Below are 100065 nucleotides of genomic sequence, written 5' to 3'. Positions count from 1 at the left end.
TTGCCGAGTAGCTATGTGTGGAAGAGATAACCGCTGAAAGCATCTAAGCGGGAAACTCGTTCCAAGATGAGATCTGCCGGGGGCTTGACCCCCCTGAAGAGTCGTTCTAGACCAGGACGTTGATAGGTTGGGTGTGGAAGCGCAGCAATGCGTTAAGCTAACCAATACTAATTGCTCGTGCGGCTTGACCCTATAACTTTGATTGGGCCCTCCCTTAGATGGGCCCCTTGCAAAGAAACACTGCAACTGCAGTTATGCCCAAAGCGCAATCAAATTTAGCTGATAAGACTCTATGAATTCGCTTCGAAAGCGGACTAGCCCTGATCGACCGATCAGCGCAAAGCCGCCAAGGAGCAAAAAGTTATGCCTGATGACCATAGCAAGTTGGTACCACTCCTTCCCATCCCGAACAGGACAGTGAAACGACTTCGCGCCGATGATAGTGCGGATTCCCGTGTGAAAGTAGGTCATCGTCAGGCTTTTATACTGATCAACCCCTCTACTCCTCCGAGTAGAGGGGTTTTTCTTTTGGGCAGCGCCTGGCACTGCCAGGCAGCGCATGCCGCATAATGGCCCATCCAGAACAACAAGCGCAGACAAGGGGACCATGACACCGACTTATTCCATCGGGCAGCTGGCAGCAGAATTTGATCTGACGACCCGGGCCATCCGCTTTTACGAGGACATGGGCCTGTTGCACCCTGAGCGCACCGGCGCCGGCGGCAAGCAGCGCGTGTACTCGGCCAAGGAGCGCACACGCCTGCGCCTGACCCTGCGTGCCAAGCGCCTGGGGCTGACCTTGCAGGAAGCCAAGGAAATCATCGACCTCTACGAGTCGCCGCGCGATACCGGTGTGCAGCTGAGCCGCTTTATCGAGGTGCTGACGGCGCATCGCCAGCGCCTGCAGACGCAGTTGGCAGATTTGCAGGCCAACTTGGCAGAAATTGATGAGCATATGCAGGAAGCCCATGCTTTGCTCGCAAAGCAGCCGTCAAAAAATAATATATAGTTGACGTGAACGTAAACGTAATGATGCCGCTCTACCGCCTTGGCGTGCCGGCGGCATCTGGTGCGCCATATAGATAGGAGACAAGACCATGTCCGGATTACCAGGCCTGAATTTCCAGTTGGGTGAGGATATCGACGCCCTGCGCGACGCCGTGCGCGAGTTTGCGCAGGCCGAAATCGCGCCGCGTGCCGCCGAGATCGACCGCAATGACCAGTTCCCGATGGACCTGTGGCGCAAGTTTGGCGACCTGGGTGTGCTGGGCATCACAGTGTCCGAGCAATATGGCGGTGCCGACATGGGCTACCTGGCCCATATGGTGGCGATGGAGGAGATCTCCCGCGCCAGCGCCTCGGTGGGCTTGTCCTATGGCGCCCACAGCAACCTCTGCGTGAACCAGATCAACCGCAACGGCAATGAAGCCCAGAAGGCCAAGTACCTGCCCAAGCTGATCAGCGGTGAGCATGTGGGGGCATTGGCGATGAGCGAGCCGGGCGCCGGCTCCGACGTCATCAGCATGAAGCTCAAGGCCGAGGACAAGGGCGGCTACTACCTGCTCAACGGCAACAAGATGTGGATCACCAACGGCCCGGATGCCGACACTCTGGTGGTGTACGCCAAGACCGAGCCGGAGATGGGCGCACGGGGCGTGACCGCCTTCCTGATCGAGAAGGGCATGCCCGGTTTTTCGATTGCGCAGAAGCTGGATAAGCTGGGCATGCGAGGCAGCCACACCGGCGAGCTGGTGTTCCAGAACGTCGAAGTGCCGGCCGAGAACGTGCTGGGCCAGGTCAATGGTGGCGCCAAGGTGCTGATGAGTGGTCTGGACTACGAACGTGCCGTGCTGACCGGTGGCCCGCTGGGCATCATGCAATCGGTGATGGACAACGTGGTTCCCTATATCCACGACCGCAAGCAGTTTGGCCAGAGCATTGGTGAGTTCCAGCTCATCCAGGGCAAGGTGGCGGATATGTACACCGTGTTGCAAGCAGGCCGCTCTTTTGCCTATACGGTCGCTAAAAACCTCGATCTGCTCGGAACTGACCATGTGCGCCAGGTGCGCAAGGACTGCGCCAGCGTCATCCTCTGGTGCGCCGAGAAGGCGACCTGGATGGCCGGCGAAGGCGTGCAAATCTATGGCGGCAATGGGTATATCAATGAATATCCACTCGGCCGCCTCTGGAGAGATGCGAAACTCTATGAAATTGGCGCCGGCACCAGCGAGATTCGCCGCATGTTGATTGGGCGTGAGCTGTTCGCAGAGACCTGCTGACCGGCTGCGCTGCGCCATCCTGATACCCACACAACAAAGGATAGCCTTATGACTACGACCTCCATCAAAGACCTGTTTGACCACAACCGCTTGTGGGCAGAGCAGATGGAGCGTGACCGCCCCGGGTTCTTCACGGGCCTGATGTCGCAGCAGCACCCCAAGTACATGTGGATCGGTTGTTCGGACAGCCGTGTACCGGCCAACCAGATCACCGGCCTGGAGCCCGGTGAAGTGTTTGTGCACCGCAATGTGGCCAATGTGGTCGTGCCCAGCGATCTGAACTGCCTGTCCACCATCCAGTATTCGGTGGACCAGCTCAAGATCCAGGACCTGATGGTTGTGGGCCACTACGGCTGCGGCGGCGTGCTCGCGGCGCTTGAAGGCCTGCGCCTGGGCCTGGTCGACAACTGGACCCGCCACGTGCGCGATGTGCGCGACAAGCACCTGGACCTGCTGCAAAGCCTGCCGCCCCAGCACCGCCATGATGCGCTGTGCGAGCTCAATGCCATCGAGCAGGTGGTGAACGTGGCGCAGACCACCATCTTGCAGGACGCCTGGACGCGCGGCCAGAAGGTGACCTTGCACGGCTGGTGCTACAGCCTCAAGAACGGCCTGATCACCGACTTGGAGATGACCGTGCCAGGCATTGGCGGGCTGGCCGAAGTCCACCAACGCGCCGTGGCCCTGGTGGCCGAACGCAAGCGCGATTAAACCCGCAAGGCATCCCTAATTCCTAGGGATGCCTTTTTTACAGTGCGAGCGGGCCCTCAGATGCCTGCCGCACCAGACCCGAATTCAATCAGGAGACACCAGATGCAAGATCCCGTCGTTATCGTTGGCGCAGCCCGTACCCCCATGGGTGCTTTCATGGGCGATTTTGCCGAGCTCTCGGCCAATGACCTGGGCGGCGCGGCCATCAAGGCTGCGGTGGAGCGCGCGGGTGTCGCCCCTGAAAAAGTGGAAGAAGTGCTGTTCGGCAACTGCCTGATGGCTGGCCAGGGCCAGGCCCCGGCGCGCCAGGCCTTGTTCAAGGGCGGTCTGCCCAAGAGCACCGGCGCCGTGACCCTGTCCAAGATGTGCGGCGCCGGCATGGAAGCCACCATCTTGGCGCATGACCAGCTCGTGGCGGGCAGTCGCGATGTGATGGTGGCGGGCGGCATGGAAAGCATGACTAACGCCCCCTACCTGCTCAAAAAGGGCCGTGGCGGCTACCGCATGGGCCATGACAAGGTCTTCGACCACATGATGCTCGATGGCCTGGAAGACGCCTACGAGCCCGGCCGTTCGATGGGCACCTTTGGCGAAGACTGTGCCGCCAAGTACCAGTTCAGCCGCGAGCAGCAGGACCAGTTCGCCATTGCCAGCGTGCAGCGCGCGCAGGCGGCTACCGCGTCCGGCGCTTTCAAGGCCGAGATCACGCCGGTGACCGTCTCCACCCGCAAGGGCGATGTCACCGTGACCGAAGACGAAGGCCCCGGCAAGGCCCGCCTGGACAAGATCGCCGCCCTCAAGCCGGCGTTCAAGAAGGATGGCACGATCACGGCCGCATCCAGCTCCAGCATCAACGATGGCGCAGCCGCCCTGGTGCTGATGCGCGAATCCACCGCCAAAGAGCTGGGCTGCAAGCCGCTGGCCAAGATCGTGGCCCATGCCAGCTATGCGCAGGAGCCTGAGTGGTTCACCACCGCACCGATCGGCGCGACCGAGAAGGCGCTGAAAAAGGCCGGCTGGAAGGTCGAGGATGTAGACCTCTGGGAAATCAACGAGGCCTTTGCCGTGGTGCCGATGGCGCTGATGGCTGACATGAAGGTCTCGCACGACATCGTCAACGTCAACGGCGGCGCCTGCGCGCTGGGCCACCCTATTGGTGCCAGCGGTGCGCGCATCCTGGTGACCCTGCTGCACGCGCTGCAGGCCCGTGGCAAGCGCCGCGGCCTGGCCACCCTGTGCATCGGCGGAGGTGAGGCCACTGCGATGGCGATTGAAATCATGTAGTCTAGTCATCCTGAAAGAGGAGAAACTATGACGAACGAATCGGTGGGCCCAGGCCCGGGGCAACTGCAGGCACGGGATATCGAGTCCTTCTGGCAGGAACTGGTCTACCAAGAGCGCCACCTGGCGCTGTTGCCCAACCAGGCCTTTGTGACACAGGCCAACGAGATGCTGGCCCGCGTTGCACCCGATTTGGCGCTGGAGCTGGAGCGCTCCGAAGGCAGCCTGTTTTCGCGCCTGGTGTTCAGCGCCCACGGCAATATCGACCAGTTCGAGAACCTGATGGCGCTGGTGCGCGGCGCGCCCAGCCTGCCGGGCTACAAGGTGCAGGCCTTCCGCAACCGCAGCCCCATCAAGGATTTCAGCATGGCGATGGAGGGCCTGGAGCTGTCCTGCTCGGATGTGCTGGTCGCCCACTACGATGCCGGTGGCATTGTCGGCCTGGAGCTGGGCTTTGAGAAGATCATCGCCCCCGAGCAGCGCGAGCTGGCCCAGCACATGGCCTTCATCATGCTCGACCATGTCCTGGGCGAATGGGATTTTGCGGTGCGGGTCGGCCCGGTCGATGTGGTCGACGCCTTCGCACCCGAAGTTGCGGGTGTGGGCCCGCTGTCGGACTTCCCTGCGGTGTTCGATGCCTTTTTGCGCGACAGCCTGGGGCGCAGCTACCGCTTCCCCACGGCCGACAATGACCGCTGGAAAATGCTGGAGGCGCGCCGCCGCGATGCGCCCGCCGATGCCGTGCCCGATCTGCTCGGCCTGCGCCTGTCGGCCAATGCCGTGGCCACGCGCGCCGATCTGCCTTACTGCCTGCAATGGACCTTGCCGTTTGACGATGGCGAGACCCTGGACCAGGCACGCGATGCGCAAGAAGGCCTGCAGGCCGCGCTGGAGCGCATGGAGACCGGCATTCTGGCCTATACCCGTATCGAAGGCATGAGCGAGCGCAGCGCCTGCTACTACGTCGATGACGCCGCTGCCGCCCAGCAGTTGCTGCAGCAGCATGCACAGGCTTTGCCCGGACGGGTGGAGCTGCAATTCGATCCGTCCTGGGATGCCTACCTGGCCGTCTATGCGGCCGCAGGCGCCGCAGCGGCCGATGGTGATGCTGACGATCCGGAGGCTGCATGATCGAATCTGCCGAGCAACTGCGCGCCCTGTACGCCCAGCCCGCCGAGCGCGCGCTGGCCAAGCAGCTCGACCACCTGGATGCCCATTGCCAGCGCTTTATAGCGCTGTCGCCCCTGTGCGTGGTGGCCACGGCCGGGCAGGCGGCCGAGATGCTCGATGCCTCGCCCCGGGGCGGGCCGCCGGGCTTTGTCAAATGCCGGGGCGTGCAGCATCTGCTGCTGCCCGATGCCGGTGGCAACAACCGGCTGGATTCGCTCAGCAACCTGCTGACCGATGCGCGCATTGCGCTGCTGTTTTTGTTGCCCGGGGTGGATGAGACCCTGCGCGTCAACGGCACCGCAAAGCTGCGCGATGAGGCCCGCTTCATCGATGTGTTCGATGGCGAGCGCCAACGGCCCAAGCTGGTGATCGAGATCGAGGTGCGCGAAGCCTATCTGCACTGCGCCAAGGCCTTGATGCGCTCGCGCCTGTGGCAGGCTGAGGCACAGATCGCGCGCAGCACCCTGCCGACGCTCAACCAGATGATCCATGACCAGATGGGCCTGAGTGCGGCGCCTGAGCCGCAGGCGGACATGGTGGCGCGCTACCAGCAACAAATTCTGCAAGAGCAGGGACATTGACAACAACCGCCAAGGAGGGCGTGGGAATGGCTGTGATTTTGGTGATTGGCGCCTCGCGCGGCATCGGCCTGGAGCTGGTGCGGGAGTATGCGCAGGCCGGCTGGACGGTGCTGGCCACCGTGCGTGATAGCGAGGCCCAGGCGCGCCTGCAGGCGCTGGGCGCTCAGGCTTTTCTGGTCGATGTGCTCAAACCAGAGAGCGTGACCGCGCTGGCGACGGCGTTGGCCGGCCAGCAGATCGACTTGGCCATGTATGTTGCCGGTGTGATCCGTCGGCCCAATGCCCGCAGCGTGCCGACCCAGGCCGATTTTGATGCGGTGATGCACACCAATGTGCTGGGTGCCATGCAGCTGCTGCCGCAGATCGGCCCGATCGTCGAGGCCAGCGGCGGCGTGTTTGCCTTTATCTCGTCGTCGATGTCGCAGATCGAAGGTGTGGATGACAGCTACTCCTGGCTCTACCGCGTCAGCAAGACGGCGCTGAACATGGCGGTGGCCTCCGCCCAGCATGACTACCCCGGCGCGCGCCTGATCACCTTGGATCCGGGCTGGGTGCAGACCGACATGGGCGGGGACGAAGCGCCCCTGACCGTGCAGCAAAGCGTGAGCGACATGCGCCAGACCCTGGCCTCGGTCAGCGATGCCGACAAGGGGCGCCTGCTGCACCACGATGGCCGCCGCGCCAAGCATTGGTAAGCCCGCCAGGCAGACAGCGACAGAACTAGAAAATCCGGAGACAAACCCATGCTTTTGAACGACGACCAGACGATGATCCGCGATGCGGTGCGTGAATTTGCCCAGGCCGAGCTGTGGCCACACGCCGCGCAGTGGGACCGCGACCATGTGTTCCCCAAGGCCGCCCACCAGGGCCTGGCCCAGCTGGGTGCCTACGGCATCTGCGTGCCCGATGCGCTGGGCGGCGCAGGGCTGGACTACATCAGCCTGGCCTTGGTGCTGGAAGAAATCGCCGCTGGCGACGGCGGCACCAGCACCGCCATCAGCGTGACCAACTGCCCCGTCAATGCCATCCTGATGCGCTACGGCAGCGATGCGCAGAAAAAGCAATGGCTGGCTCCGTTGGCAAGGGGCGAGATGCTGGGCGCCTTCTGCCTGACCGAGCCCCATGTCGGCTCGGACGCCAGCGCGCTGCGCACCACCGCCAGCAAACAGGGCGATGCCTATGTGATCAATGGCGTCAAGCAGTTCATCACCAGCGGCAAGAACGGCCAGACGGCGATTGTGATTGCAGTGACCGACAAGGGTGCCGGCAAAAAGGGCATGAGCGCCTTTATCGTGCCCACCGACAACCCGGGCTACCAGGTCGCGCGGCTGGAGGACAAGCTTGGCCAGCACAGCAGCGATACCGCACAGATCAATTTTGAGAACTGCGTAGTGCCGGCCGAGAACCTGATTGGTGCCGAGGGCGAGGGCTACAAGATTGCGCTGGGCGCGCTCGAAGGCGGGCGCATCGGCATTGCCGCGCAAAGCGTGGGCATGGCCCGCAGCGCCTTTGACGTGGCCGTGCAGTACGCCAAGGAGCGCGAGAGCTTTGGCACGCCCATCATCAACCACCAGGCCGTCGGCTTTCGCCTGGCCGAATGCGCGACGCAGATCGAGGCCGCGCGCCAGCTGATCTGGCATGCCGCCAGCCTGCGCGATGCCGGCCAGCCTTGCCTGAAGGAAGCGGCCATGGCCAAGCTGTTTGCCAGCGAAATGGCCGAGCGCGTCTGCAGCGCTGCCATCCAGACCCTGGGCGGCTATGGCGTCGTCAATGATTTTCCGGTGGAGCGCATCTACCGCGATGTGCGGGTCTGCCAGATCTACGAAGGCACCAGCGATGTGCAGAAGATTCTGATCACCCGCGCGCTGGCTTGAGGGCCTTTGCAGGCGTACTAAAAACAAACCCGGCGCTGCCGGGTTTGTTGTTTACAGCGCCAGGCGCCGGCCGTCGGCAAACACCATCAGCTCGCCGGGCTGGAAAGGCGTCCACTGCTCGTTGGTGGTCAGCGGCGCCGTCACCACCACGGCCACGCGGTCCTGCGGCGTAGTGCAGGTGGCAAAGTCGATGCTCAGGTCCTCATCGCTCAACTGCGCCTGCGAGAACGGATGCGCGCGCTCGGTGTAGCAGAGGAAGGTATTGGCATGGGCCCAGAGCGCATCGCCATTGGAGAGCAGAAAGTTGAAGGTGCCATGGGGGGCGATCTGCGCTGCCAGCTCGCGCAGGGTGTGGGTCAGCTCGGCAATGCTGGGCGTGCCGGCATGGGATTTCCACAGCTCCTGCATCAGCCAGCAAAACACATGCTCGCTGTCGGTGTCGCCCACCGGGTGAAAGTGGCTGTGCAGGCGCGGGCGGAAGTCCTTGAGATCGCCATTGTGGGCAAACACCCAGTTCTTGCCCCAGAGCTCGCGCACAAAGGGGTGGCAGTTTTGCAGCATCACCTGGCCCTGGGTGGCCTTGCGGATATGCGCAATCACATTGCGGCTGTGGATGGGGTAGCGCCGCACCAGCTCGGCCACCGGCGACTGGACGGCGGGCTGGTGGTCCACCAGCAGGCGCAGGCCGCCTTCTTCAAAGAAGGCAATGCCCCAGCCATCGCTGTGGTGGTCGGTATTGCCGGCCCGCTGCGAAAAGCCGCTGAAGCTGAAGTTGATGTCGGTGGGGGTGTTGCAGTTCATCCCCAGCAGTTGGCACATGGCAAAAACTCTTTGAAAACCGTTGGATGGCCCAGTGTAGACCATTCGCCAGCCGCTCAGGGCTTGGCGCCTGCACGCGGCTGCAGCTGGCGGGCGGCAATGCCAGCCAGCACACAGACCACGGCCAGCATCAAAAAGGTGTCGCGAAAGCCCGCGACCCGCTCGGCCAGTGCAATGTCGATCGCGGGCGACTGGTTGGCGTAGAAGGCCACGCGCCACTCCAGAAAGATGCCGCAGAGGCTGACCCCGGCGGCGCCGCCCAGCATGCGCAGAAAGCTGAAGCTGCTCGATCCCTGCGAGATCAGGCTCTTGTCCAGCGGCCGCATGCTGCCCAGGGTCAGCGAGGGCAGGATAAAGCCCAGGCCAACCCGGCCCAGCACCGTGTAACCGACCAGCAGCCACAGCGAGGAGCCCGGCTGCAGCACACCGGTCAGCACAAAGGACAGCGCCAGCAGCGAAAGGCCACCGATCACCAGCCAGTGCACGGGGGTGCGGTCGGCCATGCGGCCGGCCAGCGCGATGACGCCGCCCAGCACCAGGCCGGCGGGCAGCATCGTGGTGCCGACCACCGAGGCCGAATAAGACAGCCCCAGCTGCATGAACACCGGCAGCAGGTAGGTGGAGCCAAACAAGGCCACGCCATAGATAAAGGCCACGATGCAGCCGGCCGCAAAAGGCTTGCAGGCAAACAGGCGCAGGTCCATCAGCGGCTTGCCACCCTGGGCCAGCAGGCGCCGCTGCCAGGCGATGAAGGCGGGCAGGCAGACCAGCGCAATCGCCAGCAGCACGGCGCTTTGCTGCCAGCCCGTGCCATGCAGGGCCACCAGGCCATTGAGCAGGCAGACCGTGCCGGTGGTGGCAATCGCCAGGCCCAGCCAGTCCAGGCTGTTGCCATGGCGGTCGGCGGCGGCGCCGCCCGGCGCATTGACGGGCACAAACTTCAGCCCCAGCCAGACCGAGGCCAGGCACAGCGGCACCACCATGAAGAACACCGAGCGCCAGCCCATCCAGTCCACCAGCAGGCCGCCCACGCTGGGGCCAATGGCTGGCGCCAGCACGATGCCCATGCCAAACAGGCCATTGGCACGGCCCTGCTCATGGGCGGCAAAGGCATGCAGGATGATGATGGCCGGAATCGGCTGGATCACACCGGCCGCCAGGCCCTCGACCACGCGCGCCACCAGCACCAGGTTGTAGTCGCTGCTGAAGCCCCCGCCAATGCCGCCCAGCATCAGCAGCAGCACGGCGCCCAGGTAGGTGTTGCGGTAGCCGTAGCGCGACAGCAGCCAGGGCGTGGTCAGCATCGCCACCGTGGTGGCCACCATGAAGGACGAGGTCACCCATTGCGCGCGCGACTGGCCCAGCTGAAAGTGCAGGCTCATCGCCGGAATGGCGACATTGAAGATGGTCGAGGAGATGATCGAGGCCATCGTGCCCACCATGACGCTGAACAGCAGGTACCAGCGAAAACGGTCCCCATAGAGGCTGCGCAGATCCTGGGAGGTGTGGTGTCGTATCTGCATGGCGTGGGCTGGGCGGATGGGCGCGTGTGGCGGGGCCAGGTGGGGTGCCTGCAAGCAGGCGGGCCCCGGGCGTTTGATGATGATCCTGGGGCTGGCGCTTGTCAGTCACCCCGGTTGGGGCGGGCGCCGGGATCGGGCTGCGCGCGGCCACAGGCCGGGCAGATGCAGCGCTGACCGCGCTCGGCAGGGGCCAGGCGCTGCAAGGCCTGGGAATCGATATCGGCGGTCATGCACCAGCACTGGGCAGCAGGCAGGCCCTGGGCCACGGCACAGCCGTTGCGCTGGCCGCACAAGGGGCATTGCTGCGCCCAGGTGCTGCTGTCCGTGCGGGTGGCAGGCATCATGGCGTGCCTGTGGGCACCGGGGTGGGTGCGGCGGCTGGCGCGGGGCGGGGGGGCGGCAGCGCGTCTTCGGGCCGGGCGGTCAGGCTGCCGGCCAGCAGCTCGGGCAGGCGGTCCACCCCCATGCGGAAGCCGCAGGCCTGGGCATGGCCGCCGCCGCCCATGCTTTCGGCCAGCGGGATGCAGTTGAAATCCGAGCGCGAGCGCAGGCCGCATTTGGCGCCCTTGGGGCTGGCGCTCCACATCAGCGCAAAGGTGCCGCTTTGCTTGGCGAGGATGTCGCCGACCTGGCTGTGGAACATGCCCGGGGCGTTGACCATCAGGCCAGCCACACCGTTGAACACCAGCGGTTGCGCGCCTTCGGCGATGTCGCTGCAGAGCTTGAGGTACTTCTCGTCCATCGCGCCGCCACGGGCCATGAAGGCGCTCAGCTGCTCGGGGCTGAAGGCCGCAATCTCGGCCCAGCGCTCAAAGCTGCGCGGCTCCATGTCCAGCGCGGCCAGAAAGGCACCGCTCTCGGGGTACTGCCAGCGCCAGATGTCGCGGTCTTCGATGTGCAGCACCAGCGCGGGGATGGGGTCCTTGGGGAAGAAGAACTCCCAGGCCAGGCGTGCGCCGGACTTGTTCATGTCGAAATGCACCACGCCGCAGGTGCATTGGTAGCCATTGAGCTTCTCGGCCGCGCTCTTGTGGTGGTCCAGCAGCACCAGCTTGTGCGCCTGCGCCTCGATGGCCGCCAGCAGCTCGGGGCCAAAGGCAAAGTCCAGGATGTAGATCGTGCGGCCGGCCAGCGGGCCCAGGTCGTCCACGGTCTGGATTTCGCCATGGTCCAGGCCACGAAACTCTGCGTTGCCGGAGAAAAACAGCCAGGCCGCCAGCGCTGCGCCATAGCCATCGGGGCAGTTGCGGCCGTGGTAGAGGATCAGGGGCTGGGGGTCGTTGATGTCGGCTTTTACCGGCAGAGAAAGGTCGGGCAGAAGTTTCATCCTGCCATTTTCCTTCAAGGGCATTACCTGAGGGGGATCAAGTACTGCGCGGGCATCCGGTGGAGGAGCAGCAGATGCCCGCAGGCGCCATGGGCTGGCGCAGACGCTTATGCCAGCGTATAGGCGGTCTTCACCGTGGTGTAGAACTCCTGCGCATAGCGGCCTTGCTCGCGCGGGCCGTAGCTCGATCCCTTGCGGCCGCCAAACGGCACATGGTAGTCCACGCCCGCGGTAGGCAGGTTCACCATCACCATGCCGGCCTGGGCGTGGCGCTTGAAGTGGCTGGCGTACTTCAGGCTGGTGGTGGCAATGCCGGCAGACAGGCCAAAGGCGGTGTCGTTGGCCACAGCCAGCGCCTCTTCATAGTCCTGCACGCGGATCACGCTGGCGACGGGGCCAAACACCTCTTCGCGGTTGATGCGCATCTGGGGTGTGCTGTCCACCAGCAAGGCTGGCTGCATGAAAAAGCCTTCCTTGCCGCTGCCGGTATGGCAGGCAATGCGGCTGCCGCCGGTGGCCAGCACGGCGCCTTCGGCCTTGGCAATTTCCACATAGCTCAGGTCCTGCTCCAGCTGGGCCTGGCTCACCACGGGGCCGATATCGGTGCCGGCGGCGCGCGCATCGCCCACCTTGATCTTGGCCATGCGCTCTTGCAGCGCCTGCACAAAGGCGGGGTAGATCTTGTCGGTGACGATCAGACGGCTCGATGCAGTGCAGCGCTGGCCGGTCGAGTAAAAGCAGCTCTGGGCCGACAGCTCCACGGCCTGGGCCAGGTCGGCATCGTCCAGCACCACCTGCGGGTTCTTGCCACCCATCTCCAGCTGTACCTTCTTGCCCGATTTCACGCAGGCCTCGGCAATGCCCCGGCCCACACCGACCGAGCCGGTAAAGCTGATCGCGGCCACATCGGGGTGCTGCACCAAGGCATCGCCAATGATGCGGCCCCGGCCCATCACCAGGTTGAAGACGCCGGCAGGGATGCCGCTGCGGTGGATGATGTCGGCCAGTGCCCAGGCGCTGCCAGGCACCAGGTCGGCGGGCTTGATCACCACGCAGTTGCCAAAGGCCAGCGCGGGTGCAATCTTCCAGGCCGGAATGGCGATGGGGAAGTTCCAGGGCGTGATCAGGCCGACCACCCCGATGGGCTCGCGCGTGATTTCCACACCAATGCCGGGGCGCACCGAGGGCAGGCTCTCACCGGCCAGGCGCAGGCATTCGCCGGCAAAGAACTTGAAGATCTGGCCGGCGCGGGCCACTTCGCCAATCGCCTCGGGCCGGGTCTTGCCCTCTTCGCGGGCCAGCAGGTCGCCCAGCTCTTCCTTGCGCGCCAGGATTTCAATGCCAATCTTGTCCAGCGCATCATGGCGCGCCTGGATGCCCGAGACGCTCCAGGCCGGGAAGGCGGCTGTGGCGGCGGCCACTGCGGCATCCACATCGCTGGCATCGCCTTGGGCGTACTGGCCGATCACATCGGACAGGTCGCTGGGGTTGGTGTTGGGGGAGCTGGTCTTGCCGGGTGTCCAGCTGCCGTTGATCAGGTTGTTATGTGCGGTCATAAGCTTGCCAAGCGGGTTGGGCCTGGTCTAAAAATGGGTTGGAGAATGAGAGGGCGCTCAGGCAGCGCGGGCCTGTGCCGCAGCCAAGGACCAGGGCACTTCCTGCAGCGGCTGGCCGTCGGCGATCAGGCTGCGCAGGTTGGCCAGCACCAGATCGGCCATCGCGCGGCGCGTCTCCTGCGTACCGCTGGCGATGTGCGGTGCCAGCACCACGTTGTCCTGCTGCAGCAGGCCGGGCAAGGGGCGGGGTTCGTCCTCGAACACATCGAGGCCGGCGCCGGCAATGCGCTGGTGTTGCAGTGCATTTAGCAGCGCCGCTTCATCAACCACGCTGCCGCGCGCCACATTGATCAGAAAGCCTTTGGGGCCCAGCGCTTGCAGCACTTTGGCATCGACCAGGTGGCGGGTGTCGTCGCCACCGGCGGCGGTGATGACCAGAAAATCGCACCACTCGGCCAGCTCCTGCAGCGATGCCATGTAGCGGTGCGGCGAATCGCTGGCCGGGCGGCGGTTGTGGTAGGCCACCTCCATGTCAAAACCGCTGGCGCGGCGGGCCACCTGGCGGCCAATGCGGCCCATGCCCAGAATGCCCAGGCGCTTGCCCGAGGCGCGGGTGTAGACGCCAAAGCGTTCGCTGGGCCAGAGGCCGGCGCGCACAAAACGGTCGGCCGCTGCCAGGCGGCGGGCGCTGTCCAGCAGCAGCGCAAAGGCCATGTCGGCCACGCAGTCGTCCAGCACACCGGGGGTGTAGCCCACGCGGGCGGACTTGGCCAGGATGGCCTGCTGGTCCAGCGCATCAAAGCCCACGCCAAAACTGCTGATGCCGCGCAGCGCCGGCAAGGCCTGGATCACCGAGGCCGATGCGCCCATGCTGGCCGAGGTGACCAGGTAGGCAAACTCCGAACCATGGGCAGCTAGGAACTGCTGCGGGTCCGCTTGTGCGCTCAGCACGGTGGTATCGAATTCCTGGGCCAGATCGGCATCAAGCGCGGGCAGCGGCATCTTGCCCATTTGCAGCACGCGCGGGCGTTGGGTAGCAGTCATGTGTGGAGGGGGCTTTCAACGGAAAGAGCCCGGCACCATCCGCAGCACAGCGCTGCGGGTGGTTACCGGGCCAGGAAGTCAACGGAGATCAGGCTTCAACCTTCTTGATCAGCGCTGCCAGCATATCGACTTCCTCGGGCTTGAGGTCGGCCAGCGGTGCGCGCACCGGACCGGCATCGTGGCCCACCAGCTTGGCGCCGGCCTTGATGATGGACACGGCGTAGCCAGCGCTGCGGTTGCGGATCTTCAGGTAAGGCATGAAGAAGTCCTTGAGCAGCTGGTGCTGGGTAGCGTGGTCATCGGTACGCACGGCTTCGTAGAAGCGGATCGCGGTCTTGGGGATGAAGTTGAACACGGCCGACGAGTACACGGGCGTGCCCAGTGCCTTGTAGGCAGCGGCATAGACTTCGGCGGTCGGCAAGCCACCCAGGTAGGCCAGGCGGTCACCCATGGTCAGGTACATGGCCGACATGGCTTCGATGTCGCCCACGCCGTCCTTGAAGCCCACCAGGTTGGGGTTGCGTTCGCAGAGCTTGGCAACGGTCTCGGGGCTGAAGCGGCTCACGCCACGGTTGTAGATGATGACGCCGAACTTCACGCTCTTGCAGACGGCTTCGACGTGGGCGGCCAGGCCTTCCTGGCTGGCTTCGGTCATGTAATGGGGCATCAGCAGGATGCCGTGCGCGCCAGCGGCTTCCGCAGCTTGAGCGCACTGGATCGCAAAGCGGGTTGGGCCGCCGGCACCGGCAATGATTGGCACCTTGCCCTTGCAGGTGTCCACCGCGGTCTTGATGATGGCGGGGTACTCGTCAGCGGTCAGCGAGAAGAACTCACCGGTGCCGCCGGCGGCGAACAGGGCGCTGGCGCCGTAGGGGGCCAACCATTCCAGGCGCTCGGCATAGCCCTTGGCGTTGAAGTTGCCTTGTGCATCGAAGTCGGTGACGGGGAAGGACAGCAGTCCGGAACTCATCACGCTCTTCACATCCTGGGGGCTCATGGTGCTCATATCAAACTTTCAAAAAAACGAGGGCTAATGCAACAGTGCCAAATCTGCGAGGCTCAATCGAGCTGCAGGTTGGCGGTTTGGACGACCGTGCGCCAGCGCTGGCGTTCGGCCTTGAAAAATTGGTCGGTCTCGACCGGTGTCATCGTGACCACCTCGGCGCCCTGTCCGGTCAGGCGCGAGCGCACCTCGGGCGAGCGGATGGCGGTCAGCAAAGCCTGGTTGACCTTCTGAATGATCGCTTCAGGCGTCTTGGCCGGCAGGACCACGCCTTGCCAGGTGCCCGAGGCAAAGCCGGCTGCGCCTTGTTCGGCCAGGGTCGGCACATCGGCGATCAGCGGCATGCGGGTATTCTTGGAAATGCCCAGCAGCTTCAACTTGCCGCTTTGCACATGGGGGTAGGTGGCCAGCATGCCGTTCATCAGCACCTGGGTCTGGCCGGCCACGGTGTCCTGCACCGATTGCACGCCGCCCTTGTAGGGCACATAGACCCACTTGGCGCCCGTCAGCCGGGCCAGTTCCACACCGGCCAGGTGCGGCGCGCTGCCGGTGGCCGTGACGGCAAAGTTCAGGTCCTGCTTCTTGGACAGTGCCACCAGCTCTTGCAGGTTGTTGGCCTGCACCGAGGGGTGCACCACCAGCATGTGCGGCGAGTAGGCCAGCATGGCGGCGCCACGCAGGTCCTTGCTCGGGTCAAAACTCAGCTTGGTATAGATCGATGGCGAGATTGCTAGCGCACCCAGGTCACAGAGCAGCCAGGTGTAGCCATCGGGCTGGGCGCGGGCCACAAACTCGGCGCCCAGGTTGCCGTTGGCACCGGGCTTGTTGTCGATCACCACCGTCTGCTTGAGCTCTTGCGAGATCAGCTGGCCAATCGAGCGGGCAATGATGTCCGAGCTGCCACCCGGTGGGTAGGGAACGATCAGCCGGATAGGCTTGCTCGGCCAGGCATCGGCCGCCAACAGCGGAGTCGATAACAAGCTACCGGCAGCCAGGGCCAGCGCTGAATAGATCAGGTGCGAACGGCGATGCATATGTCTCTGTCTCCTTTTTAGATATAAGACATCATACAACTCAAAACGCAGATCGCCAAGTATTGCTTGACTAGGGGAAACGCTTGGCTGGGTGTTGGGGTGGGGATTCAGGCCGCTTTGCGCGGCCTGGGTGTCGGTGCTGGCGCGGGCCCGTTGCTGTGTTTTGCTGGGCTGGCTGGCGCGGCTTCTAAGGGATAGCACGTTACCGCAACAGCCCCTGCCTGGCTGTTGCGCGGGCGCTTCAGCGCTCCTTGCCCGGTGCGCCGGCTGCTTGCTGCTCCTGGGCCAGGCGTTGGGCCAGGCGCAGGCGTTCGCGCGAGTTGGTCAGGTGGATGCGCATGGCAGCGCGGGCCGAGTCGGCATCCTGGCGCTCGATCGCAGAGAAGATTTCTTCATGCTCGCGGTTCACGCGCTTGAGGTAGTCCGGGTCGCGCGTGGGGATGTGGATCGAGGCAATCCGGTTGCGCGGAATCAGCATCGAGCCAAAGTGCTGCAGGATCTCCTGGAAGTAGCGGTTGCCGGTGGCCTTGGCGATGCTGAGGTGGAAGTCCAGGTCATGGCTCACGGTCTCGCGGCCCAGTGCAAAGTTCTGCTCAAAGGCCTGCAGGGCAGTGCGCATCGCGCGCAGATGCGGCTCCTGGCGCCGGGTGGCGGCCAGGCCGGCGGCTTCGGTCTCCAGGCTGATGCGCAGCTCCAGCACGGCGAGTACATCAACCGATTCGCTCAGCTCATGGGCACTCAGCACCATGCCCGGCGTGCTGCGCGCGGGCAGCACAAAGGTGCCGATGCCGTGCTTGGTTTCCACCAAACCGGAGGCCTGCAGCTTGGACAGCGCCTCGCGCACGACGGTGCGGCTCACGTCATAGCTGCGCACCAGTTCGGTCTCGGTGGGCAGCTTGTCGCCCTCTTGCAACAGGCCCTGGCGGATCTTGTTTTCAAACTCTTCCGACAGCAGATTGGCCAGGCTGCGGCTGCCTTTGGCGGCACGGCTGCCGCGCAGGCTGGCGGCCGAGTCCGATGCCATCGATGGGGGTGCGGCTAATTCCGAGGGGCTTTTAAGCATGGCTGTGGTCCGGCAGAACAAGGGTCTGGCCGTTGGCTTGTGCGGCACGGCAACCGTGGCAAATGGCATCCGGGGCGGATGCCATTGACGGGGATGCGGGTAATTCCGAGGGGCTTTTGGGCATAGCTGTGATCATAATTCAGCCTTGTCATCAGACAACACATGACTGATGCCTTGTTGTAACCTACTTTCCCATCATGCTCAAGCTTTTCTCGAAAACCACCGTATGTGCCGTCAGCCTGCTGGCTGCTTCCCTGGCGCAAGCGCAGACCCCCAGCACCCTGGAGAAGATCAAGCAAAGCGGCGCGATCACCATCGGTGCACGCGACATGTCTGTGCCCTTCAGCTACAAGGTCAATGGCAATGCGGACCCCATCGGCATGATCAACGACATCTGCCTGAAGGTGGCCGAGGCAGCGCAAAAGGCCGCTGGCCTGCCCAAGCTTGAGATCAAGTACCTGATCACCACGCCCACCAGCCGCATTCCGCTGATCCAGAACAACACCGTCGATCTGGACTGCACGCCGGTGACCAACACCATTGCGCGCCAGGAGCAGGTCTCCTTCTCGCCGAGCTACTTCTCGGCCAATGTGACCCTGGCCGTGCGCAAGGATTCGCCAGTCAAGGGCATTGCCGATCTGCAAAACCGCAATGTGGCTACCGTCACCGGCACCACCTCGATCCAGCTGCTGCGCGCCTACAAGAAGGCCCAGGGCGTGAAGTTCAACGAGGTCTATGGCAAGGACCCGTCCGAAGCCTTTGTGATGTTTGAATCGGGCAAGGCCGATGCCTTTGTGCTCGATGACGTGCAACTGGCCAGCTTTATCGCCACTTCGCCCCAGCGCGACCAGTACGTGATCCTGAACGAGCCACTGCGCACCGAGCCCTATGGCGTGATGCTGCGCAAGGATGATCCGGCCTTCAAGAAGCTGGTCGATGACACCGTCTACGCGATGATCAAGTCCGGCGAGATGGAAGCGCTCTACCAAAAGTGGTTCATGACCACGATCCCTCCGCGCAACGTGAACATCAACTTCCCGCTCAGCGATTCGACCAAGGCGCTCTACGCCAACCCCAATGACAAGGGCATCTAAGAGAAACTGAGCGATTGCGAATTTATGTTGAAGCTAAGTCAAAAAGTCGAGAGCCTGCCATCGTCGCCCAGCATGGCGATTTCCTCGCAGGCCAAGAAGATGAAGTCCGAAGGCATCGATGTCATCGACCTGAGCATTGGTGAGCCCGATTTCAATACGCCCGAGCACATCATCGATGCGGCGATGGCGGCGGCCAAGGCCGGTGCCACCAAGTACACCGTGCCCGCCGGCAACGAGAGCCTGCGCAAGGCGATTGCGCAGAAGTTCAAGCAGGACAATGAGCTTGACTACACCGTGGCCGAGATCACCACCGGCGTCGGCGCCAAGCAGCTGATCTTCAATGCCTTCATGGCAACCCTGGAGAGCGGCGATGAGGTCGTGGTGCCCACGCCTTGCTGGGTGTCCTATGGCGACATCGTGGCCCTGCATGGCGGCGTGCCGGTCTATGTGCCTTGCTCCGAGGCGGTGGGCTTCAAGCTCACGCCCGAGGCCCTGCGCCAGAGCATCACGGCCAAGACCCGCTGGTTGATCATCAACAGCCCTGGCAACCCCACCGGCGCGGTCTACAGCCGTGCCGAGCTGGAAGCGCTGGGCGAGGTGCTCAAGGACTTCCCGGATGTGCTGGTCATGTCCGATGAGATCTACGAGCACATCATCCTGACCGGTGTGCCCTTTGTCTCGTTCGCCCAGGCCTGTCCTTATCTGAAGGACCGCATGCTGATCATCAACGGCGTCTCCAAGTCCTATGCGATGACCGGCTGGCGCCTTGGCTATGCGGCAGGCCCCGAGAAGCTGATCGGCGGCATGAACAAGCTCGAATCGCAAAGCTGCACCAGCGCCACCTCGGTGGCGCAGGCTGCGGCGCAAGCGGCGCTGCTGGGCGACCAGGACTGCGTGCGCCAGGCGCGCCAGACCTTTGTCGACCGGCTGGCGACCATCCGCAGCGAATTGGCCATCGTGCCTGAGCTGACCCTGTCGTCGGTGCCCGATGGCGCCTTCTACCTGTTCCTCGGCTGCCAGAGCCTGATCGGCCGCCGCACGGCCGAAGGCAAGGTGCTGGACAGCGATGCTGCCGTGTCGGGCTTCCTGCTCAACACCGCCAAGGTGGCGACCGTGCCGGGCGCTGCCTTTGGCATGTCGCCTTATGTTCGTCTGTCGTTCGCCACCGACCCCGCGCTGGTGGTGAAGGCACTGAAGAACATCCGTTCTGCCATCGACGGCCTGGCACAAGGCTGAGCAACCAAGGCGCTTTTCATAAGCGCCTTTTTTTATGAAAAAGGAGCAGCAGATGCAGGCACAAACTCCCCCGCTGCAACGCTTGCTGTTGACCGGCGCCGCCGGCGGCCTGGGCCAGGTGCTGCGCCAGCGCCTGCGTGGCCTGGCGCCCGTCTTGCGCGTGTCCGACATCGCCGGCATGGGCGCACCACGGGATGCCCAAGAAGAAGTCAACACCTGCGATCTGGCCGACAAGCAGGCGGTGGATGCGATGGTGGCCGGTTGCGACGCCATCGTGCACCTGGGCGGTGTGTCGGTGGAGCGGCCTTTTGAAGAGGTGCTGGAGGCCAATATCAAAGGCATCTTCCACCTCTACGAGGCAGCGCGCCGCCATGGCGTGAAGCGCATTGTGTTTGCCAGCTCCAACCATGTGATCGGCTTTTACCCGCAGAGCGAAAAGATCGACGCCAACGCGCGCCGCCGCCCTGATGGCTACTACGGCCTGTCCAAGTCCTTTGGGGAAGACATGGCGAGCTTCTACTTTGACCGCTATGGCATCGAGACGGTGAGCATACGCATTGGCTCGTCCTTCCCCGAGCCCAAGGACCGGCGCATGATGCACAGCTGGCTGAGCTATGACGACCTGGTGCAGCTGGTGGAGAAAAGCCTGTTCACCCCAAACGTCGGCCATACCGTCGTCTACGGCGCATCGGCCAACCGCGACCTGTGGTGGGACAACCATGCTGCGGCCCACCTGGGCTTTGTGCCCAAGGACAGCTCCGAGCCCTGGCGCGCCAAGGTGGAGGCGCAACCCGCCCCTGCGGCCAACGACCCGGTCGCCGTCTACCAGGGTGGTGCCTTCACCGCCCAGGGCCCCTTTGGCGATACGCTGGAGCAGCCTGCATGACAGCCGCCGAGCTGGTCCTCGATGCCCGCAACGCCACCGGCGAAAGCCCCGTGTGGCGCGCGCAGGAGGCTGCGCTGTACTGGGCCGACATACCGCGCGGCCTGCTGCAGCGCTGGCAGCCCGGGCAAGGCAGCGCTACGCAATGGCAGCTGCCGCAGATGCTGGCCTGCATGGCCGCCTGGCAGGGCGATTCGCAGCGCTGGATTGCAGGCTTGGAGGATGGCATTTACCAGGTGACCTTGGGCGATGGAGGAGCCCACACCCAGCCGCTGGCCACCGTCGACCACGCCATGCCTGGCATGCGCTTCAACGATGGCCGCTGCGACCGCCAGGGCCGCTTTGTGGCGGGCAGCATGCTGATGGACATGGCGGCCGCGCAACCGGTGGGCAAGCTCTACCGCTTGGGGGGCGATGACCTGGCGACAGGCCGCGCGCAGGACCTGCAACTGGGCCCGCTGATCACGCCCAACGGCCTGGCCTTCAGCCCCGATGGCCGCACCATGTACCTGTCGGATTCGCACCCGCGCAGCCAGCAGATCTGGGCCTTTGACTACGACACCGACAGCGGCACACCCCACAACCGCCGCCTGTTTGTCGATATGACGAGCCTGCCGGGCCGGCCCGATGGCGCGGCCATCGATGCTGAGGGCTGCTACTGGATCTGCGGCAATGACGCCGGTCTGGTGCACCGCTTCCGGCCCGATGGGCAACTGGACCGCTCGCTGCCGCTGCCAGTCAAGAAGCCAGCGATGTGCGCCTTTGGTGGCCCGGCGCTGGATGTGCTCTATGTCACATCGATACGGCCCGAGGGCATCGATCTGTCGGACCAACCGCTGGCCGGTGGCGTGTTTGCGCTGCGCCCAGGCGTTTCAGGAATGGAGGAGACGGAATTTCGGCCCCTGTAAACAGGCGAGGTGTGTGTGACCCAGAGACCCGGAAACCATCCGGGCATGTTCCCCAACCACAGAGATAACGAGGTAGACAAATGCGACTTTCCACTATCAGTGCAGCACTGGCTGCCGGTCTGCTGGCGCTCGGCGCCCAGGCCACCGAATTTCGTTCATCGGATATCCACCCGGACGACTACCCGACCGTGCAGGCGGTGAAGTTCATGGGCGAGCGCCTCAAGGCGCTGTCAGGCGGCAAGCACAGCATCCGCGTCTACCCGAACGGGGCGCTGGGGGGCGAGAAGGAAACCATCGAGCAGGCCAAGATTGGGGCGCTGGCGATGGTGCGGGTCAATGTCGGCGCGATGAACAATGTCTGCAACGAGACCGTGGTGCCCACCATGCCCTTCCTGTTCCGCTCGGTGGAGCATATGCACAAGGTGCTCGATGGCCCCGTGGGCGAGGAGATCCTCAAAGCCTGTGAGAAGCAGGGCTTTGTCGGCCTGGGCTTTTACGACAGCGGTGCGCGCTCGATGTTCACCGCCAAGCGGCCGGTCAAGAGCCTGGCCGACATGAAGGGCATGAAGGTGCGCGTGCAGCAGTCCGATCTCTGGGTGAGCATGCTCGAAGCCATGGGCGCCAATGCGACGCCGATGCCGATGGGCGAGGTCTACACCGGGCTGAAGACCGGCCTCATCGATGCAGCCGAAAACAACTACCCGACCTTCGAGAGCTCGCGCTCGTTCGAAGTCGCCAAGTACTTCAGCAAGACCGAGCACTCGATGGCGCCGGAGATTCTGCTGTTCTCCAAACGCACCTTCGACAAGCTCTCGCCCGAGGAGCAGGGCTGGGTGCGCCAGGCCGCCAAGGAGTCGGTGCCCTATATGCGCAAGCAGTGGGCCGAGCGCGAGGCCAAGTCGCTGGAGGTCGTGAAGGCCGGCGGCGCCGAGATCATCGAGGTGGACAAGGCCCCGTTCCAGGCGGCGATGCGGCCGGTGTATGACAAGTTCATCACCGATGCCAAGCTGAAAGACCTGGTCAAGCGCGCGCAAGACACGCCTTGATGAGCCGCTGACCCCAAGCCAATGCCAGTGCCCGCCGGGTGCTGGCTCCTTGCAACCATCGCCCGGAGGCTGTGCGCCCCCGGGCTGCTCGGGCACCACGATGTTTACCAAGATTTGCAGCGCCTTGTCGCGCTTGTGCATGTGGCTGGGTATTGCCGGCCTGATGCTGCTGATTGCTGCCGTCAGCTGGCAGGTGTTTGGCCGCTATGTGCTCAACAACACGCCGACCTGGGCCGAGAGCCTGTCGCTGTTGCTGGTGCTCTATGTGACCATGTTCGGCGTTGCCGTCGGCGTGCGTGACAGCGGCCATATCGGGCTGGAATCGCTGCTGGTGCTGGCGCCGGACTGGCTGCGCACCAAGATGGAGTTTCTGATCCATGCGCTGATTCTGCTGTTTGGCGCCACCATGGCCTATGGCTGCGCATCGCTGGCCGAATCGGTCTGGGACTACCGCCTGCCAACCCTGGGCGTTTCCGAAGGCTGGAAATACGTGCCCGCCATCATTGCCGGCAGCCTGATCGTGCTGTTTTCCATCGAACACCTGATCGCACTCGCGCAAGGCCGCGAAGTGCAGCCCAACTAGGAGCGCGGCGATGACCACAGCCTTGCTGATTCTGAGCCTGAGCTTTGCCGTCCTGCTGCTGCTGGGCGTGCCGGTGGCCTTCTCCATTGGCCTGTCTGCGCTGGCCACCCTGGCCTACGAGGGGCTGCCGCTGGAGGTGGGTTTTCAACAGATGACCGCCGGCATGGGGGTGTTCTCCTTCCTGGCGATTCCCTTCTTCATCTTTGCCGGTGAGCTGATGCTGCACGGCGGCATTGCCGACCGCATCGTCAACTTTGCGCGGGCGCTGATCGGCCATGTGCGCGGCGGCCTGGGCATGTCCAATGTGGTGGCCTGCACCTTGTTTGGCGGTGTCTCGGGCTCGCCGGTGGCCGATGTCTCGGCCATGGGCGCGGTGATGATCCCGATGATGAAGAAAGAGGGCTACCACGCGGACTACGCCGTCAACGTGACCACGCATGCGGCCCTGGTGGGCGCGCTGATGCCGACCAGCCACAACATCATCATCTATGCGCTGGCAGCCAGCGGCAAGGTGTCGATTGCGGCGCTGATCCTGGCGGCCATCATTCCGGCCATCATCCTGACCCTGAGCAATCTGGGCGCGGCCTACTGGGTGGCACGCCGCCGGGGCTACCCGGCCGGTACCTTCCCCGGCTGGCAGGTGGTGGGGCGCAGCTTGGCGGCGGCGCTGCCGGGCCTGTTTGTGGTGGTGCTGATCCTGGGCGGCATTCTGTCGGGCGTGTTCACCGCCACCGAATCGGCCGTCGTGGCCGTGCTGTATGCGCTGGCGCTGACGGTGTTTGTCTACCGGTCGCTGAGCTGGTCGCACTTTGTCAAGGCCGCCTCCAAGGCGGTGCGCAACACCGGCATCATCCTGCTGCTGATCGGTATCTCCAGCACCTTTGGCTACCTGATCAGCCTCTACGGCGTGGCCGAGCTCACCGGCCAGATGCTGGCCCAGGTGACCACTACGCCCTGGATGGTGTTCCTGCTGATCAACATCATCCTGTTCCTGCTCGGCACCTTCCTCGACATGGCCGCCACCATCTTGCTGTGCACGCCCATCTTCCTGCCGATTGCCCAGCACTACGGCATGAGCTCGGTGCAGTTCGGCATTGTGCTGCTGATCAATTGCGCGCTGGGCCTGAACACGCCGCCGGTGGGCACCACCCAGTTTGTCGGCTGCGCCATTGGCGGCGTGTCGGTGGGCACCGTCATGCGCACCATCTGGCCGTTCTATGGCGCGCTGATCTTTGCGCTGGGCCTGGTGACCTTTGTGCCGGCCTTCACCACCTGGCTGCCGCAGATCTTCATGACCGTGCGCTAAGCGTTCATTGCCTCTCACCCCTTCACCCCTTCTGCTTTCTTCTGCGTTTTCACGATGAGTACCTCACACGCCATTCGCCATATCCGCATCACGCCGATTGCCTTCCGCGACCCGCCGTTGCTCAACGCTGCCGGCATCCATGAACCCTGGGCACTGCGCTCCATCATCGAGATCGAGACCGCCTCGGGCCTGGTGGGGATCAATGAAAGCTATGGCGACCAGCCCATGCTCGATGCGCTGGCCAAGGCGGCACCGGCCTTGGTGGGGCTGTCGCCCTGGGCGCTGAACGAGATGGAGCAGCGGGTGGCCGTGCTGGTGGCTCCGCCGGTGCAGACGGCATCGGAGTTCTTGGGCCAGCAGGTATCGCTGGCGCCGGGCACCCATGTGTCCAAAACAGTGGCCAAGGTGGTCAGCGCTTTTGAGGTGGCCATGCTCGATCTGCAAGGCCAGATGGCCAATGCGCCGGTGGTCGATCTGCTGGGGGGCGCGGCGCGCAGCAGCGTGCCGTTCTCGGCCTATCTGTTCTACAAGTACGCCGAGCATGCCGGCCAGCCCTATGCGCCCGATGCCTGGGGCGAGGCGCTGACACCGCAGCAGCTGGTGGCGCAGGCGCAGCGCATGATTGGCCAGTACGGCTTCCAGAGCATCAAGTTGAAGGCCGGGACCTTGCCGCCCGATGAGGAGGCTGCCGGCATTCTGGCCCTGGCCGAGGCCTTTCCCGGCCTGCCTTTGCGCATCGATCCGAATGCCAACTGGACGGTGGAGACCAGCCTGCGCATTGTCGACAAGCTGCGCGGCGTGCTGGAGTACTACGAAGACCCGGCGCCCGGGCTGGATGGCATGGCGGCGGTGGCCCGCGCCTGCGAGGTGCCGCTGGCCACCAATATGGTGGTGACCGATTTTGCCGAGTTCCGGCGCAATGCCGAGATGGGCTGCCCGGTGAAGATTGTGCTGAGCGACCACCACTACTGGGGCGGTCTGCGCGCGACGCAGCGCCTGTCCACCCTGTGCCGCACCTTTGATCTGGGCCTGTCGATGCACAGCAACTCGCACCTGGGCATCAGCCTGGTGGCGATGACGCATCTCTGCGCCAGCGTGCCCTTGCTCACCTATGCCTGCGACACCCACTACCCCTGGCAGGACGAGGAGGTCATCGAGGGCGGGCGCCTGCAGTTTGAAGCCGGCAGCCTGCGTGTGCCGACAACGCCAGGCCTGGGCGTGCGCCTGGACCGCAACGCGCTGGCGCGCCTGCATGACAACTACCTGCACTGCGGCATCCGCAACCGCGATGACCTGGGCCAGATGCGCAAGTACGACCCCAGCTTTGACGGCAAGCAGCCGCGTTTTTGATACCCACCGAGTTCATTGCTTTCGACGATTACAAACCAAGGAGACATCCATGCAACGCAGAACCCTGATCCAAAGCTCGCTCGCAGCCAGCGCCCTGATGCTGGGCGCCGGCCTGGCCAGCACATCCGCGCTGGCGCAAAGCAGCTGGCCCACCGGCAAATCCATCACCTACCTGGTGCCGTTTCCGCCCGGTGGCAATACCGATACCCTGGCGCGTGTGGTGGCCCAGCCGCTGGGCAAGGCGCTGGGCACGCCGATGATCATCGAAAACAAGGGCGGTGCCGGCGGCAGCGTGGGCTCGGCCCTGGCCGCGCGTGCGGCGCCCGATGGCTACACCATCCTGGGTGGCACCATCAGCTCGCATGCGATCAATATCAGCCTCTACTCCAAGCTCGACTACGACCCGGTCAAGTCCTTCACGCCGGTCGCGATGCTGGGCTCGGGGCCGCTGGTGCTGGTGGTGCCCGCCTCCAGCCCCTTCAAGACCCTGGCCGATGTGATGGCCGGCAGCAAGGCCAAGGCCTCCAGCGGTGGGCTGACCTCGGCATCGCCCGGTAGCGGCACCTCCAACCACATGGCGCTGGAGCTGCTGGCCTACCAGACGGGGGTCAAGTTCACCCATGTGCCCTACAAGGGCAGCGGCCCGGCGGTGCAGGATGTCATCGGCGGCCAGGTGGACATGATGTTTGACACGGCCCTGGTGGTCGGCCCGCATATCCAGGCCGGCAAGCTGCGCCCGATTGCGGTGACCAGCTCCAAGCGCCTGGAATCCCTGCCCGATGTGCCCACCATTGCCGAGGCCGGTGAAAAGGGCTTTGACATGGGTTCCTGGCAGGCGGTGTTTGCGCCTGCGGGTACGCCCAAGCCGGTGGTGGACCGCCTGCATGCCGAGATCATGAAGATCGTCGCCACGCCCGAGGTACAGGCCCGCCTGAAGGCCTTTGGCATGCAGCCTTCGACGATGACGCCGGCCGAGCTGGCCGAGTTCCAGAAGGCCGAGGTGGCCAAATGGGCGCAGGTGATCCAGGCCGCCGGCATCAAGGCCGATTGACCGTGAGCAGCCGGCCCGGTGACTGACAGGGCCGCGCGGCCGGGTTGCACCAGCACGTTAAGCTGCTGGTGCCCCGCGCCAGAGAGTATTTGATATGACACAAGCCAGAACGACCCCACTTTCGATTTCCATGCATGCGGCGGACAACGTCGCGATCATCGCCAATGACGGCGGCCTGCCGGCCGGCACGGTGCTGCCCTCGGGCCTGCGCCTGGTCGAGCAGGTGCCGCAGGCCCACAAGGTCGCCTTGGTGGACCTGGCAGAAGGCGAGGCCGTGCGCCGCTACAACGTGGTCATCGGCTATGCGCGCCAGGCGATTGCGGCGGGCAGCTGGGTGCATGAGCGCCTGCTGCAGATGCCCGAGGCCCGCTCGTTGGTTGGCCTGCCGATTGCGACCGTGCAAGCCCCTGATCTGCCACCGCTGGAGGGCTATACCTTCGAGGGCTACCGCAATGCCGATGGCACGGTGGGCACGCGCAATATCCTGGCCATCACCACCACGGTGCAGTGTGTGGCCGGCGTGCTGGATTTTGCGGTGCGCCGCATCAAGGCCGAGCTGCTGCCGCGCTACCCGCAGGTTGACGATGTCGTCGGGCTGGAGCACAGCTATGGCTGCGGCGTGGCCATTGATGCGGTGGGTGCCGACATTCCGCAGCGCACCTTGCGCAACATCAGCCACAACCCGAACTTTGGCGGCGAGGTGATGGTCGTGAGCCTGGGCTGCGAAAAGCTGCAGCCCGAGCGCCTGCTGCCGCCGGGCTCTTTCCCGATCACCGACGAGCGCGCGCCCGAGCTTGATGTGGTCTGCCTGCAGGACGAGGCCCATGTGGGCTTCATGTCGATGGTTGCATCGATCATGACCCGGGCGGAGGCACACCTGGCACGGCTGAACCAGCGCCGGCGCGAGACCGTGCCAGCCAGTGCCCTGGTGGTGGGCGTGCAGTGCGGTGGCAGCGATGCCTTCAGCGGCGTGACCGCCAACCCGGCGGTCGGCTTTTGCACCGATCTGCTGGTGCGCGCCGGTGCCACGGTGATGTTCAGCGAAGTGACCGAGGTGCGCGATGGCATTGACCAGCTGACCTCCCGCGCTTCCAGCCCCGAGGTGGCGCAGGCCATGATCGACGAGATGGCCTGGTACGACGCCTACCTGGACAAGGGCAAGGTGGACCGCAGCGCCAACACCACGCCGGGCAACAAGAAGGGCGGCCTGTCCAACATCGTGGAAAAGGCCATGGGCTCGATCATCAAGAGCGGCACGGCGCCCATCACCGGCGTGCTGTCACCCGGCCAGAGGCTGGCCGAGCGCGGCATTGAGCGCGGCCTGGTCTATGCGGCCACGCCCGCAAGCGACTTCATCTGCGGCACCTTGCAACTGGCCGCCGGCATGAACCTGCATGTGTTCACCACCGGGCGCGGCACGCCGTATGGGCTGGCGCAGGTGCCTGTGATCAAGGTAGCGACGCGCAGCGATCTGGCACGCCGCTGGCATGACCTGATGGATGTGAACGCCGGGCGCATTGCCGATGGCGAAGCGACCATCGAGGAGATGGGCTGGGAGATGTTCCGCCTGATGCTGGAGGTGGCCAGCGGCCGCAAAAAGACCTGGGCGGAAGAGTGGCAGCTGCACAATGCGCTGGTGCTGTTCAACCCCGCCCCGGTGACCTGAAGCCTTACTTTTTCCACTTCTCGCGCAGCGCGGCGCAGTGGTCCTGGGCCGGCAGCGCCGGGGTGCTGTGTACCCAGTCGCGGTCGGCCGCATCGGCCTGGGCCTGGCTGCCCGCCTGGCCAATGGCCACCACCGAGCGGGTGCCCGCAGGCAGCCAGGTGGGAATGCCAATGCTGCGCAGCACATGGCCGCGCCCGGCGATCAGCAGCACTGTCTTGCCCGGCTGCAGCTGGGCCGTGGCGGTGTTGGCCATGCTTTCATCTTTAGCGAGCTGGATGCGCGCCATCGGGGCCAATTGGCTAGCGGGTAGCAGGCCGCAGTGGCCGTCGGCAATCGCGTTGAGCTGGCGCTGCCATGCAGCGGCGGGCAGGTGGCTGTCCCAGCGGGTTTGCTGCATCACATCGCGCATCTGCGCACGCGGCAGATTGCCGCCCAGCACGGGCACCCCCGCCTTTACCGCCGTCATCACGGCAGGGCCGTAGTGGCGCCAAGGCCAGCCCTTGTCATTCCAGGCCAGTGCCTGCTGCACCTGGGCTTCGCTGGCATCGGCGCCCAGGCCCTGGGTGCTGTGGCCGGCGTCGGCCATCTCCAGCACCACGGCCGCCAGTTGCCGCCTTGCCGCCCAGTGCGCCACCGTGGCCTGCTGCCACTGCTGGTGCGCGGCGGCATCATGCTGCTCGCCCAGCAGCAGCACATCGGGCGCTTCGGCCAGTGACATCGTCGACCGGTCGAGCTCGGTGTTGGCGGCGCTGTGCGGCGCCTGGCTAGCGCAACCGGCCAGCAGCGCCAAGCCCAACAGGCCGGGCAGCCAGCCAGCATTGCGAATGAATTTTATTTGCATCATTCGCGAATGGTAGTGGCTGGCCGGCGGCCTGGAGGCTTGAAGGGTTGCCGAAGGGGTACTTAGCGGCGCTGGCCGTTGGTCCAGATCGCGCCGGTGGTCAATGCGCCTTCCATCGACACATTGACCAGGGTCGCACCGCTCAGGTTGGCGCCGGCCAGGTTGGAGTTGTCCAGGCTCACATTGACCAGCTCGGCGCCCTGGAAGTTGGCGCCCTGCAGGTTGGAGTTGGACAGGTCCACATTGGTGAAGCTGTGGCCGGCAAAGTTGGCCTGGGGCAGGTTGGAGCCCGACATATTGGCGTTCACATGGGCCTGGTTGCTGCCGCCGCCGCTGCGCTTTTGGCTGCGCACGGTGGTGGAGGACTTGCCCTGGCCTTCGACCACGACCGCTGCGCCACCGGCACCGCCGTGCACGGTGCTGCTGCGGCCGGGGATATTGGTCTCGGCCACGGCGCCACGGCCCGAGGCCGCATTGACGACGGAGCCGTTGACGGTGACCGAGGCGCCTTGGCTGCCGCCGCGCACATCGACGCCGGGGGCCGAGATGACGGCGCCTTGTGCCCAGACGCCGCCGGCGGCCAGGCTCAGGGTCAGCACGGCCAGGGCCTGCTTGAATTGGGGTTGTTGCATGCTTGTCCTTTCTTGCGTTACTCAGTAAGCGGCGCGTTGTGACTCAGGTTGGAGGGCTGCATGCCTTGGGCATGCTCGGGAACGGGGAGCCCCTCGTTCGGCACCAGCTGCTCCTGCGAGAGCGGCGGGGTGTTGGTATCCATCACCGCATCGCCATCGGCGGCGGGCGGCTCAGGCCAGGCAAAGGGCTGCTGGCTCAGCTGCGAGAGCGGGTCGGCCACGCGCTGCGGGCGATCCGGCGGCGCACTGGGGTGCTTTTCTTCGACCTGCAGGGCCACGGCATTGATGCGCGCGGCGAGCTCCTGCATCCAGGCTTCGTCGATGACCGGCTGCTTGTCGTTGCTGCGGCTGAAGATCAGCGCCAGAAACTCGCGCGCCTTGGGCGAGCCGGCATCGGCGGCGCGCCGGTAGTACTGGATGGCGGTGGCGAAATTGCGCTGCACGCCGCGCCCCAGGTGGTAGCGGTAGGCCAGCTCCAGCAGCGCATTGGCATTGCCCTCGTCGGCACGGGCACGCAGGCGGCCGAGCTGCTCGGAGGTGCTGGCGCGCTGGTAGCTGGCGATGCGGCCCAGGTTCTGCGCCGCCGTCTGGCTGCCTCCGGCCTGGGCCTGGGCGTACAGCTCCTTGGCCTCGTTCATGCGCCCTTCGAGCTCGCGCTCAACGGCCAGGTCATTGAGCGCCATCGCATCGCCATCGCGCGCGGCCTGCTCCATCAGCAAGCGCGACTGCTGCATGGCCTTGGGGCCGGTCACCCGGCGCTCGACCAGGGACAGCAGGTAGGTGGCCTTGGCCAGGCGCGCATCGGCTGCGCGCTGCAGCCACTGGCGGCCGCTGGGCACATCCCGCACCCCTCCGGTGCCCGTGCCCAGCATGTAGCCCAGCGCCGCCATGGCCCGGGCATCGCCTTGTGCGGCGGCCTGGCCCAGCCACTGGCGGGCCTGGGCGCCGGCTTGCGGCAGGCCGGCGTTCTGGTAGTAGTACATGCCCAGCTCGAACTGGGAGCTGACATCGCCTTCCTGCGCCTGTCTGCGCAGCGCCTGCAGGCTGGCATCGCTGCGCTGGGCCGGCAGGCGGATGGACGACGAGGCGCCCGGCGCGGCGGGCGCTGCCGGGGCCTGGCTGCTGCTGGCGGCCGTGCCGGCATCGCCAGCGCCAGCCGATGGCAGCACGATGGCGGCCCAGCTGGCGCAGGCCTGCAGCAGCAGCCCGCCGGTCAGCGCCACCAGGCCGGCCCGGCGGCCGGTCACTGCGAGGCGCCTCATGGCTTCTTGCCGCGGCGTGCGGGTGCGGCGGGCGGGGCTGGGACGGCGGCCACAGGGCCTTCCACTTCCCAGCGCAGCTGCGACTGGGCGATGACGCCGGTCTGCGCGGCAATCTGCTGCTGCACGGCTTCGATGGTGGTCAGTCCCTCAATCGGTGCGAGCTGGGCCTGGGTCAGGGCCACCGGCACGCGGCCCGTCAGCGGCTTGGTGGTCTGGGCGCAGTACACCTGCTCCACACCGGGGCGGGCGGTCTCGATCAGGAAGGAGTTGGCCTGGGACACATCCGGCACCATCAAGCCGATGCGGCCCTGGGCCACCACGGCCTGCTGCTGCGGGTTGGGATAGACCTGGGTGACCACCTGGGCGGCATCCTGGTAATAGCAGTAGAGGAAGCCGGTGCGGGCCGGCGCCACGCGCAGCACCACCGAGGTGCCGATGGGCAGCTGCGATGACAGCTCCTTGTGGCCGAGCAGGGACAGGGCCAGCGCATCGGTGGTTGGCTCGTTGTCCGGCAGGCCATGCGGTCGCGGTTTCAACTCATCGCTTTGCGGTGAATAGCTGGAGGCGATCTTGTCCTCGGCCGACATGCCGGCATAGAGGCGCAGCAGGCCCATATAGGTTTCGAAGTTGACGACGCCGACAGGGGTCAGGTCCAGCGATGCCTGGTAGAGCGCCAGCGCATTGCGCAGCGCGGTGGAGTCGTTGCCGTCGACCGGGCCGTTCCAGGCGCCTTCGGCCTGCAGCACGCGCTGGGCCAGGGTGATGCGGTCGGCAGCGCCTTGCTCGTCAAACCAGGTGCGCATCTGGCGTTTGAATTCGGGGTGGTTCTGCTCGTAGTCGATGCATTCCCAGTACGGTACCTTGGCCCATTTGCCCACCAGCTCGATGGTGGCCAGATCGACCAGCAGGCGCACGGCCGCGCCCGCGCCCTGGTTCACATCGGCAGCCACTTCGTACTGCACGCCCAGGCGGTAGATGTGCTTGGGCAGGCCGGTGGCGCGCCCGCCCAGCTCGACCGAGCGGCCGCCGGTGGCAACCACCAGCTCATTGGCCGAGTCCAGACCGGGGTAGAGCGTGCGGGAGTTCATGTCGCCCAGATGCAGATCGAGGCCCACGACCGTGCCCAGCAAGTCCCAGCTGTAGCCGGTATCGGTGTTGGCAGTGGAGACGCCCAGGCTGCTGCGCTTGGAGACCACCGTTTTGTCGCCAAAGCTGATGGCGCCCGAGACATAGATCTGCGGCTTGCGCAGCTCGATCTGGCCGTTGTTGAGCAGCAGGCTGGTCATCGTCTGCACGGTGTCCTGCTTGAGCGCGTCGACCTCATAGTCCACCACGCGGAAGGCTTGGCTGGTGCGTGACATGCGCGACAGGGCGGTGATCACCATCTCCTTGGTGCCGGTGGAGAACAGGCCGGAGGGATCGGGGATGCTCTTGACCGCGACCAGGGTCGAGGGCACCTGCTCGGTCGCAAGCATGCGGTCCATGCAGGCCAGGCCTTCGCGCATCGCCGATGCGGATTTGGTGGGCGTGACCAGCGGCGATTGCTCGGTGATGCCTTTTTCAATGATGTCCTTGCGATCGGACAAGGTGGGTTGGATGCTGCAGGCAGACAAGGCCAGCACGCAGGGCGCCAGGGCCAGGCGGCGAATCGATGAAAAATGCATGGTGGTTATTCGTTATTGCGATGGTGGGGCTGCGCTTGAGGCGGCGCTGCCGCGCTGGCCAGCGTCCTGCCGGGCTCCCTCGCCCCGGGGCGGCTGCGCAGAGTTCTCAGGCTCTGGCGCAGAAGCCATCGTGTTTATTTGCAGATGTTGATGACGGAGCCACGAACGACGGTGACCTGGTCGGCATTGCCGGCCCCATAGCGGTTACCGATACCGGCCGTGCCTTCGTTGATCTGGGGGGCTGCGCCCACGTTGGTATTGCAGTTCTTGCCCGAGGGGCCGGTGACCATTTCACGCTCGATGGCGGATCTGGAATCCTGCTCCGTCAGGTAGTTGCGGGCCATGGCATTGCTCACCTTGTTGCGTGAGGCCGGGTCGAGCCCGGTACGGCCTGCGGGTGGCTTTTGCTGCGCCTGCGCGGCGGCGCACAACAGGGCGAGAACCCATACCCCGGCATAGCTGGCTTTCATGCGCAGTCTCCTGGAGGGACCCTCTGCACAACGGTCGCAGGCTCAGAAATGCGGTCGCATCCCTTGGCGCTGGCGAATGCTCTGCAGAAGATCTTTTTTATAGGGGCTGGCCAGCGAACGGTCTCCAGACGCAATCGGTGGCCAGCGGGGATGAAGGGGAGGGGATTACTTGCCGTCGTTGGAGGCGAGGTTTTGCTCGGCCTTGGTCATCGCACCGATGGCCATATTGGCCACGGCACCGTTGGTGACCGAGACTTCCTGCTTGTTATTGCCGCCGATATTGACGTTGCCCTTGTTGGAGGCCAGGTTTTGCGTGGCGGTAGCACCAGCACCGATGGCCATATTGGCGACGGCGCCGTTCTTCACGGTGACCTTCTGCTCGTTGTTGCCCTTGATCTTCACTTCTGCTTGTGCAGACATCGCGATAGCCGAAACCGAAACCAGAATTGCGAAAAACTTCTTCATAAAAATCTCCTCGTTACTGAAAGAATATGGTGCATGTCCTTGTGATGCACCTCTGCAGTCAGCTCCCCATGTCGGAGAAACCGAACCGTTCATTGGCGTGCGGCCGCATGGCGCCCTGCTACCGTCCACCAATGTTCACTACGCTGCGCATGCCGGTGCCGGTGGCTTGGTTGACCACGGGGCCGCCGACGGAAACCACCTGGCTGCCGCTGCCGACACCACCATTGCGCGACGCAATATTCAATTCGCTATAAGCACCAAAACTGGCCATGTTCGCGACCACGCCATTGACCGAGGTCACCTGGTTGTTGCCGCGGATCTGGCGTATGTTCTTGTTCGACGAGATATTCATCACCGCCTGGGCTGCGGGCCCGGAGATATTGACGATGCCGCCATTCACCACCACCTGCTGGTTGTTCTGGGCGAATACCGAGGCACTCAGCCCCAGACCTGCCCACAGCAGCAGATGCCGCTGTTTTGCCAATGCCTGGGTGAATGCCTGCGTGGCGCTGGAAATGGATTGATGGCCCATGCTCAATAGCTCCTTGCCGATAGCCGAAAACTTGCTAAGGCGTGTTTTTAACTGCAGTCCGGCGTGGGCAAATGACGAGTTGAAACCGGGTGAATCATGAATATTTCATGACATAAGAAATATCTCGTAGCAATCAGATTTAGGTTTTTTGGAACTGCCTATAGAAATCGAATATGTCGGTAACAACTGAATTACATATGAGGCTATAAACTGAATGGATGCGTAGGCAATTTCTTTACAAAGATCTGCAAATTGGCAACTCGCTTTACTTTTGAGCTTTGTTTTTACGAATACGTAAAAAAGCCTGCCCCCACTGGGCAGGCTTCGAAGAGGATTAGCTTAGTTGCTATAAAAAAAGCAGCCCCAGGGGCTGCTCTTGGTATTTACCCTAGGGTAAACCGTGGGTGCTGGCGCTGAACGCCTCAAGCTCTATTCAGGCACCGGCTTTGACCTTCAGGCGCCAAGCGTGCAGCAGGGGTTCGGTGTAGCCCGAGGGCTGTTCCTTGCCCTTGAACACCAGGTCCAGCGCGGCCTGGAACGCGGCGCCCTGGGGGTTGGCCACCAGGCTCTTGTAAGCCGCGTCGCCTGCGTTCTGGCCATCGACCACCTTGGCCATGCGGGCAAAGCTGTCGCGCACCATGGCTTCGGTCACGATGCCGTGCTGCAGCCAGTTGGCGATGTGCTGGCTGGAGATGCGCAGGGTGGCACGGTCTTCCATCAGGCCCACGTTGTGGATGTCGGGCACCTTGGAGCAGCCCACGCCCTGGTCGATCCAACGCACCACATAGCCCAGGATGCCCTGCACGTTGTTGTCCACTTCCTGCTGCTTCTCGGCGTCGCTCCAGTTCGGGTTGGCAGCCACGGGCACCTGCAAGATGGCATTGAGCAGGTTGTCGCGCTCGGTGTCGGCGCTGGTCTTTTCCAGCTCCTTTTGCACTTCGGCCACATTGACCTGGTGGTAGTGCAGCGCATGCAGCGTAGCGCCGGTGGGCGAGGGCACCCAGGCGGTGTTGGCACCGGCCTTGGGCTGGGCGATCTTCTGCTCCAGCATGGCCTTCATCAGGTCCGGCATGGCCCACATGCCCTTACCGATCTGGGCGCGGCCGCGCAGGCCCATGGTCAGGCCCACCAGCACATTGCTCTTTTCATAGGCCGGCAGCCAGGCGCAGGTCTTCATGTCGGCCTTGCGCACCATCGGGCCGGCGTACATGGCGGTGTGCATTTCGTCGCCAGTGCGGTCCAGGAAGCCGGTGTTGATAAAGGCCACGCGCGCCGGCGCAGCAGCAATGGCGGCCTTCAGGTTCACCGTGGTGCGGCGCTCTTCGTCCATGATGCCGAGCTTGACGGTGTTGGCGGGCAGGCCCAGCATCTGTTCGACGCGGCCAAACAGCTCGTCGGCAAAGGCTGCTTCGGCGGGGCCGTGCATCTTGGGCTTGACGATGTAGACACTGCCGGTGCGGCTGTTGCGGATGCCCTGGGCGCCCTTGCCCTGCAGGTCGTGCATGGCGATGGCGGTGGTCACCACGGCGTCCATGATGCCTTCGGGGATCTCTTGCTGGTTGGCACCCCAGAGGATGGCGGGGTTGGTCATCAGGTGGCCGACATTACGCAGGAACATCAGCGAGCGGCCATGGAGCTTGAGGCGGTCGCCATTGGCGGCCGTGTACTCGCGGTCGGCGTTGAGGCCACGGGTCACCGTCTTGCCGCCCTTGTCGAAGGACTCGGTCAGGCTGCCCTTGAGAATGCCCAGCCAGTTGGCATAGCCGTTCACCTTGTCTTCGGCATCCACCGCGGCGACCGAGTCTTCCAGGTCCAGAATGGTCGACAGCGCCGCTTCCACCACCACGTCGGAGACGCCGGCGGCATCGCTGCTGCCAATGGGCGTGGCCTTGTTGATGATGATGTCGATATGGATGCCGTTGTTCTTCAGCAGCACCGACTTGGGCGCAGCTGCATCGCCTTGGTAGCCGACAAACTTGGCGGCGTCCTTGAGGCCGGTCTTGCTGCCGTCCTTGAGGGAGACGGCCAGTTGGCCGCCTTCAACGGCGTAGCCGGTGGCATCGGCATGCGAGCCTTGGGCCAGCGGCGCGGCCTGGTCCAGGAACTGGCGGGCATAGGCAACAACCTTGGCGCCGCGCACGGGGTTGTAGCCCTTGCCCTTTTCTGCGCCACCGTCTTCGCTGATGGCATCGGTGCCGTAGAGCGCGTCATACAGCGAACCCCAACGGGCGTTGGCAGCGTTCAGTGCATAGCGGGCATTCAGAATGGGCACCACCAGCTGGGGACCGGCTTGCACGGCCAGCTCGGAGTCCACATTCTCGGTGCTGGCCTTCACGTCCTTGGGCTGTTCGACCAGGTAGCCGATCTGGGTCAGAAACTGGCGGTAGGCCGGCATGTCGGTGATCGGGCCGGGGTGGGCCTTGTGCCAGCTGTCCAGCTCCGTCTGCAGGCGGTCACGCTCGGCCAGCAGGGCGGCGTTCTTGGGCGCCAGGTCCGACACGATGGCATCAAAACCTTGCCAGAACGCAGCGGGCTCTACACCGGTGCCTGGCAGGACCTGGGTGTTCACAAAGTCATACAGAACCTGGGCCACTTGCAGGCCGTGGACGGTGGTGCGTTCAGTCATGGTGTCTACCTTTCAATACTTGACAACTGCAGGTGCGCAGGAGCACCCATCAGCACACTTTATTCCATACCCACCATGGCAATCAATCCATTAAAAACACTTTGATATATGACTTTTATGGGGGTAATCATGGCCGGTTTGCGGCGGAATGGCCTGTCTTTGCTTTGATGGTTTGCATGATCTGATCTGTCATCTCTATATAGATGCTTGCGGCCCTGAGCCTGCTGGGCCAAGCCGTAGCACAGCTGTTGCCGAAAAGAAGCAGTTCGTCAGAAAATGCGCGCAAAGCTTGATGGAAATCAGAAATGATCAGATACAATCATTTTCATCTGGTGGCAGTAATTTATCGCGTGCCACAGCCTATCTCAGGAGTGTTTCATGGCGAATTTGACCGACAGCTTGAATGATCTGATGTCTCTGGAAGGCGCCCTGTGCGCAGCCGTTGTGGACTACAACAGCGGCATGATGCTGGCCAGCGCCGGTACCGGCGTGGACATGGAGCTGGCAGCTGCCGGTAACACCGAAGTGGTGCGCGCCAAGATGAAGACCATCAAGGCTCTGGGCCTGAACGAGAACATCGACGACATCCTCATCACCCTGGGCAAGCAGTACCACATCATCCGTCCTTGCTCGCGCCTGGCCGGCATCTTTGTGTACTACGTGCTGGACAACAAGCGCGCCAACCTGGCACTGGCCCGCCGCAAGGTGACCGACGTCGAAAGCGCGATGACGATGTAAAGCCGGGCTGGCGCTATCGCCAGCTCTGCTTTTTGCCTTGGGTGGTGCCTGCCGCGCCACCATACTGCGCCATACCTCGCCCCGCCGTCGCAAATAACATACGCTTTGTTACGAGTTGCGGGCGCTGCGCTTGCCCACTGTTTTTGCAGTCGAGCGCAAGCCAGCCCATGCGCGGCTGCTATCGAAATATCAGCTTGCTGCTTTGTACCCCCTGCCTGGGTGACAGCCGCATGCAGCGAATGATTGCTCTGATCAGAAGTGACTTATTAGAATCATCTATACCTTTATAAGGTAGCAGTGGTTGATCTAGGTCACATAGATTGGAGTGGTTATGGCAAATCTGAACGACAGCTTGAATGATTTGATGTCGATGGACGGCGCCCTGTGCGCTGCCGTGGTGGACTACAGCAGCGGCATGATGCTGGGCAGCGTAGGCAGCGGCGTCGACATGGAGCTGGCTGCGGCCGGCAACACCGAGGTGGTGCGCGCCAAGATGAAGACGATGAAGGCCCTGGGCCTGAACGACAACATCGACGACATCCTCATTACCCTGGGCAAGCAGTACCACATCATTCGCCCATCGCAGCGTCTGTCCGGCATCTTCGTCTATTACGTGCTGGACAAGGCCCGCTCCAACCTGGCGCTGGCCCGCCGCAAGGTGGCCGATGTGGAATCGAACATGAGCATGTAAGCTGGCGCTGGTCGCCACAGCACAACGGGCCCGATGGGCCCGTTTGCTTTTGGAGCATCGGCGGTACGCAGGCTAGGCCGAGACCAGCGAGGCGCGGAACTGGTAGCCCACTTTTTGCTGCGATTGCAGCGGCACCGCCAGCGGCGTGGCCTTTTCGATGCGGCGGCGCAGGCGGTAGATGGTGGCGTGCAGGCTGTTGTCGGAGTCGCTGGCCGTCGGGTAGCCCAGCAGCTCGCGGATCTGGTCGCGGCCCACGACGGCGCCCTGGGCCTTGAGAAAGCACTGCATCAGCATCAGGTCGGTGGGGCTGAGATCGACGCTCTGGCCATCGGGCGTCAGCAGCAGGCTGCGGTGGCTGTCGAGCTTCCAGGCCGTCGCCACCTGGGCGGTGGTCATGATGCGGCGGTGTACGGCGCGCACAGCCAGCTCCACCTGTTCGAAGGTCACCGGCTTGGTCAGGTACATGTCGGCGCCGGCATTGATGACCTCGGCAAACACCTCGGGACCGAGCCGGCCCGAGACGATCAGCACGCCCGATTGGTTGCGCTTGCGCAGAATGCGCAGCAGCTCGGTGCCATTGACGCCGGGCAGCATCAGGTCCAGCACATAGAAGTCAAAGCGGTAGGGCTCGTTGTCGGCCAGCAGGTCGCTGCTGTCGTTGTACACCTGTACCTGGACGCCCTGGTTGCGCAAGTGTTGGGCCAGAAATTCGCTGTATTCGGGGTCATCGTCGACCAGGGCGAGCGTAGCGGGAAGCATGGTGGTTCCGTGAAATGAAGCAATCGATGAAAAAGGCCTGCGAAGCGCGGTGCCAGCTTCTGCAGGGGCAAGCGGCCGGTGGCCAGGCCTTGCTGGCTAATCGTCCAGCCCTTGGGGCAACTCAATGCGCATGATGGTGCCGTTTGGCTGGCGCGGCAAGGCCTGCACCGTGCCCTGGTGCAACTGCACCACCGAGCGCACGATGAACAGACCCAGCCCGGCGCCCGCGCGGTGGCGGTGTTCGCTGCCGCGCGTGCCCTTCTCGAACAGGCGCGGGCGCAGGCTGTCGGGGATGCCCGGGCCTTCATCGATCACCTCGATGATCAGCGCCAGCGGGTCGTCCGAATCGGCCAGGCGCAGCAGCACCGGGCTGTCTGCGGGCGCGTAATTGAGTGCGTTGTTGAGCAGGTTGCGGATGGTCAGCCGCATCAGCGCCGGGTGCAGCTGCACGGTGCGGGCCTCGGCATCCCAGACCACCTGGATGCGCGGCCGGGCATCGGCAGCGATGTCGTGCAGCACCAGGTTGACGAGGGTCGGCAGATCGGTATCGGACGAAGCCCCGGCGCGCCCGCCAACGGCCAGAATGGTGCCGGCGGCCAGGGTGTTGTCAAGGGTGCCGATGACCTGCTGCAGCACATGCTCGGCGCGCAGCAAGGCCTTGGTGGCCGGCGTGGTCTGGGCCAGTTGCAGATCGGCAATGGCCGACATGGTGGCCTGCATCGCGGCCGAGGCATTGTTCAGCGGCTGGCGGATCTCATGCGACAGCAGCTGCAGCATCTCGCTGTGCTCGGTGAGCATGGCGGTGCGCCAGTCCAGCAAGGTGCGCAGTTTCAGCAGCTCGCTCTTCTCTTCGGCGCGCTCCAGGTCAGTGGAAGAGAGCGCGGCCAGCTGCGTGCGCAGCGCATCGGCCTGGGCCGCGTTGGCGTATTCGGCGCTGCAGTCCTGCATCAGCATCAGGGTGCCCTGGGCCGTTTTACTGCCGGCCGGCCCGGGCCAGAGGTGGGGCGACAGGCTGACGCGGCGCCAGGCGACCTGGCCATGGGCATCGGTCTTGCGGGTGTCAAACTGCTGGCGCTGGCCTTGCGCGGCAGCCTGCAGCGCCTCCTGGTGCTGCTGGGCAAAGTCGGGCGGCAGCGCTTCGTCCAGCAACTGGCCGACGATGCCGGTGGCGGGCACGCCAAACCATTCGCACCACTGCGGCGTGGCCAGGCGCAGGCGCTGGTCGCGGCCCCAGTAGGCCATCGCCACCGGGCTGCTGCCAAACAGGCGCAGCAGCTGGGCGGGGGCGTACCAGAGGGCGTCGGCACTGGATGGGGAACTGGTGGGCGGCGTTGAAGCTGGCGGCATAGGAGCGGGGGCGCAGGAAAAGAGCGGCTGTCAATGATGTCGCAGCGGGATGTGCGCTTTCATGCGCCCGCCAGGCCGGAGCCCCGATGATAATAGGCTGTGGCCCAGCCAGCGCGTCGCACAAGCGGCGGCCAGCGGGCTTTGCGTATTTTCTGTGTTCAGTCTGGTATGGATCGCCTCAAGCAGCTCGAATCATTTGTCGCCATCGCCTCGCGCGGCAGCCTCACGGCAGCAGCCAAGGCCGAAGGCGTGGCACCGGCCATCATGGGTCGCCGGCTCGATGCGCTGGAGGAGCGCCTGGGCGTCAAGCTGCTGGTGCGCACCACGCGCAAGCTCACCCTGACCTATGAGGGCGCCGCCTTTCTGGAAGACTGCCAGCGCCTGCTGGCCGAGCTGGCCAGCGTCGAGGCCAGCGTCAGCGCCGGCGGCATCAAGGCCACAGGACATCTGCGTGTGACGGCGCCGGCCGGCTTTGGGCGCCGCCATGTGGCGCCGCTGCTGCCGCTCTACCATGCGCGCCACCCGGAGGTGACCATCTCGCTGAACCTGAGCGACCGCCTGGTCGACCTGGCCGGCGAGGGCTACGACTGCGCGATCCGCGTCGGCGACCTGCCCGATTCCTCGCTGGTGAGCGTGCGTGTGGCGGACAACCGGCGCCTCTGCGTGGCGACGCCCGAGTATCTGCGCCGCCGTGGCATTCCGCGCCACCCCAGCGAGCTGAACCAGCATGACTGCCTGACCTTGTCCAGCGAAGCCTCGCAGACGCGGGGCTGGGCGTTTCGCATGCCGGCGGCTACTGGCGGCAGCGAGGTGGTCTACCTCAAGCCCGGTGGGCCGCTCGATTGCTCGGACGGCCAGGTGCTGCACGACTGGTGCCAGCAAGGCTGGGGCATTGCCTGGCGCAGCACCTGGGAGGTCGAGTCGGAGATTGCCGCCGGCCGCCTGGTCGAGGTGCTGGAGGAGTTTGCCGCGCCGCCTAATGGCATCTATGTGATGTTCCAGCAGCGCAAGCACCTGCCGCTGCGGGTGCGCTTGTGGATTGATTTCGTCAAGCAGCACTACGAACGTGCCGATTTCTGGAAGAAGATGGAGTAACACGATGACTTTGGAAGCTGTTCTGGCCTGCCTGCACCTGCTGGCCTTGTTGACCATGGTGGTTTTTCTCTCCAGCGAGGCGGCTTTGTGCCGCGCCGAGTGGATGAACGCGGCCGTGGTGCAGCGCCTGGCGCGCCTCGATCTGATCTACGCCTTTGCTGCGCTGGCGGTGCTGGGCACCGGCCTGCTACGCCTGTTTCTGGGCGCCAAGGGCGTGACCTGGTATGTCAGCCAGCCGCTGTTCCACCTGAAGATGACCTTGGTGGTCGTCGCCGTGGTGCTGTCCCTGAAGCCGACAGCCGTGTTCCGCCGCTGGTTACGGCAATTGCGCGACAATGGCGCTTTGCCCGGGGACGCCGAGGTGCGCGCCACGCGTAAATGGGTCATGTGGCAAGCCCATCTGATTCCCGTGATCGCCGCCGTCGCCGTGTTTTATGCCCGGGGCTGGTAAACCGGCCTGGCGCTGGTAACCGCTTCGTCTAAGTTTCTAATATGTTGCAAGTCAAAAAAGATTTGCTCGCAGTGCTTGCTGCCGAGCTCGAGAAATTGTCGCCTGGCGCAGGTAGCCGTGCGGCCTTTGAAACGCCCAAGGTGGCCGCCCACGGTGACTATGCCGTGACCGCCGCGATGCAGCTGGCCAAGCCGCTCAAGGCCAATCCCCGCGCACTGGGCGAGCAGCTCAAGGCCGCGCTGGAAGCCGCACCCGCCTTTGCGCAATGGGTGGATGCGATCGAGATTGCCGGCCCCGGTTTCTTGAACCTGCGCCTCAAGCCCGCTGCCAAGCAGCAGGTGGTGCAGGAAGTGCTGGCCCAGGGCGAGCGCTTTGGCATGCAGCCGCAGCGCGATGAAAAGATCATCGTCGAGTTCGTCTCGGCCAACCCCACCGGCCCGCTGCACGTGGGCCACGGCCGCCAGGCCGCGCTGGGCGATGCCATCTGCAACCTCTACGGCAGCCAGGGCTGGTCCGTGCACCGCGAGTTCTACTACAACGACGCGGGCGTGCAGATCGACACCCTGACCAAGAGCACCCAGCTGCGCGCCAAGGGCTTCAAGCCCGGTGACGACTGCTGGCCCACCGACAGCGAGAACCCGCTGGCCAAGAACTTCTACAACGGCGACTACATCGGCGACATCGCCCAGGCCTTCCTCGCCAAGCAGACCATCAAGGCCGATGACCGCGCGTTCACCGCCAATGGCGATGTCGAAGACTACGACAACATCCGCAACTTTGCGGTGGCCTACCTGCGCAACGAGCAGGACAAGGACCTGCAGGCCTTCAACCTCAAGTTCGACGAGTACTACCTCGAGTCGAGCCTGTACCAGAACGGCCATGTGGAAGAAACCGTCAAGCGCCTGATCGCCAGCGGCCACACCTATGAGCAGGATGGCGCGCTGTGGCTGCGCACCACCGACTTCGGTGACGACAAGGACCGCGTGATGCGCAAGTCCGACGGCACCTACACCTACTTCCTGCCCGATGTGGCCTACCACACGCAGAAGTTCCTGCGCGGCTACGGCAAGGCCGTCAACATCCAGGGCACGGACCACCACGGCACCATCGCCCGCGTGCGCGCCGGCCTGCAGGCGGTCAATGTCGGCATCCCCCAGGGCTACCCTGATTACGTGCTGCACACCATGGTGCGCGTGGTGCGCGGTGGTGAAGAGGTCAAGATCAGCAAGCGCGCCGGCAGCTATGTGACCCTGCGCGATCTGATCGAGTGGACCAGCAAGGATGCAGTGCGCTTCTTCCTGCTGTCGCGCAAGCCCGATACCGAGTACACCTTCGACGTCGACCTGGCCGTGGCCCAGAACAACGACAACCCGGTGTTCTACGTGCAATACGCCCATGCGCGCATCTGCTCGGTGCTGCGCGGCTGGCAGGAGCAGGGCGGAGCGGGCCTGGCTGCGCTGAGCGGCATTGACCTGGGCGCGCTGCAAGGCCCGCAGGCCCAGGCGCTGATGCAAATGCTGGCCCAGTACCCCGAGATGCTGACCAACGCTGCCGACGGCAATGCGCCGCACGATGTTACGTTCTATCTGCGTGACCTGGCCTCGGCCTACCACAGCTACTATGATGCAGAGCGTATCTTGGTGGATGACGAAGCCACCAAATTGGCCCGTCTGGCACTCGTGGCGGCAGTCGCGCAAGTGCTGCGCAATGGCCTGGCCGTGCTGGGTGTGAGCGCACCAGAGCGCATGTGATTTTGCGAACAAAGGTAATAACTGCAATGCGACGACATCAACGTGGTGGAACCATCCTGGGCCTGATCCTGGGGCTGCTGGTGGGCGTGGGCGCGGCTTTGGCCGTGGCCGTGTACGTCACCAATGTGCCGGTGCCGTTTGTCAACAAAGCTGGCGTCAAGGGCGAGGCCAAGGACAAGGCCGAAGCGCAGCGCAACCAGAACTGGGACCCGAACTCGCCGCTGTATGGCAAGAACCCCGCGCGTGCGCCGGCGGCCGTGGCACCGGCTGCGCAGGGCGTGGTGGTGCCTGAGCCGCCGCGCACGGTGGCCGATAACGCCACCCCGCCGGTAGAGAACAAGCCCGCCAAGCCTGAGGTGGTGCTGCCCGATCCGGCCAAGCCCGCCGACAAGCCGGCAGACAAGACCCAGGTCGCCAAGCTCGACCCCAAGGCCGGCCAGGGCGCCGATCCGCTGGGTGACCTGGCCAAGTCGCGCAGTGCCGATGGCAGCGACGGCTTCCAGTACTTTGTGCAGGCCGGTGCGTTCCGCAGCCAGACGGATGGCGATGCACAGCGCGCCAAGCTGGCGATGATGGGCTGGGAGGCCCGCGTCAGCGAGCGCGAAGTCAATGGCCGCACGGTATACCGAGTGCGCGTGGGCCCATTCAACAAGCGCGATGATGCCGACGGCCTCAAAGGCAAGCTCGATGGCGCCGGCGTGGATGCGCAAATCGTCCGCGTACAGCGTTGAACTTTTGGCGGTGCAGGGCACTCCTAACCGCAACTTGTCACTGGAGTTAACAAAACATGAAACGTCGTGAGTTTTCCACTTTGGCGGCTTCCGCTACTGCCGCTTCCGCGCTGAGCCTGCCTTTCGCCACCGGTGCCAACGCACAGGCCAAGTTCAAGGAAGGCAAGGACTACCTGAAGCTGGCAAAGCCCGTGAACCCCGATGCGCCCGCTGGCAAGGTCGAGGTCATCGAGTTCTTCTGGTACAGCTGCCCCCACTGCAATGCTTTCGAGCCGCAGTTTGAAGCCTGGGTCAAGACCGCACCGAAGAATCTGCAGATCCGCCGCGTGCCGGTCGCCTTCAACAACACCTTTGTGCCCCAGCAAAAGATCTACTTCGCGCTGGAGTCCATGGGCCTGATCCCTGACGTGCATGTCAAGGTCTTCCGCGCGATCCACGTCGAGCGCCAGCGCCTGAACAAGGACGACGAGATCTTCGCCTGGATGGACAAGAACGGCGTGGACCTGGCCAAGTTCAAGGAAGCCTACAACTCCTTCAGCGTGGCAGGCCAGGTGCGCAAGGCCACCCAGCTGCAAGAGTCCTATGGCGTCGAAGGCGTTCCATCCTTGGGCGTGGCTGGCAAGTACTACACCGATGGCACCCGTGCCGGCTCGATGGGCAACGTGCTGCAAGTGGTAGAGTTCCTGGCAGCACAAGGCTGAGCGGCCTCCCCAACGCTTTAGACAAAGCCCGCACGCGCGGGCTTTTTTGTGCCAAAAACGGCCCAACGCTCCAGCATGGCTACAATGGGGCAGAGCAAGATTCATGCCTTATGAGACACCGTATTTTTAACTCTTTGTTGGTGGCAGTGGCCCTGGCCGTGCCGCTGCTGTCGCACGCCGAGCGTGCAGACCGTACCAAGCCCATGAACATCGAGGCGGACGATGGCCGCCATGATGAACTCAAGCAGACCAGTATCTTCACGGGCAATGTGGTGGTGACCAAGGGCACCATCATCATCCGTGGCGCGCAGCTGACCGTGAGCCAGGACCGCGACGGCTTCCAGCACGGCGTGGTGACAGCTGCACCAGGCAAGCTGGCCTTCTTCCGCCAAAAGCGCGATTCCGCACCTGGTGCACCGGATGAATTCGTCGAAGGCGAAGGCGAGGTCATCACCTATAACGGCCGCGACGACACCGTGCACTTTGAGCGCCGTGGCGAGCTGCGCCGCTACCGCGAGACCACCTTGACCGACCAGGTCAGTGGCCCGCTGATTGTCTACAACAACCTGAGCGACACCTTCACGGTCTCCGGCCAGAAAGGCGCCCAGGCGGCGGCCGATCCCAAGCCCGGCGCCCCCAAGAAGGACCGCGTGCGCGTGATTCTGACGCCCAAGGCCGACGGCAAGGCGGACGACAAGGCCAGCACCCCGGCCAAGCCCGCAGCCGATGACAAGACGCCATTGCGCCCCAGCACCCAACTGAACGACGGAGCCAAGTAACCGTGGCAGAAAACTCGTCGACCATTTCCGTCAATGCCCGGGTGGCCAACAGCGACCACCGCAGCCAGCTGGAGGTGTTGCACCTCGAGAAGTCCTATGGCAGCCGCAAGGTGGTCAAGGATGTGTCGCTGTCGGTGCGCAAGGGCGAAGTGGTGGGTTTGCTCGGCCCCAATGGCGCGGGCAAGACCACCTCGTTCTACATGATCGTGGGCCTGGTGCGCAGCGATGGCGGCGATATCCGCATCGATGGGCAGTCGGTGGCCAATATGCCGATCCACCAGCGCTCGCAGCTGGGCCTGTCCTACCTGCCGCAGGAAGCCTCGATCTTTCGCAAGCTCAGCGTGCAGGACAATGTGCGCGCCGTGCTGGAGCTGCAAAAGGACGAGAACGGCAAGTCGCTGTCGCGCGCCGAGGTGGAGCGCCAGCTCACCGCGCTGCTGCAGGAGCTGCGCGTCGAGCACCTGCGCGAATCGCCTTCGGTGGCCCTGTCCGGTGGCGAGCGCCGCCGGGTCGAGATTGCCCGTGCGCTGGCCACCCAGCCCCGTTTCATCCTGCTCGACGAGCCCTTCGCCGGCATTGACCCCATCGCCGTGATCGAGATCCAGCGCATTGTGGCCTTTCTGAAGGAACGCGGCATTGGCGTGCTGATCACCGACCACAATGTGCGCGAAACCCTGGGTATCTGTGACCATGCCTGCATCATCAGCGATGGCAAGGTGCTGGCCGCAGGAACGCCACAAGAGATTGTGGAAAACGCAGAGGTCCGGAGGGTGTACCTGGGTGAGCACTTCCGTATGTGACACCGCACGCCTTGGCGGGCGTGCCAGCCAAGCTACCGTGCCGCACTGCGGCGCCGGTGGGGCTGATCTGTTGCCAGCTGCTGCAGCCTGTGCGGAGGCGCTGCCATGATGCCTTCGCTGTCACTGCGCGTATCGCAGAACCTGACCCTGACGCCCCAGTTGCAGCAGTCGATCCGCTTGCTGCAGCTGTCCACGCAGGAGCTGACGCAGGAAGTCGAGCAGATGCTCGACGAGAACCCGTTTCTGGAGCGCGAGGGCGAAGAAGCCCCCGAATCCGAAGCCGGTAAAGAGTCGGCTGAATCTGCCGAGGCTGCAGATGCCGCCGACAAGGCCGCTGAGACCACGGCCAGCACCGACACCAATAACAGCAGCGATTTCGAGCCCGGAACCTCCGACCAGCCGCTGGATTTTGGTGCGGGCAAGGAAACCGGCGTCGATGCCGAGGCCGCTGCAGGCGATTCGGCATCGGACTGGGAAGAGTGGGGCGGCGAGCTGCCGGCCCGTGCCAGCGCCAGCGAGGACGACGACGAGACGCCGATGTCCGACCGCCGCAGCGAGCACCTGAGCCTGCAGGATGTGCTGCACCGCCAGGCCTTGTCGCTGCGCCTGTGCCAGGAAGACCGGGCCGCACTCTACTTTCTGATCGAATCGCTGAACGACGACGGCTACCTGGAAGAGACCCTGGCCGAGCTGGCGCAAAGCTTTGGCGATGCCACCGACCCTGAGCGCTACGAAGCGCTGCTGCACCACCTGACCGTGGCGCTGCGCCTGTTGCAAAGCCTGGAGCCGATTGGCGTGGGCGCGCGCAACCTGTCCGAATGCATGCAGCTGCAGATCAAGGCCCAGCAGCGGCTGTTGGACGAAGAAGGCTCGGACACGCCCGAGGCCGATGCGCTGGCGCTGGACACCGCCTTGCTGGTCTGCCAGGAGTCCCTCGATCTGCTGGCGCGCCGCGATGTGCGCAAGCTGATGCAGTTGACCGGCTGCAACGAGGCGGCGGTGCGCAGCGCATTGGCGTTGATCGCCAAGCTGGAACCCCGCCCCGGCCGGCCCTATGCCGATGTGGACCGCAACACCATCATCCCCGATGTCATTGTGCGCCCCAGCAATGAGCGCAACCTGCCGGTGCCTGGCTTCAGCGTGCAGCTCAATGCCGAGGTGATGCCGCGCCTGCGCGTGCAGGATGTCTATGCGAATGCCCTGCGCAGCCACAAGGGCAGCGAAGGACATGGCGCCCTGCAGCAGCGGCTGCAGGAGGCGCGCTGGTTCATCAAGAATATCCAGCAACGCTTTGACACCATCTTGCGCGTCTCGCAGGCCATTGTGGAACGCCAGCGCAATTTCTTTGTGCATGGTGAGCTGGCCATGCGCCCCATGGTGCTGCGCGAAATCGCCGATGAGCTGGGCCTGCACGAATCCACCATCAGCCGCGTGACCACGGCCAAGTACATGGCCACGCCGCAGGGCACCTTTGAGCTCAAGTACTTCTTTGGCTCGGGCCTGGGCACCGAGACGGGTGGCAGCGCCTCCAGCACCGCGGTCAAGGCGCTGATCAAGCAGCTGCTGGACGAGGAAAGCGCGAAGAAGCCGCTGTCGGATGCAAAAATTGCCGATCTGCTGCAGGCCCAGGGCATTGAATGCGCGCGCCGCACGGTGGCCAAGTACCGCGAAGCGATGCGCATCCCACCGGCCAGCCTGCGCAAGGCGCTGTAAACGCAGGCAGCCCGGGCCCATAAAAAAACCGCAGTGGCGTTATACGCACTGCGGTTTTTGCTTTCAGGTGACGCCGTTTTACTTCGGCCAGAGCCACCAGATGAACAAGGCCAGCACGGCCAGCATCAGGCCGAACTTGGTCAGCTTGTAGGCCGTCTTGTTCCAGGCCTTGAAGCGGCGGCGGTACTGGCCCATGTAGAACGAGATCTTGAAGATGCGGCTGATGAAGCCGCGCGGATCGCCTTCGTTGTTGGGCGAGCTGGCAGCAGCCACCACATGCGTGCCCAGCCAGCGGTTGAGCCACTGCGCAAAGCCATTGGTCATCGGGCGCTCCACATCGCAGAACAGCACGATGCGGTTGCCTTCGGAGCGGTTCTCGGCCCAGTGCATATAGGTTTCGTCAAAGATCACACCTTCGCCCTCGCGCCAGCTGTAGGCCGTGCCATCGACTTCGATCATGCAGCGGTCGTCATTGGGCGCCAGCACGGCCAGGTGGTAGCGCAGCGAACCCGCATAGGGATCGCGGTGCAGGTTGAGCTTGGCGCCGGGTGGCAGCTCTGCAAACATGGCGGCCTTGATGCCGGGGATGGACTGCACCAGGGCGCTGGTCTTGGGGCAGAGTTCCATGGCCGAAGGGTGGGCCTGGCCGTACCACTTCAGGTAGAAGCGCTTCCAACCGGTCTTGAAGAAGGAGTTGAAGCCCGCGTCATCGTTGTTGGCCGCCGCCTTGATCTGCATGGCCTTTTGCAGGCCGATGGCTTCTTCGCGGATTTCGCGCCAGTGGGCTTGCAAGGGCGCCAGGTCGGGGAAGGTGCTGGTGGGCAGGTAGGGCGTGCGCGGTACCTTGCTGAACATCAGCATGAAGACATTGAACGGCGCCGTGAAGGTGGAGTGGTCAAACAGCTGGCGCAGCAGCTTGTGCCGCACCTTGCCGCGCAGGTGCATGTAGAGGCCGCAGCCAAAGAAAAGCAGCACCAGGGCCAGAACGATGATTTTTGCCATAGACCGCGATTTTAGCGACTGCGCTGCGGCCAGTGTCTGCGCAAGCGCAAACCGGTGCGCTGCAAGGGCTGCGGGACGGTTTGATGGCCTGTTGCCAGCAGGCCTATTGCCGCAAACCGCGTGCCGACGCTTATTTGGGCTGGGCGGCGAAGGCGGCCTTGAGGCGCTGCAGCATCTCGCGGTTGAGCTGGCGCTGCTGGCCGCTCCAGTGCGTCATGGCCTTGTTCAGCTCAGCCTGCAGCGCGTTAGCGGTCTGCCAGTCGCCCTGGCCTGCGGCCCAGATGGCATACTCGGCCATCACATCAAAGCTGCCCGAATGCTGGCGCGCAAAGTCAAAGCTCTTGCGCGCCATCTCCTGGTCGCCTAGCTGGGCATAGGACTTGGCAACCAGCAGGCCCACGGCCTCGGCGCGGAAATGCACATCGGCCTGGGCAATCACGCGCAGCTGCTGCAAGGCCTGCTGCGGGTGGCCGGCCTGGTAGGCGGCTTGCGCGGCGCCCCAGCGGATATCGAGGTCATTGGCAAACGGACCCTTCATGCTGGCCTCAAAGTGGCCAAAGGCCTGCTCGGCCTGGCCATTGGCCAGCAAGGCCTGGGCCAGGCGAATCTGATTTTGTGCGGTGGGGCTGTAGTCGTAGGCGGCCTGGGCTTCGCGCAGCTCGCGGGTGGGATCCAGCGCCTTGACGGCGCTGCTGGCCAGGCTGCGGGCATGGCGCTGCAGGCGCGAATTGGGCAGGTAGATGGCGAAGAAATACACCACGCTGCCCAGGAAGGGAAAGGCCAGCAGCACAAACAGCCAGTAGTTGTTCTGGCCGCTGCGCACCGCATGGACGGCAAAAAATAGCGCAATGATGACGTGTACGCCGGCTCCGAGGTATGGCATCCGCTGGTCTTCCTTGGGTGGTCTGGGTGGAGGGCCTGGGCGCACTGGGCGGCGGCCCGCTCTGGAGTGGCACTATAGCAGCCGACCTGCTGCCGTGGCAGCCGGCCCTGAATGCGGCTGGCACAGTACACATTCCCATGCGCTTGCGCAGACAATGGCGCAAGCGCGTATGCTTGCGCCCCTGCTTATGAACCAACTGCATTTGTTTTTGCCCTGCGCCGCCGGCGTCGAGGGCCTTTTGGCGGACGAAGTCCATGCCATCACCGGCGCCAGCGGCCAGGACCTGTTGGTGGCGCGCGGCGGCGTCATGCTGCGCGGCATGTGGCGCGATGCGCTGCTGCTGAACCTGCACAGCCGCCTGGCCCAGCGTGTGCTGGTGGAGCTGTCGCACAGCATGTACCGCAACGAGAACGATCTCTACCGCGCCGCCAGCGAGGTGGCCTGGGAGATCTGGTTCTCGCCCAAGGAGACCTTCAAGATCGAGGTCACCTCCCAGCACAGCCCGCTGACCAGCCTGAACTTTGCCGCGCTGCGCGTCAAGGATGCGATTGCCGACCGCTTCCGCGAGCGCCGCCACGGCGTGCGCCCTAGCGTGGAGACGCACCACCCCGATGTGCGCGTGCACCTGCACCTGACCACCGATGGCGCCACCATCTATATCGACACCTCGGGCGAGGCGCTGTTCAAGCGCGGCTGGCGCGAGGACAAGGGCGATGCCCCGCTGAAGGAAACCCTGGCTGCCGCGATGATTGCCGCCAGTGGCTGGGACCCGCATGGCGACGACCCGCAGCCGCTGTACGACCCCTGCTGCGGCAGCGGCACGGTGGTGATCGAGGCCGCCCAGATTGCGCGCAAGATTCCGGCCGGCATCCTGCGCCGCTTTGCGTTTGAAAAGCTGGTGCCTTTCCAGCGCCATGTCTGGGAAGCGATGCTGGACGAGGCCGAGCGCCAGATCCTGCCGCAAAGCCCGGTGGGCATCTATGGCTCGGACATCTCCTTCCGCATGGTGGACTTTGCCCAGCGCAATGCCGAGCGCGCCGGTGTGGCCGACACCATCGAGCTGCGCGGCGGCGATGCGCTGCAGCGCATGCCCCCGAGCGACCAGCCCGGCATGATGCTGCTCAACCCGCCCTACGGCGAGCGTATTGCCGCCGCCGGCAGTGCCGGCCGCAATGCGGCCGAGCGCATGGGCCATGTGGAGCGCGTTGGGCGCGAGACGGCGCAGACCGAGGATGGCGGCGAGTTCTTCACCCAGCTGGCCAGCCACTGGAAGAAGAACTACAGCGGCTGGAGCGCCTGGATGCTGACCCCCGACCTGAAGCTGCCCGGCAAGATGCGCCTGAAGGAATCGCGCCGCACCCCCATGTGGAATGGCCCGATCGAATGCCGTCTGTTCCGCTTTGACATGATCAAGGGCGCGCTCAAGCCCCGGGGCGAGCAGGCTGCGCCTGGCGACCAGCGATGAAGGTCGTGCTCAAGTGGCCTTCCTGCAATGAAGGCTACACCGGGCCCCTGCCCCGGCCGGTGGTGCTGGATACCAATATCGTGCTCGACATGCTGATCTTTGACGATCCGCACATCCCGCCGATCCGTGCGCTGGTGGCGCAGGGCGCGCTGCGCTGGATTGCCGACGAGGCCCAGCGCATCGAGTTGGAGCGGGTGCTGCACTACAGCCAGATCGCCCCGCGCGTCAGCTACTACGGCAAGACGCCCGAGGGCGTGATGGCCGCGTTCGATGCGGCCGTGCAGTATGTCGATGCCGCGCCCAAGATCCGCTTTAGCTGCACCGACCCAGACGACCAGCATTTTCTGGACCTGGCCAGCCAGCACCGCGCCTTGCTGGTGAGCAAGGACAAAGCCGTGCTCAAGCAGCGCAAAAGGGTGGCCACCTACTACGGCGCCACCGTGGGCAACCTGCTGCAGCTGGAGCCTGCCGAGGCCGAGGCCGAATCCCTGGCCTGATCGCGCTGCCCACTGTGGCGTGCCAACCACCCACAGCCCCAGAGGCGATCCAGCGGCGGCTTGGCCCGGCGCAGGCCGCGCCGCTATCATGGAACCCATTGCGCAGGGACGACCCAGCATGGCGCTGCAGCGCGCACCACCGCCAGGACGGCCTGGCCATTCCAAATTTCCCTCTTTCAAGGAGTTCGATATGGCCTGGGTTTATTTGCTGGTTGCCGGTGTGCTGGAAGTGGTGTGGGCGTTCACGATGAAGCAGTCGAATGGCTTCACCAACATCAAATACAGCGCGATCACCCTCGTCGCGATGATTGCCAGCTTTGGCCTGCTGTCGGTCGCGATGCGCAGCCTGCCGCTGGGCACGGCCTACACGATCTGGACCGGCATTGGCGCCGTGGGCGCCTTCCTGGTTGGTATCACCGTGCTGGGCGAGGCTCTGACGCCGATGCGCGTGGTGGCGGCCTTGCTGATCGTCAGCGGCTTGGTGCTGATGAAGCTGTCTTCTTCTTAATCCTGCGGATGCCTTAGGCCTGCGAACGTGTTTGCAGGCCCTGCGACAATAGCGGGATGACCGCAACTTCTACCGCTGCAGGCACTGTGCCTCGCAAGTCCCCGTCCCGGCTCTCCACGGTTGACAAGACCCGCATCGATGACACCCGCATCAAGGTGGTGCGTCCCTTGATCACGCCCGCCCTGCTGGAGGAGTGGCTGCCGATCACCGACGAGGCCTACCAGTTGGTGGAATCGAGCCGCGCGGCCATCTCCAAGATTCTTCATGGCCAGGACGACCGCCTGGTCGTCGTCGTAGGCCCTTGCTCCATCCACGACCATGACCTGGCAATGGACTATGCCCGCCAGCTCAAGGTGCAGGCCGAGGCCTGGAAGAACGACCTGCTGGTGGTGATGCGCGTGTACTTTGAGAAGCCGCGTACCACGGTGGGTTGGAAGGGCTATATCAACGACCCGCACCTCGACGGCAGTTTTGCCGTCAATGAGGGGCTGGAGCTGGCGCGCCGCCTGCTGCTGGATATCCTGGCGCTGGGCCTGCCAGCGGGCACCGAGTTTCTGGACCTGCTGTCGCCGCAGTTCATCAGCGACCTGGTCAGTTGGGGCGCCATTGGTGCGCGCACCACCGAGAGCCAGAGCCACCGCCAGCTGGCCAGCGGCCTGTCCTGCCCGGTGGGCTTCAAGAACGGCACCGATGGTGGCGTCAAGGTGGCCAGCGACGCGATCCTGGCAGCGCAGTCCGAGCATGCCTTCATGGGCATGACCAAGATGGGCCAGAGCGCCATCTTCGAGACCCGGGGCAACCGGGACTGCCACATCATCCTGCGCGGCGGCAAGCAGCCCAACTACAGCGCGGCCGATGTGCAGGCCGCCTGCGAGGTGCTGGCCAAGGCCGGCCTGCATGAGCAGGTGATGATCGACCTGTCGCATGCCAACAGCAGCAAGCAGCACCGCCGCCAGATCGATGTGGCCGCCGATGTGGCCCAGCAGATCGCTGGGGGCGACCGCCGCATCACCGGTGTGATGATCGAGAGCCATATCCATGAAGGCCGGCAAGACATCGTCGAAGGCCAGCCACTGGCCTATGGTGTCTCGCTCACCGATGCCTGCATCAGCATGGAGCAGACCCTGCCGGTGCTGGCCCAGCTGGCGCAAGCGGTGCAGACGCGCCGCGCTGCCAACAAGGGCTAAAACAGCCTAGGCGGCTCAGCGCTGCGCCGCGCCCAGCATGATCACGCCCATGCCGGCCAGGCACAGCAGCACGCCGGCGATGTCCCAGCTGCTGGGGCGGATGCCATCGACCAGCCACAGCCAGGCAATCGCCGTCGTCACATAGACGCCCCCATAAGCGGCATACACCCGGCCTGTGGCGGTCGGGTGCAGGCTCAGCAGCCAGACAAAGGCCAGCAGCGCCAGCACTGCTGGCAGCAGCACCCAGGCCGGTGCCTTGTCCTTGAGCCAGAGATAGGGCAGGTAGCAGCCCACAATCTCGGCAATCGCTGTCAGCACAAACAGGGCGGTGGTGGTCAACAGAGACATCAGGTCGCTTTCGTAAAGGTGGGCAGGCGGGCGGCCAGTTCGGTGTCGTGCTGCGCCAGCTGCTGCAGTTGGGCAAAGGCCGGCGCTGCAGCGGGCACGATGCTGTGGCCGCAGACCTGGGCATAGCCCTCCAGAAACGGCTGCGCCATCTCCGCGTTTCGCAACCAGGTATCGGCGCAGGCAAGCAGCGCGGAGCAGGCGGCTTCGTCGCGCCCCATCTGGGTAATGGCCCAGAGCGCGGCCTGGCTTTCCACCTCGTCCAGATCGGCATGGTCCTGCACCAGCAGATCCAGTGCTTGCTGGCGCTCGTCGGCCGGCAGTTGCCGGTCGGCCAGCAGTTGGCCGATGGCGGCGATGGCGGGAACGCGGGTAGGCAGACCGTGTTGGTTCAGGCTCATGGCAGACGGGGAGTGTTGCAGATTGCCGCCAAAGGGCGGCTGGGGGCACCAAGCGGGCATGCAAGCTGCCAATATCAGGCCAATCCCGATTAGAATTTCATAAATCGAGACATGAGTCTCGTAATAAGTAACTTATATACTGAAATATGAATTCTGAAGCGGATGGAAAACTGGTCAGCGCCTTGGTGCGCGGCGTCAGTATTTTGCAGTGCTTTAACAACAAGCAGCAAGAACTCAGTGGCAAAGAGCTGATGGACCTGACGGGTTTGCCCAAACCGACCTTGTTCCGCCTGACCGAAACCCTGTGCGAGCTGGGCCTGCTGCGCTATTCGGAGCGCCTGTCCAAGTACGTGCTGGGCATTGGGGTGCTCAACCTGGCATCGCCCTTGCTGTCGCGCATGACGGTGCGGCAGTTTGCCCGCCCGCAGATGCAGGAGCTGGCCAACTACATGGGCGGCCAGATCCAGCTGGCGGTGGGTGAGGGCCGGCGCCTGGTGCTGGCCGAGCTGGCCAATGGCATGGACAACAAGGTCTTCACGCCCGAGATCGGGGTGGCCGTATCCTTGGTGCGTACGGCCACCGGCCGCGCCTACCTGCTGGGCCAGAGCGAGGCCGAGCGCCAGGCCTATCTGGACGAGCTCGATGGCCGCGCGCCCGAGCGCGCCGCGCTGCTGCGCGAGCGCCTGGACGATGCGCGCCAGGACCTGGCCCTGCACGGCTTTTGCCGCAGCCATGGCGACCTGCACCGCGAGATTCTGTCGATCGCCGTGCCGCTGTCGCAGCCCATCGATGGCGAGCGCTGGGTGTTTGGCGCCTCTGTCCCCACCTACAACCCCAAGAGCCGCGAGCTGGAGACCGACATCGGCCCGCGCCTGGTGACCCTGGTGCGCTCGCTCGAAGGGCTGATCGGCACCTCCAGCCTGTCCTGATCCGGGCGGCAGCGCATCGCAAAAAACAACCACAGGAGACAAGCATGAAAGTATTGGACGGCATCAAGGTGCTGGAGATTGGTGGCCTGGGACCGGGCCCGTTCTGCGCGATGCACCTGGCCGACCTGGGCGCCGATGTGATCTCCATCGTGCGCGAGGAAAAAGGCGCGGCCCCCACCGGCAACCTGCTCAACCGGGGCAAGCGCTCGGTGTTTGCCGACCTCAAAAGTGCCGAGGGCAAGGCCCTGGTGCTGGCCCTGGTGCGCGATGCCGATGTGCTGATCGAAGGCATGCGCCCCGGCGTGATGGAGCGCCTGGGCCTGGGCCCGGCCGAGTGCCAGGCCCTCAACCCGGCCCTCGTCTACGGCCGCATGACTGGCTGGGGCCAGACCGGCCCACTGGCCCCGCGCGCCGGCCATGACAACAACTACGCGGCCGTCTCGGGTGCGCTCTGGGGCTGCAGCCCGGCCGATGCGCGGCCCGTGTCGTCGTTTGCGATGGTGGGCGATATCGGCGGCGGCGCGCTCTACCTGATGACCGGCCTGCTTGCCGGCGTGATCCAGGCGCGCAGCAGCGGCAAGGGCAGCGTGGTGGATGCCGCGATTGTCGATGGTGCCGCCCATATGCTGAACCTGGCGCTCAGCGCCCGCCAGCGCGGCGTGGTGGCCGATGTGCGCGGCCAGAGCATCCATGACAGCTCGCCGTTCTACGAAACCTATGTCTGCGCCGATGGCGAGCACATCACGATTGGCAGCATCGAGCCGCAGTTCTATGCGCTGCTGCTGCAGACCCTGGGCCTGGCGGACGACCCGGACTTTGCCGCGCCCCAGTCGCAATGGGACAAGGCACTGTGGCCGCGCCGCCGTGCGCGCCTGCAGGCGCTGTTCATCACCGAGCCGCGCGCGCACTGGCAGCGCCTGATGGAAGACAGCGATGTCTGCTTTGGCATGGTGCTGAGCCCGCTGGAGGCCGCAGCCCACCCGCATATGCAGGCGCGCGGCGTCTACCACGAGCAAGGCGGCGTGCTGCAGGCAGCACCGGCGCCGCGTTTTGACGGCCAGGCCTATGACACGCCGGCGATGTGCGCTGCGGGTGCGCATACCGAGGCCGTACTGGCGCAGGTGAGCGCAGGGGATGGCAGCGCCGCCTGGCGCCGTTGAGCGCGCCCGACTGCGCCGGGGTGCGACAATGCTGCCCTGCCTGGGCAGCGCCTGGCCGGGCACAGATCAAGGGAGTTGCCGATGGGCATCGTGGTTTTTTACCTGCGCAACAACGCCGAGGATGCCGAGGGCCTGCCGCCCGACTGGCAGCCGCAGTGCCTGGCCTATAGCGACAAGCAGATGAGCGAGGCGCTGGCGCAATGCCAGCGCCTGCGCGCCGATCCGCGCCATGCGCATGTGGTGATGTCGTCCGAGCTGCGCGACATGGTCGGCCAACTAGGGGTAGCGGCAGTGGAAGACGGCCGCACGCCCGATGGCGAGCACTATGACTGGAGCAAGGCGGGGCGGGCAGGGATGAGCCGCCGCAATGCGATGGAGCCGCCCAAGAAGCGCGGCAGCGCCAGCAACGAATAAGCCGGTTGTGTCAGCCCCGCGCCGGCCACTGGAAGGGCGCAGGCTGCTTGTTCAAAAAAGCCTGCACGGCTTCGCGGTGCTCGGCCGTGCCCATCGCCAGCGCCTGGGCGTTGGCCTCTTGCTCCAGCAGCGCGGGCAAGTCGTTCGCGGCCATCGCGAGCGAGCGTTTGATCAGGCTCAGCGCCACCGGCGATGCACCGACAAAGCTCTGCGCAATCGCCTGGGCCCGCGCCTGCAACTGCTCGGGGGCAACCAGCTCGCTGGCAATGCCCAGCTGCAAGGCCTCCTGGGCAGAGACTTCGCGGCCCGAGAGCATCAGCTCCCGCGCGCGCTGCACGCCGACCACGCGCGGCAAGGTGTAGAAAGCCGCGCAGTCGGGCACGACGCCCACCCGGATAAAGGACATCGCAAAGCGCGCCCGGTCCGAGGCGATGATGAAGTCCGCCGCCAAAGCCAGGCTGAAGCCCGCGCCATAGGCGGCGCCGTCCACCGCCGCAATCACCGGCTTGTCCAGCAGCATCAGGTCCTTGAGCCAGTGGTGCAGGCTGGACAGCCGCGCGCGCCAGCCGGCATTGTCCAGGCCCGAGGCCGCAATATTGCCCAGATCACCGCCCGAGCAGAAGTGGCTGCCCTCGCCGGTCAGCACCAGCGCACGCAGGCTGGCGTCGGTCTGCACCAGGCGCACCACCTCGGCCATCTCTTCGCGCATCTGCGGGTCGAAGGCATTGCGCTTGGCCGGGTAGTTGAAGCGCAGGGTGGCCACGCCATCCTGGCGCTCAAAAATGATGCGTTCGTAGTTGCTGCTCATGCGGCGCTCCGGGGCACGTAGGAGGCCCGCATGTCGCGCCCGCCGCGCAGCGCGGCGCCGCCATCGACCGGGATGATGGCCCCGGTCACATAGCTGGCCAGTTCGGACGACAGGAACAGCGCCATGTGGGCGACATCGTCGGTGCTGCCCATGCGCAGCAGCGGCACGGTGGAGACGGCGCGCTCCAGCGCATCGGCCGTGGGCGCCAGGCGGCGCATGCCCTCGGTATCGCCGATGGGGCCGGGCGAGATGCTGTTGACGCGGATGCCGTCCTCCCCCCATTCCAGCGCCAGCACCTTGGTCATCATGTCGATGCCCGCCTTGGCCGCGCAGGCATGGACCTGGTACATGGTCGGGTTGACGCCTTGCGGCGCCGAGATGTTGATGACGCTGGCGCCGGGCTTGCGCAGCATCGGGTAAGCCAGGCGCAGCACATGGAAGCTGCCATTGAGGTCGATATCGACAACGGTCTTGAAGCCATTGGGCGACAGGTCCTTGGCCGGTGCAATGAAGTTGCCCGCCGCGCCCGAGACCAGCACATCGATGGGACCAAAACGGGCATGCGCCTGCTCCAGCGCGGCCTGCACGGCAGCCGGGTCTCGCACATCGGCGCTCAGGCCCAGGGCCTGGGCGCCCAGCGCCTCCAGCTCGGCGGCGGCCTGGGCCACCTTGTCGGCCGAGCGGCTCATGACCACGACATGCGCGCCCGCACGGGCGAAGGCCTTGGCAATGCCCAGGTTGATGCCACTGCTGCCGCCTGCGACAAACACATGCTGGTGGCGAAAGGAGAAAGAGCTCATGGGTGTTCCGTATGCAAAGAAAGGGGGGAGGCAGCGGCTTGCTGCGCCGCCTCCTGCAGTGCGCGCCACTGGATCTTGCCGGTGGCGGATTTGGGCAGCGCGGCGAGAAAGTCCACCGCGCGCGGCACCTTGTAGGCGGCCATCTGTTCACGGCTCCAGCCGATGATCTCGTCCTCGGAGCTCTGTGCGCCGGGCCGCAGCACCACCAGGGCCTTGACCGATTCGCCGCGCCTGGCGTCGGGCACGGCAATCACGCAGGCCTCCAGCACGGCCGGGTGGCTGTAGAGCATGTTCTCGACCTCGGCGGGCCAGACCTTGTAGCCATTGGCATTGATCATGCGTTTCAAGCGGTCGCGCATGAAGTAGTAGCCGTCCGCGTCTACCGAGGCCAGGTCACCGGTGCGAAAGTAGCGCCGGCCATGGCGCTCGAAAAAGGCCTCGCGGTTGGCCTCGTCATTGCGCCAGTAGCCCTGCATCACCTGTTCGCCGCTGGAGACCAGCTCGCCCACCTCGCCGGCGGGCAGCTCTTCCAGGGTCTCGGGGTCGACGATCATCGAATGCACGCCCTGGGTGGGCACGCCCAGGCACTGGCGCTTGGTGTGGCCGGGCGGGTTGGCGTGCAAGAAGGCGGCGGTCTCGGTCAGGCCATAGCCTTCGCTGTAATGCAGGCCATAGCGCTCGGCCAGCATCTGCGAGACGGCCTCGGGCATGGCCGCGCCGCCGCCAGCCAGCATGGCCAGGCTCGACAGGTCCAGCCCATGGGCAGCGGCCTGGCTGAACAGGTCGATCACCATGCTGGGCGGCGCCGTCCAGGCGGTGACCTGGTGGCGCTCGATCAGCCGGGCGGCCAGCAGCGCATCCCAGCGCGGCATCATCACCACGGTGCCGCCCACGGCAATGGGCATGTTCATGCCGTACTGCGTGCCCAGCATGTGGAACATCGGTGCGACCGACAGAAACACCAGGTCGTCATTGAAGCCGCGCCACAGGCGCGACCCGGTGAGCGATGCCAGCACCGAATGGTGGCTGTGCATGCAGCCCTTGGGGTGGCCAGTGGTGCCCGAGGTATAGGGGATGGTGGCCAGCGTGTCGGCCTGCGCCACACGCGGGCCGGGCGCCAGCTGCAGCGCCAGCGCTGCGGCAAAGCCATGGTAGGGGCCAGTGGGCAGCGGCAGGCGCGGCGCGGTCACCATCTCGGGCAGTGCATCGGGCGGTGGCGTGGTGGGCAGCGCATCGCTGTAGGCATGCACGACCACCGCATCGAGCAGGCCTTCGCCCACACAGGGCTGGGCGCTGGCCAGCAGCTCCTGGGCGACGATGGCCAGACGCGCGCCGCTGTTGTCGGCGTAGTAGCGCAGCTCGGTGGCGGTGGTCATCGCGCTCACCGGCACCACCACGCCGCCGGCGCGGTAGATGGCATAGCAGGCGATGACGAACTGCGGGCAGTTCTGGCTTTGCAGCAGCACGCGCTGGCCCGGTGCCAGCTGCAGGCGCTGCTGCAGGAAGCCGGCCAGCGCCTCCACCTGGGCCAGCAGCTGGGCATAGCTGGTGCTGGCGCCCGCGTAGATGATGGCGGCCTTGTCCGGGTAGCGCTGGGCCGAGGCCGCCAGGTTGTCATCCAGGCTGATGCGGGGCACGCGCAGATCGCGCGAGACGCCTTTGGGCCAGTAGAAAGGCAGCGGGGTGCGTGGGGAAGCAGTAGAGGTGTCAGGCATGGGCAGCTCGCTTCAATCCAGCTGCAGCTGCTGGCTGTGGATCAGCGCGCCCCAGGTCTGCTGGTCATCGGCCACCAGCTTTGCAAAGCCGGCTTGCGGCATGCCGCCGGGGCGGCCGCCCAGCTCGCGGTAGCGGCGCATGATGTCGGGGTCATGCAGCACGGCCTGCAGGTTCTCGGCCAGCTTTTTCTGCACCTCGGGCGGGGTCTTGGCAGGCACGAAGAAGCCCATCCAACCAACTTGGTTGAAGTTGCGCATGCCCAGTTCGGTCATCGTTGGCACCTCGGGCAGATCGGGCTCGCGCTGGTCGCCGGTGACGGCCAGCGGGCGCAGCTTGCCGTCCTTGATATGGACCAGGGAGGCAGTCATGTTGTCGAACATGAACTGGGTCTCGCCGGTCACGATGGCCATGGTGCCGGGGGCCGAGCCCTTGTAGGGAATGTGGACCACATCGGTGCCGGTGCGCTCCTTGAAGAGCTCGCCCATCAGGTGCGTGGTCTGGCCCACACCGGCCGACGAGAACGACAGCTTGCCTGGCTGTGCGTTGGCTGCGGCCACCAGCGCATCCAGACTCTGGATCGGCGATTTGGCGGGCACGACCAGCACGTTGGCGAACGAGATCATGTCGGTCAGCGGGGCAAAGTCGCCGGGCTTGTAGCTGAGCTTTTTATAGGCCGTGTAGTTGATGGCATTGGAGCCACTGTTGCCCACCAATACCGTATAGCCATCGGGCTGGGCGCGCGCCACCAGGCTGGCCCCCAGGCTGCCGCCGGCGCCGGGTTTGTTGTCGACGATCACCGACTGGCCCAGGCGCTGGCCCAGCTTTTGGGCCAGCAGGCGCGCGGGGATATCAGTCGACCCGCCTGCTGCACCGGGCACCACCAGGGTGATGGTGCGCGTGGGCCAGTTGGCCTCGGCATGGGCGTTGAGTGCGCTGGCGAGCAGCGCCAGGGCCGCCAAGGCCCGCAGGGGCTGGCGAAGAGGCTGGCTACGTGGCATAGGTTTGTCTCCTGCTGCGCGCTTCTGTGGCGCGTCCAAGGGCTGTGCAACTGAGAGTGTTGGACGGGGTTCAGGCACCCTTCCAGACCGGTGCGCGCTTTTCCGCGAAGGCGGCTGCGCCTTCGCGCGCATCCTGCGAGCTGAAGACCGGCGCGGTGATCTCGGCCTGGCGGTCGAACATCTCCGCCAGCGGCCATTCGCCCGACTGGCTGGCCACCTGCTTGCTCGCGGCCACGGCCAGCGGGCCATTGGCGGCAATGGACTGCGCCAGTGCCAGCGCGGCATCGAGTGCGCCGCCGGGCTCGGTCAGGCGGTTGACCAGGCCCAACTCGGCAAAGCGCTCGGCGCCAAACATGTCGCCGGTGAGGATGCATTCCATCGCCACGTGGTAGGGCAGGCGCTTGGGCAGGCGCAGCAGGCCACCGGCCGATGCGGCCAGGCCACGCTTGACTTCGGGCAGGCCAAATTTGGCATCGCGCGCGGCCACGATCAGGTCGCAGGCGAGGGCCACCTCAAAGCCGCCGGCCAGTGCATAGCCTTCCACCGCTGCGATCAGCGGCTTGGCCGGTGGCCGCATCGTCAGCCCGCAAAAGCCGCGCCCCGGCAGGCTGGGGCGCTTGCCCTGCAAAAAGCCCTTCAAGTCCATGCCGGCGCAAAAGCTGCCGCCCGCGCCGGTGATGATGCCGACCCGCAGCTCCGGCTGGCTGTCCAGCGCATCCAGCGCGCTGGCCATTGCCTCGGCCATCTCCAGGGTGGCGGCATTGCGCGCCTGGGGGCGGTTGAGCTGCATGATGAGCACCGGGCCACGGGTTTCGACCAGGAGTTCTGCGGTTTCAGAGCCAGACATGGGGACCTTTCAACAGGCTGTTGGGTGCAGGGCAGTGCGGTTCAACGGGGTTGCATGCGGATGGCGCCGTCCAGGCGGATGGTTTCGCCGTTCAGCATGGGGTTCTCCAAAATGTGCAGCGCCGTCATCGCGTACTCGGGCGGGCGGCCCAGGCGTGCCGGGTTGGGGACCGAGGCGGCCAGCGACTGGCGCACGTTCTCGGGCAGCTTGGCGAGGATGGGGGTGTCGAACAAGCCCGGGGCAATGGTGCAGACGCGGATCATCTTGGAGGCCAGATCGCGGGCGGCGACGATGGTCATGCCAATGACGGCGGCCTTGGACGAGGCATAGGGGATCTGGCCGATCTGGCCTTCATAGCCTGCGACCGAGGCGGTCAGCACGCAGGCGCCGCGCTCGCCTTCCAGCGGCTCGTTCTGCGCCATCGCCACAGCCGACAGGCGCAAGGTGTTGAAGGTACCGATCTGGTTGATGCGGATGATGTTCGTGTACTTCTCCAGCGAGCCGGGGCTGCCGTCCTTCTCGATCAGGCGCACCGGGCCGCCGATGCCGGCGCAGTGCACCAGCGCACGGAACTGGCCCCAGGCCTGCGCGGCAGACACGGCCTTTTGCATCTGCTCGGCATCGGCCACATCGGCCTTGATGAATTTGAGCTGGCCGGCGTACTGCTTTTCCATCGCCGCGCCGCGCTCTTCGTTCAGGTCCACCGCCACCACGTTCAGGCCGCGCTCCAGCAGGGCCACAGCGCTGGCTTCGCCCAGCCCCGATACGCCGCCGGTCACGAGGGCGGTCATTCCTTGGGTCAATTGCATCTCAAAAATCCTTGTCAGTTCAAACGTTCAATCCGATGGAGCCGTTGTGATGGCTCTCTGAGGCGCTTAGCGCAGTACCTCAATAATCGTGGCGTTGGCCATGCCGCCTGCCTCGCACATCGACTGCAGGCCATAGCGCTCACCGCTGTCTTCCAGCGCATGCAGCATCGTCGTCATCAGCCGCAGGCCCGAGGCGCCCAGCGGGTGGCCCAGTGCAATCGCGCCGCCGCGCGGGTTCAGGCGTTCGCCATCGGCACCCAGCTCTTTCTGCCAGGCCAGCGGCACCGAGGCAAAGGCCTCGTTAATCTCGTAGTGCGCAATGTCGCCCAGCAGCATGCGCGCCTTGGCCAGCACGCGCTGGGTGGCGGGGATGGGGGCGGTCAGCATGTAGAGCGGGTCATCGCCGACCACATCAAAGGCCACAAAGCGGGCGCGTGGGCGCAGGCCCAGTTGCAAGGCGCGCTCCTCGCTCATGATCAGCATGGCGCTGGCACCATCGGTCATCTGCGAGGCATTGCCGGCCGTGGTGCTCCACTGGATCTGCGGGAAGCGGGCCGAGAGTTCTTCGCTCTCGAACACGGCCTTGAGGCCGGCGAGCTTCTCGGGCGTGGTGCTGGCGCGGATGGTCTCGTCGGCGCTGACGAGGCCGAGCGGGCTGCGGATGGGCACGATCTCGCGGGCAAAGCCGCCGCTGCTTTGGGCGGCATGGGCGCGCTGGTGCGAGCGGGCGGCATAGGCATCCAGATCGCTGCGCGACAGGCCCCACTTGGCGGCGACCAGATCGGCCGACACCCCTTGGCCGACGAGGCCCGGCGCATAGCGCTCGTCAAAGCGAGGGCCGGTGGTGTTCTTTCCCATGCGCGAGCTGCCCATCGGCACCCGGCTCATCGATTCGACACCGCAGGCGATGACGATGTCCTGCATGCCGGACATGATGGCCTGCGCCGCAAAGTGCACCGCCTGCTGGCTGGAGCCGCATTTGCGGTCGATCGTGGTCGAGGGCACATGGGTGGGCAGGCCCGCAGCCAGCCAGGCCAGGCGCCCGGGCGTACCCGCCTGCTCGCCCGCCTGGCTGACGCAGCCGCAGATCACGTCATCAACGGTCGCGGGATCGAGCTGGTTGCGGGCCACCAGCTGTTCCAGCACCTGGGAGAGCAGGTCGACCGGGTGGACTTCGGCCAGGGCGCCATCGGGTTTGGCCCGGGCCATGGGGCTGCGGATGGCATCGACTATGACGGGTGTTTTCATCATTTAATGAGACTTGTGGATCATTAAATTAATAATAGGTTTCAAAAAACTGAATACATACTGGTATTTACCCGCAGCAAAAATCGAAAAAAACGCCAGATACTGTCCGTGGAACGAAGAAATTCGAGACAAGAGATTCAAAATTAAAGTAAAGATGTAACACAGGTGATTGCGTGCGGCGGTCAGCTGTGCACCACGGAGACCGAGGAGATGCACAACTTCTTCAGCTGGGCCCAGGCCCAGCCCGAGCGGGTGGTTTTGACGCAGGCCGACACCGGCCGTCGCTACACCGCCGGCGAGATAGCGCAGGGCGCCGAGCAGATGGCGCAGTGGCTGGCACAGCAGGGGCTGCAGGCCGAGGAGACCATCGCGGTGCTGCTGGAGAACCGCTATGAAATCATGCAACTGGTGCTGGCCGCGCGGCTGGCCGGCCTGTATGCCGCCGTCATCAGCACCCACCTGACCGCTGCCGAGGTGGCCTATATCGCCCAGGACAGCGGCGCCAAGATGCTGCTGGTCTCCAGCAAGACCTGGCCGACCGCGCAAGAGGCGGTGCAGGGCCTGGCGCTGGCCTGCTATTCGGTCGATGGCGATACGCCTGGCGTGGCGCCCTTGGCCGATGCATTGGCGGCTGTGCCCCAGGGCGCAGAGATCGACCTGGCCATGCGCCCGCTGGGCCGCGATCTGCTCTATTCCAGCGGCACCACCGGCCGGCCCAAGGGCATCAAAAAGCCGCTGCTGGCGGCGGCATACCGCACGCAGCGCGACCCCGAAGTCGCCGCATGGATGCGCAGCATGCGGTTTGATGAAGATGCCGTCTACCTCTCGCCCGCGCCGCTCTACCACGCAGCGCCCTTGCGCTACAGCCTGCGCACCCTGGATGTCGGCGGCTCGGCCATCATCATGAGCCGCTTTGACCCCGAGCAGGCGCTGGCGCTGATCGAGCGCTACCAGGTCACGCACAGCCAGTGGGTGCCAACGATGCTGGGGCGCCTGCTCAAGCTGCCCGATGAGGTCAAGCGCCGCTACCGGCTGGACAGCCACCGCGTGGCGATCCATGCGGCAGCACCTTGCCCGGTGGCCGTCAAGCAGGGCGTGCTGGACTGGTGGGGCGACATCCTGCTGGAGTACTACGCCGGCTCCGAAGGCTGCGGCACCACCTTGATCGATTCGGCCCAGTGGCGGGCACGGCCGGGCTCGGTCGGCCGGGCAATCAGCGGCCAGCTGCACATCGTCGGCGACGAAGGCCAGGAGCTGGGCGTGGGCGAGGTGGGCCGGGTCTATTTCTCGGGCGGCGGCGCTTTCCAGTACCTCAATGACGAGCGCAAGACGCGCGAGGCCATTGATGCGCGCGGCTGGGCCACCTATGGCGATATCGGCCATGTCGATGCCGAAGGCTTTCTGTTCCTGAGCGACCGGCGCGCCGACCTGATTTTGTCGGGCGGGGTCAACCTCTACCCGCAAGAAATCGAGAACGCGCTGGCCCAGCATGCGGCCGTGGAAGAGGTGGCCGTCGTCGGCGTGCCCGATGAGGACTTTGGCGAGCAGACCCTGGCCGTTGTGGTGCTCAAGCCTGGCTTTGCGCCCGACGAGGCGATGGCGCGCGCGATTGTCGATCAGGCCGCTGGCAGCCTGTCCAAGGTCAAGCGGCCGCAGCGCCTGGTGTTCGAGCCCAGCCTGCCCCGGCTGGAGACCGGCAAGCTGCTGCGCCGCGTGCTCAAGGACCGTTTCAAGGAGGCGCCGCAGGCGGGCTTTGGCCTGCGCAGTGCCAGCGGCGCCCAGGGCTGATGCCCTTCATTCATTTTTCTTCATTCCACTTTTGACCACCATGCAAGACCTGACCCAACGCAGCGTGTTCCGCGAAGACCATCTGCAGTTCCGTGATGCCGTCCGCCATTTCTTTGACAAGGAGATCGTGCCCTTCCATGCGCAGTGGGAGCGCGATGGCATCGTCCCCAAGGAGGTCTGGCGCAAGGCCGGCCGCGAAGGCCTCTTGAACACCATGCTGCCCGAGCCCTATGGCAGCGGTGGCGACTTTGGCCATGCCGCCGTGCTGATCGAAGAGATCGCCCGCACGGGCGCCAGCGGCCTGGGCTTTCCGCTGCACTCGGACATCGTTGCGCCCTATATCCATGCCTATGGCAACACCGCACAAAAGGACCGCTGGCTGCCCAAGATGGCAGCCGGCGAGATGATTGGCGCGATTGCGATGACCGAGCCCGGCGCGGGCAGCGACCTCAAATCGGTGCGCACCACGGCCAAGCGCGACGGCGACCACTATGTGATCAATGGCGCCAAGACCTTTATCACCAACGGCATCAATGCCGAGATCGTCGTCGTGGTCTGCAAGACGGCGCCCGATCTGGGGGCCAAGGGCGTGTCGCTGATCGTCGTCGAAGACGGCACCCCCGGCTTTGCGAAGGGCCGCAAGCTCGAGAAGATCGGCCTGATGGCGCAGGACACCTCGGAGCTGTTCTTTGACGACGTGCGCGTGCCGGTGGGCAACCTGCTGGGCGAAGAGAACATGGGCTTCAAGTACCTGATGCACGAGCTGGCGCAGGAACGCCTGGTGGTGGCGGTGCGCGCTGCCATGTCGATCGAGGCCTTTTTGCAGAAGACCGTGGACTACACCCGCGAGCGCAAGGCCTTTGGCCAGACGGTGTTCGAGTTCCAGAACACCCGCTTCAAGCTGGCCGAGGCCAAGGCCCAGGCGACGATGCTGCGCGTGTTTGTCGATGACTGCATGCGCCTGCACCTGACGCGCGATCTGACCCCGGACCGCGCGGCCATGGTCAAGCTCAATGCGACGGCGCTGCAGAACAAGCTGCTCGACGAATTTTTGCAGCTGCATGGCGGCTACGGCTACATGACCGAGTACCAGGTCGGCCGGGCCTGGACCGATGCCCGCATTGGCCGCATCTACGGCGGCAGCGACGAGATCATGAAGGAAATCATTGCCCGAACGCTTTGATCATGACCAGCGCCCCGAGCACGCCACAGAGCGCGCCAGCGGCATAACCAGCAATAGGAGACAAACCATGCAAAACCGCCGCTCGGCCCTGGGCCGTGTGCTCACCACTGCAGCCTGCGCTGCCCTGGTGCTTGCCACCGGCAGCGCCCTGGCCGCCGACAACTACCCCAGCAAGCCCATCCGGCTGGTGGTGCCCTACCCGGCAGGGGGCGGCACCGACATCATTGCCCGCCTGATGGGCACCCAGCTGTCGCAGCGCTGGGGCCAACCGGTGATTGTGGACAACAAGCCCGGTGCCAGCGGCATGATGGGCAACGACCTGGTGGCCAAGGCGCCCGGCGATGGCTACACGGTGCTGCTGGGCATCACGGCGCTGGTGCAGATCCCCGCGCTGTACAAGAAGGTGCCATACCAGCTGAGCGACCTGGCGCCGGTGTCGCAGGCGGTCAAATCGGCCGACCTGGTGTTTGTGCCGCGCAGCTCGGGCATCACCAGCCTGCAGCAGTTCGTGGCCAAGGCCAAGGCCCAGCCGGGCAAGCTCAACTACGGCTCCTACGGCAATGCCACCTCGTCCCACCTGCATGGCGAGCAGCTCAAGCTCAAGGCCGGCATCGACATGGTCCACGTGCCTTACCAGGGCTCGGGCCCCGAAATGGCGGCCATGCTGGGCGGCAAGCTGGAGTCGGCCTTCATTGACGCGGCTGCTGCCTACCCGCATATCAAATCGGACAAGGTCAGCATTTTGGCGGTGACCGGCGCGCAGCGCCACCCCGCGCTGCCCGATGTGCCGACCATGGCCGAGGCCGGCTACAGCGGCTTTGAAGCCAATGGCTGGTTTGGCTACTTTGTGCCGGCCAGCACCCCGCAGCCGATTGTGGACAAACTGGGCAATGAGCTGGCCGCCATCGTCAAGATGCCCGAGATCAGCAAGCGCCTGCTGGACATGGGCCTGATCCCCGTGGGCTCGACGCCGGCGGAGTTCAAGCCGCTGCTGGCCCGCGATGCGGCGCACTGGAAATCGATTGTCGATGCGGCGAAGATCTCGATGGATTGACGCGAAAACACAGCGCTTTAACGGGACTTCAGGGAGGTGGCGCCGTACAGGAGAAGCCCAGCCATGGCAGACTATCGCCTATGTCCCCTCCCGCCTTGCTTGTTGCCGATGACCACCCCCTGTTTCGCGCTGCCGTTGTGCAGGTGATCCGGGGGCGTTTTGGCGCCTTCGAGGTGCTGGAAGCCTCCAGTGCCAGCTCGCTCAGCGCGGCGCTGGCGGCCCACCCTGGCATCGAGCTGGTGCTGCTCGATCTGACGATGCCGGGTACCCATGGTTTTTCGGCGCTGCTGCATGTGCGCGGTGCCTACCCGCAGCTGCCGGTGGTGGTTATCTCGTCCAACGACCACCCGCGCATCATCCGCCGCGCCCAGCAGTTTGGCGCCTCGGGCTTCATCTCCAAGGCCGCAGCGGCCGATGCCATCACTGCAGCGATCGAGGCAGTGCTGGAAGGTGACACCGTCTTCCCCTCGATGGCGGCCGAGCTGTCGCAGGAGGATGCCGAGCTGGCCGCCCGCCTGGCGCAGCTGACCCCGCACCAGTTCAAGACCCTGCTGTACCTGGCCGATGGCCTGCTCAACAAGCAGATTGCGCAGGAGATGGGCGTGACCGAGCACACCGTGAAGGTGCATGTGACCGCGATCCTGAAAAAGCTCGGCTGCCACAGCCGCACCCAGGTCGCCGTGCTGGTGCGCAACCTGGAGGCCGACGGCGGTATGCCCACCGACGACTCAGCGCTGCCTTAGAGCCGCTAACACAACCCTTGATACGTCGTTGCCAAGCCTTGTCGTACTACTGTACTGCCTGCGGCTTGACGCCTAGTCTCAACCGCAAACCTTCGGTTTGCTGGGTCGTGTTACCGGCTCTTAGCAGCAGCTGGCCGACCAGCGCACGCAGAGCGGCTGGCCGCGCGGGCTGGGTCAGCACCCCCCAACCCAGCGCACTGGCCTGTTGGCTGGCGGCATCTTGCTGATCGGCATCCGCGCTGAGCCAGACAACGCCCGGCGTCTTGGGCCCGCAGGCCAGCAAGGCCCGGATGGCCGCTGGCGTGGCATGCGCCGCATCCACCACCACAAAGGCGGGCCAAGGGCCCTGGCCGCTGCGCGCCTGCGCCAAGGCCGTCTCGGCATCGGCATGCTGCGCCACCTGGCAGCCCCAGCGCTGCAGCAGCGGCGCAGTGCCGCTGATGGCGGCCTGGCCGATGCACCAGGCGCTGGCGCCTTGCAGCGGTGCGGCCTGGCCGCCCGCAGGCGCTGCCTCGGCAGCCTGGGGCGCTGGCTCCGGGGCCAAGGCGCTGAGGCTCAAGGGCACCTCGACCCAGAACACCGAGCCCCGGCCCAGGGTCGAGCGCAGGCCAATCGGGTGCTGCAACAGGCGCCCCAGGCGGTCCACAATGGCCAGGCCCAGGCCGGCGCCCCGGTCATGCTGGCGGCCGGTCTCCAGCCGGCGGAATTCCTCAAAGATCTCGCGGTGCAGGCTCTCGGGGATGCCCGGGCCCTGGTCATGCACCTCGATGCGCAGATGCTGGCCGACGCGGCGGCAGCCCAGCACGATGCGGCCGTGGCGCGTGTAGCGGATGGCGTTGGACAAAAAGTTCTGCACGATGCGGCGCAGCAGCGCCTCGTCGCTGTGCACCATGGCGCGGCAGGGAATGACCTGCAGACGCAGGCCATGGCCCTGGGCCAGCACGCCCAGACTGCTGCCCAGCTGGGCCAGCATGGGCTGCAGCGCAAAGTCACGGCGGTTCACCTCCAGCTGACCCGATTCCATGCGCGCGATGTCGAGCAGGCTGTTGAGGATGTCGTCCTGCGAGGCCAGCGCCCCTTCCACATCGCTGGCCAGCTGCAAGGCCTTGTCGCCCTGCACATGCTGGCGCAGCAGCGAGGCAAACACGCGCGCGGCGTTCAGCGGCTGCAGCAGGTCATGCACGGCGGCGGCCACAAACTTAGACTTGTAGCGGTTGGCCTGCTCGGCCTCGCGCTTGGCCTGGGCCAGGTCTTCGGTGCGGTCGGCAATGCGCTTTTCCAGCGCGTCGGCCAGAGAGCGCAGCTCGCGTGCCGCATTCTTGTAGCTGGTGATGTCGGCATAGCTGGTCACAAAGCCGCCGTCGGGCAGGGGGTTGCCCCGGATCTCCAGCACGGTGCCATCGGCCTTTTCGCTCTCGCGTGCATGGGGCTTGCCGCTGCGCAAGAACTGCATGCGCCGCTCGATGGCCTCGTCGATATCGCCCGAGCCCAGCAGGCCCCGGCGTGCGTTGTAGCGGTACAGCTCCTCGACCGACATGCCCACTTTCAACAGGCCCGCCGGCAGCCGGAACAGCTCCCGGTAGCGCGAGTTCCAGGCGACCAGGTTCAGCGCGGCATCGATCACGATCACGCCCTGGGGCAGGTGTTCCAGGCTCGGGCTGTGGCCGGCTCCAGCCTGGTGGGCGGCCACCACCAAACCATCCTGCGCGCTGCGCAGCTCTTGCGCATGCTGCTTGAGCAAGGCTTCAAGCTCCTCGCGGCTGCGCTGGCGCAGGGCCGACAGGCGTTGGCGCTGGCGCGCATAGAGCAGCAGCAGCGACAGCGCCAGCCAGCTGCCGCCGGCCGCCCCAGCGGCCCACCAGGCGGACGCCACGCTGTTGTCCACATCGTGCAAGATGTGCAGCTGCCAACCGGTGTCGGGCAAGGCCAGGCTTTGCCAGAGCTTGCGACCCACGGCCGGGTCTTGCCATTGCACCAGCGCGCCGCCTTCGTCCAGCGGCTGCTGCTGCGCATAGCGCATGGATTTGAGCGGCTGGCTGCGGTACTGCTGGGTGCGGTCCATCTCCAGCTGCGCGCTGGCGTCGATGGGCTTGAGCTTGCGGTAGCGCCAGTCCTCGTTGCTGGCCAGAAACACGACGCCGTTGGCATCGCTGGCCAGCACGATGTCGGGGTTCTGGATCCATTCGCGCTCCAGCTCCAGCAGCACGATCTTGATCGCGATCAGGCCCAGCACCCGGTGCTGGCCGCCGGCATCGCTGGTGATGGCGCGCGAGAGGAAGTAGCCGGCCTCGCCGGTGGTCACGCCAATGCCGTAGAAGCTGCCCTTGTCCTGGGCCAGCGCCAGCTGCACATAGGGGCGAAAGCTGTAGTCCTCACCCACATTGCTGGACGGCGTGCGCCAGTTGCTGGCGGCCAGCGCCACGCCCTGGGCATCGATCAAGGTGAGGGTGGAGGCCAGGCTGGCGCCGTTGGCCTGTTCCAGCTTGCGGTTGAGGCGCAGCACCTGCTCGGGGCTTTGCGGGCTGCTCAGCGCCTCGCGCAGCTCGGCATCCAGCGCCAGCACATCGGGCAGCACCCGGTAGCGGTCCAGGCGCTGGCTGAGCGCCTGCGCATACAGGCTCAGCTGGCGGTGGGCCTGCAGGTTCTCCTCGGCCAGGCTGTGCTGCAGCATCCAGTGCCAGGCGCCCGCAGCGGCAGCGGCCGTGCTCAGCAGCACGGCACAGAAGGTCCACAGGGATTGCAGGGAACGGCGGGGAATGATCGGAAACATGTAACGAAGACCTAGGTAGTTTCCCTGGGTTTGGGTTTTCCGTAGCTCTAGGAAGGCGGCGCCTAATACTAATGTCTAATGGGCAATCTGTAAGGGCTGGGATACAAACGCGCCTCAGCGCACCGAGTTGGTGCCGAGAATCTTTGGAGCCCCACCATGCAGATCGATACCACCGCCAGCCAGGCGCCCGTACAGGCACCGCCTTTTTACCGGACTTTGTACTTCCAGGTGATTATCGGCATCACCATCGGTGTCTTGTTGGGGCATTTTGAGCCCCAATATGGTGCGGCGATGAAGCCTTTTGGTGACGCGTTCATCAAGCTGATCAAGATGATCATCGCTCCGGTGATTTTCCTGACCATCGTGACCGGCATTGCGAACATGACGCACCTGAGCACCGTGGGCCGTGTGTTCGGCAAGGCCATGGTGTACTTCCTGACCTTCTCGACCCTGGCGCTGATCGTGGGCCTGATCGTGGCCAATGTGATGCAGCCGGGCGCCGGCATGCACATCAATGTGGCCGATCTGGACCAGAAGGAAGTCAGCTCCTATGTGGCCAAGTCGCATGACATGACCCTGACCGGCTTTGTCATGGACATCATCCCCAAGACCCTGATCAGCCCCTTTGTCGGCGACAACATTCTGCAAGTGCTGCTGGTGGCGGTGCTGTTTGGCGTGTCGCTGGCCATGGTCGGTGACAGCGGCAAGCCCGTGCTGAACCTGCTCGAATCGCTGACCAAGCCCGTTTTCAAGCTGGTCAACATCGTGATGAAGCTCGCCCCCATCGGTGCCTTTGGTGCGATGGCTTTCACGATCGGCAAATTCGGTCTGGGCTCGCTGCTGAACCTGGCCGAGCTGGTCGCCACCTTCTACATCACCTCGCTGCTCTTCGTGCTGGTGATCCTGGGTGCCGTGGCCCGTGCCTGCGGTTTCTCGGTGCTCAAGCTGATCCGCTACCTCAAGGATGAGCTGCTGCTGGTACTGGGCACCTCGTCGTCCGAATCGGCCCTGCCTTCGCTGATGCACAAGATGGAAAAGGCTGGTTGCAGCAAGTCGGTGGTGGGCCTGGTGGTTCCAACCGGTTACTCCTTCAATCTCGACGGCACCAACATCTACATGACCCTGGCGGCGCTGTTCATCGCCCAGGCGACCGACACCCACCTGACCCTGGGACACCAGATTGCACTGCTGCTGGTGGCGATGCTGAGCTCCAAGGGCGCGGCTGGCGTGACTGGCGCGGGCTTTATCACCCTGGCTGCCACCCTGGCCGTGGTGCCGGAAGTGCCCGTGGCCGGCATGGCACTGATCCTGGGCGTGGACCGTTTCATGTCCGAATGCCGCTCGCTGACCAACTTCATTGGCAATGCCGTCGCCACGGTGGTGGTCTCGCGCTGGGAAAACGCGCTGGACTACACCAAGTTGAACGCGGTGCTGAACAACGAGCCGGTGCTGGAGAATGCGCCCGTGCAGGTTCCCGTGGTGGATACCGCCAAGGGCTGATCACAACCCCGCTCCAAAAAAATGGCCTGCAGATGCAGGCCATTTTTTTGTCTGTGAAATGCCTTAAAGCAGATTCTCAGGGCAGCGGGCGCAGCAGGCCGTACATGGCCCGCAGGCGCAAGGTATCGCGCCCCAGCTTGCGCTGGTTGGGCAGCTTGCCAACCCAGCGCATCTGCTGCACGGTGCGCTCCAGCGCGGCGCGCACGGCAGGCTCGGTCTGCGCCAGCCAGGCATGCCAGTCGACACGGGCTGCCTCCAGGGTGCCGGCATTGTCCAGGAACAGCGCGGTGGAATGTGCATAGCACAGCGCATCCTTGACGATGCACAGCGCCGGGGACAGGGTCGCCAGCGGGTCGTCTTCGAAATCGATGTAGCCAATGACGCCATCGGGGCAGCGCACCATGTTGCGGGCAAAGGCCTGGCTCAGGCAGGTGCCGCTGGCATGCACGCGCTGCAGCGCGGCAAAGCCCTGCTGCCACAGCGCCAAGGTGCAGGCGGGGGCCTGGCGCGCGGCGGCTTCGATCTCGTCGCTGAGCGACGGGGTATCGCCACCGGGCAGGCCCAGGTGGCGCATCAGAAAGCCATCGGGCGCATCGGCCAGCACCAGCGGCACGCGCAGGCCCCTTGCATGCAGATCGCGCAGGCGCCGCACCTCGGTGGCAATCGCCGTGCGCCCGCCGGGGTTGACCACGGGTTGCAGCACCGGCACATCCAGCCAGCGCGCCAGCAGGCCCAGGCTGCGGTAGCGCCAGGCGGCAATCGGCGGCCCGGCTTTCTTGAGCCAGACCGATTCGCCCGGCAGCTCGTAGCGCACTACATTGAAGCTCTGGCTGGCCAGGTGCTGCTGCAAAAAGCCGGCATAGTCTGGGCGCTCGGCGGGCAAGGTGCCGGGCGCGGCGTCAGCGGGGGCAGGGGGCTGTAAGGGGGAGGCGGTATCGGTCATGCGCAAGCGGGGCGCACGCCGCAGCGGCCACTCCAGCAACAGTGAAAACCTTGCATTATCGCTGCCCGCTCAGCGCCCACCTGCCGCCTGGGGCACCATGTCCTGGTGGTCGGCCGGTGCCGAGGGTTTGACATGGGGCTGCGCGAGGGGCTGGAAGCTCTCGGCGCTGGCCAGCGGCCAGTAGGTGCGGAAGACGTCGTGCTGGTGCTCCAGATCGTCGAGCAGCGCGCCGGGCCGCACCTGCAGCAGCAGGTTGGACAGCAGGCGCACCTCGGTGTCGCTGATGCGGCGCACGATGTGGTGGGCATTGAGCTCGCAAGGGTGCTGGAGGCCGGCGGCCTGCACCAGCTCCTGCAGCGCATGCAGGGTGCTCTTGTGGAACTGGGCCACGCGCGTGGCCTTGTCGGGCACGACCAGGGCCTGCTGGCGCACGCCGTCTTGCGTGGTGACGCCGGTGGGGCAGTTGCCGGTGTGGCAGGTCTGGGCCTGGATGCAGCCCAGCGCCATCATGAAGCCCCGGCCGGCATTGCACCAGTCGGCGCCCAGCGCCATCATGCGGGTGATGTCAAAGGCGGTGATGACCTTGCCGGCTGCGCCCAGCTTGATGCGGTCGCGCAGGTTCACGCCGATCAAGGTGTTGTGCACCAAAAGCAGGCCTTCTTGCAGCGGCACGCCGACGTGGTCGGTGAACTCGACCGGCGCTGCGCCGGTGCCGCCTTCGGCACCATCGACCACGATGAAGTCCGGCGTGATGCCGGTCTTGAGCATGGCCTTGACGATGGCAAACCATTCCCAGGGATGACCCAGGCAGAACTTGAAGCCGGTGGGCTTGCCGCCCGAGAGCCGGCGCAGCCGGGCGATGAAGTGCATCATCTCCTCGGGTGTGGAGAAGGCGCTGTGGCGGGCCGGCGAGATGCAGTCGATGCCCACCGGAATGCCGCGCGCGGCGGCGATCTCAGGGGTGACCTTGGCGCCGGGCAGCACGCCGCCATGGCCAGGCTTGGCGCCCTGGCTGAGCTTGAGCTCGATCATCTTGACCTGGGGCTGGGTGGCGTTGGCGATGTAGCGCTCTTCGCTGAAGCTGCCGTCATCATTGCGGCAGCCGAAATAGCCCGAGGCCACTTCCCAGATCAGGTCGCCGCCATGCACGCGGTGGTGCTGGCTGATCGAGCCTTCGCCGGTGTCATGGGCAAAGCCGCCAATCTGCGCGCCCTTGTTCAGCGCCAGGATGGCATTGGCCGACAGTGCGCCAAAGCTCATCGCCGAGATGTTGAAGACGCTGGCATGGTAGGGCTGGGTGCAGGGCTCCACCGACTGCGAGGGCGCCTCGGCCGAGCCGCCGATCCAGACGCGGAAATCATGGCCGTCCAGCCGCGTGGGTGCCATCGAGTGGTTGATCCATTCATAGCCGCGTGCGCCCACATCCATCAGCGTGCCAAAAGGGCGGTTGTCCTGGTCGCCCTTGGCGCGCTGGTAGACCAGCGAGCGCTGGGCACGCGAGAACGGCAAGGCCTCGGTGTCGCTTTCGATGAAGTACTGGCGCATTTCCGGGCGGATGAACTCCAGGAAAAAGCGCATATGGCCGATGACCGGGTAGTTGCGCAAAATGGCGTGGCGCGTCTGGCGCCGGTCGCGCAGGCCCAGCAGGGTAAGGGCGGCGCCGGCCAGTACGGCCAGCCACCACCAGGGGCTGGCCTGCATCAGCAGCGCGATGATGCCGACCACCAGCAAGAGCATGCACAGCACCATCACGGTGTAGCGGACGGGGAAAATCTGGTTGAGCTGGTTCATGGGGGTGTCTGTGCAGGTCAGACCGGCCGGGTGGGCGCCCAAATCCCAGGCTGCAGCACAGGCGCCTCGGTGGCGCTACACTGCAGGCCCTGCCTGGCGCAGCGGCCGTCTGCCATTGCAATGTTGTTACAAAACCAGACCCATCATAGGGGGCGCTGGTGACATTGCAAGCACGCAGGGGTTTGCACTGCGCGGCCCCCTATTGAGAGAGCTCCCATGACCCAGCCCCAGATCCCCGAAGGATTGAATGACGACCAGTTGACCGAGATCGACCAGATCCTGGAAGACATGCGCACGCGCGCCGAAGAGATCCCGCAGTGGGAGTTTGCGGACGGTGCGCTGACCGCGCTGGTCTGCACGCGCCGCGCGGTGCCGGTCGAGGAATACCTGCCGATGCTGGTGGGCGATGGCGAGCTGGTCGAGCGCGATGCCGAAGGCCAACTGCCGCTGCTGCCAGCCTTCCTGGACCGCGCCCAGCAGGACCGCTTTCTGGAGCTCTGGCAGATCCGCTGGAACGAGGTGACCGCCCAGCTCGACGCCGATGTGAAGAGCCTGGAAGATGACGACACCTTCCAGCCCGATGCGATGGATATGCGCGGCGCGATTGCCAGCCTGCCCGAGGAAGAGCGCCAGGAGCTGGACGGCCAGGAGATCCCTTCGTTTGGCCAGGTCTGGGCGCTGGGTTTCATGTTCGTGGTGGAAAACTGGGCCGACGAGTGGACCGCACCGCGCGACAAGGAAGCCGCCCGCTGGCTGAACGACGCGCTGGAATCGGTGGTCGCCCTGACCGAGGACGACACCGGCACCCCCACGGTCTGCATGTACGACGAAAACGGCCCCGCCAGCACCAGCCAGGAGCGCGTGGAGACCTTTGGCGAAGCCATCTGGGCGGTGTATGACCTGCGCCAGATCTGGAAGAGCATGGGCCCGCGCCAGGCCACCATCGTCAAGGGCGAGGTGCCTGGCCGCAATGACCCCTGCTCCTGCGGCAGCGGCAAGAAGTTCAAGAAGTGCTGTAGTGCCTGATCGCGCGCCTTAAGCCTTCCCTCTGACAAACAGCCGCTTTTGCGGCTGTTTTGCCATCCGGCCGCAGATCGTCATCGCCCCAGGCGGGCAGTGGCTCTAGAATGGCCTGGTTTTCATCTTCTTTTGGCCAAGGATCTCCGATGAACCTCATGAACATCATCACCAAGCAACTGATCGAGATCATCGAGTGGACCGATGACTCGCGCGATACCTTGTCGTACCGCTGGCCCGATGAGGACAAGGAAATCAAGAACGGCGCCCAGCTGATCGTGCGCGAATCGCAGCAGGTGCAGTTTGTCTCCGAAGGCCAGTTTGCCGACCTGTTCGGCCCTGGCCGCCACCAGCTGACGACGCAGAACATCCCGATTCTGTCGACCCTGCGCGGCTGGAAGTACGGCTTCAACTCGCCGTTCAAGTGCGATGTCTACTACATCAACACGCGCCTCTTCACCGGCAACAAATGGGGCACCTCCAACCCGGTGATGATGCGCGACAAGGATTTCGGTGTTGTGCGCCTGCGCGCCTTCGGCACCTATGACTTCCGCATCGTGCAGCCGGCCAAGTTCCTCAAGGAAGTGGCGGGAACGGACCAGAATTTCCGCCTCGACGAGTTTGCCGACACCATGCGCTCGCGCATTGTCAGCATCTTCAGCGAAGCGCTGGCCAAGGCCCAGGTGCCCGTGCTCGATGTGGCCCAGCGCTACACCGAGATGGGCGATGCGCTGCTGCAACTGATAAACCCGGCCGTCACCGAAAAATACGGCCTGGAGATCACCAGCTTCCTGCTGGAAAACGTGTCGGTGCCGCCCGAGGTGGAGCAGGCGATCGACAACCGCTCGTCGATGAGCGCGATCGGCAACCTGAACGACTATGTGAAGTACCAGATGGGCCAGGCCATGGCCAATGGCGGCGAGGGCGCGGCAGCGGCCACCATCCCCGCGACGATGGCCATGGGCTTTGGCATGGCGCAGGAGATGATGAAGGGCATGCAGCAGCCATCGGGTGCGGCCGCAGCCGACCCCTTCTCGCCAGCGGCAGCGCAGGCGGCACAAGCCGCGCCTGCGGCCCCTGCTGCAGGCGGCGTGCAGGTGCTGACCCCCGAGCAGGCCGCGCAGGCACTGGGCGTGACGGTGCAGGACGTGGTGGCCGAGCTGGAATCGGGCGCGCTCAAGGGCCGCAAGATTGGCAGCGCCTGGCGCATCTCGCAGGATGCGCTGAACGAATTCCTGCGCGGCTAAATCTGCGCGGATCGCGCATGCATTGCGGCCTTGGCCGGTGCATGCGCGTCCGTGTGTCCCCGTTTTGAGAACCCGTGGCGCAGACCTGCTCTGCGCCGACGCTGAGTTTGACCGTGAATTCACCCACCCCCGCCACCGATCCCTTTGCGCCACCAACCTCGATGGTGGCCAAGCATGTCTGCCCTGAGTGCGGCGGCAACCTGGAATGGAATGCCAAGGCCCAGTCGCTCAAGTGCCCCTACTGCGGCACGGTGGTGCCCTGGACCGAGGAGCAGCAAAAGCAGCTGGACGGCGAGGTGGTGGAGCAGGACCTGGCGGCTGCGTTGGCCAACCCCGCCAGCGGGCGCGGCTGGGGCGAGGCACGGCGCGAGTACCAGTGCCAGAACTGCCGGGCGATTTCGGTGTTTGTCGATGGGCGGGTGGCGTCGCGCTGCGATTTTTGCGGCTCCCCCGCGATCCAGGCGCATGAAGAGCGCAATGATGCGATCACGCCCCAAAGCCTGCTGCCCTTCAAGATCAGCGACGGCCAGGTGCGCGACCTGATCCGCAAATGGTATGGCAGCCGCTGGTTTGCGCCCAACAAGTTCAAGAACGCGGCGCTGACCGATACGCTCAAAGGCATCTACCTGCCGTACTGGACCTTTGATGCCCATGTGCAGGCCCAGTGGCGCGCCGACGCCGGTTTTTACTACTACACGACCGAGCAGTACCGCGATGCCAATGGCAACATCAGCACGCGCCAGGTGCGCCATGTGCGCTGGGAGCCGGCATCGGGCAGCCTGCAGCATTTCTTTGACGATGAGCTGGTGGCGGGCACGGTCGGGGTGCACCAGGGGCTGCTGCACAAGGTCGAGCCGTTTCCGACCCGCACCGATCTGAAACCCTATTCGCCCGAGTTTGTGCGCGGCTGGACCGTGGAGCGCTACCAGATCGACCTGAACCGGGCTGCGACGATCAATGAAGGGGATATGGACCAGCAGGTTGAGGCCCTGTGTGCGCGCCAGATACCCGGCGACACCTACCGCAACCTGCAGGTGCAGCGCCAGTACCAGGGCCGCACGTTCAAGCATGTACTGGTGCCCGTCTGGCTGGTGGGCTACACCTATGGCAGCAAGAGCTACCAGATCCTTGCCAATGGCTACACCGGCCAGTTGGCCGGTGAGCAACCCTATAGCTGGGTAAAAATCCTGTTCACCGCGCTGGCGGTGCTCCTGGTACTGGTGCTATTGATGGCAGCCAGCCGTTAAGCGGGCAGGATGCAGGGGGTGGAACACCCCCTAGGTGTTCAACGCTTAACGGCGGCGGCGGTTGCCATCCATGTTGTCGCCGACCTGGTTACCAAAATAGGCACCGGCTGCTGCACCACCAATGGTGCCCAGGGTCGAGCCGAACACGGCATCACCCAGCACACCACCGGCTACGGCGCCGACGCCGGTACCGATCTGGGCATTGGTGGGGTTGCTGGAGCAGGCGGTCAGGCCGCTCAGTGCCAGCACGATGGAAGCGGTGGTGATTGCAAGACGTTTCATCTGAGTTCTCCTCTTGTTCGCATCGGCTGTCAGTCAGAAGAGTGCTGCAAACCGGATTGCTATGTCTGCAGTGTCGCGCAGCGCCGGCGCTTGCTGCATCGGCCAAGGCTAAGTTTGGGTGTCGGACGGCGCTTACTGCGTCGGGGCGGCCTGCACCAGCGCCAGCAGGCGGCGCAGTGCATGCTGCACGGTGGCCTGGCGGATCGCGTGGCGGTCGCCTTCAAAGTGCTGCACTTCGCTGTGCAGCTGGCCCGCGACCTGCCAGCCAAACCAGACGGTGCCCACCGGCTTGCTGGCGCTACCGCCATCGGGCCCGGCCACGCCGGTAACGGCCACGCTGACCTGGGCCTGCGACTGGCCAATCGCACCCTGGGCCATCGCACGGGCCACTGGCTCGCTGACGGCGCCGTGGGCAGCAATCAGTGCGGCGGGCACATCCAGCATCGCGGATTTGGCGCGGTTGGAGTAGGTGACAAAGCCGCAGTCCAGCCATTGGCTGGAGCCGGGCCGCTCGGTGCAGGCGCCTGCAATCAGGCCGCCAGTGCAGCTCTCGGCGGTGGCCATCATCCAGCCCCGTTGGCCCAGTTGCTGGGCCAGTTGCGCGACGGTTTCCGGGATGGGCAAGCCATCTTTGGTCAGCAAGGCGGCGGTGGCGTTCATAGCAGATGTCTCCCGATGGCGATGACGAGCAAGGTGCAGAAAGCGGCGACCAGATCATCCCAGATGATGCCCCAACCGCCGCCCCAGCCAAAGCCCTTGAAGCAGCGATCTGCCCAGCGCACCGGCTGGGGTTTGACGGCATCGAAAAAGCGGAACAGCACAAAGGCCGACAGCTGGCCCCAGAATCCCGTGGGCATGACCAGCCACAGAATGAGCCAGAAGGCAATGATCTCGTCCCAGACGATGGCTCCGGGGTCGGCGACGCCCAAGTTGCGCGCGGTAGCCGTACAGGCCCACCAGCCCAGTACCAGCGATGCCGCAATCACCCAGCCAATCGCCGCCGGCGTGAGCCAGAGCTGCAGCACCAGGTAGGCCACCCAGGCCCAAAGGGTGCCCACCGTTCCGGGTGCGACCGGGCTCAGGCCCGAGCCAAAGCCCAGTGCCATCCAGTGCAAGGGGTTGCGCAGCATGAAGGACCAGTTGGCGCGGCGCGGCGCCGCAATGGGGTCTGCTGCGCCGGGCGCGGAAGGGGGAGAGGGCGAGTCGCTCATGCCCGCCATCATAAGCCTGCCAGCGCGCCGCTGTGGGCCAGTCCTGCTGGGAGATCAGGCCTTGAAGTGGTCAAACGAGGCCCAGCGCTGCGCCATGGCCTGGCCTTGTGCATCCAGCACGCGCAGCCCGGGTGCTGCGGTGATGCGGCCGATGCGCTGCACGGGGGTTTGCGCGGCCAGGCTGGCTTGTTCCACGGCATCGCGCCGGTCGGCGGCGGCGGTAAAGCAGAGCTCGTAGTCATCGCCGCCGGCCAGGCAGCATTGCAGTTGCAAGTCGATGGGCAAATGGAGCGCCGTGGCGGAGCTGCCTGCCGTCGCCGCCATGCAGGCCAGCACCTGGTCGGCCTGCAGCTCTGCACCCACCGCGCTGGCTTGCAGGATATGACCCAGGTCGCCGACCAGGCCATCGCTCAAGTCCAGCGCGCTGCTGGCGATACCGCGCAGCGCGGTGCCCAGGGCGACGCGCGGGCTGGGGCTTTCGAGCCGCTGGCGGGCAGCGGCCAAGGCGGCGGAGGGCAACTGCACATGGCCGAGCAAGGCCTCCAGCGCCAGGCGGGCATCGCCCAGCTGGCCGCTGACATAGATGTCATCACCCGGCTGGGCGCCGCTGCGCAGCAGCGCCTGGCCAGCCGGCACCTCGCCAAACACGGTGATGCAGATGTTCAGCGGGCCCTGGGTGGTGTCGCCGCCAATCAGCTCGCAGCCATGGGCATCGGCCAAGGCAAACATGCCCTCCGAGAAGGCTTGCAGCCAGGGCCCATCGACTGCGGGCAGGGCCAGCGCCAAGGTAAACGCCAGCGGCTGCGCGCCACTGGCGCCCAGGTCGCTGAGGTTGACGGCCAGCGCCTTGTGGCCGAGCGTGCGCGGGTCCACATCGGCAAAGAAGTGGCGGTCTTGCACCAGCATGTCGCTGGAGATGGCCAGCTGCATGCCGGGCTGCGGCGCGAGCAGGGCGCAGTCGTCGCCGACGCCGAGCACGGCCCGCTGCACCGGGCGCTTGAAGTACTGCGCAATCAGCGCGAATTCACCCACGGCCATGTCAGCGCCCTCCTGGCGTGCCGTCGCGGTTCAGGCGCAGCGGCAGCAAAAAGCTCAGCGGCCGGGTCAGCACCCGCTTGATCAGCGCCTTGTAGATGTGTGAGCGCTCGACATTGCTGACGTTTTGCGCGCGCAGTGCCAGGCGGAATGCCAGATAGAAGCTGACGAGGATATTGAGGCCGCCCAGGAAAGGCAGCGCCACCACGCAAAGCCAGAAGCCGTGGAAATGCAGCACTTCAAAACCCATGCTGGTGGCAGCTGCGGCGATCTGGCCGGCAGCCAGGGTGACATGGCGGATGTCGATGGGCAGACCAAAGAACTGCGCCAGCACCGGGATCAACCCCAGCATGAAGCCCAGCGAGATGTTGGAGGCAAAGCCCGATATATTGCGGCGCATGAAGCCCGCCCAGCGCGCGGCCCGCGCCTTGCCCAGAAAGCGGGTGATGCGCGGGTTGTAGCGGATGGCCGAGTCCATGTGGTGCAGCACGAACCAGTTCTCGGTCCAGCCGGCGATGATGCTGGACGAGAACAGCAGCACACCGGTAAAGGCGGCATAGAACACCGAGGGGCCCAGCAAGGTCAGCGATTTCAAGGTCTGCTCGGCCTCATGCTGGTCGATAAAGGGCGTGCCGGTGGCACGGGCCCAGCCCCAGGTGAGCAGCAGCACCATCGGGAAGACGGTGAACACATTGCCCAGCACGGCGGCCACCTGAGAGCGCACCAGGTAGCTGACCTCGTCGACAAAGGACGCGATGCCAGCCTCGGTATCGCCCGATTCCTTGAGCTTGGCGGCCATGGCCGGGGCGGTCATCGCCGGCTGCTTGGTGGCGACGGTGAAGTGCAGCAGCTGGATCAGCACAAAGCTGATCGCGTAGTTGATGCCGGCGATGAAGCCACCCCAGAACGCCGAGATGGCGACCGCATGCAGCGCGAACTTGATCATCGTGGTGAAGGCCATCACCAGACCCCCGCCAGCCGCCTTGCGTGCCATCTGCGCGTACTCGCGCTTGTCGCGGGTGATGTAGTGCTCACCGGTCTCGGCACTGCGCTCGGCTACCTTGGAGGCCAGCAGCGAGGAGTTGGACGAGATCAGCGCGCGGATGCTCTGGCGCTCCAGGCCAACCGCCACCAGGTGGGCCAGCAGCTTGGCCGTGATGACCTTGGGGTTGGCCGACAGCAGGCAATCGAGCAGCTCGCGCACCCGCAGAATGCGCATGCGCAGTTGGCGCAGCCGGAACACCACGCCGACCGACACGCCGTTGTCTTCAAAGTGTTCGTAGATCGAGGCCACGGCGGTGCGGCATTCGTCCAGGCTGCGGCGCACGTTCTCTTCGGCCTCCAGCACATCGGCGGCCTTGGGGCTGTGGTGCAGCATCGCGCGGCGCAGCTCTTCCACACCGCTGATCAGGCTGTAGAAGGGCTGGGTGTTCTTGGCGCTGCCGCTCATGCGCAGGCGCAGCTCGGGCGCAAAGCCGGCCGCCAGAATCTGGCCCGCGCAATAGGTGATAGCGTTGAGCACCAGGTGCTGCCAGGGCGAGAGGCGGTTGCCGTAGTGCTCCAGCCCGGCAATGCTGCCGGCATCCACATCGCTCTGCGCGATCTGGGTGGGAACGACCATCACCTCCAGCGACACAAAGCCGGGCGACAGCAGCTGGGCAATGCGCTCCAGCAAGGGCTTGTCCATGGCCTTGAGCCACTGCGCATCGAAAGGCGTATGCAAGACCATCGAGAACAGCACAGTGGCGTCGATGGTCTCGGGGGTGGAGGGCAGCAGCTTCCAGCGCAGGCGCTCGGCCATCTCGTTGAAGAAGGCGGTGCGGGGCGCAAAGCCGAAATCGGCGAGCAGCGCGGTGAGGTCCACCGTCTGCAGCTGTACGGCCCACCAGCGCTGCACTCTGTCCCGCAATGCGGCATCCGCTTCGATGGCGTCAAGCAACTGGCTGACGCGGGCCACGGCGGCATCGACCGAGTTTTGCTGGCCGCGAATCCAGGCGGCAATCTCGATGATCCAGAGGTTGCGCTCGGCCAGCGGCGCATCGGGATCCAGCGCGGCGAGCAGTTGCGGCAGCGGGTCTTGTTTCTTCTTGCGGAACATCAGTGCAGCACTCGTCCTTGGGCCAGGTCGTCGTCTTGGGCGGGGTACTGCGTTGCGTCGAGGCTGAAGCGCGGAATGGGGCAGTCAAAGGTCTGGCCCTCATCGCTGATGCAGAGGTAGCTGCCTTCCATGCTGCCTTGCGGCGTGGCCAGGCGGCACTGGCTTTGGTATTCAAAGGATTCGCCAGGAGCTAGCAGCGGCTGGTGGCCCACGACGCCCAGGCCCTTGACCTCCTGGACCAGGCCGGTAGCATCCTTGATGATCCAGTGACGGGCAATCAGCTGCGCGGGAACGTCGCCACTGTTGCGAATGATGATGCTATAGACAAAGTGGAACACGCCGGCCTCGGGCATGGACTGCTCAGGCAGGTACTGTGGTGTCACCGACACCTCAAACTGGAACTTTGGCATGTGAAACTGGATTGAAGTCAGGTAGAAATACTAACTGCGACAATAGAGGGATGAGCTCCACCTACCGAATTGCCCCCTCAATCCTGTCTGCAGACTTTGCCCGCCTGGGCGAGGAAGTGCGCAACGTACTGGCCGCTGGCGCGGACTGGATACATTTTGACGTGATGGACAATCATTACGTCCCCAATCTGACCTTCGGTCCGATGATTTGCGCGGCGCTGAAGCCCCATGCCATCAAGCCCGATGGCACGCCGGCGCCCATCGATGTGCACCTGATGGTGCAGCCGGTGGACGAGTTGGCCGCCGCCTTTGCCCAGGCAGGCGCCGACTATATCAGCTTCCACCCCGATGCTTCGGCCCACGTGCACCGCAGCATCCAGGCGATCAAGTCACAGGGCTGCAAGGCCGGTCTGGTATTCAATCCCGCCATGCCGCTGGATGTTCTGGATTGGGTGATCGAGGACATCGACCTGATCTTGCTGATGAGCGTCAACCCCGGCTTTGGTGGCCAGAGCTTCATCGACTCGACCCTGCGCAAGATCGAAGCCACGCGCAAGCGCATCGAAGCCAGCGGCAAGGACATCCGCCTGGAAGTCGACGGCGGCATCAAGGAAACCAATATCCGCCGCGTGGCGGATGCAGGGGCCGACACCTTTGTGGCCGGCAGCGCGATTTTTGGCAAGCCCGATTACAAGGCGGTGATTGACCAGATGCGGGTCGCGCTGGGGTGATGCAGCACTGAAGCCCGGAAGGGGCGGCTGCTCGCCGCTGGAAAAGCAAAACCGCAGCCATGGCTGCGGTTCTGCTTTGGGGATGACCTTTATTGGCCGGTGATCAGCTCGCGCCAGGACACACGCCGCGTCTTCTGGTTACTTGAGGCCACAGGGATCTCGACGTTCACCGTGGTGCCGTTGGACAGGTTGACGATGGCCACCACCTTGCCATTGGGCAGGCGCACCAGGGTTGGCGCACTGGCCAGCGCCGAGATACCGTTGCTCGACAGCAGGCCGCCGACGCTAGTGCTACCGGGAACCGCCAGGCCGGTGCGGTAGTTGACGTAGATGATATTGCTGGTACCGCCAGGGCTGCAGGCACTGTCATCGCTGGGCACATTGGTGGTGTACACCAGCGTGCCCAGTTGCAAGGCGGGGTCGGTGTTGGCACGTTCACCCGAGATCGGCAGATCCACATACCAGCCGCGCATGGTGTCGAAGTCCACGTCATAGCTGACGGTAGAGCTGGCTGTACGCCGGTTGTTGCTGTCGGTATAGGTTTGCTTGACGAAGCAGTTGACCTTGCTGGTGCCCGAGCAGGTGCTGTCGCGGGGATTGCCGTAGGCGGTATTGGCGTCCTTGATCGCATAGATCGATTGCACATCGGAATTGGCGATATCCGACACGCCGAGGTAGCGGCCCGTACCGACAAAGACAACCCGTGCATCTCCGACCTTGCTGACCTGTGGCCGGGCGGTGATGGCCTGTGCCGTACTGCTGTACTGCAAGGTGGCCAGCTTGGTGACCGGGGCATCGCCGCCAGCGGAGGTCAGGGCACTGATTTCCATGCGCCAGACATTGCCCAGCAGGTCGCCGCCATAGACGGTGGTAGCCTTGTTGTTGGTCATGGCCGTTTCTGAGTAGGCCAGGATACGTGTCAGACCCGAGGGGGTCGTGCGTGAGCCTTCGCCGGTGGCGATCTTCTTGATGATGGCGCCGGTTTTGGCGTTCAGCACCCAGACAAAGCCGCCGCCGGTGGCATTGGTGGCTTCGTTGTTGTTGTAGCCCGAGGTGACCAGCACCACCCAGGTGCCATCCGAGAGCTTGGTGATGACGGGGGTTCCAAACGAGTAGCCCAGATCGGCATCGCGGGTATAGCCATTGCCTGCGGCTGTGTCTGCAGTGAACTCCCAGAGGACGGCAGGGGAGGTGGGATCCGTGACGTTCAAGGCATAGAAGCCGCGGCCGCCGCGGCCCAGGCCGCCGACCAGGATGGTCTTCCAGGTACCGTCGTAGTACACATCGCCTTGCTGGGGCGTGGCGTTGACGTAGTACTGGTGGTTGTTGCTGTAGTTCTTGTCCGCCAGCTTGTAGAGGCGCGACAGCAGCATCGAAGGGATATAGGCCCAGGATTCGGAGCCGTCGTCGGCATTGAAGGCATGCAGCATGCCGTCATTGGCGCCCACATAGACCATGCCCTGGCGGTTGGCCTGGTCCGACTTGAAGGTGGTGTAACCCGTGTCCGCGTAGTTGTACATCGGGCGCTTGATGTAGACGGCCTGCGAATCGACGATATCACCCATCACATGCGCACGCTGGCGGTAGTAGGTGGTCTTGTCCGGGCCTTCGTTGCTGCGGTCGCCGCGCAGAAAGTTCACCAGGTTGATGCCGGCTGCACCGGTGGTCGTGCCGGCGGTGGTGCTGTTGGTCTTGGCCGCAGCATCCAGGCAGGTATCGCCCGCATCGCACATCTGGGACAGCGAGTTGATGGCTGTGAGGTTGAACAGGTTGCGCATGGTTGCGCTCATCGACGCCCAGTCGAAAGAGGCGCGCGCACTGCCGTCATAGGTGTAGATGTTGCGGTTGCTGTAATTGCGGTTGTCCAGCGTTGGGGTTGCCAATGTGCGGTTGGCCGCGTTCGAATAGACAGTGCCCGACTGAGACCAATCTGCGTCTGGAATCTGGGCGCCGGTGTCCAAATCGATGCGATAGCGCGCCAGTTCGCCATACCAGTCGACCGATCGGAAGGTGGACTGGAACAGGAAGTTGTCACCCTGCACGGTATTGGGGTTGCTGGTGGTGGCCGCAGCCGCATTGCCGGTGGCGGCCGAGACGCTTTGCAGGAAGTTGCTCAGGCCTGTCTTGAGGGCCGCAGGGTTGCCAGCGCTGTAGTAGGTGCCGCGACCATTGACGGCGGCGTGCCAGAGATCGTCGATGGTGGTCTGGCTGTCAGCGACGGGTGTCGGCCAGTTGCACTGGCCCGAGTTTTGCCAGCTGCAGATACCCTTGGCGCGGGTTTGTGCTGAGGTCTGAGTTCCTTTGAGGATGTCGTAATAGTCGCCGCTGGTGGCGCTGGCATAGTTGCTCTGGTAGCGCATATAGCCGGAAGCACCCAGACCCACGGTGGATGTGAACATGCGCTGTTGGCCGTCAGGCACATTGTTGGAGGCCACGTCGGTCCCATCACTGCTTGTCGTATTGCCCAGAGCAGCCGTGCGCAAATCGGTGTTGTAGTAATACGCGGCGACGTCCGCCAAGGTGTTGGAGCGGTTGTTGCCATCCTTGTAGGGGCGAGCGGCATCGCCATCCTCATCGCCAATGGTGGTGGAACCATCAACCTGGGTACCGCCACTGCCATTCCAGTAGCCATCGGTGGACAGCATGGTGTAGTTGCGTTGGCAGGCGTACTGCATGGGGTCCGTGACGGTAACGCCCGATTTCTTGCCGCTGGATGCAGATGTCCACAGCTGTTTTACGCCATTGAGCTTGCCCGCGTAGAGCTGGCCTGCAATCGACAGCGAGACACGCAGCGATGTACCGTTATTGGGAACTGCAGCCGTGAGTTTGGCGTACCACTTGGACTTTTGCTGACCCGCTTCGGCACTAAAGGTGTTGACATTCAAAAAGTCGCTGTTGGCATCATCCGTAGCCCTACTGCCGGTATTGCTGTTGTTGCCATTGTTGTTATTGATGGTCATATAGCCCAGGCGGAAGCTGTCATCCAGCGTGGCGAACGCATTTGAAGTAGCCGTCTTGGTCATCTGCATCCGCGTGCGGTAATACGCCCACCAGTTGGCGAAATTGGTCATCTCCTCGTTATAGGTACAGACATTGCCAGCGCAATCGCTGCGTGAGGAAGCTTTGGTCGTGGAGCCTGGATACGGGTAGGTGCTGCCACTGACGATATTGGTGAGGATGTTTTGACCGGGCACGGTCGTGGTGGCTTTGCCACCCGAGAAGGCCGTGGCATCGACGGTCAGCGTAGTGACCACCACCGGTGTGGCTGTCAGGTTACCCAGGCTGGTAGGTGCGGAGACGGTGACAACCGTACCGCTAGCTACGGCCGAGTAACCGCTGCCAGAATTGTTGATCGCTGTGGCAAGCGATTGGGCGAAGGAGGTGTTGTTCGATAGGAGCCCCGCAGTGACCGTAGTGTTCAGGATCTCAGTACCGTTGACCTTGATGCTGGAGACGTTACGGGTCCAGCTAACTCTGGAAATGGTCAGCTGTGCAGTGGCCGATGTACCCGCAAGTGACATACCGGGGTAGCGTGCGATCGTATAGGTCTTGCCATCACCCGGGTCTGTCTCGATCCGGGATGCCTGGCAGTCCGTCATCGCGTCATCGCTGCACCAGCGCAATTTGGCTGCAATCGGGTATTCGGTGGAGGCCGTGTTCTGGGTATTGCACTCCTTCATGTTGGCCGATTTGCAGTACTCGCCAGCAACAAATGTGTAGTGCTGTGCTGGATAGGCCGTACCAGTCAGATCCTGGGTGCTTCCGGCATCCGTCCGAGTGAACAGGCTGCGCTGCACTGCGGATGCATTGCTCCGGTCCGAAAACTGGTTAGCCGCCGTCTGTACGCCGAACCCATCGTAGGGAACACTTTTCCAGCCCGATGTGTAGCTGGTGTAGCTGGTGCCATCGTATTTTTTAGGCGGCGTGTAGGTAATAGCAGGGTCGTAGTAGATACCGTTGTAGCCGCTGTTACGGATCAAGCCAGGCGGATTCAAGGCGTCATCGCCCTGACCCTGGTTCACCCAGTCGGGCATGAAGTCCCATTTCATACTTCCTGAGTCATCCAGCACAAAGAAGATATTGGGCTTGACCTGGGTAGCTGTGGAAGTTTGCAGCGGCGCTGTGGCCAGATCGGTGGAGGCTGCAAAGGCCTGCACGGCCATCAGCAACACGCCTGTGCCAAGGGCATGCAAGACGGGCCTGACGAGGGCCATCGGGGAGGTGAAATATGTCATGGCAGCATATCCAAAAGATAGTTGCTAAAAATCGGATTACATGGCCACCATGGCTTGCACGAAGCTCACGGTGTTGTTGGGTCCTAGCACACGGACGGTGATGCGGTAATACACCTGGCTGACGGAGTAGAGATTGATACCCTGGGTATCACAGCTGCTGCCGCTTGTGCAGCTGCCGCCCGAGGAGTTGGGCGAGGTGGAGCAAATGATGCCGGTGCTGCTGCTGTCACCTGCAGCGCTGCACATGCGCTGAATTACATAGGCGGAGGTGTTGCCAGCGCTGTCGGAAGACAGGGTCTTGACGGCATTCGTGGGGACGATGATTCGTTCCCAGAAATCGGTCCAGGACTCTCCTTCCTGCGGGTTTTGCACCGCAGCGAGGTAACCATCGGATTTATGGTCACAGGACAGTATCTTGGTACCTGGGCTGCAGGTGCCTGCCCTGCCGTTTTGCAGTTCGATCCAGGCGATGGCGTTTTCCACCCCCACATCCGCAGAGTTGGTGGCTGCTTTTTGAAAAGACAGGTTACCGGCAATCAGGTTGGAGGTGAACACCGACTTGGTGAGCGCCAGCGCGCCCAGGATCAGCGCTACCAGCACGATCAAGGCCACAATCATCACGACGCCGCGTTCTTGACGGCGTACGAAGGTATGGGAGCGATTCAGCATCCGCTTTCTCCTCCTTGGTAGCTGGGCTGGTTGCCCTGCCAGAGCATGTTGCGCAAGGGCACGGCAGTCTCCACGGTCTTGTAGCGGTAGTGCTGCCAGTCACTGCCGCTACCCAGGTTGAAGGCAATGCTGCCGCTGCCGGACCAGGTGGGTACGGCACCCGTCACCACATCCTTGTCGTACTGACCACCCCGTGCCACAACGGCCAGCCGCACAGTCAACAGACGGGTCCATGCGCAGGCTGGAAAGGCACTGGAGCTGGGCGTGGTGCGGTCAAAATCCGTGACCACGCCCGCCATCGTGCCTGCCGTTTTGTCTTGTCCATACTGCGCGCGCAGGCTGACCACGTTGTTGCCCACAGGCACCCAGACGTCGCTGTTGAGCGTGCTGGTGTAGGAGGTCTTGCTGCAGTTGTAGACGGTGTAGTCACAGACCGTCAGGTTGCCGTTGCGCACCGCATAGGCTCGAACGATGGGTTTTGCGCCCAGGTTGTAGAGGACGTCGCCGGCCTTGATGCCGCTCAAACCGTTCGCTACGGAAATGGTTCCATCGCCAGGCACGTTGGTAACGCGATCGGTACGGACCGAGCAGCTTGCTGTGCGCGGAAGCGGCAGGGCAATGGTTCGATCATTCGTCGCAAAGGACGGTGCAGTGGTCATCTTGAACGTAGTGCTGGCGCTGGCCGCTATCAAGGCATCACCTTCGGCAGGGCTGTTGCTGGTGCCGTACATGACCAGCAAGGTATCCGTGTTGGCATCGCCTGCAGGTACCAGGCTGGTGGCGGGGTTGATGACCACCGGGCCAATGCTGAGGGCACTGGTCAACGCGCTGCTTTCGCTGGAGGGGGTGAAGGTCCAGGAGCAGCCCAGCAGGTTCAGCGAATTGAGGCCATAGCCGGACATGCGAATATCGCGCTCGATGCCTGACAAGGCGATGGAGGCGTTGATCTGGGCATCGTCCCCACTGGTGGTGTTGCGCCGCGCGCTATCGGATTGCATCAGCACCTGGGTCATGATGATGACACCGACCATGCCGATTACCACGGCCACCATGATCTCGATCAGGCTGAAGCCCGCTTGGCGCGAGCGAGAGAGGGATGTAGTCATTTGATGACAGCAATCGCGGTATATTGGTGGGCAGTGCTCTCGTTAGGGGCTTGCCACTTGATGATGATCTTGGCCTGGGTGCTCAGTGCAATGCCGGTGGCGCTGGTGGGCCCATCGGTGAAACTGATCGTAGGTTTCAGGGTGTCGCTGTCTTTGACCCCGGGAAGCTGAGAACCCTCGACGGTCTCCATCCAACGGGTAAAGCCGTCGCCGGTAGCGCCAAAGTTGGTGCTGAGCGTGGTGTGGTTGCTGGCCCACATGCGGCTGATCAAATCATTGGCCAGGGATGCTGCCTTGGCACGGTCTTCCGCTGCAGTGGCTTGCTTGATCGATGCGGCTTGCAGGCCGACCACGCCCAGAATCCCGAGTGAGAAAATAAGAATGGCAATCAGCGCTTCGAGCAGCAGCACGCCGCGCTGCTGCGATGGCGCAAGACCTGGGCGCCAAGCTCGGCGCAGCTGGGGTGAAGCTTTCATCACAGATTCCTTCAGCATTTGAGTGCATCGCCCGTTGTTGAAATGGCCGGGTCACACATGCGCACCTGGCCCGCAGGGCTGACCGTGACAGTCAAGCAGCGGATTTCGCCACCTGCCTGGACACAGCTACCTTGGCTGGAGGTGATCTGCACGGTCATGGCCTGAGGGGCCGTGGTGGTAGGGGACGTCGTGCTGGCCTGCTGACCCAGACCATTAAAGGCAAACACGGTTTGCGAGGCTCTGACTGCGACGTTTCCAGAATTGGCGATAGCCCCTTTTTGCAAGATCTTGGGAGCGGTGCTGTCGTCAATCGCGCTGGCACAACTGGTTGCGGGATTGGATCCAGCTCCCAGGCTGATGGCCCAGTACAGGCCGTTGGAGCTGAGACTGCAGTCGTTGTTCAAGCTGTCCACCACCTGAACGCGTACCACCTGGTTGCGACGCACAGCCTCGGCCCGGGCTGCCTGCATGCTGTTGTGCAGGCTGTCGGCGGCGGTGCGGATGCGGGAGTTGTTCATCCACACCACCATCGATGGCATGCCCAGCATCAGCACGATGGCCACGATGGTCAGGCCGATCATCAACTCGATCAAGGTCATGCCGCGCATGTGCGGCCGGGCACGTGGACGCACAAGGCCTAGCATGTGCCACCCTTGCCAGTGATCCAGCAGGTGTCGGAAGTGGTCCAGCGGCTGGGTACGGCCGTCGTGGCTTTGCCTCCCACTTGGTTGACGGTATAGGTGAAGCCGCTCATGGGCCCTTTGCCGGTCGCGGTCAGTGTGTAGACGGTATCCGAGCTGGCCGCGCAGCTGATGTTGAAATACTTGCCGCTGTTGTTGTCCGCTGGCAGTGCGCCACAGGCGCTGTCCGCATTGCGGTACTTGCGGTTGTCCTGGAACCACTGCTCCATCCGCACCTGGTAGGTAGACAGAGCTGCGGTGGCCTCGGGGATGCGTCCTCGAATCACGTAATCGCGGTAAGAGGGCAGTGCGATGGCTGCCAGAATGCCGATGATGGCCACCACGATCATGACTTCAATCAGCGTAAAGCCCTGTTGCCAGGGGCGGGTGGGGGAGAGCTTTCGGATCATGCAATCACCATGATGTTTTCTATTGAAGATAGCTATATTGTTATAACTTGCGAGTTTGGTGACATTAAAGCAATCGGGCGGTGATGGGGGACCAGCCGGAGCCAGTGGCGGTTTCGGCATGACAAACGGTGCTCCGCAGCGCGGGGAAGATGTTTCCCAGGCCCTGCGCAAACTGGGGCAGAATGGCGCGGCACTGTCTACCGAGCCCCTGCGTGGGCTGAATGCCATGTTTGATCTGAAGAAAATGCTCCCTGGCTGCGAAGCCGTCATCGTCGACCTCGACGGCACCATGGTCGACACCATGGGGGACTTTGCCGAGGCGCTCAACCGCATGCTGGCGGATCTGCAGCTGCCGGCGATTGATGTGCAGACCATCGAGCCCATGGTGGGCAAGGGTTCGGAGCATCTGCTGCGCGCGGTGCTGACCCATGTGCTGGCCCAGGTGCACCAGGCGAGCGGCCAGCCGGTCCCGGCCACCGAGATCGACAACCGCTATGCTCAGGCCTGGGAGCGCTACCAGCACCATTACCTGGCCATCAATGGCCGCTTCTCCCGGGTGTATGACGGGGTGGAGAAGGGCCTGGCGCAATGGCGCGCCAAGGGGCTGAAGATGGCCTGCCTGACCAATAAGCCGCTGACCTTTGCCGAGCCGCTGCTGCGCGCCAAGGGCTTGCGCGACTATTTTGACCATGTGTTTGGTGGCGATTCCTTTGAGCGCAAGAAGCCCGATCCGCTGCCGCTGCTCAAGACCTGCGAGGCCCTGGGCAGCAAGCCGGCCCTGACCTTGATGGTGGGCGACAGCAGCAACGATGCCGAGGCGGCGCACAACGCGGGCTGCCCGGTGGTGCTGGTCAGCTATGGCTACAACCACGGCCAGCCGATCCGCCAGGTGGCAGCGACCGGCTATGTGGATGCGCTCAGCGAGCTGCAGGCCTGAGGCCACTTGCCGTGGACGGACTGCACCTGACGGCCGACCTGTATGACTGCCAGTGCCCGGCGGCCTGGCTGGTCGATGCGCAGGCGCTGGCTGCGCTGTGCAACCAGGCGGTGGCCGATGCGGGGCTAACACGCATGCATGACAGCTGGGTGCCGTTTCCCAGCCACAACGGCCAGCCCGGTGGCGTCACCGGCGTGGTCTTGCTGGCCGAGTCGCATGTGGCCATCCACACCTGGCCGGAGCTGGGCCATGTCACGCTCGATGTCTATGTCTGCAACTTCTCGGGCGACAACTCGGCCAAGGCGCAGCAGGTCGTCGATACCTTGGTGGCTGCTTTGCAGCCCAGGCGCTGCCAGCACCAGCGGCTGCAGCGGGGCAGTCTGCAGGCCGGCCCAGCGGCGGCTGCGGGCTTGCCGCGCTGAAATCCCCGATTTTCTGGTTTTTACACCGTCGTTTGCAGATTCGTTTGCTACACTAGGCGCCATGTTCATCCATCACGCAGTCATTACAGGTCGTTCCGACCGGGGAGCTTGGCCCTGGCGTAAGCCTGTATCTATGCCTGTTTGATTGCCGCTGGGTAACACGCCCCAGCGTGCGCCCGAGGGCTGGTTGCAAGACCAGTCCACCAAAGATGAACTGCAGCGCACGATACGCACACATCCAGCGTGCGCTGCTCAAGCTGGGGATGGTTCTTCGTGATCACCGAACTCGAATTCAAAAGTCTGGCCAACCAAGGCTACAACCGCATTCCTCTGGTCGCAGAAGCGTTTGCGGATCTGGAAACCCCTCTCTCCCTGTACCTCAAGCTCTGCCACACGCATGACGATGGCGAGCACAGCTTTTTGCTCGAATCCGTGGTCGGAGGCGAGCGTTTTGGCCGTTACAGCTTTATCGGCCTGCCTGCCCGCAGCCTGCTGCGCGCCAGCGGCTTTGGCGCCGATGCCCGCACCGAGGTCGTGACTGATGGCCAGGTGGTCGAGACCCATGCGGGCAATCCTCTGGATTTCATTGCCGACTACCAAAAACGCTTCAAGGTGGCGCTGTCGCCCGGCCTGCCGCGCTTTTGCGGCGGTCTGGCCGGCTACTTTGGCTATGACGCCGTGCGCTACATCGAGAAAAAGCTCGAAAACAGCTGCCCGCCCGACACCCTGGGCACGCCCGACATCCTGCTGCTGCAGTGCGAAGAGGTCGCCGTCATCGACAACCTCTCGGGCAAGCTCTACCTGATCGTCTACGCCAACCCGGCCGAGGCAGAGGCCTATTCCAAGGCCAAGAAGCGCGTGCGCCAGCTCAAGGAGCAGTTGCGCTACTCGGTCAGCGTGCCGCAGATCAAGGCCGGAGACAGCTACCCCTCCGAGCGCAGCTTTGCCAAGGCCGATTACCTCAAGGCCGTGCTGGAAGCCAAGGAGATGATTGCCGCGGGCGATTTCATGCAGGTGCAGGTGGGCCAGCGCATCCAGAAGCGCTACACCGAGAACCCGCTGTCGCTGTACCGTGCGCTGCGCTCGCTCAACCCCAGCCCCTATATGTACTACTACCACTTTGGGGATTTCCAGGTGGTGGGGGCCAGCCCCGAGATTCTGGTGCGCCAGGAGCAGGTCGAGGAAGGGCAGAAGATCACCATCCGCCCACTGGCCGGCACCCGCCCACGCGCCGCAACGCCGGAAAAGGACAAGGCCACCGAGCAGGAGCTGGTGAACGACCCCAAGGAACGCGCCGAGCATGTGATGCTGATCGACCTGGCGCGCAACGACATCGGCCGCATTGCCAAGACCGGCTCCGTCAAGGTGACCGAGGCCTTTGCGGTGGAGCGCTACAGCCATGTGATGCACATCGTCAGCAATGTCGAAGGCATCCTCAAGGACGGCATGACCAGCATGGACGTGCTCAAGGCCACCTTCCCGGCCGGCACCTTGTCGGGCGCACCCAAGGTGCATGCGATGGAGGTCATCGACCAGCTCGAACCGGTCAAGCGCGGCATTTATGGCGGCGCCTGCGGTTACCTGAGCTTTGCCGGCGACATGGACCTGGCCATTGCGATCCGCACCGGCGTCATCAAGGACGGCATGCTCTATGTGCAGGCGGCGGCCGGCGTGGTCGCCGACTCGGTGCCCGAGCTGGAATGGAAAGAGACCGAACACAAGGCCCGCGCACTGCTGCGCGCTGCCGAACTCGTTGAAGAAGGACTGGAATGACCCGCGCTATCGACAAAGTAGAAGACTGCAACACCATGGCCGATGTGCGCCGCAATGTGAATGCACTCGACGACATCCTGGTGCCCCTGCTGGTGGAGCGCGGCGGCTACATGACCCAGGCTGCCAAGGTCAAGAACAACCCCGAGCTGGTGCGCGATGAAGACCGCATCGAAGCCATCGTCAGCCGCGTGCGCGAACGCGCTGCGCTCGAAGGCGGCCAGCCCGATGTGATCGAGGCCATCTACCGCGCGATGATGGAGGCCTATATCGCCTACGAGCACCGCGAACTGGCCCGCTTGCAAGCGGGCGGCAAACCCCGGGAGTGACGATGAAAAAACTGTTGATGGTCGATAACTACGACAGCTTCACCTACAACATCGTGCAGTACTTTGGTGAGCTGGGGGTCGAGGTCGTGGTGGTGCGCAATGACGAAACCTCGCTGGAGGCCATCGCCGCACACCAGCCCGATTGGCTGGTCATCTCGCCCGGTCCCTGCTCGCCGGCCGAAGCCGGTATCTCCATCGCGGCCATCCAGCACTTTGCCGGCAAGCTGCCGATTTTGGGCGTGTGCCTGGGCCACCAGGCCATTGGCGCGGCCTTTGGCGGCCAGGTGGTGCGGGCCGTGCAGCAAATGCATGGCAAGACCAGCGTGATCACGACCACGCAAGAAGGCGTGTTTGCCGATCTGCCTGCGCAGTTCACCGTCAACCGCTACCACTCCCTGGTGATCGAGCGCAGCAGCTGCCCTGATTGCCTGGAAGTGACGGCCACCAGTGAAGATGGCGAAATCCAGGGCGTGCGCCACAAGAGCCTGCCGATCCAGGGCGTGCAGTTCCACCCCGAGAGCATCCTCACCGAGCATGGCCACGCCATGCTGAAGAACTTTCTGGAGCAGCGCTGATGATCGAGCTGCACCAGTTGCTGATGTTCATGGCAGCTGGCTGGCTGCTCAACCTCACCCCGGGCCCTGACGTGTTCTACATGCTCAGCCATGCAGCGCGCCAGGGCTGGCGTGCCGGCCTGGTGGCCAGCGCCGGCATCACCGCCGGCTGCATGGTGCATGTGACCGCTGCTGCCTTGGGTGTGGGCGCGCTGTTGGCTGCCTCGGCCACCGCTTTTAGCGTGCTCAAGTGGCTGGGCGCGGCCTATCTGCTGTGGATGGGTGTGCAGATGCTGCGCAGCAAAAACAATAGCAAGCTGATGGCGCCTGCAGATAGCATGCCGGGTCTGGCAGAGCCGGGCGCCAGCCTGTCACGCATCTTCTGGGGCGGCTTCTGGACCAACGTGCTCAACCCCAAGGTCGCCATCTTCTTTCTGGCCTTTATTCCGCAGTTCATCGCCGCCGACTACGCCCACAAGAGCCTGGCCTTTGCCGCGCTGGGCCTGCTCTTCAACCTGAACGCCATCCCCGTCAATGTGCTCTGGGTCTGGATGGGTGCCGGCATGGCGCGGCGTGCCGGCTGGCTGCGCCAGCGGCTGCACTGGTTGGACCGCACGGCCGGCGCCATGTTCATTGGCTTTGGCCTCAAGCTGGCGCTGACCGACAAGCCCGGCGCCTGACCCCTGATACAGCGAGAAACTCCATGTCGATTACTCCCCAAGAAGCGCTGCAGCGCACCATTGAGCACCGCGAAATCTTCCACGACGAGATGCTGCACCTGATGCGCATGATCATGCAGGGCGAGCTCTCCCCGGTGATGACCGCCGCCATCCTGACGGGCTTGCGCGTCAAGAAGGAAACCATTGGCGAGATCAGCGCTGCCGCCCAGGTGATGCGCGAGTTCTCCAACAAGGTCCATGTGGCCGATCGCCAGCACCTGGTCGACATCGTCGGCACCGGTGGCGATGGCGCCAATACCTTCAACATCTCGACCTGCTCGGTGTTTGTCATTGCCGCTGCCGGCGGCAAGGTCAGCAAGCATGGCGGGCGCAGTGTCTCCAGCAAATCGGGCAGCGCCGATGCGATGGAAGCACTGGGCGTCAACATCCAGCTGAGCCCCGAGCAGATCGCCCGGAGCATTGCCGAAGTGGGCATCGGCTTCATGTTTGCGCCCAACCACCACCCGGCGATGAAGAATGTGGCCCCGGTCCGCAAGGAGCTGGGCGTGCGCACCATCTTCAACATCCTGGGCCCGCTCACCAACCCGGCCAGCGCGCCCAATATCCTGATGGGCGTCTTCCACGAAGATCTGGTCGGTATCCAGGTGCGCGCGCTGCAGCGCCTGGGCGCCGAGCACGCCATCGTCGTCTATGGCCGCGATGGCCTCGACGAGATCAGCCTGGGCGCCAGCACCCTGGTGGGCGAGCTCAAGGATGGCGTGGTGCGCGAGTACCAGATCCATCCGGAGGACTTTGGTATACAAATGGTGGGCACGCGCGCCTTCCGCGTGGACAATGCCGAGCAGTCCAAGGCCATGCTGATGGGCATCCTGCAAGGCGAGCAAGGCCCCGCACGCGATATCGTCTGCCTCAACGCCGGTGCCGCGCTCTATGCGGCCAATGTGGCCAGCTCGATCGAAGACGGCCTGCAGCGCGCCCGCGCCGCGATTGACAGCGGTGCGGCCTTGCAAAAGCTGCAGGACCTGGTGGCCCTGACGCGCCAACTCGCCGCCTGAGCCGGCCTTCCAACCAAGGAAAACAAATGTCCGATATTCTGAAAAAAATCTGTGAGGCCAAAGTCATCGAAGTGGCCGAGGCCAAGAAGCGCAGCCCCTTCGAGGTGATGCGCCGCGATGCCGAAAGCCGTGTGCTGACGCGTGACTTCGTCGGTGCACTGCGCGCCAAGATCGCCCAAGGCCAGGCCGCGGTGATCGCCGAGGTGAAAAAGGCCAGCCCCAGCAAGGGCGTGATCCGTGCCGATTTTGACCCGGCCGACATTGCCCAGAGCTATATGGTGGGCGATGGCAAGACCAGCGCCGCCTGCCTGTCGGTGCTGACCGACCGCCAGTTCTTCCAGGGCGAGCCTGATTTTCTGAAGCAGGCCCGCGCCAGCACCTTGCTGCCCGTGCTGCGCAAGGATTTCATGGTCGATCCCTACCAGATCTATGAATCGCGCGCGATGGGTGCCGACTGCGTGCTGCTGATCGCCGCCTGCCTGGACGACGCCCAGATGGCCGAGATGGAGCAGATCGCACGCAGCCTGGACATGGCCGTGCTGGTCGAGGTGCATGATGGCGCCGAACTGGAGCGTGCGCTCAAGCTCAAGACGCCGCTGATCGGCATCAACAACCGCGATCTGCGCACGTTTGAAGTCAGCATCCAGACCACCTTGGATCTGCAAAAGCAGGTGCCTGCGGACCGTCTGCTGGTGACCGAATCGGGCATTGCCAGCCCGGAAGATGTCAAGACCTTGCGCGATGCCGGCATCCACGCCTTCCTGGTGGGCGAGGCCTTTATGCGCGCCGATGAGCCGGGCGAAGCGCTGGCCAAGCTGTTCGCTTAAGCAAAGCAACTAAGAAAAAACGGGTAGCGGCGCAATGCCGCTACTGCGCCGCGCGTACCTTGGCCAGCTGGCCCTCAAACCAGGGCTGGCTGCGCACTTCCGGCTGGCCCGGGCAACGCACCAGATAGGGCTTGCCCGACATGCTGCTTTGGCTGGCAGCACGCGCAATAAAGTCCTCAGCCGTGGGCGCCAATGCCCTTTTTTGCAGGTAGCTGTACTTGCGCTGCAAATGCGCGCTGGCCTCACTGGCGCTGTACCACTGGCCATTGCGGGCAAATTCACAGCCCGACTGCTGCAAGGCCTGGAACAGCGCATGAATCTCGCGCTCGGTGGTGCTGGTGTCGCTGCTGGCGGTCTGCGCGCCGGCTGCCAGGCTGCACAGCAAAAAGGCTGCCGCCAGGGCCTGGGTCCA

General features: G+C 64.5%; 98 protein-coding genes and 2 rRNA genes (1 of these 100 running past the window's edge). 54 read left to right on the top strand and 46 right to left on the bottom strand.

Features of this window, described 5'->3' with window-relative positions; all coding sequences use genetic code 11:
- From EDF71_RS07490 to EDF71_RS07445, 10 genes are all read left to right on the top strand, one after another.
- A 23S ribosomal RNA gene (locus tag EDF71_RS07490) occupies window positions 1-192 on the top strand; the annotation flags it as partial.
- A gap of 174 nt (window positions 193-366) precedes the next feature.
- Window positions 367-479, top strand: a 5S ribosomal RNA gene (gene rrf / locus EDF71_RS07485).
- A 128-nt stretch (window positions 480-607) separates the two neighbouring features.
- The gene (locus EDF71_RS07480) at window positions 608-1009 is read left to right on the top strand and encodes a MerR family DNA-binding transcriptional regulator (protein ID WP_133855946.1); all 402 of its coding nucleotides are present in this window, start codon (window positions 608-610) and stop codon (window positions 1007-1009) included.
- An 88-nt stretch (window positions 1010-1097) separates the two neighbouring features.
- The gene (locus tag EDF71_RS07475) at window positions 1098-2279 is read left to right on the top strand and encodes an isovaleryl-CoA dehydrogenase (protein WP_021024982.1); all 1182 of its coding nucleotides are present in this window, start codon (window positions 1098-1100) and stop codon (window positions 2277-2279) included.
- A gap of 48 nt (window positions 2280-2327) precedes the next feature.
- Entirely contained in the window at window positions 2328-2990 is a 663-nt protein-coding gene (gene can, locus EDF71_RS07470; RefSeq protein ID WP_133855945.1) for a carbonate dehydratase, read from the top strand.
- 102 nt (window positions 2991-3092) lie between these two features.
- Window positions 3093-4274 (top strand): acetyl-CoA C-acyltransferase, encoded by a 1182-nt coding sequence (locus EDF71_RS07465; RefSeq protein WP_133855944.1) that lies wholly within the window; start codon window positions 3093-3095, stop codon window positions 4272-4274.
- 27 nt (window positions 4275-4301) lie between these two features.
- Window positions 4302-5402, top strand: a complete 1101-nt coding sequence (locus EDF71_RS07460; RefSeq protein WP_133855943.1) for a hypothetical protein — start codon at window positions 4302-4304, stop codon at window positions 5400-5402.
- Window positions 5399-6022 carry an MSMEG_1061 family FMN-dependent PPOX-type flavoprotein gene (locus EDF71_RS07455; RefSeq protein WP_133855942.1) on the top strand — a complete coding sequence of 208 codons (624 nt, stop codon included), beginning with the start codon at window positions 5399-5401 and terminating at the stop codon, window positions 6020-6022. The genes EDF71_RS07460 and EDF71_RS07455 overlap by 4 nt, the downstream gene beginning before the upstream one ends.
- A 26-nt stretch (window positions 6023-6048) precedes the next feature.
- A complete protein-coding gene (locus EDF71_RS07450; RefSeq protein ID WP_133855941.1) occupies window positions 6049-6717 on the top strand; it encodes an SDR family oxidoreductase in 669 nt (222 codons plus the stop codon).
- Between the two features lie 48 nt (window positions 6718-6765).
- Window positions 6766-7896 carry an acyl-CoA dehydrogenase family protein gene (locus tag EDF71_RS07445; protein WP_133855940.1) on the top strand — a complete coding sequence of 377 codons (1131 nt, stop codon included), beginning with the start codon at window positions 6766-6768 and terminating at the stop codon, window positions 7894-7896.
- Window positions 7897-7947: 51 nt separating this feature from the next.
- Here EDF71_RS07445 and EDF71_RS07440 read toward each other — a convergent pair whose 3' ends face one another.
- The 9 genes from EDF71_RS07440 to EDF71_RS07400 all read right to left on the bottom strand — a co-directional run bounded on the left by EDF71_RS07440 (window position 7948) and on the right by EDF71_RS07400 (window position 17226).
- On the bottom strand, window positions 7948-8715 hold the full coding sequence (locus EDF71_RS07440; RefSeq protein WP_133855939.1) for a class II glutamine amidotransferase: 768 nt from the start codon (window positions 8713-8715) through the stop codon (window positions 7948-7950).
- 56 nt (window positions 8716-8771) lie between these two features.
- Complete coding sequence (locus EDF71_RS07435) at window positions 8772-10238, bottom strand: DHA2 family efflux MFS transporter permease subunit (protein WP_133855938.1); 1467 nt, start codon at window positions 10236-10238, stop codon at window positions 8772-8774.
- 101 nt (window positions 10239-10339) lie between these two features.
- Window positions 10340-10579 (bottom strand): cysteine-rich CWC family protein, encoded by a 240-nt coding sequence (locus tag EDF71_RS07430; RefSeq protein WP_133855937.1) that lies wholly within the window; start codon window positions 10577-10579, stop codon window positions 10340-10342.
- Window positions 10579-11565 carry a phosphoesterase gene (locus EDF71_RS07425; protein ID WP_230778391.1) on the bottom strand — a complete coding sequence of 329 codons (987 nt, stop codon included), beginning with the start codon at window positions 11563-11565 and terminating at the stop codon, window positions 10579-10581. Before EDF71_RS07425 ends, EDF71_RS07430 begins: the two co-directional genes overlap by 1 nt.
- Window positions 11566-11672: 107 nt before the next feature.
- Window positions 11673-13121 carry an aldehyde dehydrogenase family protein gene (locus tag EDF71_RS07420; protein ID WP_133855936.1) on the bottom strand — a complete coding sequence of 483 codons (1449 nt, stop codon included), beginning with the start codon at window positions 13119-13121 and terminating at the stop codon, window positions 11673-11675.
- Between the two features lie 57 nt (window positions 13122-13178).
- Window positions 13179-14165, bottom strand: a complete 987-nt coding sequence (locus tag EDF71_RS07415) for a 2-hydroxyacid dehydrogenase (RefSeq protein ID WP_133855935.1) — start codon at window positions 14163-14165, stop codon at window positions 13179-13181.
- A gap of 88 nt (window positions 14166-14253) precedes the next feature.
- Complete coding sequence (gene kdgD, locus EDF71_RS07410; protein WP_133855972.1) at window positions 14254-15162, bottom strand: 5-dehydro-4-deoxyglucarate dehydratase; 909 nt, start codon at window positions 15160-15162, stop codon at window positions 14254-14256.
- 62 nt (window positions 15163-15224) lie between these two features.
- Window positions 15225-16202: a tripartite tricarboxylate transporter substrate binding protein gene (locus tag EDF71_RS07405; RefSeq protein WP_133855934.1), complete on the bottom strand. Its 978-nt coding sequence runs from the start codon at window positions 16200-16202 to the stop codon at window positions 15225-15227.
- 241 nt (window positions 16203-16443) lie between these two features.
- Window positions 16444-17226 (bottom strand): FadR/GntR family transcriptional regulator, encoded by a 783-nt coding sequence (locus EDF71_RS07400; protein ID WP_133855971.1) that lies wholly within the window; start codon window positions 17224-17226, stop codon window positions 16444-16446.
- A 236-nt stretch (window positions 17227-17462) separates the two neighbouring features.
- On the opposite strand from EDF71_RS07400, the gene EDF71_RS07395 reads away from it, so the two are divergent.
- The 10 genes from EDF71_RS07395 (at window position 17463) to garD (ending at window position 28388) form a co-directional block, all read left to right on the top strand.
- Window positions 17463-18359 carry an amino acid ABC transporter substrate-binding protein gene (locus EDF71_RS07395; protein WP_133855933.1) on the top strand — a complete coding sequence of 299 codons (897 nt, stop codon included), beginning with the start codon at window positions 17463-17465 and terminating at the stop codon, window positions 18357-18359.
- A 72-nt stretch (window positions 18360-18431) separates the two neighbouring features.
- On the top strand, window positions 18432-19595 hold the full coding sequence (locus tag EDF71_RS07390) for a pyridoxal phosphate-dependent aminotransferase (RefSeq protein WP_243854207.1): 1164 nt from the start codon (window positions 18432-18434) through the stop codon (window positions 19593-19595).
- Between the two features lie 52 nt (window positions 19596-19647).
- Window positions 19648-20481 carry an NAD(P)-dependent oxidoreductase gene (locus EDF71_RS07385; protein WP_133855931.1) on the top strand — a complete coding sequence of 278 codons (834 nt, stop codon included), beginning with the start codon at window positions 19648-19650 and terminating at the stop codon, window positions 20479-20481.
- The gene (locus EDF71_RS07380; protein ID WP_133855930.1) at window positions 20478-21386 is read left to right on the top strand and encodes an SMP-30/gluconolactonase/LRE family protein; all 909 of its coding nucleotides are present in this window, start codon (window positions 20478-20480) and stop codon (window positions 21384-21386) included. Before EDF71_RS07385 ends, EDF71_RS07380 begins: the two co-directional genes overlap by 4 nt.
- 80 nt (window positions 21387-21466) lie before the next feature.
- A complete protein-coding gene (locus EDF71_RS07375) occupies window positions 21467-22432 on the top strand; it encodes a TRAP transporter substrate-binding protein (RefSeq protein ID WP_133855929.1) in 966 nt (321 codons plus the stop codon).
- Window positions 22433-22532: 100 nt separating this feature from the next.
- Window positions 22533-23015, top strand: coding sequence for a TRAP transporter small permease (locus EDF71_RS07370; RefSeq protein ID WP_133855928.1), 483 nt, complete (start codon window positions 22533-22535; stop codon window positions 23013-23015).
- 10 nt (window positions 23016-23025) lie between these two features.
- Window positions 23026-24321, top strand: coding sequence for a TRAP transporter large permease (locus EDF71_RS07365; protein WP_133855927.1), 1296 nt, complete (start codon window positions 23026-23028; stop codon window positions 24319-24321).
- 54 nt (window positions 24322-24375) lie between these two features.
- Complete coding sequence (locus EDF71_RS07360; protein ID WP_133855926.1) at window positions 24376-25671, top strand: glucarate dehydratase family protein; 1296 nt, start codon at window positions 24376-24378, stop codon at window positions 25669-25671.
- Between the two features lie 49 nt (window positions 25672-25720).
- Window positions 25721-26722 carry a tripartite tricarboxylate transporter substrate binding protein gene (locus EDF71_RS07355; protein WP_133855925.1) on the top strand — a complete coding sequence of 334 codons (1002 nt, stop codon included), beginning with the start codon at window positions 25721-25723 and terminating at the stop codon, window positions 26720-26722.
- Window positions 26723-26816: 94 nt separating this feature from the next.
- The gene (gene garD / locus EDF71_RS07350; RefSeq protein WP_133855924.1) at window positions 26817-28388 is read left to right on the top strand and encodes a galactarate dehydratase; all 1572 of its coding nucleotides are present in this window, start codon (window positions 26817-26819) and stop codon (window positions 28386-28388) included.
- 4 nt (window positions 28389-28392) lie between these two features.
- Here garD and EDF71_RS07345 read toward each other — a convergent pair whose 3' ends face one another.
- From EDF71_RS07345 to EDF71_RS07310, 8 genes are all read right to left on the bottom strand, one after another.
- The gene (locus EDF71_RS07345; protein WP_243854206.1) at window positions 28393-29229 is read right to left on the bottom strand and encodes a ChaN family lipoprotein; all 837 of its coding nucleotides are present in this window, start codon (window positions 29227-29229) and stop codon (window positions 28393-28395) included.
- 62 nt (window positions 29230-29291) lie between these two features.
- Window positions 29292-29861 (bottom strand): pentapeptide repeat-containing protein, encoded by a 570-nt coding sequence (locus EDF71_RS07340; RefSeq protein ID WP_133855922.1) that lies wholly within the window; start codon window positions 29859-29861, stop codon window positions 29292-29294.
- Window positions 29862-29878: 17 nt separating this feature from the next.
- Window positions 29879-31123, bottom strand: a complete 1245-nt coding sequence (locus EDF71_RS07335) for a tetratricopeptide repeat protein (RefSeq protein WP_133855921.1) — start codon at window positions 31121-31123, stop codon at window positions 29879-29881.
- The gene (locus tag EDF71_RS07330; RefSeq protein WP_133855920.1) at window positions 31120-32787 is read right to left on the bottom strand and encodes a DUF4384 domain-containing protein; all 1668 of its coding nucleotides are present in this window, start codon (window positions 32785-32787) and stop codon (window positions 31120-31122) included. Before EDF71_RS07330 ends, EDF71_RS07335 begins: the two co-directional genes overlap by 4 nt.
- A 134-nt stretch (window positions 32788-32921) precedes the next feature.
- A complete protein-coding gene (locus EDF71_RS07325) occupies window positions 32922-33257 on the bottom strand; it encodes a hypothetical protein (protein ID WP_021025065.1) in 336 nt (111 codons plus the stop codon).
- A 165-nt stretch (window positions 33258-33422) separates the two neighbouring features.
- Window positions 33423-33677, bottom strand: a complete 255-nt coding sequence (locus tag EDF71_RS07320; RefSeq protein WP_208301006.1) for a hypothetical protein — start codon at window positions 33675-33677, stop codon at window positions 33423-33425.
- A 163-nt stretch (window positions 33678-33840) separates the two neighbouring features.
- On the bottom strand, window positions 33841-34254 hold the full coding sequence (locus EDF71_RS07315) for a hypothetical protein (protein ID WP_133855918.1): 414 nt from the start codon (window positions 34252-34254) through the stop codon (window positions 33841-33843).
- Between the two features lie 433 nt (window positions 34255-34687).
- Window positions 34688-36880 carry a malate synthase G gene (locus EDF71_RS07310; protein WP_133855917.1) on the bottom strand — a complete coding sequence of 731 codons (2193 nt, stop codon included), beginning with the start codon at window positions 36878-36880 and terminating at the stop codon, window positions 34688-34690.
- Window positions 36881-37258: 378 nt separating this feature from the next.
- Here EDF71_RS07310 and EDF71_RS07305 point away from each other — a divergent pair, with 378 nt between their 5' ends.
- Window positions 37259-37618: a hypothetical protein gene (locus EDF71_RS07305; RefSeq protein ID WP_021025061.1), complete on the top strand. Its 360-nt coding sequence runs from the start codon at window positions 37259-37261 to the stop codon at window positions 37616-37618.
- A 331-nt stretch (window positions 37619-37949) separates the two neighbouring features.
- Window positions 37950-38309 (top strand): hypothetical protein, encoded by a 360-nt coding sequence (locus EDF71_RS07300; RefSeq protein WP_133855916.1) that lies wholly within the window; start codon window positions 37950-37952, stop codon window positions 38307-38309.
- A gap of 72 nt (window positions 38310-38381) precedes the next feature.
- Here the strand turns inward: EDF71_RS07300 and EDF71_RS07295 are convergent, their stop codons facing one another.
- A complete protein-coding gene (locus EDF71_RS07295; RefSeq protein WP_133855915.1) occupies window positions 38382-39068 on the bottom strand; it encodes a response regulator transcription factor in 687 nt (228 codons plus the stop codon).
- 96 nt (window positions 39069-39164) lie between these two features.
- Entirely contained in the window at window positions 39165-40415 is a 1251-nt protein-coding gene (locus tag EDF71_RS07290; protein WP_133855914.1) for a PAS domain-containing sensor histidine kinase, read from the bottom strand.
- Window positions 40416-40583: 168 nt separating this feature from the next.
- Here EDF71_RS07290 and EDF71_RS07285 point away from each other — a divergent pair, with 168 nt between their 5' ends.
- From EDF71_RS07285 to EDF71_RS07250, 8 genes are all read left to right on the top strand, one after another.
- On the top strand, window positions 40584-41510 hold the full coding sequence (locus tag EDF71_RS07285; protein ID WP_133855913.1) for a LysR family transcriptional regulator: 927 nt from the start codon (window positions 40584-40586) through the stop codon (window positions 41508-41510).
- Window positions 41511-41514: 4 nt separating this feature from the next.
- Window positions 41515-41961 carry a DUF2214 family protein gene (locus tag EDF71_RS07280; RefSeq protein WP_133855912.1) on the top strand — a complete coding sequence of 149 codons (447 nt, stop codon included), beginning with the start codon at window positions 41515-41517 and terminating at the stop codon, window positions 41959-41961.
- A gap of 41 nt (window positions 41962-42002) precedes the next feature.
- Entirely contained in the window at window positions 42003-43712 is a 1710-nt protein-coding gene (argS, locus tag EDF71_RS07275) for an arginine--tRNA ligase (RefSeq protein ID WP_133855911.1), read from the top strand.
- A gap of 26 nt (window positions 43713-43738) precedes the next feature.
- The gene (locus EDF71_RS07270) at window positions 43739-44443 is read left to right on the top strand and encodes an SPOR domain-containing protein (RefSeq protein ID WP_133855910.1); all 705 of its coding nucleotides are present in this window, start codon (window positions 43739-43741) and stop codon (window positions 44441-44443) included.
- Between the two features lie 56 nt (window positions 44444-44499).
- The gene (locus EDF71_RS07265; protein ID WP_133855909.1) at window positions 44500-45144 is read left to right on the top strand and encodes a thiol:disulfide interchange protein DsbA/DsbL; all 645 of its coding nucleotides are present in this window, start codon (window positions 44500-44502) and stop codon (window positions 45142-45144) included.
- A 110-nt stretch (window positions 45145-45254) separates the two neighbouring features.
- Complete coding sequence (lptA, locus tag EDF71_RS07260) at window positions 45255-45923, top strand: lipopolysaccharide transport periplasmic protein LptA (protein WP_133855908.1); 669 nt, start codon at window positions 45255-45257, stop codon at window positions 45921-45923.
- Window positions 45924-45946: 23 nt separating this feature from the next.
- Window positions 45947-46723: an LPS export ABC transporter ATP-binding protein gene (gene lptB, locus EDF71_RS07255; protein ID WP_133855970.1), complete on the top strand. Its 777-nt coding sequence runs from the start codon at window positions 45947-45949 to the stop codon at window positions 46721-46723.
- A 105-nt stretch (window positions 46724-46828) separates the two neighbouring features.
- Window positions 46829-48436, top strand: a complete 1608-nt coding sequence (locus EDF71_RS07250; protein ID WP_133855907.1) for an RNA polymerase factor sigma-54 — start codon at window positions 46829-46831, stop codon at window positions 48434-48436.
- Between the two features lie 78 nt (window positions 48437-48514).
- Here EDF71_RS07250 and EDF71_RS07245 read toward each other — a convergent pair whose 3' ends face one another.
- Both EDF71_RS07245 and EDF71_RS07240 read right to left on the bottom strand, forming a co-directional pair.
- Window positions 48515-49438, bottom strand: coding sequence for an aspartyl/asparaginyl beta-hydroxylase domain-containing protein (locus EDF71_RS07245; RefSeq protein ID WP_133855906.1), 924 nt, complete (start codon window positions 49436-49438; stop codon window positions 48515-48517).
- A gap of 130 nt (window positions 49439-49568) precedes the next feature.
- Window positions 49569-50321: a hypothetical protein gene (locus tag EDF71_RS07240; RefSeq protein WP_133855905.1), complete on the bottom strand. Its 753-nt coding sequence runs from the start codon at window positions 50319-50321 to the stop codon at window positions 49569-49571.
- Between the two features lie 187 nt (window positions 50322-50508).
- Between EDF71_RS07240 and EDF71_RS07235 the strand changes: the two genes are divergently transcribed.
- From EDF71_RS07235 to EDF71_RS07220, 4 genes are all read left to right on the top strand, one after another.
- Window positions 50509-51786 (top strand): THUMP domain-containing protein, encoded by a 1278-nt coding sequence (locus EDF71_RS07235; protein WP_133855904.1) that lies wholly within the window; start codon window positions 50509-50511, stop codon window positions 51784-51786.
- A complete protein-coding gene (locus tag EDF71_RS07230) occupies window positions 51783-52283 on the top strand; it encodes a putative toxin-antitoxin system toxin component, PIN family (protein ID WP_133855903.1) in 501 nt (166 codons plus the stop codon). Before EDF71_RS07235 ends, EDF71_RS07230 begins: the two co-directional genes overlap by 4 nt.
- 190 nt (window positions 52284-52473) lie before the next feature.
- Window positions 52474-52791 carry a multidrug efflux SMR transporter gene (locus EDF71_RS07225; protein ID WP_133855902.1) on the top strand — a complete coding sequence of 106 codons (318 nt, stop codon included), beginning with the start codon at window positions 52474-52476 and terminating at the stop codon, window positions 52789-52791.
- Between the two features lie 56 nt (window positions 52792-52847).
- On the top strand, window positions 52848-53978 hold the full coding sequence (locus tag EDF71_RS07220; protein WP_133855901.1) for a 3-deoxy-7-phosphoheptulonate synthase: 1131 nt from the start codon (window positions 52848-52850) through the stop codon (window positions 53976-53978).
- A gap of 15 nt (window positions 53979-53993) precedes the next feature.
- On the opposite strand, the gene EDF71_RS07215 is transcribed toward EDF71_RS07220, so the two are convergent.
- Together EDF71_RS07215 and EDF71_RS07210 are read right to left on the bottom strand one after the other, a co-directional pair.
- Window positions 53994-54326 (bottom strand): YnfA family protein, encoded by a 333-nt coding sequence (locus EDF71_RS07215; protein ID WP_133855900.1) that lies wholly within the window; start codon window positions 54324-54326, stop codon window positions 53994-53996.
- Complete coding sequence (locus tag EDF71_RS07210; protein ID WP_133855899.1) at window positions 54326-54724, bottom strand: hypothetical protein; 399 nt, start codon at window positions 54722-54724, stop codon at window positions 54326-54328. Before EDF71_RS07210 ends, EDF71_RS07215 begins: the two co-directional genes overlap by 1 nt.
- A 146-nt stretch (window positions 54725-54870) precedes the next feature.
- On the opposite strand from EDF71_RS07210, the gene EDF71_RS07205 reads away from it, so the two are divergent.
- From EDF71_RS07205 to EDF71_RS07195, 3 genes are all read left to right on the top strand, one after another.
- Window positions 54871-55653, top strand: a complete 783-nt coding sequence (locus tag EDF71_RS07205; RefSeq protein ID WP_116926261.1) for a helix-turn-helix domain-containing protein — start codon at window positions 54871-54873, stop codon at window positions 55651-55653.
- 44 nt (window positions 55654-55697) lie between these two features.
- On the top strand, window positions 55698-56813 hold the full coding sequence (locus tag EDF71_RS07200) for a CaiB/BaiF CoA-transferase family protein (protein ID WP_133855898.1): 1116 nt from the start codon (window positions 55698-55700) through the stop codon (window positions 56811-56813).
- Window positions 56814-56894: 81 nt separating this feature from the next.
- Window positions 56895-57227 carry a hypothetical protein gene (locus tag EDF71_RS07195; RefSeq protein ID WP_133855897.1) on the top strand — a complete coding sequence of 111 codons (333 nt, stop codon included), beginning with the start codon at window positions 56895-56897 and terminating at the stop codon, window positions 57225-57227.
- A 10-nt stretch (window positions 57228-57237) separates the two neighbouring features.
- On the opposite strand, the gene EDF71_RS07190 is transcribed toward EDF71_RS07195, so the two are convergent.
- From EDF71_RS07190 to EDF71_RS07160, 7 genes are all read right to left on the bottom strand, one after another.
- A complete protein-coding gene (locus tag EDF71_RS07190) occupies window positions 57238-58035 on the bottom strand; it encodes an enoyl-CoA hydratase/isomerase family protein (RefSeq protein ID WP_133855896.1) in 798 nt (265 codons plus the stop codon).
- A complete protein-coding gene (locus EDF71_RS07185) occupies window positions 58032-58835 on the bottom strand; it encodes an SDR family oxidoreductase (protein WP_133855895.1) in 804 nt (267 codons plus the stop codon). Before EDF71_RS07185 ends, EDF71_RS07190 begins: the two co-directional genes overlap by 4 nt.
- Entirely contained in the window at window positions 58832-60550 is a 1719-nt protein-coding gene (locus tag EDF71_RS07180; RefSeq protein ID WP_133855894.1) for a long-chain-fatty-acid--CoA ligase, read from the bottom strand. Before EDF71_RS07180 ends, EDF71_RS07185 begins: the two co-directional genes overlap by 4 nt.
- A 12-nt stretch (window positions 60551-60562) precedes the next feature.
- A complete protein-coding gene (locus EDF71_RS07175) occupies window positions 60563-61549 on the bottom strand; it encodes a tripartite tricarboxylate transporter substrate binding protein (protein ID WP_133855893.1) in 987 nt (328 codons plus the stop codon).
- 70 nt (window positions 61550-61619) lie between these two features.
- Window positions 61620-62396 carry a crotonase/enoyl-CoA hydratase family protein gene (locus tag EDF71_RS07170; RefSeq protein WP_133855892.1) on the bottom strand — a complete coding sequence of 259 codons (777 nt, stop codon included), beginning with the start codon at window positions 62394-62396 and terminating at the stop codon, window positions 61620-61622.
- Window positions 62397-62437: 41 nt separating this feature from the next.
- Window positions 62438-63205 carry an SDR family NAD(P)-dependent oxidoreductase gene (locus EDF71_RS07165; protein ID WP_133855891.1) on the bottom strand — a complete coding sequence of 256 codons (768 nt, stop codon included), beginning with the start codon at window positions 63203-63205 and terminating at the stop codon, window positions 62438-62440.
- Window positions 63206-63271: 66 nt separating this feature from the next.
- Window positions 63272-64453: a thiolase family protein gene (locus EDF71_RS07160; protein ID WP_133855969.1), complete on the bottom strand. Its 1182-nt coding sequence runs from the start codon at window positions 64451-64453 to the stop codon at window positions 63272-63274.
- A 210-nt stretch (window positions 64454-64663) separates the two neighbouring features.
- Between EDF71_RS07160 and EDF71_RS07155 the strand changes: the two genes are divergently transcribed.
- The 4 genes from EDF71_RS07155 to EDF71_RS07140 all read left to right on the top strand — a co-directional run bounded on the left by EDF71_RS07155 (window position 64664) and on the right by EDF71_RS07140 (window position 69221).
- Complete coding sequence (locus EDF71_RS07155) at window positions 64664-66241, top strand: AMP-binding protein (protein WP_133855890.1); 1578 nt, start codon at window positions 64664-64666, stop codon at window positions 66239-66241.
- 40 nt (window positions 66242-66281) lie between these two features.
- On the top strand, window positions 66282-67424 hold the full coding sequence (locus EDF71_RS07150) for an acyl-CoA dehydrogenase family protein (protein ID WP_133855889.1): 1143 nt from the start codon (window positions 66282-66284) through the stop codon (window positions 67422-67424).
- 67 nt (window positions 67425-67491) lie between these two features.
- Window positions 67492-68478 (top strand): tripartite tricarboxylate transporter substrate binding protein, encoded by a 987-nt coding sequence (locus tag EDF71_RS07145; protein ID WP_133855888.1) that lies wholly within the window; start codon window positions 67492-67494, stop codon window positions 68476-68478.
- Between the two features lie 80 nt (window positions 68479-68558).
- The gene (locus EDF71_RS07140) at window positions 68559-69221 is read left to right on the top strand and encodes a response regulator transcription factor (protein ID WP_133855887.1); all 663 of its coding nucleotides are present in this window, start codon (window positions 68559-68561) and stop codon (window positions 69219-69221) included.
- A gap of 46 nt (window positions 69222-69267) precedes the next feature.
- Here EDF71_RS07140 and EDF71_RS07135 read toward each other — a convergent pair whose 3' ends face one another.
- On the bottom strand, window positions 69268-71892 hold the full coding sequence (locus EDF71_RS07135; RefSeq protein WP_243854215.1) for a PAS-domain containing protein: 2625 nt from the start codon (window positions 71890-71892) through the stop codon (window positions 69268-69270).
- Between the two features lie 255 nt (window positions 71893-72147).
- Here EDF71_RS07135 and EDF71_RS07130 point away from each other — a divergent pair, with 255 nt between their 5' ends.
- Entirely contained in the window at window positions 72148-73491 is a 1344-nt protein-coding gene (locus tag EDF71_RS07130; RefSeq protein ID WP_021025447.1) for a dicarboxylate/amino acid:cation symporter, read from the top strand.
- 76 nt (window positions 73492-73567) lie between these two features.
- On the opposite strand, the gene EDF71_RS07125 is transcribed toward EDF71_RS07130, so the two are convergent.
- Both EDF71_RS07125 and EDF71_RS07120 read right to left on the bottom strand, forming a co-directional pair.
- Complete coding sequence (locus EDF71_RS07125) at window positions 73568-74434, bottom strand: hypothetical protein (protein WP_243854205.1); 867 nt, start codon at window positions 74432-74434, stop codon at window positions 73568-73570.
- A 69-nt stretch (window positions 74435-74503) separates the two neighbouring features.
- The gene (locus tag EDF71_RS07120; RefSeq protein WP_133855885.1) at window positions 74504-76225 is read right to left on the bottom strand and encodes an FMN-binding glutamate synthase family protein; all 1722 of its coding nucleotides are present in this window, start codon (window positions 76223-76225) and stop codon (window positions 74504-74506) included.
- A 216-nt stretch (window positions 76226-76441) separates the two neighbouring features.
- Between EDF71_RS07120 and EDF71_RS07115 the strand changes: the two genes are divergently transcribed.
- The 3 genes from EDF71_RS07115 to EDF71_RS07105 all read left to right on the top strand — a co-directional run bounded on the left by EDF71_RS07115 (window position 76442) and on the right by EDF71_RS07105 (window position 79736).
- The gene (locus EDF71_RS07115) at window positions 76442-77251 is read left to right on the top strand and encodes a UPF0149 family protein (RefSeq protein WP_133855884.1); all 810 of its coding nucleotides are present in this window, start codon (window positions 76442-76444) and stop codon (window positions 77249-77251) included.
- Window positions 77252-77391: 140 nt separating this feature from the next.
- Window positions 77392-78489 (top strand): SPFH and helix-turn-helix domain-containing protein, encoded by a 1098-nt coding sequence (locus EDF71_RS07110; RefSeq protein ID WP_133855883.1) that lies wholly within the window; start codon window positions 77392-77394, stop codon window positions 78487-78489.
- 161 nt (window positions 78490-78650) lie between these two features.
- Window positions 78651-79736: a TFIIB-type zinc ribbon-containing protein gene (locus EDF71_RS07105; RefSeq protein WP_133855967.1), complete on the top strand. Its 1086-nt coding sequence runs from the start codon at window positions 78651-78653 to the stop codon at window positions 79734-79736.
- Between the two features lie 45 nt (window positions 79737-79781).
- Here EDF71_RS07105 and EDF71_RS07100 read toward each other — a convergent pair whose 3' ends face one another.
- The 6 genes from EDF71_RS07100 to apaG form a co-directional block, all read right to left on the bottom strand.
- On the bottom strand, window positions 79782-80018 hold the full coding sequence (locus tag EDF71_RS07100; RefSeq protein WP_027010612.1) for a glycine zipper domain-containing protein: 237 nt from the start codon (window positions 80016-80018) through the stop codon (window positions 79782-79784).
- A gap of 132 nt (window positions 80019-80150) precedes the next feature.
- Window positions 80151-80678 carry a CinA family protein gene (locus tag EDF71_RS07095; protein ID WP_133855882.1) on the bottom strand — a complete coding sequence of 176 codons (528 nt, stop codon included), beginning with the start codon at window positions 80676-80678 and terminating at the stop codon, window positions 80151-80153.
- Window positions 80675-81229 carry a phosphatidylglycerophosphatase A gene (locus EDF71_RS07090; protein WP_133855881.1) on the bottom strand — a complete coding sequence of 185 codons (555 nt, stop codon included), beginning with the start codon at window positions 81227-81229 and terminating at the stop codon, window positions 80675-80677. The genes EDF71_RS07095 and EDF71_RS07090 overlap by 4 nt, the downstream gene beginning before the upstream one ends.
- 54 nt (window positions 81230-81283) lie before the next feature.
- Window positions 81284-82261: a thiamine-phosphate kinase gene (gene thiL, locus EDF71_RS07085; protein ID WP_133855966.1), complete on the bottom strand. Its 978-nt coding sequence runs from the start codon at window positions 82259-82261 to the stop codon at window positions 81284-81286.
- 7 nt (window positions 82262-82268) lie between these two features.
- On the bottom strand, window positions 82269-84362 hold the full coding sequence (locus EDF71_RS07080) for a site-specific recombinase (protein ID WP_133855880.1): 2094 nt from the start codon (window positions 84360-84362) through the stop codon (window positions 82269-82271).
- Window positions 84362-84772: a Co2+/Mg2+ efflux protein ApaG gene (gene apaG, locus EDF71_RS07075; RefSeq protein WP_133855879.1), complete on the bottom strand. Its 411-nt coding sequence runs from the start codon at window positions 84770-84772 to the stop codon at window positions 84362-84364. The genes EDF71_RS07080 and apaG overlap by 1 nt, the downstream gene beginning before the upstream one ends.
- A gap of 50 nt (window positions 84773-84822) precedes the next feature.
- Here apaG and rpe point away from each other — a divergent pair, with 50 nt between their 5' ends.
- The gene (gene rpe / locus EDF71_RS07070) at window positions 84823-85503 is read left to right on the top strand and encodes a ribulose-phosphate 3-epimerase (protein WP_133855878.1); all 681 of its coding nucleotides are present in this window, start codon (window positions 84823-84825) and stop codon (window positions 85501-85503) included.
- 89 nt (window positions 85504-85592) lie between these two features.
- Here rpe and EDF71_RS07065 read toward each other — a convergent pair whose 3' ends face one another.
- The 6 genes from EDF71_RS07065 to EDF71_RS07040 are packed head-to-tail and all read right to left on the bottom strand — an operon-like array spanning window position 85593 to window position 93079.
- Entirely contained in the window at window positions 85593-89738 is a 4146-nt protein-coding gene (locus tag EDF71_RS07065) for a PilC/PilY family type IV pilus protein (RefSeq protein WP_133855877.1), read from the bottom strand.
- Window positions 89739-89774: 36 nt separating this feature from the next.
- The gene (locus EDF71_RS07060) at window positions 89775-90407 is read right to left on the bottom strand and encodes a hypothetical protein (protein WP_133855876.1); all 633 of its coding nucleotides are present in this window, start codon (window positions 90405-90407) and stop codon (window positions 89775-89777) included.
- Window positions 90401-91513, bottom strand: coding sequence for a PilW family protein (locus tag EDF71_RS07055; protein ID WP_133855965.1), 1113 nt, complete (start codon window positions 91511-91513; stop codon window positions 90401-90403). Before EDF71_RS07055 ends, EDF71_RS07060 begins: the two co-directional genes overlap by 7 nt.
- On the bottom strand, window positions 91510-91989 hold the full coding sequence (gene pilV / locus EDF71_RS07050; RefSeq protein ID WP_133855875.1) for a type IV pilus modification protein PilV: 480 nt from the start codon (window positions 91987-91989) through the stop codon (window positions 91510-91512). Before pilV ends, EDF71_RS07055 begins: the two co-directional genes overlap by 4 nt.
- An 11-nt stretch (window positions 91990-92000) precedes the next feature.
- Window positions 92001-92633, bottom strand: coding sequence for a GspH/FimT family pseudopilin (locus EDF71_RS07045; protein ID WP_133855964.1), 633 nt, complete (start codon window positions 92631-92633; stop codon window positions 92001-92003).
- Window positions 92627-93079: a type IV pilin protein gene (locus EDF71_RS07040; protein ID WP_133855874.1), complete on the bottom strand. Its 453-nt coding sequence runs from the start codon at window positions 93077-93079 to the stop codon at window positions 92627-92629. The genes EDF71_RS07045 and EDF71_RS07040 overlap by 7 nt, the downstream gene beginning before the upstream one ends.
- 226 nt (window positions 93080-93305) lie before the next feature.
- Here EDF71_RS07040 and gph point away from each other — a divergent pair, with 226 nt between their 5' ends.
- The 8 genes from gph to trpC all read left to right on the top strand — a co-directional run bounded on the left by gph (window position 93306) and on the right by trpC (window position 99653).
- On the top strand, window positions 93306-94016 hold the full coding sequence (gph, locus tag EDF71_RS07035; protein WP_133855963.1) for a phosphoglycolate phosphatase: 711 nt from the start codon (window positions 93306-93308) through the stop codon (window positions 94014-94016).
- An 11-nt stretch (window positions 94017-94027) separates the two neighbouring features.
- Window positions 94028-94438: an adenosylmethionine decarboxylase gene (gene speD / locus EDF71_RS07030; RefSeq protein ID WP_133855873.1), complete on the top strand. Its 411-nt coding sequence runs from the start codon at window positions 94028-94030 to the stop codon at window positions 94436-94438.
- 273 nt (window positions 94439-94711) lie between these two features.
- Window positions 94712-96211, top strand: coding sequence for an anthranilate synthase component I (gene trpE, locus EDF71_RS07025; protein WP_133855872.1), 1500 nt, complete (start codon window positions 94712-94714; stop codon window positions 96209-96211).
- Complete coding sequence (locus EDF71_RS07020) at window positions 96208-96537, top strand: chorismate mutase (RefSeq protein WP_133855871.1); 330 nt, start codon at window positions 96208-96210, stop codon at window positions 96535-96537. The genes trpE and EDF71_RS07020 overlap by 4 nt, the downstream gene beginning before the upstream one ends.
- 2 nt (window positions 96538-96539) lie before the next feature.
- A complete protein-coding gene (locus EDF71_RS07015) occupies window positions 96540-97112 on the top strand; it encodes an aminodeoxychorismate/anthranilate synthase component II (protein ID WP_133855870.1) in 573 nt (190 codons plus the stop codon).
- Window positions 97112-97771, top strand: coding sequence for a LysE family translocator (locus tag EDF71_RS07010; RefSeq protein WP_133855869.1), 660 nt, complete (start codon window positions 97112-97114; stop codon window positions 97769-97771). Before EDF71_RS07015 ends, EDF71_RS07010 begins: the two co-directional genes overlap by 1 nt.
- A 23-nt stretch (window positions 97772-97794) precedes the next feature.
- A complete protein-coding gene (trpD, locus tag EDF71_RS07005; protein WP_133855868.1) occupies window positions 97795-98826 on the top strand; it encodes an anthranilate phosphoribosyltransferase in 1032 nt (343 codons plus the stop codon).
- Window positions 98827-98852: 26 nt separating this feature from the next.
- Window positions 98853-99653 carry an indole-3-glycerol phosphate synthase TrpC gene (gene trpC, locus EDF71_RS07000; protein ID WP_133855867.1) on the top strand — a complete coding sequence of 267 codons (801 nt, stop codon included), beginning with the start codon at window positions 98853-98855 and terminating at the stop codon, window positions 99651-99653.
- Between the two features lie 40 nt (window positions 99654-99693).
- On the opposite strand, the gene EDF71_RS06995 is transcribed toward trpC, so the two are convergent.
- Window positions 99694-100065 carry the 3' portion of a DUF5329 domain-containing protein gene (locus tag EDF71_RS06995; RefSeq protein ID WP_166656477.1) on the bottom strand. Its footprint extends 21 nt past the window's final position, so 372 of the gene's 393 nt are visible here — the last part of the coding sequence; the start codon falls outside the window, past its right edge — the gene reads right to left on this strand; its stop codon occupies window positions 99694-99696.

Origin of the sequence: Comamonas sp. JUb58 (assembly GCF_004364775.1) — a bacterium.
Taxonomy (GTDB): Bacteria; Pseudomonadota; Gammaproteobacteria; order Burkholderiales; family Burkholderiaceae_C; genus Comamonas.
Note: the sequence above shows the minus strand (reverse complement) of the source record. Positions and strands in the feature narration are given on the sequence as shown.

Coding starts and splice junctions, on each gene's coding strand:
- EDF71_RS07315 (WP_133855918.1), bottom strand. CDS start 34,254: ATGGGCCATCAATCCATTTCCAGCGCCACGCAGGCATTCACCCAGGCA.
- EDF71_RS07150 (WP_133855889.1), top strand. CDS start 66,282: ATGCAAGACCTGACCCAACGCAGCGTGTTCCGCGAAGACCATCTGCAG.
- EDF71_RS07325 (WP_021025065.1), bottom strand. CDS start 33,257: ATGAAAGCCAGCTATGCCGGGGTATGGGTTCTCGCCCTGTTGTGCGCC.
- EDF71_RS07400 (WP_133855971.1), bottom strand. CDS start 17,226: ATGGCATCGGACTCGGCCGCCAGCCTGCGCGGCAGCCGTGCCGCCAAA.
- EDF71_RS07280 (WP_133855912.1), top strand. CDS start 41,515: ATGACTTTGGAAGCTGTTCTGGCCTGCCTGCACCTGCTGGCCTTGTTG.
- EDF71_RS07205 (WP_116926261.1), top strand. CDS start 54,871: ATGAATTCTGAAGCGGATGGAAAACTGGTCAGCGCCTTGGTGCGCGGC.
- pilV (WP_133855875.1), bottom strand. CDS start 91,989: ATGAAAGCTTCACCCCAGCTGCGCCGAGCTTGGCGCCCAGGTCTTGCG.
- EDF71_RS07250 (WP_133855907.1), top strand. CDS start 46,829: ATGATGCCTTCGCTGTCACTGCGCGTATCGCAGAACCTGACCCTGACG.
- argS (WP_133855911.1), top strand. CDS start 42,003: ATGTTGCAAGTCAAAAAAGATTTGCTCGCAGTGCTTGCTGCCGAGCTC.
- EDF71_RS07310 (WP_133855917.1), bottom strand. CDS start 36,880: ATGACTGAACGCACCACCGTCCACGGCCTGCAAGTGGCCCAGGTTCTG.
- EDF71_RS07455 (WP_133855942.1), top strand. CDS start 5,399: ATGATCGAATCTGCCGAGCAACTGCGCGCCCTGTACGCCCAGCCCGCC.
- EDF71_RS07120 (WP_133855885.1), bottom strand. CDS start 76,225: ATGAACCAGCTCAACCAGATTTTCCCCGTCCGCTACACCGTGATGGTG.
- EDF71_RS07095 (WP_133855882.1), bottom strand. CDS start 80,678: ATGAACGCCACCGCCGCCTTGCTGACCAAAGATGGCTTGCCCATCCCG.
- EDF71_RS07335 (WP_133855921.1), bottom strand. CDS start 31,123: ATGAGGCGCCTCGCAGTGACCGGCCGCCGGGCCGGCCTGGTGGCGCTG.
- EDF71_RS07475 (WP_021024982.1), top strand. CDS start 1,098: ATGTCCGGATTACCAGGCCTGAATTTCCAGTTGGGTGAGGATATCGAC.
- EDF71_RS07165 (WP_133855891.1), bottom strand. CDS start 63,205: ATGCAATTGACCCAAGGAATGACCGCCCTCGTGACCGGCGGCGTATCG.
- EDF71_RS07170 (WP_133855892.1), bottom strand. CDS start 62,396: ATGTCTGGCTCTGAAACCGCAGAACTCCTGGTCGAAACCCGTGGCCCG.
- EDF71_RS07090 (WP_133855881.1), bottom strand. CDS start 81,229: ATGAGCGACTCGCCCTCTCCCCCTTCCGCGCCCGGCGCAGCAGACCCC.
- EDF71_RS07060 (WP_133855876.1), bottom strand. CDS start 90,407: ATGCTGAATCGCTCCCATACCTTCGTACGCCGTCAAGAACGCGGCGTC.
- EDF71_RS07445 (WP_133855940.1), top strand. CDS start 6,766: ATGCTTTTGAACGACGACCAGACGATGATCCGCGATGCGGTGCGTGAA.
- EDF71_RS07055 (WP_133855965.1), bottom strand. CDS start 91,513: ATGACTACATCCCTCTCTCGCTCGCGCCAAGCGGGCTTCAGCCTGATC.
- EDF71_RS07160 (WP_133855969.1), bottom strand. CDS start 64,453: ATGAAAACACCCGTCATAGTCGATGCCATCCGCAGCCCCATGGCCCGG.
- kdgD (WP_133855972.1), bottom strand. CDS start 15,162: ATGAGCCCCCAGGATGTGAAGAGCGTGATGAGTTCCGGACTGCTGTCC.
- gph (WP_133855963.1), top strand. CDS start 93,306: ATGTTTGATCTGAAGAAAATGCTCCCTGGCTGCGAAGCCGTCATCGTC.
- EDF71_RS07110 (WP_133855883.1), top strand. CDS start 77,392: ATGAACCTCATGAACATCATCACCAAGCAACTGATCGAGATCATCGAG.
- EDF71_RS07395 (WP_133855933.1), top strand. CDS start 17,463: ATGCTCAAGCTTTTCTCGAAAACCACCGTATGTGCCGTCAGCCTGCTG.
- EDF71_RS07020 (WP_133855871.1), top strand. CDS start 96,208: ATGACCCGCGCTATCGACAAAGTAGAAGACTGCAACACCATGGCCGAT.
- EDF71_RS07375 (WP_133855929.1), top strand. CDS start 21,467: ATGCGACTTTCCACTATCAGTGCAGCACTGGCTGCCGGTCTGCTGGCG.
- EDF71_RS07380 (WP_133855930.1), top strand. CDS start 20,478: ATGACAGCCGCCGAGCTGGTCCTCGATGCCCGCAACGCCACCGGCGAA.
- EDF71_RS07155 (WP_133855890.1), top strand. CDS start 64,664: ATGCACAACTTCTTCAGCTGGGCCCAGGCCCAGCCCGAGCGGGTGGTT.
- EDF71_RS07015 (WP_133855870.1), top strand. CDS start 96,540: ATGAAAAAACTGTTGATGGTCGATAACTACGACAGCTTCACCTACAAC.
- EDF71_RS07240 (WP_133855905.1), bottom strand. CDS start 50,321: ATGCCATACCTCGGAGCCGGCGTACACGTCATCATTGCGCTATTTTTT.
- EDF71_RS07125 (WP_243854205.1), bottom strand. CDS start 74,434: ATGACCGATACCGCCTCCCCCTTACAGCCCCCTGCCCCCGCTGACGCC.
- EDF71_RS07390 (WP_243854207.1), top strand. CDS start 18,432: ATGGCGATTTCCTCGCAGGCCAAGAAGATGAAGTCCGAAGGCATCGAT.
- EDF71_RS07140 (WP_133855887.1), top strand. CDS start 68,559: ATGTCCCCTCCCGCCTTGCTTGTTGCCGATGACCACCCCCTGTTTCGC.
- trpD (WP_133855868.1), top strand. CDS start 97,795: ATGTCGATTACTCCCCAAGAAGCGCTGCAGCGCACCATTGAGCACCGC.
- EDF71_RS07235 (WP_133855904.1), top strand. CDS start 50,509: ATGAACCAACTGCATTTGTTTTTGCCCTGCGCCGCCGGCGTCGAGGGC.
- EDF71_RS07100 (WP_027010612.1), bottom strand. CDS start 80,018: ATGAAACGTCTTGCAATCACCACCGCTTCCATCGTGCTGGCACTGAGC.
- EDF71_RS07080 (WP_133855880.1), bottom strand. CDS start 84,362: ATGTTCCGCAAGAAGAAACAAGACCCGCTGCCGCAACTGCTCGCCGCG.
- EDF71_RS07010 (WP_133855869.1), top strand. CDS start 97,112: ATGATCGAGCTGCACCAGTTGCTGATGTTCATGGCAGCTGGCTGGCTG.
- EDF71_RS07355 (WP_133855925.1), top strand. CDS start 25,721: ATGCAACGCAGAACCCTGATCCAAAGCTCGCTCGCAGCCAGCGCCCTG.
- EDF71_RS07180 (WP_133855894.1), bottom strand. CDS start 60,550: ATGCCTGACACCTCTACTGCTTCCCCACGCACCCCGCTGCCTTTCTAC.
- EDF71_RS07405 (WP_133855934.1), bottom strand. CDS start 16,202: ATGCATCGCCGTTCGCACCTGATCTATTCAGCGCTGGCCCTGGCTGCC.
- EDF71_RS07365 (WP_133855927.1), top strand. CDS start 23,026: ATGACCACAGCCTTGCTGATTCTGAGCCTGAGCTTTGCCGTCCTGCTG.
- garD (WP_133855924.1), top strand. CDS start 26,817: ATGACACAAGCCAGAACGACCCCACTTTCGATTTCCATGCATGCGGCG.
- EDF71_RS07300 (WP_133855916.1), top strand. CDS start 37,950: ATGGCAAATCTGAACGACAGCTTGAATGATTTGATGTCGATGGACGGC.
- EDF71_RS07420 (WP_133855936.1), bottom strand. CDS start 13,121: ATGACCGCACATAACAACCTGATCAACGGCAGCTGGACACCCGGCAAG.
- EDF71_RS07130 (WP_021025447.1), top strand. CDS start 72,148: ATGCAGATCGATACCACCGCCAGCCAGGCGCCCGTACAGGCACCGCCT.
- EDF71_RS07065 (WP_133855877.1), bottom strand. CDS start 89,738: ATGACATATTTCACCTCCCCGATGGCCCTCGTCAGGCCCGTCTTGCAT.
- EDF71_RS07215 (WP_133855900.1), bottom strand. CDS start 54,326: ATGTCTCTGTTGACCACCACCGCCCTGTTTGTGCTGACAGCGATTGCC.
- EDF71_RS07145 (WP_133855888.1), top strand. CDS start 67,492: ATGCAAAACCGCCGCTCGGCCCTGGGCCGTGTGCTCACCACTGCAGCC.
- EDF71_RS07230 (WP_133855903.1), top strand. CDS start 51,783: ATGAAGGTCGTGCTCAAGTGGCCTTCCTGCAATGAAGGCTACACCGGG.
- EDF71_RS07360 (WP_133855926.1), top strand. CDS start 24,376: ATGAGTACCTCACACGCCATTCGCCATATCCGCATCACGCCGATTGCC.
- rpe (WP_133855878.1), top strand. CDS start 84,823: ATGAGCTCCACCTACCGAATTGCCCCCTCAATCCTGTCTGCAGACTTT.
- EDF71_RS07105 (WP_133855967.1), top strand. CDS start 78,651: ATGGTGGCCAAGCATGTCTGCCCTGAGTGCGGCGGCAACCTGGAATGG.
- EDF71_RS07305 (WP_021025061.1), top strand. CDS start 37,259: ATGGCGAATTTGACCGACAGCTTGAATGATCTGATGTCTCTGGAAGGC.
- EDF71_RS07425 (WP_230778391.1), bottom strand. CDS start 11,565: ATGAAACTTCTGCCCGACCTTTCTCTGCCGGTAAAAGCCGACATCAAC.
- EDF71_RS07465 (WP_133855944.1), top strand. CDS start 3,093: ATGCAAGATCCCGTCGTTATCGTTGGCGCAGCCCGTACCCCCATGGGT.
- EDF71_RS07430 (WP_133855937.1), bottom strand. CDS start 10,579: ATGCCTGCCACCCGCACGGACAGCAGCACCTGGGCGCAGCAATGCCCC.
- EDF71_RS07040 (WP_133855874.1), bottom strand. CDS start 93,079: ATGATCCGAAAGCTCTCCCCCACCCGCCCCTGGCAACAGGGCTTTACG.
- EDF71_RS07175 (WP_133855893.1), bottom strand. CDS start 61,549: ATGCCACGTAGCCAGCCTCTTCGCCAGCCCCTGCGGGCCTTGGCGGCC.
- EDF71_RS07330 (WP_133855920.1), bottom strand. CDS start 32,787: ATGCATTTTTCATCGATTCGCCGCCTGGCCCTGGCGCCCTGCGTGCTG.
- lptA (WP_133855908.1), top strand. CDS start 45,255: ATGAGACACCGTATTTTTAACTCTTTGTTGGTGGCAGTGGCCCTGGCC.
- EDF71_RS07340 (WP_133855922.1), bottom strand. CDS start 29,861: ATGCAACAACCCCAATTCAAGCAGGCCCTGGCCGTGCTGACCCTGAGC.
- EDF71_RS07245 (WP_133855906.1), bottom strand. CDS start 49,438: ATGGCAAAAATCATCGTTCTGGCCCTGGTGCTGCTTTTCTTTGGCTGC.
- EDF71_RS07480 (WP_133855946.1), top strand. CDS start 608: ATGACACCGACTTATTCCATCGGGCAGCTGGCAGCAGAATTTGATCTG.
- trpC (WP_133855867.1), top strand. CDS start 98,853: ATGTCCGATATTCTGAAAAAAATCTGTGAGGCCAAAGTCATCGAAGTG.
- EDF71_RS07440 (WP_133855939.1), bottom strand. CDS start 8,715: ATGTGCCAACTGCTGGGGATGAACTGCAACACCCCCACCGACATCAAC.
- EDF71_RS07435 (WP_133855938.1), bottom strand. CDS start 10,238: ATGCAGATACGACACCACACCTCCCAGGATCTGCGCAGCCTCTATGGG.
- EDF71_RS07200 (WP_133855898.1), top strand. CDS start 55,698: ATGAAAGTATTGGACGGCATCAAGGTGCTGGAGATTGGTGGCCTGGGA.
- EDF71_RS07370 (WP_133855928.1), top strand. CDS start 22,533: ATGTTTACCAAGATTTGCAGCGCCTTGTCGCGCTTGTGCATGTGGCTG.
- EDF71_RS07190 (WP_133855896.1), bottom strand. CDS start 58,035: ATGAGCAGCAACTACGAACGCATCATTTTTGAGCGCCAGGATGGCGTG.
- EDF71_RS07225 (WP_133855902.1), top strand. CDS start 52,474: ATGGCCTGGGTTTATTTGCTGGTTGCCGGTGTGCTGGAAGTGGTGTGG.
- EDF71_RS07345 (WP_243854206.1), bottom strand. CDS start 29,229: ATGCAAATAAAATTCATTCGCAATGCTGGCTGGCTGCCCGGCCTGTTG.
- can (WP_133855945.1), top strand. CDS start 2,328: ATGACTACGACCTCCATCAAAGACCTGTTTGACCACAACCGCTTGTGG.
- EDF71_RS07115 (WP_133855884.1), top strand. CDS start 76,442: ATGACCCAGCCCCAGATCCCCGAAGGATTGAATGACGACCAGTTGACC.
- EDF71_RS07415 (WP_133855935.1), bottom strand. CDS start 14,165: ATGACTGCTACCCAACGCCCGCGCGTGCTGCAAATGGGCAAGATGCCG.
- EDF71_RS07135 (WP_243854215.1), bottom strand. CDS start 71,892: ATGCTGCAGCACAGCCTGGCCGAGGAGAACCTGCAGGCCCACCGCCAG.
- EDF71_RS07290 (WP_133855914.1), bottom strand. CDS start 40,415: ATGCCGCCAGCTTCAACGCCGCCCACCAGTTCCCCATCCAGTGCCGAC.
- EDF71_RS07285 (WP_133855913.1), top strand. CDS start 40,584: ATGGATCGCCTCAAGCAGCTCGAATCATTTGTCGCCATCGCCTCGCGC.
- EDF71_RS07295 (WP_133855915.1), bottom strand. CDS start 39,068: ATGCTTCCCGCTACGCTCGCCCTGGTCGACGATGACCCCGAATACAGC.
- EDF71_RS07450 (WP_133855941.1), top strand. CDS start 6,049: ATGGCTGTGATTTTGGTGATTGGCGCCTCGCGCGGCATCGGCCTGGAG.
- EDF71_RS07385 (WP_133855931.1), top strand. CDS start 19,648: ATGCAGGCACAAACTCCCCCGCTGCAACGCTTGCTGTTGACCGGCGCC.
- EDF71_RS07265 (WP_133855909.1), top strand. CDS start 44,500: ATGAAACGTCGTGAGTTTTCCACTTTGGCGGCTTCCGCTACTGCCGCT.
- EDF71_RS07320 (WP_208301006.1), bottom strand. CDS start 33,677: ATGTCTGCACAAGCAGAAGTGAAGATCAAGGGCAACAACGAGCAGAAG.
- EDF71_RS07045 (WP_133855964.1), bottom strand. CDS start 92,633: ATGCTAGGCCTTGTGCGTCCACGTGCCCGGCCGCACATGCGCGGCATG.
- EDF71_RS07220 (WP_133855901.1), top strand. CDS start 52,848: ATGACCGCAACTTCTACCGCTGCAGGCACTGTGCCTCGCAAGTCCCCG.
- EDF71_RS07270 (WP_133855910.1), top strand. CDS start 43,739: ATGCGACGACATCAACGTGGTGGAACCATCCTGGGCCTGATCCTGGGG.
- EDF71_RS07460 (WP_133855943.1), top strand. CDS start 4,302: ATGACGAACGAATCGGTGGGCCCAGGCCCGGGGCAACTGCAGGCACGG.
- EDF71_RS07195 (WP_133855897.1), top strand. CDS start 56,895: ATGGGCATCGTGGTTTTTTACCTGCGCAACAACGCCGAGGATGCCGAG.
- EDF71_RS07185 (WP_133855895.1), bottom strand. CDS start 58,835: ATGAGCTCTTTCTCCTTTCGCCACCAGCATGTGTTTGTCGCAGGCGGC.
- apaG (WP_133855879.1), bottom strand. CDS start 84,772: ATGCCAAAGTTCCAGTTTGAGGTGTCGGTGACACCACAGTACCTGCCT.
- EDF71_RS07210 (WP_133855899.1), bottom strand. CDS start 54,724: ATGAGCCTGAACCAACACGGTCTGCCTACCCGCGTTCCCGCCATCGCC.